The organism is Micromonospora sp. NPDC049275 (genome assembly GCF_043197115.1).
In the GTDB taxonomy this organism is placed as follows: domain Bacteria; phylum Actinomycetota; class Actinomycetes; order Mycobacteriales; family Micromonosporaceae; genus Micromonospora.
Genome location: NZ_JBICSN010000010.1, coordinates 1 through 115,343, shown reverse-complemented (window position 1 = coordinate 115,343; position 115,343 = coordinate 1). Strand labels below are relative to the sequence as shown.

80 protein-coding genes (1 of these 80 running past the window's edge) are annotated in these 115,343 nt (G+C 69.6%); 42 read left to right on the top strand and 38 right to left on the bottom strand.

Annotation, left to right across the window (positions count from 1 at the left end):
* The 9 genes from ACGFIE_RS25490 to ACGFIE_RS25450 all read right to left on the bottom strand — a co-directional run.
* A protein-coding gene (locus ACGFIE_RS25490; protein WP_393298930.1) for an SDR family NAD(P)-dependent oxidoreductase crosses the window boundary here: on the bottom strand, positions 1 to 4,092 show its 5' end (the start). 30,984 nt of this gene lie to the left of the window's left edge; 4,092 of the gene's 35,076 nt are visible here — the first part of the coding sequence; its start codon is at positions 4,090 to 4,092; the stop codon falls past the left edge of the window.
* Between the two features lie 43 nt (positions 4,093 to 4,135).
* Entirely contained in the window at positions 4,136 to 4,900 is a 765-nt protein-coding gene (locus tag ACGFIE_RS25485) for a thioesterase II family protein (protein WP_393298927.1), read from the bottom strand.
* 217 nt (positions 4,901 to 5,117) lie between these two features.
* Positions 5,118 to 6,308 carry a cytochrome P450 gene (locus tag ACGFIE_RS25480; protein ID WP_393298924.1) on the bottom strand — a complete coding sequence of 397 codons (1,191 nt, stop codon included), beginning with the start codon at positions 6,306 to 6,308 and terminating at the stop codon, positions 5,118 to 5,120.
* A 22-nt stretch (positions 6,309 to 6,330) separates the two neighbouring features.
* The gene (locus ACGFIE_RS25475; protein WP_393298921.1) at positions 6,331 to 9,288 is read right to left on the bottom strand and encodes a beta-ketoacyl synthase N-terminal-like domain-containing protein; all 2,958 of its coding nucleotides are present in this window, start codon (positions 9,286 to 9,288) and stop codon (positions 6,331 to 6,333) included.
* On the bottom strand, positions 9,285 to 9,539 hold the full coding sequence (locus ACGFIE_RS25470; protein WP_393298918.1) for a phosphopantetheine-binding protein: 255 nt from the start codon (positions 9,537 to 9,539) through the stop codon (positions 9,285 to 9,287). Before ACGFIE_RS25470 ends, ACGFIE_RS25475 begins: the two co-directional genes overlap by 4 nt.
* A 9-nt stretch (positions 9,540 to 9,548) precedes the next feature.
* On the bottom strand, positions 9,549 to 10,418 hold the full coding sequence (locus ACGFIE_RS25465) for a 3-hydroxyacyl-CoA dehydrogenase family protein (protein WP_393298915.1): 870 nt from the start codon (positions 10,416 to 10,418) through the stop codon (positions 9,549 to 9,551).
* Positions 10,419 to 10,441: 23 nt separating this feature from the next.
* A complete protein-coding gene (locus tag ACGFIE_RS25460) occupies positions 10,442 to 11,641 on the bottom strand; it encodes a hypothetical protein (protein ID WP_393298912.1) in 1,200 nt (399 codons plus the stop codon).
* A 3-nt stretch (positions 11,642 to 11,644) separates the two neighbouring features.
* A complete protein-coding gene (locus ACGFIE_RS25455; protein ID WP_393298909.1) occupies positions 11,645 to 12,808 on the bottom strand; it encodes an acyl-CoA dehydrogenase family protein in 1,164 nt (387 codons plus the stop codon).
* Positions 12,809 to 12,841: 33 nt separating this feature from the next.
* A complete protein-coding gene (locus ACGFIE_RS25450; protein ID WP_393298906.1) occupies positions 12,842 to 14,395 on the bottom strand; it encodes a class I adenylate-forming enzyme family protein in 1,554 nt (517 codons plus the stop codon).
* Between the two features lie 227 nt (positions 14,396 to 14,622).
* Between ACGFIE_RS25450 and ccrA the strand changes: the two genes are divergently transcribed.
* Genes ccrA through ACGFIE_RS25435 form a run of 3 tightly spaced genes read left to right on the top strand, consistent with a single transcriptional unit; the run spans position 14,623 to position 17,824 of the window.
* A complete protein-coding gene (gene ccrA / locus ACGFIE_RS25445) occupies positions 14,623 to 15,954 on the top strand; it encodes a crotonyl-CoA carboxylase/reductase (protein ID WP_393298903.1) in 1,332 nt (443 codons plus the stop codon).
* Positions 15,951 to 16,964, top strand: coding sequence for a 3-oxoacyl-ACP synthase III family protein (locus ACGFIE_RS25440; RefSeq protein WP_393298900.1), 1,014 nt, complete (start codon positions 15,951 to 15,953; stop codon positions 16,962 to 16,964). The genes ccrA and ACGFIE_RS25440 overlap by 4 nt, the downstream gene beginning before the upstream one ends.
* Positions 16,961 to 17,824: a 3-hydroxybutyryl-CoA dehydrogenase gene (locus ACGFIE_RS25435; protein ID WP_393298897.1), complete on the top strand. Its 864-nt coding sequence runs from the start codon at positions 16,961 to 16,963 to the stop codon at positions 17,822 to 17,824. Before ACGFIE_RS25440 ends, ACGFIE_RS25435 begins: the two co-directional genes overlap by 4 nt.
* A 61-nt stretch (positions 17,825 to 17,885) precedes the next feature.
* Here ACGFIE_RS25435 and ACGFIE_RS25430 read toward each other — a convergent pair whose 3' ends face one another.
* The 4 genes from ACGFIE_RS25430 to ACGFIE_RS25415 all read right to left on the bottom strand — a co-directional run bounded on the left by ACGFIE_RS25430 (position 17,886) and on the right by ACGFIE_RS25415 (position 22,856).
* Complete coding sequence (locus ACGFIE_RS25430; RefSeq protein ID WP_393298894.1) at positions 17,886 to 20,519, bottom strand: AAA family ATPase; 2,634 nt, start codon at positions 20,517 to 20,519, stop codon at positions 17,886 to 17,888.
* An 836-nt stretch (positions 20,520 to 21,355) separates the two neighbouring features.
* A complete protein-coding gene (locus ACGFIE_RS25425; RefSeq protein WP_393298891.1) occupies positions 21,356 to 21,550 on the bottom strand; it encodes a hypothetical protein in 195 nt (64 codons plus the stop codon).
* Positions 21,551 to 21,845: 295 nt separating this feature from the next.
* The gene (locus tag ACGFIE_RS25420) at positions 21,846 to 22,058 is read right to left on the bottom strand and encodes a hypothetical protein (RefSeq protein ID WP_393298888.1); all 213 of its coding nucleotides are present in this window, start codon (positions 22,056 to 22,058) and stop codon (positions 21,846 to 21,848) included.
* A 603-nt stretch (positions 22,059 to 22,661) separates the two neighbouring features.
* A complete protein-coding gene (locus tag ACGFIE_RS25415) occupies positions 22,662 to 22,856 on the bottom strand; it encodes a hypothetical protein (RefSeq protein ID WP_393298885.1) in 195 nt (64 codons plus the stop codon).
* Position 22,857: 1 nt separating this feature from the next.
* Here ACGFIE_RS25415 and ACGFIE_RS25410 point away from each other — a divergent pair, with 1 nt between their 5' ends.
* The gene (locus ACGFIE_RS25410) at positions 22,858 to 23,424 is read left to right on the top strand and encodes a recombinase family protein (protein WP_393298882.1); all 567 of its coding nucleotides are present in this window, start codon (positions 22,858 to 22,860) and stop codon (positions 23,422 to 23,424) included.
* A 74-nt stretch (positions 23,425 to 23,498) separates the two neighbouring features.
* Here ACGFIE_RS25410 and ACGFIE_RS25405 read toward each other — a convergent pair whose 3' ends face one another.
* Entirely contained in the window at positions 23,499 to 24,461 is a 963-nt protein-coding gene (locus ACGFIE_RS25405; protein ID WP_393298977.1) for a helix-turn-helix transcriptional regulator, read from the bottom strand.
* 239 nt (positions 24,462 to 24,700) lie between these two features.
* Between ACGFIE_RS25405 and ACGFIE_RS25400 the strand changes: the two genes are divergently transcribed.
* Both ACGFIE_RS25400 and ACGFIE_RS25395 read left to right on the top strand, forming a co-directional pair.
* Positions 24,701 to 25,531: an NAD(P)H-binding protein gene (locus ACGFIE_RS25400; protein ID WP_393298879.1), complete on the top strand. Its 831-nt coding sequence runs from the start codon at positions 24,701 to 24,703 to the stop codon at positions 25,529 to 25,531.
* A 426-nt stretch (positions 25,532 to 25,957) separates the two neighbouring features.
* A complete protein-coding gene (locus ACGFIE_RS25395) occupies positions 25,958 to 28,660 on the top strand; it encodes an AAA family ATPase (RefSeq protein WP_393298876.1) in 2,703 nt (900 codons plus the stop codon).
* On the opposite strand, the gene ACGFIE_RS25390 is transcribed toward ACGFIE_RS25395, so the two are convergent.
* From ACGFIE_RS25390 to ACGFIE_RS25370, 5 genes are all read right to left on the bottom strand, one after another.
* On the bottom strand, positions 28,623 to 32,477 hold the full coding sequence (locus ACGFIE_RS25390; protein ID WP_393298873.1) for a hypothetical protein: 3,855 nt from the start codon (positions 32,475 to 32,477) through the stop codon (positions 28,623 to 28,625). The two genes, ACGFIE_RS25395 and ACGFIE_RS25390, sit on opposite strands and share 38 nt — an antisense overlap.
* A gap of 5 nt (positions 32,478 to 32,482) precedes the next feature.
* Positions 32,483 to 36,337 carry a hypothetical protein gene (locus ACGFIE_RS25385; protein ID WP_393298870.1) on the bottom strand — a complete coding sequence of 1,285 codons (3,855 nt, stop codon included), beginning with the start codon at positions 36,335 to 36,337 and terminating at the stop codon, positions 32,483 to 32,485.
* Between the two features lie 3 nt (positions 36,338 to 36,340).
* Positions 36,341 to 39,529, bottom strand: a complete 3,189-nt coding sequence (locus tag ACGFIE_RS25380) for a hypothetical protein (protein ID WP_393298867.1) — start codon at positions 39,527 to 39,529, stop codon at positions 36,341 to 36,343.
* A gap of 439 nt (positions 39,530 to 39,968) precedes the next feature.
* Complete coding sequence (locus ACGFIE_RS25375) at positions 39,969 to 41,144, bottom strand: GDSL-type esterase/lipase family protein (RefSeq protein WP_393298865.1); 1,176 nt, start codon at positions 41,142 to 41,144, stop codon at positions 39,969 to 39,971.
* Between the two features lie 84 nt (positions 41,145 to 41,228).
* Positions 41,229 to 41,798, bottom strand: coding sequence for a TetR/AcrR family transcriptional regulator (locus ACGFIE_RS25370; RefSeq protein ID WP_393298862.1), 570 nt, complete (start codon positions 41,796 to 41,798; stop codon positions 41,229 to 41,231).
* Between the two features lie 251 nt (positions 41,799 to 42,049).
* Here ACGFIE_RS25370 and ACGFIE_RS25365 point away from each other — a divergent pair, with 251 nt between their 5' ends.
* Together ACGFIE_RS25365 and ACGFIE_RS25360 are read left to right on the top strand one after the other, a co-directional pair.
* Positions 42,050 to 42,385 (top strand): PadR family transcriptional regulator, encoded by a 336-nt coding sequence (locus ACGFIE_RS25365; protein ID WP_393298859.1) that lies wholly within the window; start codon positions 42,050 to 42,052, stop codon positions 42,383 to 42,385.
* A 74-nt stretch (positions 42,386 to 42,459) separates the two neighbouring features.
* Positions 42,460 to 43,296: a hypothetical protein gene (locus ACGFIE_RS25360; RefSeq protein WP_393298856.1), complete on the top strand. Its 837-nt coding sequence runs from the start codon at positions 42,460 to 42,462 to the stop codon at positions 43,294 to 43,296.
* Between the two features lie 296 nt (positions 43,297 to 43,592).
* Here the strand turns inward: ACGFIE_RS25360 and ACGFIE_RS25355 are convergent, their stop codons facing one another.
* Positions 43,593 to 44,126, bottom strand: a complete 534-nt coding sequence (locus ACGFIE_RS25355) for a DUF2087 domain-containing protein (protein WP_393298853.1) — start codon at positions 44,124 to 44,126, stop codon at positions 43,593 to 43,595.
* Positions 44,127 to 44,655: 529 nt separating this feature from the next.
* Here ACGFIE_RS25355 and ACGFIE_RS25350 point away from each other — a divergent pair.
* Entirely contained in the window at positions 44,656 to 45,990 is a 1,335-nt protein-coding gene (locus ACGFIE_RS25350; RefSeq protein WP_393298850.1) for a helix-turn-helix domain-containing protein, read from the top strand.
* On the top strand, positions 45,987 to 46,667 hold the full coding sequence (locus tag ACGFIE_RS25345; RefSeq protein WP_393298847.1) for a spermidine synthase: 681 nt from the start codon (positions 45,987 to 45,989) through the stop codon (positions 46,665 to 46,667). Before ACGFIE_RS25350 ends, ACGFIE_RS25345 begins: the two co-directional genes overlap by 4 nt.
* On the opposite strand, the gene ACGFIE_RS25340 is transcribed toward ACGFIE_RS25345, so the two are convergent.
* Entirely contained in the window at positions 46,634 to 50,626 is a 3,993-nt protein-coding gene (locus ACGFIE_RS25340) for an amino acid adenylation domain-containing protein (RefSeq protein WP_393298844.1), read from the bottom strand. The genes ACGFIE_RS25345 and ACGFIE_RS25340 overlap by 34 nt on opposite strands.
* A gap of 136 nt (positions 50,627 to 50,762) precedes the next feature.
* On the opposite strand from ACGFIE_RS25340, the gene ACGFIE_RS25335 reads away from it, so the two are divergent.
* The 18 genes from ACGFIE_RS25335 to ACGFIE_RS25250 all read left to right on the top strand — a co-directional run bounded on the left by ACGFIE_RS25335 (position 50,763) and on the right by ACGFIE_RS25250 (position 74,631).
* The gene (locus ACGFIE_RS25335; RefSeq protein ID WP_393298841.1) at positions 50,763 to 51,599 is read left to right on the top strand and encodes a thioesterase II family protein; all 837 of its coding nucleotides are present in this window, start codon (positions 50,763 to 50,765) and stop codon (positions 51,597 to 51,599) included.
* Between the two features lie 47 nt (positions 51,600 to 51,646).
* Positions 51,647 to 52,639: a 2,3-diaminopropionate biosynthesis protein SbnA gene (sbnA, locus tag ACGFIE_RS25330; protein WP_393298838.1), complete on the top strand. Its 993-nt coding sequence runs from the start codon at positions 51,647 to 51,649 to the stop codon at positions 52,637 to 52,639.
* Positions 52,640 to 52,646: 7 nt separating this feature from the next.
* The gene (sbnB, locus tag ACGFIE_RS25325; RefSeq protein ID WP_393298974.1) at positions 52,647 to 53,645 is read left to right on the top strand and encodes a 2,3-diaminopropionate biosynthesis protein SbnB; all 999 of its coding nucleotides are present in this window, start codon (positions 52,647 to 52,649) and stop codon (positions 53,643 to 53,645) included.
* 107 nt (positions 53,646 to 53,752) lie between these two features.
* Positions 53,753 to 56,044, top strand: a complete 2,292-nt coding sequence (locus ACGFIE_RS25320) for an amino acid adenylation domain-containing protein (protein WP_393298835.1) — start codon at positions 53,753 to 53,755, stop codon at positions 56,042 to 56,044.
* Positions 56,045 to 56,070: 26 nt separating this feature from the next.
* Complete coding sequence (locus tag ACGFIE_RS25315) at positions 56,071 to 59,256, top strand: amino acid adenylation domain-containing protein (RefSeq protein ID WP_393298831.1); 3,186 nt, start codon at positions 56,071 to 56,073, stop codon at positions 59,254 to 59,256.
* Between the two features lie 46 nt (positions 59,257 to 59,302).
* Entirely contained in the window at positions 59,303 to 60,061 is a 759-nt protein-coding gene (locus ACGFIE_RS25310) for an aspartyl/asparaginyl beta-hydroxylase domain-containing protein (protein WP_393298828.1), read from the top strand.
* Between the two features lie 105 nt (positions 60,062 to 60,166).
* On the top strand, positions 60,167 to 61,408 hold the full coding sequence (locus ACGFIE_RS25305) for a cytochrome P450 (RefSeq protein WP_393298825.1): 1,242 nt from the start codon (positions 60,167 to 60,169) through the stop codon (positions 61,406 to 61,408).
* Positions 61,338 to 62,627 (top strand): MFS transporter, encoded by a 1,290-nt coding sequence (locus ACGFIE_RS25300; RefSeq protein WP_393298822.1) that lies wholly within the window; start codon positions 61,338 to 61,340, stop codon positions 62,625 to 62,627. Before ACGFIE_RS25305 ends, ACGFIE_RS25300 begins: the two co-directional genes overlap by 71 nt.
* Positions 62,624 to 64,099 carry an AMP-binding protein gene (locus ACGFIE_RS25295; protein WP_393298819.1) on the top strand — a complete coding sequence of 492 codons (1,476 nt, stop codon included), beginning with the start codon at positions 62,624 to 62,626 and terminating at the stop codon, positions 64,097 to 64,099. Before ACGFIE_RS25300 ends, ACGFIE_RS25295 begins: the two co-directional genes overlap by 4 nt.
* A 138-nt stretch (positions 64,100 to 64,237) precedes the next feature.
* Positions 64,238 to 64,453, top strand: coding sequence for an MbtH family protein (locus ACGFIE_RS25290; protein ID WP_393298816.1), 216 nt, complete (start codon positions 64,238 to 64,240; stop codon positions 64,451 to 64,453).
* Positions 64,454 to 64,499: 46 nt separating this feature from the next.
* Entirely contained in the window at positions 64,500 to 65,459 is a 960-nt protein-coding gene (locus ACGFIE_RS25285; protein WP_393298813.1) for a fatty acid desaturase family protein, read from the top strand.
* On the top strand, positions 65,456 to 66,526 hold the full coding sequence (locus ACGFIE_RS25280; protein ID WP_393298810.1) for a class I SAM-dependent methyltransferase: 1,071 nt from the start codon (positions 65,456 to 65,458) through the stop codon (positions 66,524 to 66,526). Before ACGFIE_RS25285 ends, ACGFIE_RS25280 begins: the two co-directional genes overlap by 4 nt.
* A 1-nt stretch (position 66,527) precedes the next feature.
* Complete coding sequence (locus tag ACGFIE_RS25275; RefSeq protein ID WP_393298807.1) at positions 66,528 to 69,179, top strand: amino acid adenylation domain-containing protein; 2,652 nt, start codon at positions 66,528 to 66,530, stop codon at positions 69,177 to 69,179.
* Positions 69,180 to 69,188: 9 nt separating this feature from the next.
* Positions 69,189 to 70,430: a condensation domain-containing protein gene (locus ACGFIE_RS25270; RefSeq protein WP_393298804.1), complete on the top strand. Its 1,242-nt coding sequence runs from the start codon at positions 69,189 to 69,191 to the stop codon at positions 70,428 to 70,430.
* Between the two features lie 41 nt (positions 70,431 to 70,471).
* Positions 70,472 to 72,112 carry a condensation domain-containing protein gene (locus ACGFIE_RS25265; protein WP_393298801.1) on the top strand — a complete coding sequence of 547 codons (1,641 nt, stop codon included), beginning with the start codon at positions 70,472 to 70,474 and terminating at the stop codon, positions 72,110 to 72,112.
* Between the two features lie 26 nt (positions 72,113 to 72,138).
* Positions 72,139 to 73,245 (top strand): hypothetical protein, encoded by a 1,107-nt coding sequence (locus ACGFIE_RS25260; RefSeq protein WP_393298798.1) that lies wholly within the window; start codon positions 72,139 to 72,141, stop codon positions 73,243 to 73,245.
* A gap of 271 nt (positions 73,246 to 73,516) precedes the next feature.
* The gene (locus tag ACGFIE_RS25255) at positions 73,517 to 73,999 is read left to right on the top strand and encodes an SRPBCC family protein (RefSeq protein WP_393298795.1); all 483 of its coding nucleotides are present in this window, start codon (positions 73,517 to 73,519) and stop codon (positions 73,997 to 73,999) included.
* Positions 73,996 to 74,631 carry an SRPBCC family protein gene (locus ACGFIE_RS25250; protein WP_393298792.1) on the top strand — a complete coding sequence of 212 codons (636 nt, stop codon included), beginning with the start codon at positions 73,996 to 73,998 and terminating at the stop codon, positions 74,629 to 74,631. The genes ACGFIE_RS25255 and ACGFIE_RS25250 overlap by 4 nt, the downstream gene beginning before the upstream one ends.
* Before the next feature lie 69 nt (positions 74,632 to 74,700).
* Here the strand turns inward: ACGFIE_RS25250 and ACGFIE_RS25245 are convergent, their stop codons facing one another.
* Both ACGFIE_RS25245 and ACGFIE_RS25240 read right to left on the bottom strand, forming a co-directional pair.
* Positions 74,701 to 77,397, bottom strand: a complete 2,697-nt coding sequence (locus ACGFIE_RS25245) for an AAA family ATPase (RefSeq protein WP_393298789.1) — start codon at positions 77,395 to 77,397, stop codon at positions 74,701 to 74,703.
* A gap of 111 nt (positions 77,398 to 77,508) precedes the next feature.
* Positions 77,509 to 77,958 carry a VOC family protein gene (locus tag ACGFIE_RS25240; RefSeq protein WP_393298786.1) on the bottom strand — a complete coding sequence of 150 codons (450 nt, stop codon included), beginning with the start codon at positions 77,956 to 77,958 and terminating at the stop codon, positions 77,509 to 77,511.
* A 124-nt stretch (positions 77,959 to 78,082) separates the two neighbouring features.
* Here ACGFIE_RS25240 and ACGFIE_RS25235 point away from each other — a divergent pair, with 124 nt between their 5' ends.
* Positions 78,083 to 78,883, top strand: coding sequence for a helix-turn-helix transcriptional regulator (locus ACGFIE_RS25235; RefSeq protein WP_393298783.1), 801 nt, complete (start codon positions 78,083 to 78,085; stop codon positions 78,881 to 78,883).
* Between the two features lie 477 nt (positions 78,884 to 79,360).
* Here the strand turns inward: ACGFIE_RS25235 and ACGFIE_RS25230 are convergent, their stop codons facing one another.
* Entirely contained in the window at positions 79,361 to 79,618 is a 258-nt protein-coding gene (locus ACGFIE_RS25230; RefSeq protein ID WP_393298780.1) for a hypothetical protein, read from the bottom strand.
* Positions 79,619 to 79,642: 24 nt separating this feature from the next.
* On the opposite strand from ACGFIE_RS25230, the gene ACGFIE_RS25225 reads away from it, so the two are divergent.
* The 4 genes from ACGFIE_RS25225 to ACGFIE_RS25210 all read left to right on the top strand — a co-directional run bounded on the left by ACGFIE_RS25225 (position 79,643) and on the right by ACGFIE_RS25210 (position 82,056).
* Entirely contained in the window at positions 79,643 to 80,599 is a 957-nt protein-coding gene (locus ACGFIE_RS25225) for a hypothetical protein (RefSeq protein ID WP_393298777.1), read from the top strand.
* Between the two features lie 139 nt (positions 80,600 to 80,738).
* Positions 80,739 to 81,284, top strand: coding sequence for a hypothetical protein (locus tag ACGFIE_RS25220; RefSeq protein WP_393298774.1), 546 nt, complete (start codon positions 80,739 to 80,741; stop codon positions 81,282 to 81,284).
* Positions 81,275 to 81,535, top strand: coding sequence for a hypothetical protein (locus tag ACGFIE_RS25215; protein ID WP_393298771.1), 261 nt, complete (start codon positions 81,275 to 81,277; stop codon positions 81,533 to 81,535). Before ACGFIE_RS25220 ends, ACGFIE_RS25215 begins: the two co-directional genes overlap by 10 nt.
* Before the next feature lie 305 nt (positions 81,536 to 81,840).
* On the top strand, positions 81,841 to 82,056 hold the full coding sequence (locus tag ACGFIE_RS25210) for a hypothetical protein (RefSeq protein WP_393298768.1): 216 nt from the start codon (positions 81,841 to 81,843) through the stop codon (positions 82,054 to 82,056).
* 48 nt (positions 82,057 to 82,104) lie between these two features.
* Here the strand turns inward: ACGFIE_RS25210 and ACGFIE_RS25205 are convergent, their stop codons facing one another.
* Positions 82,105 to 82,905 (bottom strand): leucine-rich repeat domain-containing protein, encoded by an 801-nt coding sequence (locus ACGFIE_RS25205; protein WP_393298765.1) that lies wholly within the window; start codon positions 82,903 to 82,905, stop codon positions 82,105 to 82,107.
* A gap of 206 nt (positions 82,906 to 83,111) precedes the next feature.
* Positions 83,112 to 83,807, bottom strand: a complete 696-nt coding sequence (locus ACGFIE_RS25200) for a hypothetical protein (RefSeq protein WP_393298761.1) — start codon at positions 83,805 to 83,807, stop codon at positions 83,112 to 83,114.
* 281 nt (positions 83,808 to 84,088) lie between these two features.
* Between ACGFIE_RS25200 and ACGFIE_RS25195 the strand changes: the two genes are divergently transcribed.
* Together ACGFIE_RS25195 and ACGFIE_RS25190 are read left to right on the top strand one after the other, a co-directional pair.
* A complete protein-coding gene (locus ACGFIE_RS25195) occupies positions 84,089 to 84,583 on the top strand; it encodes an SMI1/KNR4 family protein (protein WP_393298758.1) in 495 nt (164 codons plus the stop codon).
* Positions 84,584 to 84,795: 212 nt separating this feature from the next.
* Positions 84,796 to 85,206: a hypothetical protein gene (locus tag ACGFIE_RS25190; protein ID WP_393298755.1), complete on the top strand. Its 411-nt coding sequence runs from the start codon at positions 84,796 to 84,798 to the stop codon at positions 85,204 to 85,206.
* A gap of 401 nt (positions 85,207 to 85,607) precedes the next feature.
* Here the strand turns inward: ACGFIE_RS25190 and ACGFIE_RS25185 are convergent, their stop codons facing one another.
* Entirely contained in the window at positions 85,608 to 86,765 is a 1,158-nt protein-coding gene (locus ACGFIE_RS25185; protein ID WP_393298753.1) for a cellulose binding domain-containing protein, read from the bottom strand.
* Positions 86,766 to 87,500: 735 nt separating this feature from the next.
* Positions 87,501 to 88,379: a helix-turn-helix transcriptional regulator gene (locus ACGFIE_RS25180; protein WP_393298750.1), complete on the bottom strand. Its 879-nt coding sequence runs from the start codon at positions 88,377 to 88,379 to the stop codon at positions 87,501 to 87,503.
* A gap of 101 nt (positions 88,380 to 88,480) precedes the next feature.
* Between ACGFIE_RS25180 and ACGFIE_RS25175 the strand changes: the two genes are divergently transcribed.
* Positions 88,481 to 89,746, top strand: coding sequence for a multidrug effflux MFS transporter (locus ACGFIE_RS25175; RefSeq protein WP_393298747.1), 1,266 nt, complete (start codon positions 88,481 to 88,483; stop codon positions 89,744 to 89,746).
* A 227-nt stretch (positions 89,747 to 89,973) separates the two neighbouring features.
* Entirely contained in the window at positions 89,974 to 91,017 is a 1,044-nt protein-coding gene (locus tag ACGFIE_RS25170) for an NAD(P)-dependent alcohol dehydrogenase (protein ID WP_393298971.1), read from the top strand.
* A gap of 776 nt (positions 91,018 to 91,793) precedes the next feature.
* Here the strand turns inward: ACGFIE_RS25170 and ACGFIE_RS25165 are convergent.
* The 7 genes from ACGFIE_RS25165 to ACGFIE_RS25135 all read right to left on the bottom strand — a co-directional run bounded on the left by ACGFIE_RS25165 (position 91,794) and on the right by ACGFIE_RS25135 (position 99,890).
* Positions 91,794 to 93,914 carry a hypothetical protein gene (locus ACGFIE_RS25165; protein ID WP_393298744.1) on the bottom strand — a complete coding sequence of 707 codons (2,121 nt, stop codon included), beginning with the start codon at positions 93,912 to 93,914 and terminating at the stop codon, positions 91,794 to 91,796.
* Positions 93,915 to 93,998: 84 nt separating this feature from the next.
* A complete protein-coding gene (locus tag ACGFIE_RS25160) occupies positions 93,999 to 96,164 on the bottom strand; it encodes a hypothetical protein (RefSeq protein WP_393298741.1) in 2,166 nt (721 codons plus the stop codon).
* Entirely contained in the window at positions 96,161 to 96,709 is a 549-nt protein-coding gene (locus ACGFIE_RS25155) for a hypothetical protein (RefSeq protein ID WP_393298738.1), read from the bottom strand. Before ACGFIE_RS25155 ends, ACGFIE_RS25160 begins: the two co-directional genes overlap by 4 nt.
* A 457-nt stretch (positions 96,710 to 97,166) precedes the next feature.
* The gene (locus ACGFIE_RS25150; RefSeq protein WP_393298735.1) at positions 97,167 to 97,667 is read right to left on the bottom strand and encodes a hypothetical protein; all 501 of its coding nucleotides are present in this window, start codon (positions 97,665 to 97,667) and stop codon (positions 97,167 to 97,169) included.
* A 66-nt stretch (positions 97,668 to 97,733) separates the two neighbouring features.
* Positions 97,734 to 98,195 (bottom strand): hypothetical protein, encoded by a 462-nt coding sequence (locus ACGFIE_RS25145; RefSeq protein WP_393298733.1) that lies wholly within the window; start codon positions 98,193 to 98,195, stop codon positions 97,734 to 97,736.
* Positions 98,196 to 98,527: 332 nt separating this feature from the next.
* Positions 98,528 to 99,496: a tyrosine-type recombinase/integrase gene (locus ACGFIE_RS25140; protein WP_393298730.1), complete on the bottom strand. Its 969-nt coding sequence runs from the start codon at positions 99,494 to 99,496 to the stop codon at positions 98,528 to 98,530.
* A gap of 91 nt (positions 99,497 to 99,587) precedes the next feature.
* Positions 99,588 to 99,890, bottom strand: a complete 303-nt coding sequence (locus ACGFIE_RS25135) for a hypothetical protein (RefSeq protein ID WP_393298727.1) — start codon at positions 99,888 to 99,890, stop codon at positions 99,588 to 99,590.
* Positions 99,891 to 100,852: 962 nt separating this feature from the next.
* Between ACGFIE_RS25135 and ACGFIE_RS25130 the strand changes: the two genes are divergently transcribed.
* From ACGFIE_RS25130 to ACGFIE_RS25110, 5 genes are all read left to right on the top strand, one after another.
* Positions 100,853 to 102,400, top strand: a complete 1,548-nt coding sequence (locus ACGFIE_RS25130; RefSeq protein WP_393298724.1) for a DUF2397 family protein — start codon at positions 100,853 to 100,855, stop codon at positions 102,398 to 102,400.
* Complete coding sequence (locus ACGFIE_RS25125; RefSeq protein WP_393298721.1) at positions 102,397 to 103,680, top strand: DUF2398 family protein; 1,284 nt, start codon at positions 102,397 to 102,399, stop codon at positions 103,678 to 103,680. Before ACGFIE_RS25130 ends, ACGFIE_RS25125 begins: the two co-directional genes overlap by 4 nt.
* A complete protein-coding gene (locus ACGFIE_RS25120; protein ID WP_393298718.1) occupies positions 103,677 to 108,665 on the top strand; it encodes an SbcC/MukB-like Walker B domain-containing protein in 4,989 nt (1,662 codons plus the stop codon). The genes ACGFIE_RS25125 and ACGFIE_RS25120 overlap by 4 nt, the downstream gene beginning before the upstream one ends.
* A gap of 3 nt (positions 108,666 to 108,668) precedes the next feature.
* Positions 108,669 to 109,874, top strand: a complete 1,206-nt coding sequence (locus tag ACGFIE_RS25115; RefSeq protein ID WP_393298715.1) for a TIGR02679 domain-containing protein — start codon at positions 108,669 to 108,671, stop codon at positions 109,872 to 109,874.
* A 273-nt stretch (positions 109,875 to 110,147) separates the two neighbouring features.
* Complete coding sequence (locus tag ACGFIE_RS25110) at positions 110,148 to 110,447, top strand: hypothetical protein (RefSeq protein WP_393298712.1); 300 nt, start codon at positions 110,148 to 110,150, stop codon at positions 110,445 to 110,447.
* A gap of 405 nt (positions 110,448 to 110,852) precedes the next feature.
* Here ACGFIE_RS25110 and ACGFIE_RS25105 read toward each other — a convergent pair whose 3' ends face one another.
* From ACGFIE_RS25105 to ACGFIE_RS25095, 3 genes are read right to left on the bottom strand one after another with little or no spacing between them, the layout of a single operon-like run.
* A complete protein-coding gene (locus ACGFIE_RS25105) occupies positions 110,853 to 112,199 on the bottom strand; it encodes a protein kinase (protein ID WP_393298709.1) in 1,347 nt (448 codons plus the stop codon).
* Positions 112,200 to 112,206: 7 nt separating this feature from the next.
* Positions 112,207 to 114,291 carry an AIPR family protein gene (locus tag ACGFIE_RS25100; RefSeq protein WP_393298706.1) on the bottom strand — a complete coding sequence of 695 codons (2,085 nt, stop codon included), beginning with the start codon at positions 114,289 to 114,291 and terminating at the stop codon, positions 112,207 to 112,209.
* 16 nt (positions 114,292 to 114,307) lie between these two features.
* Positions 114,308 to 114,997 (bottom strand): SAVMC3_10250 family protein, encoded by a 690-nt coding sequence (locus ACGFIE_RS25095; RefSeq protein ID WP_393298703.1) that lies wholly within the window; start codon positions 114,995 to 114,997, stop codon positions 114,308 to 114,310.
* Positions 114,998 to 115,343 lie beyond the last annotated feature (346 nt).

Below are 115,343 nucleotides of genomic sequence, written 5' to 3'. Positions count from 1 at the left end.
AACCAGCGCCCCGAGGCCGCCGGTGCCGCCGGTGACGAGCACGGTGCCGTGCGGGTCGATCGCCGGGGGTGCGGTCTCGGCCGGGCCGGTCAGTCGTGCCAGTCGCGGGACGAGCGTGCCGTCACCGCGTACGGCGATCTGCGCTTCGCCGGCGCCGAGCGCCGCTGCGATCCCGGCCGCGGAGGCGGTGTCGTCGGTGTCGAGCAGCACCAGCTGGCCGGGGTTCTCGGTCTGCGCGACCCGCACGAGACCCCACACGGCGGCCTGCGCGGGTGTCACGTCCTCGGCCCGGGTGACGGCGACCGCGTTGCGGGTCACCACCACCAGTTTCGCCGGTTCGGTCCGGTCGGCGGCCAGCCACCGCTGGAGCAGTTCGAGGACTTCCCTGGTGGTTTCGTGCACGTCGTCATGCGCGCCGACCGGTGCGACGATCCACCCCGGGCCGGCCTCGGATAGCTCGGCACAGCGGGGGCCGGTCAGCTGCGGAAGACCATCGCCCAGGACGGTCAGGCCGGTCTCGACGGCGCCGCCGGTAACGGTCGTCCAGTCCAGACGGAAGAGGTCGCCGGGACTGTTCGTGCCGATCTCGTCGACCTGGACCGGACGCAGCACGAGGCTGTCGATGTCGAGCACGGGCGCGCCGGTCCGGTCCGCCGCGGTGAGCCGCACGGTGCCGCGTGCGCCGCCCGGGGCGATCCGCACCCGCAGGCGGGTGGCCCCGACGGCGTGCAGCGCCACGCGGGTCCACGCGAACGGCAGGTTCACCCGCCCCGGGCCGGCGTCGTCGAGGTGGTCGCCGAACGCGATCGCCTGCAGTGCCGCGTCCAGGAGGGCAGGGTGGAGCCCGAACCGCTGGGCGTCGTCGTGGGCCGGCTCGGGCAGTACGACGTCGACGTACACGTCGTCGCCGCACCGCCAGGCTGCGGTGAGGCCATGGAAGATCGGTCCGTAGTCGACGCCCGTACCGTCCGTCTCGGCCGCGAGCTCGGCGGCCTCGACCGCGACGGCGCCCGCCGGCGGCCACTCCACCAGTTCCGGTGCTGGCACCGGGCCGGCCCCGGCGGCGAGCACGCCCTCCGAGTGCTGGACCCAGGCCGTTTCCGGGCCGGAGTCGGGGCGGGAGTAGATTCCCACGCCGCACCGTCCGTCGGCGTCTGGAGCTGCGACCCGGACCTGAACCCGGACACCCCCGGTCTCGGGGATCACCAGGGGCGTCCGCAGAGTCAGCTCGGCCAGTTCCGGGCAGCCGGCCGTCTCGCCCGCGCGCAGCGCCATCTCCACTTGGGCCGCGCCGGGCAGCACCACGACCCCGCCGACCCGGTGATCGCCGAGCCACGCGTGCGTGGCCCGCGACAGTCGCGCCGTGCACACCACGCCACCGTCCTCGGGACCGGCCACCACCGCCGAGAGCAGCGGATGCTCGATCGCGCCGAGACCGAACGTCGACAGGTCACCGCCGGCCGGGCCGGCCTCCAGCCAGTAGCGCTCGCGCTGGAACGCGTAGGTGGGCAGGTCGACGTGCCCGGCCGGAGCGCCGAGGTAGGAGGTCCAGTCCACGGCGACGCCCGCGACGTGCAGCCGCCCGAGCGCCTCGACGAACACGCGAGCCTCGTCGCGGTCCCTGCGGGCGGTGGGGATCGCCTCGGTCAGGCCGCTGAGGACACCGTCGGGGCCGATCTCCACCGCGATGTCGACGTTCGCGGCGGCCACGTTGTCGGCAAACCGAACAGCCTGACGTACGTGCTCCACCCAGTAACCCGGATCGGTCGGGTCACCGCTCATGGCCAGCGCGATACTCGGCTGCCGATAGGTCAAACCCTCAGCCACCTGCCGGAACTCCTCCAGCATCGGCTCCATCAACGGCGAGTGGAACGCGTGACTGACCCGCAACCGGCGCGTCCGCACCCCGACCAACGCCGCCTCGACCCGGGCCACACTCTCCTCAGCCCCGGAGACCACGACCGCCGACGGGCCGTTGACCGCCGCGATCCCGCAGAACTCGTCCAGCAGCGGCACCACGTCGGCCTCCGCCGCAGCGACCGCGAGCATCGCCCCACCCGCCGGCAACGCCTGCATCAACCGCGCACGGGCGTCGACCAACGCGCACGCGTCATCCAGGGAGAAGACCCCCGCCACGTGGGCAGCGGCGATCTCCCCAATCGAGTGACCCACCAACACATCCGGCTCGACACCAAACGACGTCAGCAGCCGGAACAGGGCCACCTCGAACGCGAACAACGCCGGCTGCGCGTTACCGGTCTCGCGCAACTCCTCCTCGTCGGAACCCCACATCACGCCCCGCACATCGAGACGTTCCAGCACCTCGTCCAGGGCCTCGGCGAACAACGGGAACTCGGCAGCCAACTCACGGCCCATACCGAGCCTCTGACTACCCTGACCCGAGAACAGGAAGCCCAGCCGGCCGCCTTCACCGGCACCGGTGACGACGCCGGTCCTCTGCTCCCCCGCCGCCACGGCCTCCAGCCCGGCCAGCAACTCCTCCCGCCGTGTTCCAACGACCACGGCGCGGTGGTCCAGCAGCGCCCGCGAACCGTGCAGGGCGGCCGCCACCGCGACCGGGTCGGCCTCCGCGGACGCGAGGTGCGCGGCCAGCCTCGCCGCCTGGTCCCGCAGGGCGGCGGGGGTACGGGCGGACACCAGCCACGGCACCACCGGGACGCCGACGGGCTCGGCTTCGGTCGGCTCCGGGGTGACCTGCTCGACGATGACATGCGCGTTGGTGCCGGAGATGCCGAACGACGACACCGCGGCCCGGCGGGGGTGGTCGCCCCCGGCCCAGTCGCGCGCCTCGGTCAGCAGTGCCATCGTGCCCGCCGACCAGTCCACGTGCGGCGACGGCTCGTCGACGTGCAGCGTCTTCGGCAGAACGCCGTGCCGCATCGCCATGACCATCTTGATCACGCCGGCCACGCCCGCTGCGGCCTGGGTGTGCCCGATGTTGGATTTCACCGAGCCGAGCCACAACGGCTCGCCGCCGGCACGGTCCGCGCCGTACGTGGCGATCAACGCCTGCGCCTCGATCGGGTCACCCAGGGTGGTGCCGGTGCCGTGCGCCTCGACGACGTCCACGTCCGGGGCCGACAGGCCCGCGTTGGCCAGCGCCTGGCGGATCACGCGCTGCTGGGACGGGCCGTTCGGGGCGGTCAGCCCGTTGGACGCGCCGTCCTGGTTGATCGCGCTGCCCCGGACCACGGCGAGGACGGGATGTCCGTTGCGGCGGGCGTCCGACAGCCGTTCGACGAGAAGCACGCCGGCGCCCTCACCCCAGCCGGTCCCGTCGGCGGCGGCCGCGAACGACTTGCAGCGCCCGTCCGGCGAGAGGCCGCGTTGGCGGGAGAACTCGACGAAGGTGTTCGGCGTGGCCATCACCGTTGCACCGCCGGCCAGTGCCAAATCGCACTCACCGGTCCGCAGCGCCTGCACCGCCATGTGCAGGGCGACCAGCGACGACGAGCACGCGGTGTCGACCGTGACGGCGGGACCCTCGAAGCCGAACGAGTAGGACACCCGGCCCGAGGCGATGCTGCCCGAGCTGCCGGTGCCGACCATGCCCTCCAGGTCGCCGGGCACCCGGCCGCGCGACCCGTAGTCGTGGTACATCACCCCGGCGAACACCGCCGTGCGGCTGCCCCGCAGGCCCGTCGGGTCGATGCCCGCCCGCTCCATGGCCTGCCAGGACGTCTCCAGCAGCAACCGCTGCTGCGGGTCGATCGCGAGCGCCTCACGCGGGGAGATCCCGAAGAAGCCGGGGTCGAACTCGCCGGCGTCGTGCAGGAACCCACCCTCCCTGGCGTACGAGGTGCCGCGGGTGGCGGGGTCCGGGTCGTACAGCCGCTCCAGGTCCCACCCGCGATCCGCCGGGAACCCGGTGATCGCGTCGACCTCGTCCGCGACCAGTCGCCACAGGTCCTCGGGCGACTCGACCCCGCCGGGGTAACGGCAGGCCATCCCCACGATCGCGATCGGTTCCCGGGCCGCGCTGGTAAGCAGCCGGTTCTGGTTCCGGAGGCGCTCGGCCTCCTTCAGCGCGGCCCGGAGGGCCTCGACCAGTTTCGGATCGCTCGCTGCCATGTCCGTCTCGCTCCTCGCGATCTCGGGGTTGATCGGCGCTGGGTCAGACGGCCGCGCGCAGCGCGGAGATGCGCCGGGCGATCCGGTCCGTCACGGCCACGGCGTGGTCGTTGAGGTAGAAGTGGCCGCCCGCGTAGACCCTGATGTCGCAGCGACCGGTTGTGTGCTCGCGCCAGGACGCCGCCTCGGTCTGGGTCACGTGCGGGTCGGCATTCCCGATGAGCACGTCGATCGGGCAGCGCACGCTCGCCCCGGGGGCGCAGCGGTAGGTCTCGATGGCCCGATAGTCGCTGCGCAGCGATGGCAGGATCATCCGCAGCACCTCGTCGTCGCCGAGCATCCGGGTGTCGGTGCCGCTGAGCCGCTTGATCTCGGCGACGAAGTCGGCGTCGCCGGCCGTGTGCATCGACTCCTCGCGAACCGCGGACGGCGCACGCCGACCGGACGCGAACAGCACCAGGGGGCTCACACCGCCGCCCTCCAGCCGCCGCGCGACCTCGAAGGCGACCACCGCGCCCATGCTGTGGCCGAAGAACGCCACCGGCTTGTCGGGGAGCGGGCGCAGCTGCTCGGTGATCCGATCGGCGAGCTCGCCGATGTTCTCGGCGGCGGGCTCGTGCCGCCGGTCCTGGCGGCCCGGGTACTGCACGGCGAGCACCTCCAGCTCCGGCGACAGCGTCTTGGAGACCGGGAAGAAAAAGGATGCTGAACCGCCCGCGTGCGGAAAGCAGACCAGGCGGGCCGGCGCCTGCGGGGCCGGATGAAAACCCCGCAGCCAAAGGCCGGCGTGAGATTTGGTGAGTGCCATGATTCGGTTCCCAGGTCCTTCTCGGATCGGCGTGGCATCAGCGAATGAGGCCCGAACACGCCCCACCAGTTAAGGTCAGATCGCGGTGCGTGACCACGGGGGAACCGCCCCTAACTACGGCCGGGCACACCCCCTACCACCCCTGGAAGCGGTCCTTTCCGGACATGCGAAAGCGGCGGTCAGGAAGGGTTTCCTGACCGCCGCGCGACGACCGATGTCAGTCCCAGGCGACCGGCAGCGCCCGTACGCCGAAGACGCTCATGTTGGCCCGCAGGGGCACCTCGTCCGCCGGAACGGCGAGCCGGAGCTTCGGGAATCGCTCGAGCAGCGCGGTGAGCGCGACCCGCAGCTCGACCCGGGCGAGTTGCTGGCCGAGGCACTGGTGGATGCCGTGGCCGAAGGCGACGTGACCGCCCGCCTGCCGGAGCACGTTGAGCGTGTCCGGGTCGGCGAAACGCTCGGGGTCGCGGTTGGCGGCTTCCAGGGACACCGTGACCGACTCGCCGGTCCTGATCAGCTGGCCTTCCAGCTCGATGTCCTCCAGTGCCGCGCGAACCGCCCGCGGCGCGACCGTCAGGTAGCGCAGCAGCTCCTCCACCACGTCGTCCATCCGGTCCGGGTCGGCACGCACCGCGGCCAGCTGGTCGGGGTTGCTCAGCAGGGCGAACGTGCCGAGTGCCAGCATGCTCGCGGTGGTGTCGAGCCCGGCGACCAGCAGCAGCACGCTGATGCCGGCGAGCTCGGTGTCGGTGAGGTCCGACTCGGTCAGGTCGGACAGCACGTCGTCGGTCGGGTTCGCCCGCTTGGCCAGCACAAGCTCGCGCATGTACCGGTGCAGGGCCATGAACGCCTGGCCCACCTCCTCCGGCCGGCCGTCCTGGGTGAGCAGCACCTCGGTGTAGCGCTGGAAGAGGTCGTAGTCCTCGATCGGTACGCCGAGCAGCTCGCACAGCACGAGCGCCGGGACCGGCTGCGCGAACAGCGGCCAGAGGTCGGCGCCGGCGTCGTGCCCGGCCAGAACCTCGAGCTGGTCCTTGGTGATCTCCTCGACCCGGTCGCTCAGCTTCTGCATCCGCCGTGCGGTGAACTTGCCGACCAGCAGCCGCCGGAACCGGGTGTGCTCCGGCGGGTCGATCCCGGTCATGTCGCCGACCGGTGCCGGTTTGCCGTGGTGGCCCTCGCTGCCGGGGACGGGGTCGCGCACCAGCTCGTGCTTGGAGCTGAACCGGGGGTCGGACAGCACCGCGCGGGCCGCCGAGTGACCACTGGCCAGCCAGCCGACGTGGCCGTCGGGGTAGACCATGCGGCGCAGCGGCGCCTCGCGCAGCTCGGACGGCGGGTCGAAGGGACAGCCGGCCGGCCGCTCGGTAGGAAGCTTGGGCAGCCGCTCCATGTTCTGCACTGTCATGACACCGTTCCTGCTTTCCTCGTCACTTCGGCGCCTGGAAGAGAATCTCCGCGTGGGAGTCCAGGAGATGCTGGGCCAGGGTTTCGACGGTCGGGTACTCCAGAACTGCGGTGACCGCGAGCGTCAGGTCGAACTCCCGGTTGAGCCGGGTCACCAGGCGGGCCAGCCACACCGAGTCGAATCCGTGCTCGCTGAACGGGACGTCGTCAATCACCTGGTCGGGCCGGGCCTTCAGCATCTCCGCGATGATTGCCCGCAACCGGTCGCGCAGCCATTTCGACTCATCCGGCGTCTCCGTCGTGGAGGACGGCACGAACGCCGCGACTGTCGGCTGGGGCAGCCAGTACCGCTCCGACTCGAACGGGTAGGACGGCAGCGGGATCCGCCGGCCGGGGGCGTCGGCGAACAACTTCTCCCACGGCACGTCGGCGCCCCGGCACCACTTGCGGCCGAGCTCGAGCAGGCCGGCCACGTTCGTCGGCCGCTGCCCGGGCACGCCCCCGACCCCACCGGCGGCGCCGTTGCGGGCGTTGCCGACCACCAGCTCCGGCCGGGGCTCGGCGCGGGGCGAGGCCAGCTCGGCCAGCACCTCGTCGAGTTCCTCGATGGTCTGGACGGCGACCGCGGCCCGCACTCCGAACGCCTCGCGGCCGGCGCGCAGGGTGTGTGCCACGTCGCGAAGTCGGAGACCGCCCCCGGCCAGCGCGGCGCGCAGGCGGGCGGCGCTGTTCGCCAGGGCCTGGCGGCTGCGGGCGGACAGGATGATCAGCTCCGGATCGTCGACCGGCTCGTCCCGGGGCGCCTCGGCCGGATACTCCTCCAGCACGACGTGGGCGTTCACGCCGCCGGCGCCGAACGCGTTGACGCCCGCCCGTCGGGGCAGCTCGCGACCGTCCTCGTCAGTCTTGGGCAGCCACGGTGTCGGCGAGGTGGGCACCCGGAACGGCGTACTGTCGAAATCGATCTTGGGGTTTGCCCGATCGGCGTGCAGCGACGGGACGATGGTGCGGTGCCGCAGCTGCAGCAGCACCTTGATGAGCCCGGCCATGCCGGCCGCCGGCTCCAGGTGACCGAGGTTGCTCTTGACGCTGCCGACCATCACCGAGCCGGGTTCGACGCCGTGCGCGCCGTAGGCCTTGGTGAGACCCCGGATCTCGACCGGGTCGCCGACCGGCGTGCCCGCCCCGTGCGCCTCGACGTAACCGATGCTCCGCGCGGAGACCCCGGCGATGTCGAGGGTCCGCAGGAACAGCTCGGAGTGGCGGTCCGACTCCGGCACCGCGAACCCGACACTGCGGCCGTCCGAGTTGGTCCAGCTACCCCGGATCACCGCGTGCACGTGATCGCCGTCGGCCCTGGCCTGACTGAGTCGCTTGAGGACGACGGCAGCCACGCCCTCACCGAGCGCGATACCGTCCGCCCCGTCGCCGAACGGGCGGCACGCGCCGGTCGCGGACAGCGTTCCCATGCTGGTGTACTGCACCAGACGCCACGGGTGCAGGATCAGGTTGGCCGCGCCCGCGATGGCCGCGTCGACAGTGCCGTGCCGCAGCGCCTCGCAGGCCAGGTGCAGGGCGACGAGTGAGCCCGCGCAGGCCGCGTCTACCGTCATGTTCGGCCCGTGCAGGTCGAAGAAGTGCGACACCCGCAGCGCGAGCTGGGAGATGTTGTTGTTCGCGTACGCGTCCACGCCGGCCATCGAGGCCTGCGCGCTCAGCACGGCGTAGTCGCAGGCGGTCGCGGCGACGTAGACGCCGACGTTGTGGCCCAGCGACTCCCGGGTGTGCCCGGCGTCCTGCAGCGCCTCGTACGTCACCTCGAGGAAGTGCCGCTGCTGCGGGTCCATCGTCTCCGCCTCGCGTGGCGCGATGCCGAAGAACAGCGCGTCGAAGCGATCGACCCCGTCCATCAGGCCGGCCCACCGTGAGTGGGTCTTGCCGGGCTCGAAGTCGCCCGCGTGATACAGGGGCTCGTGGTCCCACCGGTCCGGCGGAATCTCCCGGATCGCGCTGCGACCCTGCACCAGCAGGTCCCACAGGTCGTTCAGCGAGGGTGCGCCGCCGAACCGGCCCGAGACACCGACGATCGCGATCGGCTCGTCCGACCGGTCCGCCACCGTTTTCGGACCCGGCGCCGGTGCGGCTGCGGGGTTGGCCTTGAGCAGCCCGGTGAGCACGCCACCCGGCCCGACCTCGTGGAACTCCGGCGCCGGCAGGCTGCGCAGGTAGCGCACGGTGTCGGTCCAGCGCACCGGCGAGGCCAACTGCCGGGCCAGCATGGCGGGGATCTCGCCGGGCCGGTGCGGTGCCGCTGTCACGTTCGACAGCACCGGGATGACCGGCTCGGCGAACTCGTAGCCGGAGAGGAGCTCGGCGAACTCGGCTGCCGCGGCTGCCATGTGCGTCGAGTGCGGCGCGGTGGTGAGCGACACCCAGAAGACCGCGGGCGCCTCCTCGCCGAGCAGCCGGGCGACCGCCCGCAGCTCCTCCTTCGGTCCGGCCAGTCCCACCTGCTCGGGCGAGTTGAACGCGGAGAACTCGACGCCGTCGTGCCCGCTGCGGCGCAGCAGCTCGGCGATCCGCTGCACCGGCAGACCAGCCACGGTGATCAGAGCCCCGGAGTTGCTGTCGGCCATCAGCCGCGCGCGCTCCTTGACGATCTGAAGGCCGGTACGGAAGTCGAACACTCCCGCCGCGAACAGCGCGACGCACTCCCCCAGGCTGTGGCCGGCGACGACGTCCGGGCCACCCTGCCGGTCGACCTCCTCGAGGTGGGTGAGCGCGTCGACCACGTACATCGCCGGCTGGGTGAACCGGTTGTCGCTCAGGCGTTCGCTGGGGCCTTCGAGGCACAGCTGCTCGATCGAGTAGCCCAGCACCTCGTCGGCTTGGCGGACCAGGTCGGGGTGGCGGGCGAACAGGTCCCCGCCCATCCCCACGCGGTGCGAGCCGTGCCCCGGGAAGAGGAAGATCTTCGTCATGCGCCGGCATCCGCGGTGACCGAGCGCTTGCTCTCCACGAAGGTGACGATCGCGGAGATCGACCGGAAGTTCTCCAGGCGCAGGTCCTCGCTGACGATATCGAGGTCGAAGGTCTTCTCCACCCATGTCAGGACCTGCACCGCGAACAGGGAACTCACATACCCCGATTCGAAGATGTCCTCGTCATGGCCGACCTTTAGGCCGTTGAGGTGCGAATAGATAAATTCCTCGATCAAATCGATGTCGCTCATTGGTTCCCCTCACACGTAGCTGTGGAATCCCTGACCGGACTTCCGGCCGAGCCGGCCGGCGTGCACCAACTTCTTGAGCAGCGGGCACGGGCGGTACTTCGGGTCGTTGAAGCTGTCGTAGAGCACCTCGAGCGACAGCAGGACGGTGTCCAGTCCGATGAGGTCGCACGTCTCCAACGGCCCCATCTTGTGCCCGAAGCAGTCGACGAAGAGCCGGTCGATGTCCTTGGCCGACGCCACGTCCTCGTACAGGAGGAAGGCGGCCTCGTTGACGGTCAGCATCATCACCCGGTTGGTCACGAAGCCCGGGGAGTCCTCGACCACGATGCTGTCCTTGCCGATCGCGGTGAACAGCTCGCGGGTCCGCTCGATCGTCTCCGTCGACGTGTGGTAGCCGCGGATGACCTCGACCACCGGTTTGAGCGGAACCGGGTTCATGAAATGCGTCCCGATGACCTGCGCGGGGCGCGAGGTGACGCCTCCGAGCCGGGTCACTGAGATCGCCGAGGTGTTGACGCCGAACACGGTGTGCGGTGGACAGATCCGGTCGAGCTGCCGGTAGATCGGCTCCTTGACCGCCCAGTCCTCCGTCGCGTTCTCGACGACGTAGTCGACGTTGGCGAATCGCTCGAGGTCCACGGTGAGATCGATGCGCGACATCAGCTCGTCCGGATCGGCCTGCGGCTGACCCTTCGCCTGGCCGAACATCCGGTAGGTGAAGTGGTTCCGCTTGATCTCCCGCTGCGCCCGGTCGAGGATCTCCTCGGAGATGTCCATCAGCAGCACCGGGATGCCACGCTCGGCGAACGCGTGCGAGACGCCGATGCCCATCGTGCCGGCGCCGACCACGCCGACCTGCTTGACCTGCTTGGTCTCCATGCTTCTCCTTCCCGACGGCCGGCTTAACCGATGCCGACCGCAGAAATCGATTCGGCCCGACGTACGGCGTCGGGCCACTGAGCGGAATCCAGGCCGTACTGGCACAGGAACGCGTAGGTCAGGCGCTCCAGGCCGATCCCGGTGCAACCGGTGTACGCCTGGGCCCCGTCGGCGTGGGAGATGCCGAAGGCCTTGCTGAAGATCTGACCGTGCAGGTTGAACGAACCGACCGCGATGGTCCGGTCCGCGGCGACGGGAAGGCGCAGCTCGTACTTCAGCTCGAGCAAGCGTTGGGAGGTGATCCGGGCGCCGGTGTCCTGCCGGCCGAAGAACGGGTCGTTGGCGACCTCGCAGTGCCCGGCCAGGTCGAGGCCCTCCAGCAGCTCGAAGATCCGGCCGATGAACCGTGATCTCGCGTCCACCACGAAGTCCTGGGTGCCCAGGAAGACGGTCTCGCGGATGGTGAAGTCCCACAGGCGTTCCAGGGACTGCCGGTAGCGCGACTCGAAACGGAAAGACTTGCCCCGCGAGGTGATCACCCGGTTAGCCGTCGGCTTCTCGGCGAACTGGCTGAACGTGTGGTAGCACATGGTGGGTGGCAGTGCGTAGTCGAGGTTGCCGCACCGCTCGTACAGCGCCCGGCGGTCCAACCGGCCGGCCGACACGTCCTCGAGGAACTCCTGGTAGGTGTCCATGTCGCTGTGCAGCCGGGTGACGAACATCAGGTGCTGCGGGAACGACGCGAGGTAGCCGCAGCGCCGCAGCGTGTCCAGCGGGATCAGCGTGGGATAGCGGTACTCCCGCGCGCCGAACTCCTCCGCGACCATGGCCCGGACGGACCTGTCGAAGAAGCCCATGACCTGGCAGAACTCCTCGCCCACCGCGATCTGGCCCTCGCCCAGCTCGTAGGCGATGCCGCGCTCGACCATGTTTTCGTAGACACCGGTCAGCACGGAGCGCTCGCTGGGCGACCGCCAGGTCTCGCGGGCCGGGTTCGGATAGAGCGCGAGCACGTCGTTCTTGATCATCTGGTGCAGCTTGCGCTCGAGGTCCGCCGGATCGGCGGGCTCGCGGGTCCGGACGTCGATGCCGTCCACCACGTCGCCGTCGCCCAACAGCGTGAACTCCTCGATGAGCTCGGAGACGAAGAAGACGCGCGACCTCAGTTCGGCCTCGTGGATATGCGGAACCGGGTCCGCCAGGGTGATCCGGTACTGCGGCATGGGTCAGACCCTCCCGCTTCCGGGCATCCCGGCCAGCGAAGCGATGACTTCGCGTTGGATCTCCGAGGTGCCGCCGTAGATGGTTCCGCCGAGCGCGTCACGCAGCTCGCGTTCGACGCCGAACTCGGCGAGGTAGCCGCGGGCGCCGTGGATCTGCATCGCGTCCAGCGCGGCCTGCACGTGGCTCTCGCTGATGAACAGCTTCGCGATCGCGGCCTCGGCGAGGGCGATCTTGCCCTGCTGCTTGAGCCAGCCGACCTTGTAGATCATGAGTTTCGCCAGTTCCAGCCGAACCTTCATGTCCGCGATCCGGTGCGACACCGCCTGGTTGGCGCCGACCGGCCGGCCGAACTGCTCGCGCCTGCGGGCGTGCCGGACGCAGTCCTCCAGAATGCGTTCCATGACGCCAACCTGGTTGGCGAACATGAAGCAGCGTTCCCACTCGATCGTCGACGTGAAGATCGAATAGCCGTCGCCCTCGCGTCCCAGCAGGTTGTCCGCGGGCACCCGGCAGCCGGTCAGGGTGACCTCGCCCATCGGGGTCGAGCGCAGCCCGGACTTCGTCCACTGCCGGGTGACCTCGAGGCCGGGGCTGTCGGCCGGCACCACGAACGCGGAGAGCGCGTCCTGTCGCCGGCCCGGTTCACCGGTCCGCGCCAGCAGCACGAAGACGTCCGCGATGCCGGCGTTGCTGATGAAGGTCTTGGTGCCGGTGAGCATGTACTCGTCGCCGTCACGCACCGCGGTGGTACGCATCGACAGGATGTCCGACCCGGCGTGCTCCTCGGTCAGGGCATGCGCCCCGATCAGCTCGCCCGCGCACATCTTGGGCAGGAACCGTTTGCGCTGCTCGTCGTTGCCGTGCTGCTGCAGGTAGACCGCGCACGCCCACAGGTGGTTGTTGATCACGAAGACCAGGCCGTTGTCGCGGCAGGCGTAACCGAGCGCCTCCATCGCGATCACCGTGGACAGCGGGTCGAGCCCGACCCCGCCGAACTCCTGGGGGATCGGCCAACCGAGAACGCCGAACCGCGCGCACCGCTCCCATCCGTCCAGAGAGAACCGCATCTCACGGTCGTCGTCGGCGCCGTCGCCGAGTTCCGCTCGCGCGAAGTTGATGATCGAGCGGCGCAGCGCCCGCTGCTCGGGTGAGAGTGCGAAGTCCAACTCAAGCCCCCATTCTTGGTTGTCGTTTCCGGGTCAGGTCCGGGTGCCGGCGCGGCTGCGCAGCAGCACCTTGTCGGGCTTGCCGGCGTTGGTCAGCGGCAGTTCGTCGAGGACATCGACGACCTGGGGAACGTGGGCGGGCGACAGCGCCTCGCGCAGGTGCGCCCGGACGTCGTCGACGGTCAGGGTGGCACCGGGCTGGAAGGCGATCGCGCACTGCAGGGATTCGACGCTGTCCTCGTCACGCCGGCCGAACACCGCCGCCTGACGGATCCCGTCGAGGGTGAGGATCTCGGCCTCGACCACCGCCGGGTGGACCTTGACGGCGTCGACCTTCACCACGTCGGCGAGCCGGCCCAGCAGGTGCAGGTAGCCCTTGTCGTCGCGGTAGCCGGTGTCGCCGGTCGCGTACCAGCCGTCCCGCAGGACCCGCGCGGACAACTCCGGGTCGTTCCAGTAGCCGTCCATCATGGCCGGCGAACACATCCACACCTGGCCGGTGTCGCCGTCGGGGACCTCGGCCGCAGACTCGGCGTCGCGCACCGAGATCTCCACCCCGGGGAACGGCCGCCCGACCGTCGTGGACAGCCACGGGTCGAAGTGCCCGCCGGGGTCCAGAAACGTGACCCGGCCGCCCTCCGACGTGCCGTACACCTGCGCGAGCCGCGGCCCGATCAGGCGCGCTGCCCGGGCCACCCGGCTCGGCGCGGCGGCGGTGCCGCTGTAGATCAGCAGGCGAAGCGAGGAGAGCTGCGCGGATATGAAGTCCGGATTGCCGAGCTCCTCGAGGTGGTCGATCAGTTGGTAGAGGTGAGCGGTCGCAATGAACGAGCGAGTGACCTGCAGCTCCGCCACGTCCCGCAGGAACTGGCCGGCCTGGAACTCCTCCCGCAACACGACCGTCGCGCCCGTGAGGAGCAGGCCGTCCACCATCGGCCCCACCGTGTGGCTCAGCGGCGTGTTGACCAGCATCACGGTGCGGCCCTGGCCCGGCGGCTGAGCGGTTCGCACGGTGCTCTCCCACGCCCGCCCGGACAACCGGATGCCCTTGGGCCGCCCGGTGCTCCCGCTGGTGTAGCCGATCACCGCCAGACGCCGCGGATCCCACGGTTCGGCGCCATCCGGGACGACGAGATCGTCCCTCCCGGTGACGGGTCCGAGCACGGCGATGCCGGCCTCCTTCGCCAGCCCGCTCGCGAGACCGAGGTTCTCCTTGTCGGTGTAGACGACCGCGGCGCCGGTCTCGCGCAACACCCGCAACTGGTCGTCGGCGGAGAGGATCGCCGCGTTCGACCCGGGGTTGGAAGTCCGCAGGTAGCAGACAGCCGCGCCGCGCAGATGCGCCGCGTACCGCGCGGCGAGCATGTCGGGGCTGTTCGGCTCGACCAGGATGCCGACCACGCTGCCCGGCCCCGCGTCGAGCTCCCCCATGGCCCGGTACGCGGCGGCGACAACCCCGATGAAGCGGGCCCCGCTCACCTCCTGATCGCGCCAGTACAGGACGACCCGTTCCGGATCCTCGGCGAGAGCCGATAGGATGTCCGCCGCGTAGCCGCCGATCGGGTCCCACCAAGTCTTGCTGCTCATCGTTGTGGCCTCGTATTTCGTGAGCGCTTTTTCCCCGGCCAATCGTTTAGGGGTGGCCTCGGACGAACAACCCCAGACCGACCCCAGACGTCGTGAGCGCGCTCGCCGGGTCGCAATGGCCGCGGCCGGCCGGGGGACGGAAGTAGGGGGAATCCAGGGGTATTCGGTGAGGATTGATCGGCTATAGCGTCGGCGCGTCGGCTAGGTTCGAAGAGAGACGGTTCACGATGCGATCTCTGTCCGAGGCAGTCATCGGCGACGCCACGCCCGAGGAGCTCATGTCGGCGCCCGTGCCGGAGAGCTACCTCGCCGCCCATCTGCGAGCCGAGGACACCGGCATGTTCACCGGCATGTTCACCGGCGTGAACGACAAGGACGTACGCAAGTCGCTGCGCCTCGGCCGGGTGCCGATGCCCGAGCTCGCCCCCGATGAGGTCCTGGTCGCTGTGATGGCGGGCGCGGTCAACTACAACACGGTGTGGTCGGCCACGTTCGAGCCGATCCCGACCTTCCGGTTTCTGCGGCAGTTCGCCAAGCAGGGCGGCTGGGCGGCCCGGCACGACCTGCCCTATCACGTTCTCGGATCGGACGCCGCTGGCGTGGTGGTCCGCGTCGGCAGCGGTGTGCGCCGCTGGACGGCCGGGGACCACGTCATGATCAGTCCCTCTTACATCGACGATCAGGAGGCGGCGACCCACGGCGACGGCATGCTCGGCGACGAGCAGCGCATTTGGGGGTTCGAGACCAACTTCGGCGGACTCGCCGAGTACACGGTGTGCCGGGCCAGTCAGCTGATCCCGAAGCCCGGGCACCTGAGCTGGGAAGAAGCGGCGTCGATCCCGCTCTGCGCGGGCACGGCGTACCGGATGCTGGTCAGCGACCGCGGCGCCCGGATGAAGCAGGGCGACGTCGTCCTGATCTGGGGTGCGACCGGCGGCCTGGGCGGATACGCCGTGCAGTTCGTGAAGAACGGCGGCGGCATCGCCATCGGCGTCGTCAGCTCGCCGGAGAAGGCCGAGCTGCTGCGAACGCTGGGCTGCGACCTGGTGATCGACCGGGCCGAGCTGGGCCTCGACCGGCCGCCGCGGGACGCCGCCGAGTCGGTCGCCGCCGGCAGGCGGCTCGGCTCGCTGATCCGGGCCGGCGTCGGGCGCGACCCGGACATCGTCTTCGAGCACGTCGGCCAGTCCACGTTCGGCATCTCGGTGTTCGTGGCCCGGCGCGGCGGCACGGTGGTGACCTGCGGTTCGAGCACCGGCTACGAGCACCAGTACGACAACCGCTACCTCTGGATGAAATTGAAGCGCATCGTCGGCAGCCACTCGGCCAACCTGCAGGAGCAGTGGGAGTGCGCCCGGCTGTTCGAGACTGGCCGGATCAAGCCGATGCTGACCACCGTCAGCCCGCTCACCGACGTCGCCGAGGCGGTCCGCCAGGTGCAGACCAACCAGCACATCGGCAAGGTCGGCGTGCTGTGCCTCGCTCCCCGGGCGGGCCTCGGCATCACCGACCCGGTCCGGCGGGCCGAGCTCGATCAGGCTGTAGGCGCGTCGCGATGACCGCCGCGATTGGCATTCTCGGCACCGGCGCCTACCTGCCGAAGCAGGAGGTCGACAACGACGAGGTCGCCGCGATGGTGCCGGACGTGACGCCGGAACGGATCGAGCACAAGACCCAGATCCGTAGCCGCCGCTACGCCGCTCCGGACGAGGCGACCTCCGATCTGGCGGCCGCCGCGGCGAGACTGGCCCTGGCCGACGCCGGCCTGGCCGCCGAGGACGTCGACTACATCCTGCTCGCCACGTCGACCGGCGACTCCCCGCAGCCGCCGACCTCCTGCCGGCTGCAGAGCCTGGTCGGCGCCCGCCGGGCCGCGTGCGTGGACGTCAACGCGGTGTGCGCCGGTTTCGTGTACGCGCTGGGCATGGCCCGGGCACTGTTGGCTCTACAACCGGGAAGCACCGCGCTGGTGGTCGGCGCGGACATCTACTCCCGCATCCTCGACTACCGCGACCGCAGCACCGCGATCCTGTTCGGCGACGGCGCCGGCGCGGTGGTGCTGGGCGCGGTGCCGGCGGGGCGGGGCATCATCGACATCGGTCTCGCGTCCCGCGGCGAGGCGATGGACCTGATCCGAGTCGAGGCGGGCGGCAGCCGCATCCCGCCTTCCGTGGAGAGCGTCGAGAGCGGCGGCCACTACTTCCGGATGCAGGGTCGCGGGGTGAGCGAGTTCGTGATGGCCAACGTGCCGCCGATGATCGCCGCGCTGCTGGAGCGCAACGGCGCCACGCTCGCCGACATCCGCCACTTCGTGCCCCACCAGGCCAACGGCGTGCTGCTCACCGAACTGGTGAGCCGGTGCGGGCTGGACGGGGCACGCACCCATCGGACGCTGGCGGAGTACGGCAACATCGGCGGCGCTTCGGTGCCTGTCGCTCTCGACGCCGCCGCCCGGTCCGGCACGCTTAACGACGGCGATCTGGTGCTGTTGGCCGGCTTCGGCGGCGGAATGTCGATGGGCGCGGGACTGCTGCGCTGGTCGGCTCCGGTGCTTGAGGCAAGCCGATGAGCGCGCCGGTCGAACGGGTGGGTGTGGTCGGCTGCGGCGCCATGGGCACGGGTTTCGCCGTCCTCTGCGCGCGCAACGGCCGTACCGTAACGGTCGTGTCCTCGTCTCCGGCGACCGTCTCGCGGGGGCGGCAGCGTCTGCGCGAGTCCCTCGAACGGGCCGCGGCCAAGGGGAAACTTCCTGCCGGCGACCTCGACGCGGTGCTCGACCGACTGTCGGTCACGGCCGACCTCGCCGACCTCGCCGGCTGCCAGCTCGTGCTCGAGGCGGTGCCGGAGGACCTGGATCTCAAGATCGAGATCTTTTCCCAGCTCGACAAGGTCGTCCAGGATCCGGACGCAATCCTGGCCAGCAACACCTCGTCGATCCCGATCATCCGGCTCGCGCGGGCCACCGCGCGCGGCAGCCACGTCGTGGGCATGCACTTCTTCAACCCGGTGTCCGTCATGCCGCTGGTGGAGATCGTCGCCTCGCTGCTGACCGAGGACCGGATCCGGGACCGTGCGCAGGAGTTCGCCACCACAGTCCTCGGCAAGGAAGCGATCGTCAGCGGAGACCGGGCCGGGTTCGTGGTCAACGCGCTGCTCATCCCCTACCTGCTGAGCGCCGTCCGGATGCTGGAGTCTGGTTTCGCCACCGCCGAGGACATCGACCACGGCATGCTCCGGGGCTGCGGGCATCCGATGGGACCCCTTGCGCTGGTCGACATGATCGGCCTCGACACCGTGGGTGCGGTGGCCGATGCCCTGTTCGACGAGTTCAAGCAGCCGCTCTACGCGCCGCCGCCATTGCTCTCCCGGATGATCGACGGCGGAATGCTGGGCCGCAAGAGCGGCCGCGGCTTCTTCGACTACTCCTGACCGCGGCGACTACTCCTGATCGTGGCGTCCGGGAGGCGGAATCCCCCCGGACGCCAAGCGATCAGGCGAAGTCCACCGTGTAGAGCTCGAGGTTCGCCGGGAGACTCCGCCGGCCCTCGATGTGCAGCTTCCGGTACACGTTGGTCAGGTGCTGCTCGACGGTGCTGACCGTGACGTGCAGGAGCCGGGAGATCTCCCGGTTGGTGTACTTCAGCGCCGCCAGGGCGGCGACCCGCCGTTCGGACTCGCTCAACCGGGCGTTGGCGGCGTCCACCGTGTCGAGTGACGGCGCCAGGTTCGGCTCGACGCGGCGCAGTGCCGGCGATCGGTGCCGGATGTCCTCCAGCAGGGAGTTCGCGCCGCACTCGGTGGCGATGCCGACCGCCTGCTGGCTCATCACCACGGCCACCGGGTCCTCAACTTCCTGCAGCGCCACGCCGAGGTCGGCCAGCGTACGGGCGAGTTCGACCCGGTCGCCGGACCTGCGCAGCTCGCTGACCGCCTGCTGGAGCAGCAGCGCGCGCTTACGTGGATGGCTGATCGCCGCGCGCGTCCGCAGCGAGATGCCGCGGATCCACGGATGCCGGGCGTCCGGGGTGGACAACTGTTGCAGCACCAGCTGCTCGACCGCATCCGTCTCGCCCATCCGCCGCAGGACCTCGGCGGCCTCGGTGCGCCACGGGCAGATGACCGGCCGGTCCAGATTCCACTGCTTCATCATGCTGCCGGCCTGCAGGAAGTCGCCCAGCGCGGCGTGCAGCTGGTTGGTGGCCGCGAGGTAGCGGCCCCGAGCCCGCAGGTAGTTCAGCCCGTGGATACTACGGAACAGCTGGGCCGGCATCGGCTGGTAGACCTCGACCGCCGCCGCCGCGAAGTCTCGCATCTCGGTACGGGCGCGGATCAGGGTGGCGACCGCGCTGTAGGTGAAGACGCAGTTGCGCCCGCCCGGCACCAGGTCGAGCGCCTGCAGGGAGTAATGCTCGGCCCCCCGCAGGTCGCCCAGTCGCAGCAGCGCGAAGGCGAGCATCGAGGTGAACACGAACCGCCAGCCCCGGGCGTTGCGCAGCGCCGACTCCTCGAGCAAGGTGTGGCTCCAGCGAACCGCCCGCTGCGGGTCGTGCGAGCGGGCGAGAGCCGCGACCGCCTGGACGATCCCCGGCAGCGTCGGACCGGCCAGCGAGGTCGACTCCAGGAACCGCTCGACGTCGGCGACGTTCGCGTCCAGCAGGGCGAACTGATGCGGCTCGGCGATCGTCGCCAGGTGCGGGACGTCGGCGCCGGCGAACGACCCGACGATGTCGTCGGCCGGCGAGGCGCCCTCGGTGGCGCTGAGCGCCCGGTTGCGGATCTCGATGGCGTTGGCGATTCGGCCATGGGCGACGAGCAGCTGGGCAAGTGGCCACACGCTTTGCTCGGTGGCGTCTGCGGCCTTGAGCGTGTCGAAGGCGTCGTTGATGTGTCGTTCGGAAAGGGCCGGGTCGAGGCGCCAAGTGATCGCGGCCAGCCTCGTCTTGATCTGGCCGCGAAGTAGCAGGTCGGGACTGGCGGCGTGCGCGCGCTCGAGCAGGCGGGCGGCGTACCTCGGGTTGTCGTCGGCCAGCGCCTGCTCGGCGCCGGAGCGCAGGACGTCCACCACCCACGAGGGCTCGGCCTCGTTGGCCACGGACGCGACCAGGTGCTGGGCAACCAGCTGCGGCAACGCCCCGGTCTGGTGGAGCAGGCCGGCGGCCCGGCGGTGCAGCGCGCTCAGCTCGGATCGGGGCAAGTTGTCGACGACGGCGGTCCGGCCGACCGGGTGCCGGAAAACGGTGCCGTCGAGGATGCCGGACGCGTTCAGGGCCGCGAGTGCCTGCGCGACCGCGGACCGGGTGCTGCCGATCAGCTCGGCCAGCCGTTCCGGGCAGGCGCGTTCGCCGAGGACCGCCACGGCGGCGGCCAGGCGCAGGCCGTCCCAGTTGCTCCGGCGGGCGCAGGTGACGACGGCCTGGGCGAACGGGCCACCGGCGGCGGGAACCTCGCCGACCGAGTTGCGGCGCTCTGCGATCAGCGCCCGCAGCAGCAGCGGATTGCCGCCGCTGACCCGGCCGAACTCGGTCGCGTGGTCGGCCGCCCGCGCGGCGAGCTCGGGATAACCGCTGACGATCTCGGCCACCTCCCGGTGGCCGAGCCGCGACAACACGATGGGCCGGACGTTCCGCATCCGCAGAAGCTCGGTGCTGAACCCGGAGTCCAGCAGTGCGAAGTGGGCCGTCTGGCTGAGCACGACCAGGACGGGCGCCGTCCGGGTGAGCCGGATCAGGTACAGCAGGCCCTCGAGCGACGCGGCATCGACGTAATGCAGGTCGTCCACGAGGCACACCAGCGGCGCGTCGCCGCGGCCATCGAGCAGGTCCTTACAGATCCGGCGGATCAGCTCGGCCCTCGCACCGCCCTCGTCGATGGCCGGCACCTCGATCGGGACCGCCGCGCTCGACAACCGTCGCAAGGTGTTAAAAGGATTGTCACGGTCGTACTCCTCACCCGCCGTGCTGACCACGACGGCTCCGCTCGACGACGCCCGCTCGGCGAAGGTGGCGAGCAGCTCACTCTTTCCGCAACCAATCGGCCCTTCGACCAGGACGACCTGCCCATTACCTCGGGCGCACGCGGCAAGTGCGGAGTCAAGATCCTCGAGCTCCGCTATTTGTTTCGACAACAATTTTTCCCCCGTGGGTACCAGTGGTCACGACGGGTGACGACGAATGTTCGGCGATGAACACCAGTGATCCCGCGTCTGTGACCTAACAAACCACAGCAGCCGCTGTCAACCGCGGCCGGCCTGTATGAACGCGCCTGACCACCCGGGCGCTGAGATATTTCCCCCGTTGGAAGCAGCACAGCGTCCGCATGACGTGAGTCAATGTGCAGCCGGACCTTGGCGTGACCTCATTGATGCAAACCTAGGCGCATGGCGAGGCGTATCGCAAGAGTGATCTCAACTGGGTGAAGGTGTTGCCTGGAGCGGGGCCGGTGGTCGGCCGGCGAGAATGATGTTGTGGAGGTCGGCGATGTCGCAAGCGGCGTCGGCCATTGTGCGGACGGCGTGCCGGTGTCGGGATCGTTGGTGTTGGTAATCACGTGCGTTTTCCGGTCGCGCCCAGGGTCATCTGCAACCGTTCGCCGAGGTTGGTGTAGCTGGTCTGGTTGACGTAGATCTGCGCCGCAGAGAGGTCCGCGCAGGTGGGAAGCCCAGTCCGCGCTGTACGCCGACGCGAATCCCGAGTAGTCGACCTCGACCGTCACCTCACCGTCTGCGCGGTGACCGTCAGCCCGGCTGACCCGGCCGACCATGCCGGCGACCCCCGCGCGCCGCGACCCCCGGTCGGCGACCTCTATTGCGACCTTCCGAACAGGGTCCGTCACCACGCGCTTCGTTGGCCCCGCACGTGCCGGATTGGACACGGTGACCCAGATCGGGCATGGCGCAGGCCGGCTGTGGCCTGTCCCGCCGCAGCCAACCGAACCGTCCCGCGAACGCGTCGCACACCCTGGTCAGCAACCTGCCGCCACCGGGCACAGCTCTCCCTGCGACGCCGTCACCGCCTCCTGCGCGGCGCCCGTCCGGGCGGTGGCGGCTCGCAGAGTGGAGTCCGGTGACCATGGCTTGGCCACCGTCGTCATCTGCGCCGCCGCTTGCGGGGTTTCGACGACGAAGGAGTAGCTGACGCCCGTGGCTCGGGCCTGCACGATCAGGTCGACATCCGATTTGACGTTAGGTCGCGGTCGCGCCGTCGAGCTTCGGCTCGGGCAGGGCACCGAGCCACCCAGGGTGGTCCGCTCGGCGGCGTCGCCGACACGGACGAGGGAATCAGACTCGGCCGAGCGCGGACCCTACAGCCACAGGTCGAATGGGCCAGCGTTGGACCCGATCGATCCGTCGTCCTTGCGCTCCCATGTGAGGTCCACCGGCACCCACGGCACCGACGGCGTCCGGACCCGCTCGGGCGCAGAGTGAATTTCCGAGCGGAACGTTGCCGTCCGGCTACGCCCACTCCATCGACGTTTGCGTGGTCATGCCGGTGACCAACACCGGCTTGCGCGACTTGTGCGCCAACACCAACACCATTGCCGACGCCTCATCGGCCGCCTCCAACGGGCCGGACGCCGGCGCTTCAACCGCCGCGTCACCGCCTCGGCGGCGTCGGCAAACGACGGAAAAGACCAACCCCGCCGCGACGACGACCAGCAGCGCCAACGCGGCGGTTCGACCCCCACGTGACGCATCTCGTGTTCGCCACAGAGCGCGCAGGGACCAATGCACCCATCAAAGCGGTCATCCGAACAGCAGATGATGAGCAAATCACCGTCAGCTGCCGACTGTCGGGCCATTCGCCCAGCTCAAGGAACACCGCTTTCATCGATTACCGATTAGTATCAGAAATGCAAACTGGAGTTTGCCCAGAAATCCGATCACGTTAACCGAGGCCAGTTCAACGGTGGCCCTGGATCTGTTGCCCGAAACTTCGACGACACCTGCTTCACGAGCCACTCACGGTACAGCCGAGACGAAAACGATGGTGGACGCCGAATAATCCTCTGGCGCGTACGGGGCAGGGAGGCCCACTACGCTTCAACCCCGTTCACCTGACGTCGCCCAAATCGTCGGCGGACCAGTCGCGCACCTCGATGGGCCTGACCTGTCTGACAAACTCGGCCGGGCTGCTGTTCTATGAGCTGCCTCAGGTCCGCCGGCCTCCATTCCTACCGGCCGCCATGGTTCACCCGCTCAAAGCGCTCCGGTGCAGCCTCACCAAGGGCGCCTGGTCCGCAGCCACCTACCAGCCTGGCGCGCCCGCCTCTACACCAGCGCCAGCGGACTACCTGTCCGCCTCGGCCACGAGGATCCTTCGTAGGAATGCGTCCGCAGGCCGCTGCGCTGCTGGCCGCGCTCGACGACCCAGATCGCGGGTTCGACGCGATCGTGGTCGGCGAGTACGAGCGGGCGTTCTCCGCCAATCAGCTGCAGCACCTGGCACCCGTGCTCGAACAGCACGATGTGCAGCTATGGCTGCCCGAGACGGACGGGCCTGTCGGTCACGGCGATGCGGGGTGCGAGCGCGAGAGCAGGGACGGTATCTCGGAGGCCGCCCGCCCTACGGCTACCCACTCGTGGACGCCGGCCCCATCCGAACGCCGCCCAAGCGGGCTGGGGTCGCCGGCTTCAACGCCTCGAGCCGGATCCGACCACGGCCGGACACGTGCGGTGGATGTTCGCCCAACGTCTGGACGGCCAGAGTCTCGCCAGCCTGGCGCGCGCCCTCAACGACGCCGGCATACCGTGCCCGTCGGGCGTCGATCCCGACCGCAATCCCCACCACGGTGGCGACCGGTGGACCCTACGAACGGTCGCTGCGATACACGCCAACCCTCGCTACACGGGGACGGAAGGTCTGGAACCGGCAACCCGCGCACAACGGCTGCACCGAGCGAGAACCCATTCGGCGGAACCCGACCGTGGACCGGGTGGTCTCCACGCAACAGCCCCACATCGCGCTGATTGTGATCGATATGTGGTAACGATGTGTCGGAGGCGCTTCACGACCCATTGCCCCCGCCGTTGACGCTCAGCGCAACTCTGAAGCTCGCGCAAGCCTGCCAGTCCACACACCTGCCAGACGCCATCCGCGTTGTTGCCTCATGTGCCGCCGGCGGCTCGTCGGTACCGGTCGGCGAGCAGGTCCAGGTGGGCGATGAGCTCCGGAGGCTCGATGACCTCGAAGTCGGCGCCGAGCAGTCCGAACCAGACGGCAAGCTGCTCGAGGTTGTCCGACCCCGTCCGCACCTGGCAGCGGTTGTCGTCTATCACCTCCACCGGTCCTACGGCGGGTGGAAGTCGCTCCAGGACGACATCGGCGGGCAGGTGAACAATGATCGTCGCCCGGTGTCGCCACACCGCACTGCCGATGCCCCGCATCACGTACGTTCCGATGTCCACATCCGGCAGTGCGCGAGCGAGGAATCGAGGCCCGTGCGGTAGGCGCAGCGCCATACGGTCGACCCGGTACGTGCGCCAGTCCTTACGCTGGATGTCCCAGCCGACGAGGTACCAGCGTCTACCCCAGTTGACCAGGCGGTAGGGCTCGGCCTCGCGTCGGGACTCGACGGAATCGTGGGAGCGGTAGTCAAAGCGCAGCCCTTGCTGGTCGCGACAGGCTGCGGCGATCTCACTGAGCGTGGAGGCCGCGACCTGGTTGCCATCGGCGCCGGCAGAGACAGCGACGCTGTAATTCTGTAGAGCGTTGAGCCGGTTACGCAGTCGTGTGGGCAGCACCTGTTCGAGTTTGGCCAGGGCGCGGGAGGAGGATTCCTCGATCCCGGCCACGGAAGGTGTGGCGGTGCGCAGTCTGATGGCGATCGCGACAGCTTCGTCATCCTCAAGAAGCAGCGGCGGCAGAATGGCCCCGGCGGCGAGGCGGTAGCCACCGTCAGTGCCGAAGGTGGCGTGCACCGGGTAGCCGAGAGCACGGAGGCGCTCCACGTCGTTACGAACGGTTCTCGTTGTCACACTCAGCCGCTCGGCCAGTTCCGTGCCGCTCCACCTGCGCGGGGTCTGCAGCAAGGACAGCAGGCGGAGCAACCGCGCTGACGTTTCCAACATGCCGGAAGTTTTCCACGTCAGTAGGAATCTGATGTTCCTACTTTGCTGCCAGAGTCGGCGGCATGGACAACACGAAGGCACCACCCGGGCGCTGGATCGGCCCAGCAAGATCTTCTTCGCCGTCGTCGGGCCTCGACCACAGGTGACGAATTACGTCGAGGCATCTCAGAGCAGCTAGTAACCATTTGACAGCCAACTTTCCACCTCCTGTCACGCCTCACCGTCTCTGGAGCAATCAAATGATTTTAGTGACTGCGGCAACTGCGCCCGTGGGCCGTTCCATCGTCGAGCAGTTGGTACCGATCGGCGTACCGGTGCGGGCGCTGACTCGTGATCCCCAGCAGGCCAACCTCCCTGCCGGCGCTGAGGTCGTGGCGGGAGACATGAGCGACCCCGCGAGTCTGGCGGCTGCGGTACGGGACGTGGACGGCGTCTTCGTCCTTGCTATGGGGCCTGGGGTGCCAGAACTTATCGAGGCGGCGAAGAACGCGGGCGTCAGGCGCGTTGTATTCCAGTCGACGGCGGAGATCGACGACAACGCCAAGCAGCAGCCCAACGACATCGCGGTGTTACACCACGGGATCGAGCAGGCGATCATCCGCTCCGGCATGCAATGGACCTTCCTGCGGCTGGACCTCAACTCCGCCGACGCGCTGCATTGGGCCTTCGACGTCCCCGGCCAGCTCGCCGCCGGAGATGTCGTTCGCGGTCCCTACGCGGACGCTGCCGGTTCACCCATTCACCCCGCAGACCTCGCCGCCATCGCTGTTGTGGCACTGACGCAGGACGGGCACAGCGGGCAGCGGTACCACGTCACCGGACCACAGTCGTTTACGCACCGAGAACAGATTGAGCTGATCGGCAAGACCCATGGCCGGGAGTTGCGCTACGAGGAGATCGATCCCGCCGCCGCCCGCGCGAAGATCGCCCCACATGCGCCAGCGGATTTGCTACTCGCCACCTGGGAAGCCCACGTCAACAAGGCCGCACCGGTCACGGACGCGATCGAGCGAATCACGGGCCGCGCGCCCCGGAGCGTGCGCGAGTGGGCCGAGGCGCACCCGGCCTGAGGTGACCCCGATCGGGCGGCGGATATCGCCGCCGCCCGGTCACGGGCCTAACGGGTCGATATCGATCTGCGTGGAGGCCTCGGCCGCCGAATGGACCAGCCCCGGCAGCAATCTCGAACTGCGGTTGCCAGGAGCCGCTGCACGCACCGAGCACATCTTCGTCACGTTCAATCGGAGATCCTGTCTTAACCGACGGGAATCCCATTGGCGGCGAACCACCCGCCGATCCCCTGTACCGTGCCCGGCCCGAGCCGATCGAGCGCGCCAAGGTCCAAGACTTTCTCGGCCGGCACTGGAGATGCGACCCCAGGCGTCCGGCTTTGGTAGGACCGACAATGGGGGCACCGGATTCGGGTACCTCGGGCAGCTTGGTCAGCAAGCCGTCTCAACCAGAATCGCCCTCGTCGCGGGTGGCACCATCGAAGAATGCCTACGCAGCTCCTCGAGCGCCGGTCTGCGCTGACCACGCTGCGGGCCGCCGTCGACGCCGCGCTGGGCGGCGCCGGGTCGGTGGCGCTGCTCACCGGTGAGGCGGGGATCGGCAAGACGAGCGTGGTGCGTCAACTGCTCGCCGAGGTCGATCCGGCGGTGCGGACACTCTCCGGCGGCTGCGACGATCTGATCGCCCCTGCTCCTCTGGCGCCGTTGCGCGAGGCGGTGGCGAATCACGGGGGCCCTCTGGCGGCCGCCCTGGCCGAGCCGCACCCACCGACCGCGCCGAGCGCCGCGGCCAGGGCGTACCCGTTGGTGGCTGTGCTGCCCGCGATGCTGGCTGAGCTGCGCGGCGCCCCCGCGACGCTCCTCGTGGTGGAGGACATCCACTGGGCGGATGAGGCGACCATCGACGTGTTGGTCTACACCGCCCGGCGCATAGGGCCGCTGCCGGCCGTCCTGCTGTTGTCCATGCGGGACGACGTGGACGATGCGCACCCCGTGCACCGCCTGTTGGGATCGTTGACCGCGGCCCCGGTGGTCCGAGTCCCGCTGGCCCCGCTGTCCGCGGCCGCGGTGGCCCGGATGGCGGCCGGCACCGGCCACGACGGCGCGGCGCTGCACGCCCTGACCGGCGGCAACCCGTTCTTCGTCAGTGAGTCGTTGGCGTCCGACGGCTCGGCCGCCTCGGGGGCGGTGCGCGACGCGGTCCGCGCCCGGTGCCGCCGCCTCGCACCAGCCTGTCAGGAGGCGTTGGCGCAGCTCTGCGTGGTCCCGCGGGCGGTCGGGGTGGACCTCGCCGCCATCCTGCTCGGGCCGCAGGCGCTGGCCGCGCTGGCCGAGGCGGAGCAGAACGGGGTGATCGAGGTACGGTCGGACGGCCTGGCCTTCCGACACGAGCTGGCCCGACGGGCGATCGAGGCCGACCTGCCTGAGCTGCGTCGACGGCTGCTGCACCGCCGGGTGCTGGCGGCGTTGCGAGCCGAGTCGTCGCCGGACCGGGGGCGTCTGGTGCACCACGCGGTAGCCGGGGACGATCCGGCGACAGTGGTCGCGGTCGGCCCGAGCGCGGCCCGAGCCGCGGCGGCAGCGGGCTCGCACCGGGAGGCTCTGGTGCTCCTCGAGTCGGTGCTGCCCCACCGCGACCGGCTGGGTGGCGCGGAGAGCGCCGCGCTGTTGGACGAGTACGGCTGGGAGCTCTACAACGCGCACCGGTTCCACGAGGCGGTGCGGGCCGGCGAGCAGGCCGCCCGGGAGTACGCCGCGCTCGGCGACGAGCCGGCCCGGGGGCGCTGCCTGATCCGCGTCTCCCGGCACCAGTTCATGGCCGGCGAGACCGACGCCGCTGAGCGGACCGCGGGCGAGGCCGTGCGGATCCTCGACAAGGGGGCCGACGACGCGGCGGCGGCGCACGCGCTCCTCTATCAGGGCGCGATCCTGGCGTTGACCGCCGACTTCGCGCGGGCGGTCACCGCCCTGGAGTCGGCGCGCAAGCGGGCCGGGCGGGCCGGGCGCACCGACCTGGACACGCTGTGCCTCAACTATCTCGGCATCGCCCGGATCGAGGTGGGTGACGCCGGTGGGCTGGCCATGCTGCGGCAGAGCGTGGACACGGCCCGCGAGGACGGCTTGCTGGAGTATGTCGCGCGCGGCTACACCAACCTCGGCGAGATGCTCTTCCGGATGGGTGCCCTGGTCGAGGCGGCCGGGTGCGTGCGCGCCGGGCTGGCCTTCGCTGAGGAGCACGGCTTCTGGTCGCACGCCTACAACCTGCGGGTGCACCAGCTGCTGGTCGAACTGCGTCGCGGCGGCTGGGACCGCGCCGAGCCCGGGCTGCGTGCGCTGGCGCAGCGCCAGACTGACCCGGACATGCTGTACGTCTACAGCGTCCCCTGGTACGCCCGACTACGCGCCCGTCGGGGTGACCCGGCCGCCGCGCCGCTGCTGGCGCAGGCGTGGGATAGGGCTCGTCGCGGCCGGCTGTTGCTGGGCACGGCGTACGCCGGCCTCGCCTACCTGGAGTGGGCCTGGCTCACCAACGACAGTCAGCGCGCCGAGGAGGTCGCCGCCGAGCTGCTGCCCCGCCTCGCGCACCCGGGTGCCGCGCCGTTCCGGGCCGAGGCGGTGCGGTACCTGGCCCGCCTGAGCGTCGTCGTCGACCCGGTCAGCAGCCCAGTGACCGATGCCGCGGGCGCGCAGGCGTCCGATCTGGTGGTGACCCGGGCGTACGCGGCAGGTGTCAGTGGTGACTGGGCCACCGCGGCGGCGCTGTGGTCGAGCCATGGCGACCCGTACGAGCAGGCTCTGGAGCTGGCCGAATCCCCGGACGCAGACACGGTGGCCGGGGGTCTGCGGATGCTCGACGGGCTCGGCGCGGTGGCGGCGGCCGATCTGGTCCGGGGCCGGCTGCGTCATCGAGGTGCCCGGGTCCCGCGTGGGGCGCGCCGCGGCACCCGGGCCAACCCGGCCCACCTCACCGAGCGGCAACTGCTGGTGCTCAGCCAGCTCAGCGCCGGCCGGACCAACGCGGAGATCGCCGCCGACCTGGTGCTGTCGGTACGTACCGTGGACCACCACGTCGCGGCGATCTTCGACAAGCTGGGGGTGCGTACCCGGCAGGAGGCCGCGGCGGCCGCCCGCGCTCGGGGCATCGGCCCGGCTAGCGCCACGCCCGAGGCGCCACATCGGCCGGCGTGAGCACTCGACTCAGGGTGCCGGCGACGAAGTCACCGACGTAGGCCACGCCGGTGACCGGGTCGACCGCCACCGAGCACGGCGCGTCGCCCAGCTTGACCGCCACCCGCAGGGCCCGGGAGCGGCCGTCCACCATCAGCAGGCCGGCCGAGGTCGCGACGTAGCCGATGCCGGTCCCCGGTCGGGTGGCCACCGCCCGCCCCCCGCCGGGCACCGGCAGCACCGCGCCGGCCGGCACCGGCCGGGTGCCGCCGTCGGTGGGGAAGTCGCCCTGGTCGAGCACCACGACCGAGGGGTGCGTGGTGTTGCCGCCGAGACAGGACACGAAGATCAATCCGGCCGGTACGTCGACAGCCACGTCGACCGGCTGCAGCAGCACGTCCGGCAGGTCGATCGTGCCGGTGACCGCGTGCCGGCCGTCCGCGCGCCTGGTGATCACCGAGATGGCTGCCGTCTGCGGTACGCCGGCGCGGTAGGTCCGGGCAACGTAGACGCGTGCCGCGGCGCTGTCCACCGCGGCGGCGATGATCCCGGCGAAGCCGTCCGCGTCACCCACCACGTCAAGGTCGCTGAGGTCGGTCGGGGCGAGCACCCGCACATGCATGTCGACTCCCACCGGCGGCGCGCCGCCCTGGTGCACCACGTAGAGCCGCTGGGCGGCCGCGTCGAGCGCCACGTCGACCACGCCCAGCCCGATCGCCCTGCTGATCCCCGGTTGCGGCAGACCTGCGGCCACCTCGAAGCGCTGCACGGAGAAGTCGTGGTGGCCACCGTTGACCACGAATCCGTGGTTGCCCTGCGGCTGCACGGTGAGCGCGCGCGGCCCGTGCCCCACGGTGGCCGTCCGCGCCTGGGTCAGGGCCAGGTCCCAACTGCTCAGGGTGCCGTCCTCGTCGGGCCGGTCGGAAGGTGAGTGTGTGGCGAAGACCCGCCCGCCGGCTCCGTCGCGGGACACCGCCACCGCCGCGACCGCGCCCGGACCACCCAGCGACACCGTCGTCACCAGCGGCGCTTCCGGCACCGGTGGCGGTACGTGCACGATCGCCTCCCGCCGGACGCCGGCCAGGCTGGCCGAGATGTCGATCGGCTGCGGACCGGTGGGCGCCAGCACGTCGATCGCGAACTCAGCCGTGGAGGCTCCCGCGACGACGTCGACTCCCCCCGGGACCTTGATCAGATCGGGCCGGCTGCTGTGCAGGGTGACCCGCTTGCCGCCGGCCGGCGCCGGGCCGGTGAGCAGCACCCGGCCGGTGGCCCGGGCCCCGACGAAGAGCCCGGTGCGGGCATGTTCCACCCGTTTGAGCGACACCGAGTCGAGGGGCTCCAACGCCTCGTACTGGATGTTGACGTCGACCTGCTGCAGGCCGCTGAACGGAACGGTCACCGAGTCGTAGGCCAGCGTCCAGCCGCCGGTGAGGCCACGCCCGTACAGGCTGAACAGGTGCTCCTGACCGGTGACGGCGGCGGTGTCGCCGGTCCACACCTGGGTGGCCGGTTCGAAGCGCAGCACCAGCTCCTGGGTGGCCGGTGGACCGGTCAGGTCGTGTACGCCGAGATCGAGGTCGCGCTGTTGGGAGAAGCCGGCATGCGTGATCGTCATCGGCAGGCTGTTGTCGTTGCCGGCCATCCCCCGCAGGTTGACGGTCACCCCGACCACCTTCAACTCGGCCAGCCCGGGCGGCAGCTTGGCCAACGGCAGGTCGAACCACAGCGACTTCGCGTTGACGAACCGGTTGATCGCCGCGGTGTGCGTGTTGACGGAGAACGCGTTGTGGATCACCTGGGTGCCGTCCTGGACCACGAGTGACCGCCCCTTGGCCCGGTGCCTGTCGCGCTCGGCCACCGGGTCCCGGGTGAAGATGGCGTTCATCATCAGGTCGTAGCCGCCCACCGGGAAGTCGGGCGTGAGCTTCTCGTCCAGGTCCAGATCCAGGGCCGGGTAGGCCAGCGCCGCGGTCTGTCCCGAGATGCTGCCGGGGTTGCCACGGTCCAGGATGGAGAGCTTCAACGCCCGCTGGGCCCGCTGGCTCCAGTGGTCCAGGGCGTCGAAGAGGCAGAGCAGGCCGCGCAGCAGTCGGGACACCGGCGACTTGGCCGGCCGGTCGTCGGTGTCCACCGAGTCCAGGTCCCGGATCGCCTCGCGGGCGCGCCGTTTGAGGTCGGCGACGGCAGCCGTCGTGCCGGCGATCTGCCGCAGCCGCAGTGTCGCCAGCCGCCAGCTGTGGCAGGCCTCGGTCATCTCGATCAGCAGGTTCCGCAGGGGTTCGTCACCCTGGGCGGCGCGCAGGTCGGCGGCGACCCGGCGCAGGTGCACGACCCGCCCGGAGCCGGGGGTGCCGAGCTGGGCCCACTGACCGTGCGCGGCCAGGCCCACACCTTCGGCGGCCAGCTGGATGGTGGGGGGCCGCCCGGCGAGGTAGGGGCCGCCGGCCGCGGTGGCGGCGTCGACAAGCAGGGTGGTGTCCGCCGGCAACAGCAGCCCCACGGCGCCCTGCGGCTGGGTGGGGTCGGGTGCGCCGAGCACCTGGGCGATCGTGGTGACCAGGTCGGCCCCGGAGACAGCGCCGGATCCGTACGAGATCAGCGCCTCGGCGACGGTCAGGTCGCCGAGCCGTTCCTGGATGCGCAGCACACTTTGACCGATCAGCTGCCCGGAGTCCTGTTGGGCCTGCTCGGCGGCTGCGCGTCGGCGCCGGGCGCTGTCCCCGATGGTCTCCTCCAGCGGCCCCTGGTCGCCCAGCAGCGCGGTCAACTGGGTGCGGACCGCCTCCCGGGCCCGCTGGAGCCGTTGCTGGTCGCCGGCGAGCAGCAACGCGCCGTCGCCGGGCGCGAACAGCGCCGCCCGCAAAGTGTCCGCCGCCGCGCGCCACTGCCCGGCGTAGAAGTCGACAGCCGGCACCAGGTCCAGCTCCAGGTCGCGCTCCACGCCGATCTCGGTGCGGTGATCGGCCATGAGGGCACGCAGCTGTGGTGCCATGCTGCCCGGGCGAAGGTGCTCGGCGGCCGCGTACTCCCGTTCGGCCTCGATCAGGTTGCCGGAGCGGAACTCGTACCACGCCTGTCTGCCGCGCTGTTCGGCCCAGCGGTCGCCACCGCGCCCGGAGAGCTGTGGGCGTAGCTCCTCGTCGTACTGCTCGGGGGTGCGGGCCAGCACCTCGGCGGCGCGGGCGCCGCCCTCGCAGCCCGGCTTTCCCGGCGGCCCCTGCGGTCCCTGGTTCTCCGGTTCGTTCGGAATGCCGGGCCCACCTGGTCCGCCGTCGCCGCCCGCGCCGCCCGGGCCGCCGACTCCGGTGAAGGTGTTGGTGCCGGAGGCCTCGACGAAGTGGACGTGCACCGGACCTCCGGCTCCGCCGGGGCCGCCCGGACCACCTCGCAGACCAGGATTTCCGCTGGTCGGCGGCGGGGGCGGTGGCGGTAGCGGCAGCGCGGTGGTCCGCGCGACGCCCGGGTCGTTTACCGGTGGGCCCGGGTCGCCTGTCGCACCCGTGCCGCCCTGCTGCCCGGTGCTGGTGGCGGAGACGCCCGTCAGCCTGCGGGCATGGATCACCAACTGGCGGCCGGCGAGACCCTCCTCGCCCTGCGCCGCGGTGCCGGGCACCTCCATCGCCAGCGAGGGCTTACCGGCCGGGCCTTCGCCGACCACCTCGTCACCGACGACGAAGACGTCGCGGAAGCCGCGGATCACCGCGCCGAGCAGCACCACCCGGCGGCCGATGAGGACCAGCGCTCGGCCACCGCTGGCGGGCGAGGGCGGCAGAGCGTCGACGAACGCCTGATCGATGCGGATCTCGTCGCGGATGTGCAGTCCGAAGACGTCCACTGTGTTCAGCTCTCCTCGGTCGCGGCGGTGGTGGCCGGCAGGTTGGGATCGATCACCGCGCGGTCGAAGACCTCGGTGTAGACCGTCCGGAGGGCCTCGCCCGGACCGGTGACCGCCCAGCCGCGCTGGCGCTCCTGCACCACGACCCGGCCGGCGCGCAGCTCGCGCATGAGCTGATCCGGTGGCCCCTCGGCGGCCACCCACTCCAGGCGCATCGCGGCGATGCCACCGGCCGGAGCGGGCAGGGTCGTGACCCGCCAGCCGTCACCGGGCGTGCCGGTGGCGCCCTCCTGCGCCCGGACACCGACGTCCGAGCCGATGTCGGAACTGGCCAGGAAGGGGTCCGGCATCCGGCGCTCGTGACGCATGGTGAACTCGCTGGCGGCGGGCTTGCCGAAGACGTTGACCCGCACCCCGGTGGTTCCGAACTTCTTCACCCTGATCTGCCGGTGCGGGGGCAGCTGGACCAGGTCGGTGGTGACCACTCGGGAAACCGCGCGGCCGGGCAGTGAGTGCGGCTGGAAGCGCACCAGTCCCAGCCGCAGGAACGGCCACACCGCGAGATCGACGTCCACGTCGATGTCGGCGAACCACAGGTCCCGCTCGGCGTCGAAGTGCACCGGGTGCCCGACGACGGTGACCTGCCGGCCGCCCGCGGCCGGGTCCAGCAGCGTGACGGTGCTCGTGACCTGACCCGGTGTGTCGAAGTCGTCGGCGACGAGGTGCTGCTGGTCGCCGAGGCCGATCTCCTCGATCGGGTCGCTGCCCCAGCGGGTGACCAGGCCGGACAGCGGCCGGCCCTCCTCGGCGTCACCGTCGGTCGGGTTGGCGAAGAGCACCACGCCGAGCATTTCGCCCTCGCCGGTGCGGTTCCAGCGGCGGTTGAGCCACACCCGCACACCCATCGTCTCCCGGGTGCTGGTCCACTCGCCGAACTCCGTGCCCCTGGTGATGCGGAACGACGGCACCACCGAGTGCACGTCCGGTGGTGGCGGCACGGCCCGGTTGGGCACGTGCACCAGCATCGGGGTGCCCTCGCGCAGTTGACTCTGATCACCGTCCGGCACGGGAGGGAAGTACTCCCGGAACCGGGTGGACCCGACCGGTCGGTAGGTGACCGCCCGGTGCCGGGTGTCGCCGAAGAACTGCGACGCGGTCAGCGCCGCCGGTCCACCGGTGCGTTCCAGGTCGGTGGGGGCGAGCGTGGCGGTGCGCGACTGCGGCTCGACGCTGCCGGTGCCGGCGTCCACCGCTTCGAGCCAGGACGCCGCCAGGTGCACCCGGCCGGTGGTCGGCCGGTGCGCCTGCACCTGCGCGGTGACGGTGACCTGCCCGGTCAGGCCGGTCGCGGTGACCGTGGGCGACCCGAGCAGGGCCGGCGCCACCAGCGGCTTCTGCACCGCGTGCACCACGGTGACCGGCTGCCGCGAGGACAGGCCCAGCACCTGACCGTCCAGGACGTCCTGCGGGTCGGCGGCGCCGACGGCGAGGTGGTCCAGACGGTCGGGGTGCAGCGTGCTGGACAGCTCGAAGGTCTGCTCCACGCCGGGAGGAACCTCGACGATGAGCACCGATCGGCCACCGGACTTCTTCACCGAGACCTGCACCAGGCTGGGACCGGCCGCCGTCGGGCGGACCACCAGCTTCGCCGGCGGCAGATCCGGCCAGCTGCCGCCGTACCCCGTGCTCACCACTGGCGACGCACCCGGCACGCCGCCGAGGGCCACGCCCGCGACGGCCGGGTCCGGCAGGTAGGGCAGCAGGGCGGCCGGCGCGTCGATCACCACGTAGGCGCCGTTGGGCAGTGCCCGACCGCGCGGCACCGGCAGGGTGCCCTTGACCTGCCTGGTCGGGTCGCTGGTGACCAGCTGTAGGCCCGGTTGGGGCACCATCGCACCGCTCGGGCCGGGCACCATCGGGTCGAGGAACGAGCCCTCCTCCCGACGGGCGACGGCGAACATCCGCTCGCGGTCCGCCGGGGTGGCCTGCGGCCCGAAGGCCGCGTCGAACATGGCGTGCCGTTCGGCCAGCATCTGCGGGCTGTCCGGTGCGGCGACGTGCCGCTCGCAGGTGCCCAGTGGGGTGCCCTGGCCGTCGCTGCGCACCACCAGCCGCAGCAGCGACTCGCCCTCGGTGAAGCGCCTGGTCGGCACCAGGGTGGGCGAGCCGGCCGCCTCGTGGCGGAGGTAGCGCACCGCGGGCAGCACCTGGGTGGGATCGCAGACGTCCGGGTCGATCGCGGTGCCGGCGATGTCCACCGCCCGGGCACGGAGCTGGTAACTGCGTCCGTAGCGCAGCCGCGGTAGCGTGCCCGGCGCGGTGGTGACGTCCGCGCGCAGCGGATAGCCGGGCGCGAGGACGCTGCCGATCTCCTCCACCTCAGGGCTGCCGCGGCCGTCGCCGCCGACCTTCGGCCCCGGTTTGCCGACCGACAGGCCCCAGCCGTCCCACCCGGCGATCTCCTCGCCGACGACGAGCCGGGCGACGCCGAACTCGTCATCCTGCTGTGCGGCGACCACCGCCTCGGTGCGGCCCTCGTCGTCGGCGTCGATGGTCACCGCACCCACCGTGTAGCGCACCCGGCGGCGCATCAGCGACCGGAACGGCCCGCCGTCGGTGGCCACGTCCACCCGGTAGCCGGTGGTCACGTCGTCGGCGAACAGCACCGCCGGGGCCTGCGCGCCGGCCGAGGCGATCGCGTCGGTGCGGCTGGTGGCGTGGCTGACCACCGCCTCGGCACGGGCCTGCTGGCCGAGGGTCAGACCGACGTCGCGGCGCACCGGCAGCCGGGCCGGCAGCGGCTCACCGGAACGCGCCGACGCGGTCGACGCCGCCGCCAGTTGACCGCTCAGGCTGGCCACATCCACACTTGTCAGCACGTAGGTGGCAGCCGGGTTACGCAGGTTGAGCACCCCGCCGACGATCTCGGCGCGGGCGTCCGGCTCGGTGGCCATGGTGAACCGGCGCGCGGACGGGTCGCTGACCACCGCGCTGAACGGCTGGGAGCGGGGCACCGGGCCGTTCAGCGGCTGACCGGCCGCGTCCACCACCCGGACGGTGCGCGCGCCGTCGAACGGCGCCATCTCGAGATCGACGCGGAGACCCAGCGGTACGGAGAGCGCGGGGTGCGCCATCAGCAGGGTGCAGACCTGGTGGAAGTCGGCCTGGGTGACCGAGTTGACCCCGGTCAGCGGCCCACCGGCGGCCCGCCCGCCCGGCCCGGGTGCCCGGCGGGGGCCGCCCGCGCGGCGTAGCCACCGGGCGTAGGCGGCGATCGGCAGCGCCATCGCCAGGTCCTCGTGGCCCTCCTCGCGCAGCCGCTGGATCGCGGTGGCCAGCGTCGCGTTCGACGTCGCCGCCGGGGCGAGCAGGGCGGCGCCGGCCTCCCGGCCCATCGCCCGCGCCACCCGGGGATCACTGTCCACGGTGGCCAGTGCGGCGATCGCCCGTCGGACGACGTGGTCGGCGCCCAGCGAGCCGGTGGCGCTGGTGCCGTTGACGCTGGCGTACATCTGCTCCAGAGCCGTCGCGGTGGCCGCGAAGGCCGGCCCCGGTCGGGCGGCTCCCAACGCACGACGCCCGCCGGCCTTGGTGAGCACCCTGGTGGCCGGGCCGAAGAGCGCCGTCCACAGCGGCGACGACGCCGGTTCGCTGCGCCGGGTCAGCGGCTGCGGCTCGCCGCCACCGGTGTCGGCCAGGAAGATTGGCCCGAGGGCGTTGACCACCGCCGGCCAGTTCGCCAGCGGCGTACCGCCGATCGTGGTGATGCCCTGGCCGCGCGGGGCGGCGACCAGGCTGAGCTGCGCCCTGCCGTCGGCGAAGCCGGCCGGCAGAACGGTCCAGAGCACGCTGTACGTCATCGTCTACTCCTGTGCGAACGCGGCGCAGTAGGTGTCCCACGGGCGCGGACCGGGCCGCCCGGTCGGCGCCATCAGCTGGGCGAAGGTCGGATCGGCGTTGGGGCCGGCGAAGCGGCGCTCCATCGGCACCACCACCGATTCGCTGAAGAACAGCACCTTGATCTCCACGGCGATCTCGGCATAGCCGTACAGCTCGTTGGAGTCGAGGTCGTAGTCGAGGGTGAGCGTCAGGGTGATCGAGACGCTGATGATGCTCAGGACCTCGACCTCTCCGCGGATGCGGAAGTAACCGCCGATCCGGGCGATGTCCAAGCTGGCGTCGATGTCGAAGTGCACACCGCCCATCGCCTCCACCGACCCGCGCGCCACGAACAGGTCGACCGAGAGCGAGGCGCCGAACTCCAGGGCACCGACCAGCTTGACCAGACCGGTGGTGGCCACGCCGATGGCGAGGTGCCCACCCCCGCCGAGCGCGGCGATGGTCAGCCGGAACGGGTTGTCCGGGGTGGAGAAGGCAAGATCGAAGGAGAGCGGGTACGGGTCGCCGGTGAAGTTCAGTTCGGCGCCGGCAGAGATGGCGATGTTCTCCAGCGCGAAGACGCCTATCGCCAGCGACGGCACCGGGAAGCTGAAGCCGGAGCGCACCCCGGTCGGGGTCACGGTCAGCGCCGGCGGGTCGGAGAAGCCCTCCTGGTCGATCACCTCGGCCAGGGTGGCGATGAAGGCGAGCACCTGGCCGTAGCGCAGCGCGCCCAGCTTGATGTCGACGTCGGGCTTGCCGGCGTCCCTGCTGGTGAACCGGATGCTCCTGATCGGCACACTGAGCAGCGGCACGGTGTCGAAGGCCGGCGTGGTGGTGGAGTGGATCTGCAACTCCACCTGCTCGACCAGGCACTCGCTTGTGGACCGGGTCTCCAGCCGGGCGGTGTCCACCTCGGTGGTCTGGGTGATCCTCAGGTTGGCCCTGTTGGCGTCACCGGGTTTCTCCCGCAGCGGCCGCAACACCACGAAGCCCTTGTGGAAACGGGCCTGCGGCTTGTCGCCGAAGAGCTTGGTGTCCCAGGTCATCACCTGCGAGGCGACGCCGTCGACCAGGTCGCTGACCATCTTGTAGGCCTTGCCCAGTTCCCGGACGATGCCCTCGTCGGTGGGCAGCAACTCCTTGATCGTGGCCAGACCCAAGAGCTTGTCGGCGTCCTTGAGGAACGACAGGTCCATCGCTCCGGCGGCCAGGGTGGTCAGGTTCGCACCCGCCAGCGCCCCGAACTGCCGGGAGATCGCCGAGGTGTTCAGGGTGAGGGCGGCCAGCCCTCCGGTGGCTTCCTGCGCCAGGCCGACCGCCGGCGATTCGCCGATCAGCTTCAGGAAGACCTGCCCCTGGGCGTTCGCCCCGTCGAAGAGCGCCTGGGTGTACGGCGCGGCGTACTGCAGCACCGCCTCCTTCGCCCCCGGCGCGTACCGGTCCAGCGCGGCGACGCGCCCGACGATCCGTTGGGCGACCGGCAGCCCGGTGGCGGCATCCAGCGCGAGGTCGACCGTGCGGGTGAGCACCGTCGTGGCCTGCTCCGGGGCGGGCACCTCCGGGTCGGCCGCCGACCGGGTCGCCGTCGACGCGGGCTCCGGCACCGGGGCGACCGCCATCGGCTGCCCACCGGCCTGGATGGTCCGGAAGACGTTCTCGACCGCCTGCGCTCCGCCGCCGAGGGTGTCCCACAACGCCCGGGCCTGCGCGTCGGAGGCGGTGTCGGGCACGAAGAGCAGCGGCAGCGCGAACGGCACCGGGCTGCCCTCGTGGTCGTAGCCGATCAACTGATGGGCGAACGGGGTGACGGCGTCCAGCTGCAGCACCCGTGAGCCGGTCATCCCACCGGGCGGCTGGACAGCCTCCATCGGCGGGGTCACCGTGGTGACGACATCGACGCGGGTGAACGGCCAGCGTCGATGGGCATCGCCGCCCATTTCGACAACCGACGTGGCGGGCGACTCGAACGGCATCTGCGGATCGGTGACCAGGACGGTCGCCGCGGTGCGCAGCGCGGCCACCCGGGTACTGCCGCTCTCGAAGCGCCGAACCGTCTCCTCGGTGAAGATCGCCCGATGGCCGAACGGGTAGAGCTGGCCCACCACGACGATCCGTTGGGCCTGGTCGCGGCCCATCGACGTGTCGTGACGCCACTGCGCGACAGTGGCGGCGATCTGCTCCGGCGTGGAGCCCGGCGGCGGGTCGGGCCAGTCACCACGCACGCGCAGCCAGCCGCCGAGGCTGCTCAACGCGAGCCGCTGCACGGTGGCCGGCGCGACGGTGCGCGACTGCTCGGAGATCTCGACGCACAGGTCGGCCCGGAGGGTGTTCTTGAGCCGCGCGTCGTTCACGTCGTCGGCCCACCCCGGCTGTGGCGCACCGCTCTGCGGGGTGTGGGTGAAACGCGCCGGCAGCGGCACCTCGGCGCTGGCCGAGGAGTCCACCGAGGTGACCTCCAGCCGGGTGCTCCACAGGGCGGTGCGGCCGGCGTTCACGCGGGCCGCGGCGGCGTGCCGCAGACGGACGTGGCCACCGGGCGACTGGAGGTTGAGCAGGTAGGGCAGGCGGAACTGCGAGGCCTGCGGGAAGCCCGGCGGCGGGGCGGCCACCAACGAGGCGTCGGCGGCGCGGGCGCTGGACGTACCGCTGGATCGTGGTGGGCTGACGGCGGCCCGGCGGGCCGCGCGGTCCTGGCGCCGGTCCTCCGCCGCGGCCGGGTCCGCAGGCCGGCCGGCCTGCGCGGCCATCGTGGCCGCGACCAGGTGGTACGCCGAGGTGGCCGGCCGGGGTGGCCGGGCGTCGAGCGGGTCGACCGCGCCGCCCTGTTCACCGGGGACGATCTCCAGTCGGGAGATCGCGGCCAGGATGCCGGCGACGGACAGGTCGATCGGGCCGTCCGACGGGCGCACCACGAGCACCACGTCGCTGGGTGGCGTGAAGATCGGCTTGGTCTGCACCAGCCGCGGGCTGGCGCCCCGGGCGGCGTTCTCCAGGAGTTGCTGCGGGGGGAACCGCACCCACAGGTGCCCCTGGGCAGCGCCGGCAACCAGCTTGAGGTCGTAACCGGTGGGTGGGCCGGGGCGCAGTTGCGGCTGCAGGTTGCTTACCGACACCTGCAACACGAGCTGGTCCTCGGCCCGGGTGAGGGCGAACGACGGCGAAAAGGCCATGCGCCCACCCTTGCCTCCGCCGCCCGCGACGACATCGGTAGCCGCTGCCCATATCTCGTCGGACCGCTACCTACGTTGCGAGTCTCGCTATCCCCGTACAGGCGCTCCCGCGCCGCGATGGTGGGACAGACAATGCTTACGCGTTTCACACGGGCGCGCTGTGATCAGGCGCAGTCCGCTTGACCGATGGCCATCCGACCGGCGGCCGGATGGCTCCTGCCGCGCTACCCCGGGCACGATGACACCCGAGACGTCCGCCGGCCGCACGGGCCGGCGGATCGGTGATGACCGAGGCTGCGGATGGCGCCCCCAACGTCAAGGCTCTGATGTACGTCGCCAGCCTGAGCCCGGACGTCGGCGAGAGCGCGGGACGACGCGGCACGGACTGCGCGGAGCAGCACCGGCGTGTGGTCGTCGCTGCTCGGCGCACCCCATCTGGTCAGCCGGTCTTGGTGGCGAAGGGGCCACCGTCGCCGAGCGCGAGCCGCGCGAAGTTCTCCGCGATGCGGCGGTGTCCAGCCGGGTCGGGGTGGAGCTCGTCGGGTAGCGGGAGTTCGGCGTAGTCCGCCTCGCCGTACAGCTGCCGTCCGTCGAGGTAGTGCAGGTTCGGGTCGTCGGCCGTGCGCTGTTCGACGATCCGGGCGAGTTCGTCACGGATGACGGTGAGCGTCAGCCGCCCGGCGCTGCGCTCGGCCGGATCGCCCGTGGCCCTGAACCGCAGGGTCCCGCCCTCGAAGTCTGGCGCGAGGGGACCTGGCGTGTCCTCCTGGACCGGGCACAGGACGGCGGACACGACCAGCAGAGGCGTGGTCGGATGCCCCTCGCGGACAGTGTCGAGGAAACCGTGGACCGCGGGAGCGAAGGCGCGCAGACGCATCACATCGCTGTTGACGATGTTGATGCCGATCTTGACGCTGATCAGGTCCGCCGGGATGTCGCGCATCGCGCGGGCGGTGAACGGGTCGAGCAGCGCGCTCCCGCCGAACCCCATGTTGACCAACTCCACACCGCCCTGCGCTGCGGCCAGGGCCGGCCAGGTGGCGCTGGGATGAGCGGCGTTCGAGCCGTGACTGATGGAACTGCCGTGGTGCAGCCACGTCCTGCGCCCGCTGGGCGGGGCCTGTTCAACGGGCGCGTCGGTGCGCAGCGCGATCAGCTCGGTGATCTCCGTATGCGGAAGCCAGATCTCGATGTCCTTCTCCCCCGCGGGCAGATCCGCGAAGCGGGCGGTGCCGGCCGGCCCCTCGGTCAGCACCGAGGTTTGGGTGAACATGTCGGTGACGGTCCGGACGTTGCCCCCGGGCACCGAGGCCTGCGCGGCCAGGCGGCCGTCGACCAGCAGGTCGTAGACACCGTCGGCCGGGGGCGGGAAGCCTTGGTAGACCCGCTTGGTGGGCAGCGTGTCCAGTTCGATCGTGGTGGCCCGGGTACGGAACGTCAGCCGCACACCGGAGGGCTGGGCCTCGGCAACGGCCAGTTGGTCGTCGGGGATCTGCCGGCGTGCCCGGGTGGTCAGCCGGTGCGGCAGCAGACCGCGCCCGGTCGCCTCCAGGTCGACAAAGCCGCGCAGGAGGTCCGCGGTGACCGGGGTGATCCATTGGCGTTCGGTGGTCATTGCCTCAAGCCTTTCGACCGAATCTCGGTGTTCATCGGCGCGGCGCGCAGCGAACCGCCTGCGGCGGTGCGGCCGTTGTCCGGGTCAGGTAGTGCTGCGGTTGCGTAACAGCGCGTCGAGCGAATCCACGATCCAGTCCCAGGATTCCTGCGCGGCGGGGGCGCTGTGTTCGAAACCACCGGCCAGCTCCAAACTGACGTAGCCGTGGAAGACGCTGCCCAGCATCCGGACCGCATGCGTCGCGTCCGGCTCGTCCACGTCGTAGCCCCGCAGGATCGCCCGGGCCATCTGGGCGTGCCGGCGGCCAGCGCTGGCGGCCGCCGTTTCCGGAGCGAGCCGGAGCCGGGCGGCGGCATACCGGCCCGGGTGCTCCGTGGCGTACTCGCGGTAGGCGTCAGCGAACGCGGCCAGGGCGTCCCTGCCGGCACGGCCAGCGACGGCGTCGGCGACGCGATCGGCGAGTTCCTCCAGCGCGAACAGCGCGATGCGGGTCCTGAGGTCCTGCGAGTTCTTCAGATGCGAGTACAAGCTCGGGACCTTGACGTCGAACCGTCGGGCGAGCGCCGAGACGGTGACGTCGTCGAAGCCGACCTCGTCGGCCAGCTCCGCCCCCGCTCGGGTCAGACGCTCCGGCGTCAGCGGAAGTCTCTCCATCACCGTCCTCCTAACTGCCTACGCCTATTATGCTCCTGCCTAATAGCTATAGGCAAACTCGCCCGCAACTCGGGAGCAACGGACCGAACGAGAGATCCGGAAGGCGCGCTCCTGGCGCCGTGTCTCTGGCGAACCGAACGCCCTGCGCCACCTCACCAGGCAGCGGCGCAGTCACAGGCTGACCCGCCGCGATCTTGACTATAGGTCGATCATCTGCTTATGTCGACGGCATGACTCGATCCTTCGCGTCGATGCGCGAACCTACCTACTTCATCCTGGCCGCGTTGCAGGACGAGCCCCTGCACGGCTACGCGATCGTCAAGCGGGCGCAGGAGCTGTCCGACGGGCGGGTACGCCTCACGACGGGCACCCTCTACGCCGCTCTGGACCGGCTGACCGGTGAAGAAATGGTGCGGGTGGCCGAGGAATCGGTGGTCAACGGCCGTGCCCGCCGCACCTATGCGCTGACCCAGCGAGGTATGTCCGCGCTGCGTGCGGAAGCGGAACGGATGGCTGCGGCGGCGAGCGTCGTTCGTAATCGTTCCATCGGCTCGACGCCTGCGGCGGCTTGGGGGATGCCGGCATGACTGAGATGGAGCGCCGTTACCGATGGCTACTGCGGGCCTACCCCCGTGCCTACCGGCAGTATCGAGCCGATGAGATGCTGGAAACCCTGCTCGCCACGGCTGAGGACGAGCGGCAGCGGCTGGACCTTCGAGAAGCGGCGGCGCTCGTGGTCGGAGGGCTGCGAGCCCGTACCGGCATCGACCAGATCGGCTCGCGAACGGCGCTGGGATACTCCGCGCTGCGGCTGTCCGCGCTGTCCCTGCTTGTGTACGCCTTGACGTTCTGGGGCGGCGGTCCGGTGTCATTCCTGGTGACGACGCTGTCGGAAGGCCCGTACAACCCGCAGTCATGGTGGTTCATGGTCATTCCGGCGCTGTTGACGATCGCGCTCTTCGCCGCGGCTCGGGGTGGTTACCGGCTGGCGAGCGTTGCGGCGATCGTGACCGTGGCCGTGCAACATGGGGTGGCGAATGGCTGGGACCCGTGGTTCTGGTTCTCGTCGGTCTACGCCCTTCAAGACCTGATGGTTCCCCAGTTCTGGCCGGCGCTGCTGGCTTCGCTGGCGTTGCTGCTACTGATCCGCGCACCCCGAACGCCCGTGACCCGACCGTGGATGTGGCCCGCCCTCGGGGTAGCAGCCCTGGTGCTGGCGCCGAGCCCGATCAACGGCTGGTGGGACGCACCTCTGTTGTCCATGTGCGCGCTCGCCGCAGTGGCCGTCGTCGCCGCACCGGTCGATGCCCGGATACCCATCGTCGCCTCGGCGCTTCTCCTGGCACCAGCCCTGGCCCAAGCCACCTACCTACTCTGCTCCACACGAGCGGGGTGGCCTCTGGAGGTCTCCCTCAGCGCGATCCTCATCCTCGCCGCGATCACGGTGATCACGCTTGCGACCGCCACGATCGCAGGCCGCCGCCAAGCCCGCATGTAGATACGCAAGCTTCTCGGCCACCTCTCGTGGCTGGCCGGCCGCGCACGATTGCTCGTCCCAGATCGCCGGGGCTCGTTGGGCGACGGAGGAATCTGTCCAGCAGGCAAAGAACGAAGCTGGTCTCGACGAGTACCAGGTCCGCGTCTGGCGGGCCTGGTACTCCCACAGCGGCAGGTCCCGCTCCACGGTAGGTCGAGATTGAGCCGGAATGTCGATGCGGCCGACGTTTCCGGTCAACGAATGACGACGATGGCAGGGCCTCTCCGACCATCGTGTCCGCGCCCGCTCGGCGGGTTCTACCGGGGCAGGGATTCGGCGTCGCGCGCGTAGCTACCGTTCGCGCGGACGAGCAATTTGGCCTCGATCAGGTAGCGCCGGACGCTGACGTGGTCGACCGCGGACCCGTTGCACCATGCCTTGAGCTTGTCGTCGACCTCGCGCTCGTCAAATGCCGCGCCGGCCGGGAAGCTTGTTTCGGCCACGTGTTCGAGCAATGCACGGCGCCGCGACTGTTGAGCCGGCATCGAGACCAGTCGGCCGTCCTGGATGAAGGGGCGTAGGGTCGCCCGGACACCCGGATCCGACTGCTCGGAATTGCGGGGCACCGTAGCAAGCTGACGCAGCCTCTCGTACGCCGGGCGCAACCCGTCGGCGTCGCCGTCGAGGAGACCACCCTCCTGCAGACGTCGCACGGCTGCGACCACGTCCCGGTGGGGCATCTCCGCGGCACGCGCCACGTCAGCGAGCGATCGAGCGCCGAGGGCCACCGCCGCGAGGACGCGCATTCGGCGCGGGTCGGCGATCAGCCGGACGGTCGAGTCTGGAGTCATGGGCAGACTTTAGCCTGGATCCGACGAGGTCTCCTCGCGGCTCGACGATGAGCGGCGGATGACCGAGGAAACGGTGAACAACGACGGCCCACGATGCGGCCGTAGAAATGTATTGCCGTCCTCATTACCGACAAGACCAAGAGCAATCGCCATTCTACGTTCCGCCACAGCCCAAAAGTGCCCGGCGATTTTCGCGGGCACGCGGTGTCACAGAGGATATTGACGTCCCTCGGGCGGCCGCCCATGTCGGGGCGGCGGGGTTCCGGCCGGCCCGGTCGCCGCAGCGGGTTACGCAGGGCTACCCCATCCCGGACCCACCGACGGACGTGTGCCGCCGCGCCGCGCCGAACTTCACGCGGCACCACCTTGCACAGCCACCGAACCCGCTCTCCCAGGGCCCGAGGTTCATAACCGGCATCTAGGTCCTTGCGGTCGAACCGGGCACTACTGTGCGGGTCTGGTCCGGCCCAATGATCTGTGCCTATAGTGGTGATGCGTTGGCTAAGGAGTCGTTTGGGCCCGGCCGCGCGTGGTGAATTTAGTTCAACGGGGGAACTTTTTCGTGCGCAATTTTACTACCGTGCGACATCTTGACGAACGTCCATCGCGTTTTGGGCAATTGCTGCGCCATCACCGGGAACGGCTTCGACTGACCCAGGGCGAGCTCGCCGGTCTGTCGGCGGTGAGTATCCGCGCCATTCGAAACCTGGAGCTCGGACGCTCTCCGAATCCCCGCCGACAGACCGTCTGCCTGCTGGCAGACGCGATGCGGCTGAGCGGGCAGGACCGCGCCGCACTGTTCCTCGCCGCCGGGCACGACGCCGACGACAAGACCTTCGCCGACGGCATGATCAAGCACCTCCCCCCCACCGAGATGGTGATCGGCCGGGACCAGGAGATCGCCGGCCTGCTGGCCCATCTGACCGCCGCGCCGCAGACGATGGTTCGGATCACCGGCTTCGGCGGTGTCGGGAAGACCCGGCTAGCCCGCTGCGTGGCCGACACGTTCGCCACGGAACACCGGGTGCCGTCGCTATGGCTCTCCCTCAACGACTCCAGTGCCGGCAAGCCGGCACCGACGTCCTGGATCGACGGCGCGAGCAATGTGGACGACGGCGTGTGTGACAGTCTCTGCACACTGATCCGCGACCGTCCGGTGGTGTTGGTGATCGACGGTGACGACGCCAACCAGTTCACCGACGACGTGCTCCAGCGCATCCTGGCACGCTGCCCCAACGCCCGGGTGATCGTCACGTCGCGCCGACCGAGCCCTACGGACGCGAGTCTCGACTTCCCGCTCCGCCCGCTCACCGCCGACCGGGATCCGTCCGCCGACGGCGGCGTCGCGGTCGCCCTGCTGCGGACGAGGATCGCGCGCCTCGACCCGACCTACCGCCCGGCGGCGGAGGAGGTCGAGGCGTTGGCCGACATCTGCGAACGTCTGGACGGCCTGCCCCGCGCCATCGAGGCCGCCGCCTCCTGGTTCTTCCTGTCGTCGGCCGAGGACCTGGCGCGGGTCGCCGCAGACCAGCCGCTGCTGCTGAGCAGGCCGCCGACGGGTCCCTCCGCCTCGGACTGGGTATATGACGCGGTGCGCAGCGCGACCGCGGCGCTGTCCCCGCTTCAGCGGCAACTCCTCGACCTCGCCGCCGGCCTGCCCCGGCCGTGGACACTGGAGCAGTTCACAGTGCGCACGGGGATCGGCAAGCACGAGGTTGCCCGTACCGTGCATCTTCTCCTGCGCACCGGGCTGGTGCGGGCGGTCAGACGCGAAGGCGTACGTGACGTGCGGTTCGAGGTACTCAGCGTGGTGCGTCAGCACCTGGCCGGCCCGCTGGACGACTGCTCCGGGGCTGCGGCATGAGCGGCGTCCGGCACAAACCACCGGTCACCCTGGACCGGGTGACGACCAGCCGGGGTGAGCTGGTGCTGCGCGAGTCCGACGGTCGCTACGAGGTCATCAGCAACGGCGTCTTCCTCATGGACACGTCCGACGGCCGTTCGGAGCGTCTCCTCGTCGACGCCGCCGTGAGCAGGTGCAAGGCGACGGAACCCCGACTACTCATCGGCGGTCTGGGTGTCGGCTTCTCGCTGGTGCGGGCCGTGGAGCACGCCCACCTCACCGCCATCGAGGTCGTCGAGATCGAGCCCACCGTGATCGGCTGGCACGCCAACCATCTGCCGCACCTCACCGGTGCGGCACTCTCCGACCCCCGGGTACGGATCATCGAGGCAGACATCCTCGCCTGGCTGGCTGCTGCCGGCGACCAGTACGACGCCATCTGCCTGGACACCGACAACGGGCCAAACTGGCTGGTCTTCGAGGCCAACGCGGAGCTGTACGCCAACCGAGGGCTGGATCTGGTGGCCCGCCGGTTACGTCCGGGTGGCGTTTTAGCGGTCTGGAGTGCGAGCCGGGACCACGTCTTCGAAGAGCGACTCCGCGACCGCTTCGGCGACGTGGAGATCCTGGAGACGCCGACGGGCACCCGCACGCCGGACGTGGTCTACGTCGTCCGGGCCGCCGACACGGCGGCCTGAGCCCGCCGGAGCCGCTCGGCCAGCACCGGCCCGATGTGCGTCAGCGCTGCCGCGCGCATCATGTCGCCGTGACGGCACGCGACGACGTGCACCTCGACGGCGTCGGTGACAGCGGCGGACCATCGCGCCGGGTCAGGATCATCGGGGTCCGAACCGGCCACGAACAGCAGCAGGTCGCCACGGTGCATGCCGACGTCGACGCGCCGGCGCGCGAGGGCGTTCGCGGCGAACACCGACGGCAGCGCGGCGATGCCCCGCTCCCCCAGCGCCGCGAGGGGACTGTCCGCGCCGCGGGCGAGTCGCTCGTACTCCGCACGGGTGACGCCCCCGGCTGGCAGGCGCTCCGGGGCGAAACCGACCGAGACCAACAGCGCGGCCAGGCTGTCGGGGGCGTCCGCGTCCGTCGGCGGCGGGGCCTCCCCCGGCTGGAACGGGTAGCCGTCGAAGACGGCGAGAAACGACACCTCCGCGCCGTCGACGGCCAGCGCGGCGGCCATCGCGTGGGCGACCACGCCACCGAACGACCAGCCTGCCAGGTGATAGGGGCCGCCCGGCTGTACCGCGCGGATCTGGGCGAGGTACTCCGCCACCATGGCGGACAGGTCCATGGTGGGTTGTTCCGAGGTGGTGAGGCCGCGTGCCTGTAGGGCGTACAGCGGTTGGTTGGGGTCGAGATGCGGGAGCAGGCCGGCGTACATCCAGCCGGTCCCCGCGGCTGGGTGCACGCAGAACAAGGGTGGCCGGTCCCCAGTTGCTCGCAAGGGCAGCAGCATGCGGAGTCCCTCGTCCCGCGCCGACGTCCGCTCGTGACGGGTGGCTTCGACGTGCGCGGCCAGCTCCGCGACCGAGGGGTGGTCGAACAGCGCGCCCACGCGCAATTCCCTGTGCAGTCGTTCCTCGATGCGACGAACGACCCGCAGCGCCAGTAGGGAGTGTCCACCGAGGTCGAAGAAGCGGTCCTCAACGCCCACGTGCGCGACGCCGAGCACCTCGCGGAAGACGTCCCGGATCACGCGTTCGACCTGGTTGCGGGGCGGTCGCGTCGTCGGGCGCGCGGCGAACTGAGGCTCGGGCAGGGCCGTGCGGTCCAGCTTGCCGTTCGGCGTCAGCGGGAAGGCGGCCATCCGCACGAAGGCGCTGGGCACCATGGCCGGGGCCAGGCGGGCGACGAGCGCCTCGCGGAGCTTCTCGGGAGACGAGTCGCCGGTGAAGTATCCAACCAGGCGCAGGGTGCCGGTGGGCTCCGTAACGGCCGTGACGACCACGTCGCGGACACCGTCGAGGCCACGCATCGTGTGCTCGATCTCGCCGAGTTCGATCCGCTGGCCGCGGATCTTCACCTGGTGGTCGCGGCGGCCGAGGAACTCGAACTGCCCGTCCCGGCGGCGCCGGACGATGTCGCCGGTGCGGTACATGCGGGCGCCGGACTCGTGCGCGTAGGGGTCGGCGACGAAGGTCGCGGCGGTGCGGGCGGGGTCGCGGAGGTAGCCCCCGCCCACGACCAGGCCACCGACGTAGAGCTCACCGGCGATCGTGTCGGGTACCGGCAGGAGCCGCTCGTCGAGCACGTAGAGGCGGCTGCCCCGGACCGGGCGGCCGATCGGCGTGCGGGAGGTGACCGGCAGGGTGTCGGCGGTGATCACCGCGTGGGTGACGTCGTCGGAGCACTCCGTGGGCCCGTAGCAGTTGACCAGGGGGACGGATGGGTGCCGGGCGAGCCACCGGCGGCAGGACACCGCCGGTAGCGCCTCGCCGGTGACGGCCAGCACGCGCAGCCGCAGGCCGTCGACCCCGCTGCCGACGGCGTCCCAGTCGTCCAGCGCGGCCTGCAGCAGGCTCGGTACGACCTGTAGGACCGTGACGCCCTCGGCCGCCACCAGGTCGAACAGCGCCCGCGGGTCGCGGGTGACCGGGGTCGGCACCGCGCGGACGGCCCCACCGAAGATCAGGGCGACGAACATCTGCCAGACGGAGATGTCGAAGGTCAGCGGTGCGGTGAGCGCGATCAACTCCGGACCGGTGATGCTCATCGCCTCGACTTCGCACAGCAGATTGTTGACCATGCCGCGGCGCTTGACGACCGCGCCCTTGGGCCGTCCCGTCGAGCCCGAGGTAAAGATCACGTAGGCGGCGTCCTCGGGGCCGCACCGGTCGGTCAGTAGATCGTTGAGCTCGTCGGCTTCCTCGTCGAGCACCAGCACCTCGATCGCCTGCCCGCACTGCCCGACCAGGCGGCGCGCCTGCTCGGCGTGAGCGGGGTCGGTCACCAGGCATCGGGCGCCGAGGTCGTCCAGCAGCCCTGTGGTGCGCGCTGCCGGGGCCTCCGTGTCCAGGGGCAGATAGGCGCAGCCGGCGGTGTTGATGCCGAGGAAGGCGACCACCACTGCGGCGCCCCGCTCGAGCAGGACGGGGACGACCTCGCCACGGCGCAGCCGGAGGGCGGCCAGGCGACGGGCCGTCCGGCTCGCCCGACCGACGAGGACGCCGTAGGTGGTGCTCCCGGTCCCGTCGACGACGGCGATCGCGTCCGGATGCCGGTGCGCCCGCCGCTGCACCCGTTCGACGACGCCGACGGTCACGTCGGCGTGCGCCGGTCGCGCCTCGACGTCGAGCAGCCGGCGCCATTCCCGCTCGTCGACCAGGGGTACGGTGCTGACCGGCAGCCCGGGGGCAGCGACCAGGCCCTCAACGAACCGGGCGAACCAGGCCGCCAGGTCTGCGGCGGTCGCCCGGTCGAAGAGATCCTCGGCGTAGCTCAGTTCGACGGCGAGCGCCGTGCCGCCGTCCGCCTCGGTGAAGTCCCAGCTCAGATCGCTCTTCGCCGTCGAGACGGGGAAGTCGTACGGCTGGCAGGAGAGCCCGGGGAACGGCAGCTGATCGGCTTCGGCGCCGTGCAGCTCGACGGTGACCTGGTAGAGCGGGTTGCGCGACCGGCTGCGCGGGGGGTTGACATGCTCCACCACCCGGTCGAACGGCACGTCCTGGTGGTCGAAGGCGCGAAGGCTGGCAACCCGGACGCGCCGCAGCAACTCGTGGAAGGTGGGGTCGCCGGACAGGTCGTTGCGGATCACGACGGTGTTGACGAAGAATCCCACGATATCGTCGAGGCCGTCCTCCGTGCGTCCGGCGGTGGCCGTGCCGAGTGGGATGTCCGGACCCGCGCCCAGCCGGGACAGCAGGGCGGCGACGGCCGCGTCCAGCGCCATGAACAGCGTGGCGCCGGCTGCCCGCGCGGTCTCCCGCAGGCCGGCGACGACGCTCGCCGGAAGCCGGAAGTGGAGGCGGGAGCCCCGATTGCTGGCGACCGCCGGGCGCGGTCGGTCGGTTGGCAGCTCCAGCTCCTCGGGGGTGCCGGCCAGCGTGTCGGCCCAGAAGGCGAGCTGCCGATTGAGCAGGCTGGTGGGGTCGTCCTCGGCGCCGAGCAGGTCCCGCTGCCACAGCGCGAAGTCGGTGTACCGGATGGGCGGGTCGGGAAGGTTTGGTGCGGTGCCGGCCGCCCGCGCGCGGTACGCCTCGGCGAGGTCGCCGAGCAGCGGACGCAGGGACAGCCCGTCGCAGATGACGTGGTGCATCAGGAGTACCAGCACGTGGTCGGCCGGGGACACGACGAGCAGCCGGGCCAGGAACGGCACCCCGGCGGCTAGGTCGAACGCGTGGTCGGCCAGTTCTTCGACGAGCGCCGCGACGTCGCCTGCGGCGCACCGCTGAACGGTGAGGGCGACCCCCGCGTCGGTCACGTCCAGCACCTGCTGGTAGCCGGTGCCATCCTGCTCCCGGAAGACGGTACGCAGGCTTTCGTGGCACGCCACGAGGTCGGTCACGGCCGATGCCAGCGCAGGGACGTCCAGGGCACCGGTCAGGCGCAGCGCTACCGGCATGGTGTAGGTAGGACTCGGTCCGTCCAGGGTGTCGAGCAGCCACAGCCGTTGCTGAGCGGGCGACAGTGCAACCAGCTTCACGCCGTCACGGTAGGAACCCGGACCGGCCCGGTGCGGCACTGCGTCAGGTAGTCGCACCGGCACCTTCGCGGTGGACTGCCGGTCCGATGCCGAGCCGTCTGCCCCTCCCCCGGGTGTCGCTGTCCTAGCATCCCTGGTGCGGCGACGGGAGCTGATCATGGGCGAGCGGGTGTGGACGGCGGTGCTGCGGCCGGCGTCGACGTCGGCGTACGGGCGGCTGGTGGCGATAGCGCACTCGGCGTCCGGGCCGACGTCACTGATGCGCCTGTTGCGGCGCCTGCCGGCAGGCATCGACGTGGTCGGCGTGACGCTGCCCGGCCGGGAGCGGCGGATCGCGGAGGGCACCGCGCAGCTACGCGTGGATCCCGGCGGGGCGGTCGACGCCGTGCTGCACGAGCTACGCGGTTACCCGCCCTTGCCGACCGTCCTGTTCGGTCACAGTATGGGCGCGGCCTTCGCGACCGCGATGGTGCTGGCCGACCGTGACGTCTGCGCGGGTCTGGTGGTCAGCGGGCATCCGGGGTGTCTGTCGGCGGGCGACCTCGCACCGCCCACCTGGACCGAGGGCGAGCTGCTGGACCTCCTGCGCGTCGGTGGCGGCACGCCGGCTGAGCTGTTGGCCGACCCTGTGATCCGCGCCTACCTACTGGACCTGCTGCGGTGCGACCTGACCGTCGCGCGCCGTCTGGCGATCCAGAACGACGGCAAACGGATCCCCGTGCCGCTGACGGTGCTCGGCGGCCGGCAGGACTCGCTGGTGACCATGGCTCAACTGCGGGCTTGGGCGACCCGCGCACCGTACGGGGTGCGTCAGCGACTGTTTCCCGGCGGGCATTTCTACCTGCTGGACGAGGCGAACGTGGAGCCTGTCGCGGCCGAGATCTCAGCGGCGTTTCCCCCGCCGGAGCCGGTCGCGGCAACTGCCGCAACACTGCCGGCGCGAGTGCCGAACGGGGCAGATCCGGATGGCTAGCGTACCGGCGTGGGCGGACGAACCGGCCCCGTGCGCTGGAGGGGCAGTTGATCGCTAGCCGGGTGTACGACCTGGGGTCGGGTGACCATTTCCTCGAACTGCCAGGATTCCTGCCGCCATTCGGCACGTTCCTGAAGCTGGAGGGCCTCAACCCGGCCGGCTCGATCAAGATCAAGACGGCTCGGAAGATGATCGCCAGCGCCGAGGCGCAGGGGCTCGTGTCGCCCGACGTGGAACTGATCGAGTCGACCTCGGGCAACCTGGGGCTCGCGCTCGCCGTCATCTGCGCCGCCAAGGGGTACCGCATCACCCTGGTGACCGACCCGAATGCCAACGCACGCACCCTGCGCCACATCCGGGCGCTGGGCGCGACGGTCGTCGTGGTGGACCGTCGCGACCGCGCTGGGGGCTACCTGCAGACCCGGATCGACTACATCCGGGCACGGGTCGCCACCGAGCCACACCTGCTCTGGCTCAACCAGTACGCCAACCCGGCGAACCCGGCAGCTCACCGCGTCCACACCATGACGGAGATCGTGACCGGGTTCGGCACGCCCGACTGGCTCTTCGTCGGGACCGGCACCTGCGGCACGCTGATGGGCTGCGTGCAGGGCGTACGCGAACAGGGCCTGCCGACGACCGTGGTGGCGGTCGACGCGGTCGGCTCGGTGACATTCGGGGGCGCACCCGCCCGACGGTGGATCCCCGGCATCGGGGCGAGCCGTGCCCCGGAACTGTTCGCCGACGACGGCTCGTTCCGGAAGACCGCTGTCCAGGAGGTGGACACCGTACGGATGTGCCGCCGCGTGGCCCGGCGCTACGGTCTGCTGCTGGGCGGCTCGTCGGGCAGCGCGCTGGCCGCCGTCGCGGCCATGCGTAACGAGATCCCGGCGGGTTCCCGGGTCCTGGTGATCTCTCCGGACATGGGCGACGGCTACCTGGACACGATCTACGACGACGCCTGGGTGGCGGAGCGGTTGGGCCCGGCGGCGCTGACCCAGGACCGGCCAACCCGCGTCCACGATTCGGTACGGGTGTGAGGTGACCATGCGGGACTTCGCCGTCCTCGGTGGCGGGCAGATCGTCGAACTGCTCGCCGGCCGGGAGACCGAGATCATCGACTGCGTACGGCGCGCGTACCTGACGCATGACGCGGGCGACAGCCTCAATCCGGACAGCTACTTCCTCCGCTTCCCGGAAAAGCCGGATTCCCGGATCATCGCGTTGCCGGCCTACCTGGGTGGTGACGTAAACGTCGCGGGCATCAAGTGGATCTCCAGCTTTCCGGCCAACGTTGCCACCGGCATCCCCAGGGCGTCCGCCGTGATCGTCCTCAACGACTACGGGACGGGGTACCCGTTCGCCGTCCTGGAGGCGGCCGGCGTCAGCGCGGCACGTACCGCGGCCTCCGCCGCGCTCGCCGCCGCCACCCTGGCCGTGCGACCGCCGGAGAGCGTCGGCATCGTCGGTGGTGGCGTCATCGCCCGCACCATCTGCCGCTATCTCCCGCACGCCGGCATCGCGCCGAAGGACGTCCGCTGCCACGACATCGACGCGGCGTCGGCGGAAGCGCTGGCGGCGCACCTCGCGGCCGGGTGGGCGCCGGCGGCCCGCACCACCGACGCCGGCGAGGCCCTCGAGTGCGACCTGGTGGTGTTCGCCACCACCGCGCTGCGTCCGCACGTCGCCGCCGACCACGTCTTCCATCCGGACCAGTTGGTCCTCAACGTCTCGCTGCGGGACCTTGCTCCGGAGCTGCTACTCACCGCGAACAACGTGTTCGACGACGTCGAGCACTGCATGAAGGCGGACACCTCGCCGCACCTGGCCGAGCAGCTCACCGGCGGGCGTACGTTCGTCACCGGCACCCTGGCGCAGGTCCTGCGGGGCGAGGTCCACACCGACCCGACGATGCCGACGGTCTTCTCGCCCTTCGGGCTCGGCGTTCTGGACCTCGCGGTCGGACACCTGCTGTACACCCGGGCCGAGACCGCAGAACGACTCCTGAAGGTTGCCGACTTCTTCGGGGAGACGACACGATGGTGACCGGTGCGGCAGTGCCCCTTGCGCCCGACGACATTCCCTCGGCGCTGCCGTCGGGCCGGCCGTGTTCGCTGACCGGCCCCTGCCCGACGTTGCGACGCTCGACGCGCGTGCCGGCGGTGCGTCCGGCGAACCTCGACGAGCTGCTGCTGTCGGCGGTGCTCCTCGCGGCCCGCAGGTACGCCGACAGCGTCGCCTTCCGGGTCGGTGTGCGACAGGCCGACTGGCCGTCGGAGGCCGTGGTGGCGTTCCGCTGCGCGATGCCGTCCGACGCCACGGTGCGGCGGCACCGCGGTGAGGTGGCCGGGTTCCTCGCGGCGCTCGCAACGCCGGCCGAGCCGCTCGCCGAGGCGCCGGCGGTGACCTGCGTGGTGGGCGGCCCGGCCGACGGGCGGGGCGGCGCGGACCTGGTGGTGTCGGCCGAGGCGACGCCGGATGGCGTCGTGGTGCACGTTGACCTGCACGAGCACGTGCACGACGCCGCTGCCGGCGACCAGCTGCTCGGTCACCTGGCCACCCTGCTCGGGCAGCTCGACGACGACACCGCCGCCGTACTCGGCGACCTGCGCATGCTCACCGACGCCGAGTACGTCGAGTGGCGTCACTTCAACGCCACCGGGCGGCCGTACCCGCGTGAGGCATCGGTGTACCAGCTGTTCGCCGCGCAGGTCGCGGCCAGCCCGGACCAGCCAGCGGTCGTCGTGGACGACGGCGTTCTGACCTACCGGCAGCTCGCCGACCGTGCGGAGGCGCTGGCGGGCACGCTGGCCGCCCGTGGTCTCGGCACCGGCGACCGGATCGCGTTCCTGCTGGACCGCCGACCCGAGCTCCTCGTCGCGGTCCTGGCGATCCTCCGCCTCGGTGCCGCCTACGTGCCGGTGGACGCCGGGCTGCCTCCGGCTCGACGGGACTTCGTCCTGGCCGACAGCGGCGCCGTCGCGCTGCTCGTCGACGACGGGTCGACGACCGCGCCCGTTCCCGTCCTCGACGTCACGCGTCCCGGTCAGCCGGTCGACCACGACGTCCTGCCGGCGCTCGCCACCGCGCCGGAGGACGACGCGTACGTGATGTACACGTCCGGTACGACCGGGCAGCCGAAGGGTGTGCTCGTCAACCACCGCGCCGTCGTACGGCTGGTGCGCGGGACCGACTTCGTGGACCTCTCCCCCGCCACCCGGATCCTGCAGACCGGCGCGATCGCCTTCGACGCGACGACGTTCGAGTTCTGGGGCGCGTTGCTGAATGGTGGGGCACTCGTGCTCGTACCGGACGGTGCGTTGTTCGAGGCAGCGCGTCTGCGCGCGGCGATGACCCGGCACGGGGTCAACACGATGTGGCTCACGTCGTCGCTGTTCAACCAGCTGGTCGAGCAGGATCCGTCGGTGTTCTCCGGCTGCCAGGTGATCGTCGGCGGCGAGGCGCTCTCACCGGGGCACGTCACCCGGGCCGAGCGAGCGTGCCCGGACGCGACGTTCGTCAACGGGTACGGCCCGACCGAGAACACCACCTTCTCCCTGACCCACCGGATCACCGGCGCGCAGGCCGGACGCGTGCCCATCGGCCGGCCGATCGCGAACTCGACGGCCTGGGTGCTCGACCACGACGGCCACCCCCAGCCCCTCGGCGTTCCCGGCGAGCTGTACGTCGGCGGCGACGGCCTCAGCAGCGGCTACCTCAACCGGCCGGAGCTCACCGCCGAGGCGTTCGGCCGTCGCGGGATCGACGGGGAGCGGCTGTACCGGACCGGGGATATCGCATGTCGGCGGACGGACGGGCTCCTGGACTATCTTGGCAGGACCGACGACCAGGTCAAGATCCGCGGGTTCCGTGTGGAACTCGCCGAGGTCGAGGGTCAGCTCCGCACGGTCGCCGGTGTGCAAGAGGCCGTCGTGGTGCTGCGTCAGCGCGCCGGCACCGGTCCGGTGCTCGCCGCCTACGTCACCGGACACGAGAAGCTCGACGGTGCGAGCCTGCGCGCGGTGTTGCTCACCAAGTTGCCCGAGTACATGGTGCCCACCGGGTACCGGCAGGTGGAGGCGATGCCGCTCACACGCAACCAGAAGGTCGACCGGGCCGCACTCGCGCAGCTCGAACCGGTCGACTGCGCGGCGGCCATTGCCGGTGGACGGCCGCCGCGCACCGAACTGGAGCGGTCCGTCGCGGGGGTGTTCGCTGCGGTCCTCGGCCTGACCACGGTGTCGATCGACGACGACTTCTTCGCCCTCGGCGGTCACTCGCTGCTCGCCATGCGCCTGTGGAGCGAGTTGCGGTCGACTCTGGGCATCGAGGTCGAGCTGACGCAGGTGATGGACAACCCGACCGTGGCCGGGCTGGCGGCCTCGCTGGCCCGCCAGCCGACCGCCGCAGCCACCCGCCCGAGACTGACCCGCCGAGCGTCATGAGCGGTCTTCGTACTGGAGGTGCACAGGTGTTCCCGTTGTCGTTTGCGCAGCAGCGGTTGTGGTTCTTCAACATGCTGGAGGGGCCGAGCGCGGCCTACAACGTGCCGCTCGTGGTGACGATGCGCGGCACTCTGGACGTCGCCGCGCTCCACCGGGCACTGCACGACTTGACCGGCCGGCACGAGAGCCTGCGCACGACGTTCGGTGAGACCGACGGGGAGCCGTTCCAGCGCGTGCTCCCCCCGGAGCAGGTCGAGGTCGCGCTGCCGGTGTCGCCCTGCGACGCCGACGACGTCGAGTCGACGGTACGGGACCTGTCACGGCGCCCGTTCGACCTCGGATCCGACACGCCGTTGCGGATGTCGCTGCTGCGGGTGTCCGCCGACGAGCACATCCTCGTGCTGGTGCTGCACCACGCGATCTGCGACGGGTGGTCGATGACCCCGCTGCTGCGCGACCTGGCCACCGCGTACAACGCCCGGGCGACCGGTGGCGATCCCGGCTGGGATCCGCTGCCGGTGCAGTACTCGGACTACACCGTCTGGCAGCGGGAGCTGCTGGGCAGCGAGGACGACGCGGACAGCGTGGTCAGCCGCCAGCTGCGCTTCTGGCGCGACGAGCTCGCGGGGTTGCCTGAGGAGCTCGCCCTGCCGTTCGACCGCAGCCGGCCGCAAGTGGCCAGCAACCGGGGCCAGGAGATCGACTTCGAGATCCCGCCGGCGCTGCACGCCGGTCTGCTGGACATCGCCCGCCAGACCCGGTCCACGCTCTTCATGGTCCTCCAGGCCACGGTCGCGGCGATGCTGTCGCGGCTGGGCGCCGGCACGGACATCCCGATCGGCACCGCCATCGCCGGTCGTACCGACACGGCGATGGCCGACATGGTCGGGCTGTTCATCAACACGCTCGTGCTCCGCACGGACGTCTCGGACGACCCCACCTTTCGGGAGCTGATGCAGCGGGTCCGGCGGACGAGCCTGGCGGCCTACGAGCACCAGGACCTGCCGTTCGAGCGCCTGGTCGAGCACGTGAACCCCGCCCGGTCCCGGGCCCGGCACCCGCTGTTCCAGGTTGGTCTGGAATTGCACGCCGGGGACCTGGAGCTGCCCCTCCATGGCCTCGACACCCGGGTCGACCTGCTCAACAACGACGTGGCGCGGTTCGACCTGTCGGTCGTGGTGCGGGAAATCGCCGCGCCCGACGGTACGCCGGGCGGCCTGCGCGGGACGCTCGAGTACGCGGTGGACCTGTTCGACGTGGAAACCGCCGCCGGTCTCGCCGAACGGCTGGTGACAATCGGGGGCGCGCTCGTGGCGGAGCCGGACGTCGCGCTGTCGGCGGTGGACATCCTCACCCCGGCCGAGCGTGAGCTGCTGCGGACGTGGCAGGACACCGCGCGGGAACTGCCCGACAGGACCGTGACGACGATCTTCGAGGACCGCGCCGCCCGCACGCCGGACGTGACCGCGCTGGTCGCCGGGGACACTGTGCTCTCCTTCGCCGACCTCAACGCCTGGGTGAACCGGCTCGCCCACCGTCTGATCGCCGTCGGGGTCGGCGCCGACGTCCCCGTCGCCGTGGCGCTACCGCGCACCGCCGAGGCCGTGGTGGCGTGGTTCGCGGTCGGAAAGGCGGGCGGCGTGTACACCCCCATCGACCCCCAGTACCCGACCGAGCGGATTCGCGCGATCCTGGCCGACGCGACGCCCGCGGCGCTCGTGACGACCGAGGAGATCGTGGCCGGCCTCGGCACGGACACGCCGCTGCCGACGCTCGTCACCGAACACCTGTGCGCGGACGAGCCGGAGCGCAACCCGACCGACGCGGACCGCACCCGGCCGCTGGGCATGGACAACGCCGCCTACGTCATCTACACCTCGGGGTCGACTGGGCAGCCAAAGGGTGTGACCGTCCTGCACCGGGCGCTGACGAACCTGTTGTCGTTCCACTCGGACGTCACCTTCCCCCCGCCGGCGACCCCGGCGCATCGGCTGCGGGTGGCGCTGTCGGCGTCGCTGTCGTTCGACACATCGTGGGAAGGCGTGTTGGCCATGATCGCCGGCCACGAACTGCACCTGCTCGACGAGCTCACCCGACGCGATCCGGCACGCATGGTCGACTACGTGCTCACCCATCGGATCGGGCAGCTCGACGTGACGCCGAGCTTCGGGCAGCAACTGCTCACCGAGGGGGTGCTCGCGGGCGACTCCGCGCCGAAGACGCTGATGCTGGGCGGTGAGGCGGTCGGTGAGGCGCTCTGGCACGAGCTGCGGGCGATGCCGCGGACGACCGTCTACAACTACTACGGGCCGAGCGAGTTCTGCGTGGAGGCCTCCGGGTGCGCGCTGTCGGAGCACGACACGACGAGTATCGGCCGACCGGTGTACAACACCCAGGTGTACGTACTCGACGAGCACCTCAATCAGGTACCGCCGGGTGTACTCGGCGAGATATACCTCGCCGGCGCGAACCTCGGCCGCGGCTACCTGGGTCGAGCGGCGATGACCGCCGAGCGGTTCGTGGCGAACCCGTTCGGTGCTCCCGGCGAGCGCATGTACCGCAGCGGTGACCTCGGGCGCTGGAGGAGGAACGGCTTCCTTCAGTTCGCCGGACGCGCCGACGAGCAGGTCAAGCTGCGCGGCTTCCGGATCGAGCTGGGCGAGATCCAGGCGTTGTTGGGGGCCCACCCGGCGGTGTCGGAGGCCGCCGTGATCGTGCGAGAGGACGCGCCCGGCGACAAGCGGCTGGTGGCGTACGTCGTGCCGGTGAAGGGTCGCAGCGTCGACGACGCCGACCTGCGGGCCGGTCTGGCCGCCACGCTGCCGGACTTCATGATCCCGGCGGCGTTCGTGACGCTCGACGCGTTGCCGCTGAACCGCAATGCCAAACTGGAGCGTCGCGCACTACCGGCGCCCAACTACGGCGCGCATGCCAGCGGCCGGGCCCCGGTGACCCAGCGGGAGAAGGACGTGGCCGCCCTGTTCGCCGAGATCCTCAAGGTGGACGCCGTGTCCCTCGACGCCAACTTCTTCGAGCTGGGTGGGCACTCGCTGCTGGCCACGAGGCTGGTCAACCGGATCAGGTCGGTGCTCGGCGCGGAGGTCAACCTGCTCAAGCTCTTCGAGAATCCGACCGTCGCGGGTGTTGTCGCCAGCCTCGAGGGTGAGGCGTCGGCCGTCGCCGCGCGTCCTCAACTGGTGCGTCGGGCGTGACGGTCGGGCGGGGACAGGTGAGCGGACCAACGGAGAGGGGAACGCTGTGACGCCGGAGATCGACGACTACTTCGCGGCCGTCAAGGCCGAGCACGGTGCCGATTCGCTGGCCCGAGTCGAGGAGATGTTGGAGCCGAAACGCCGCAGCGACCAGCGGCATCCGCTGCAGCAGGCAGCCAAGTGGATCCTGCCCGGGATCCCGCAGCAGCCATGGCACGACCCGTACGCCTACGCGGAACTGCTCCCGCTCGTCACGGCGCTGGAGGACAACCACGCCCAGATCAAGTCCGAGCAGGACGAGGCCTGGGACCGGAGTCGGAACAGCTTCTCGGCCTACGAGCACTACCTGGTGCGGCAGCAGAACTGGCAGGCGTTGTACCTGTACCGGGAGGGCGCGCTGGTGTCCACGTCGGAGGCAGTGGCACCGACCGCCTACCGGGTGCTGAAGGAGAACGCGGTCGACAACGGTGTCATCTGCCCGTTGCTGGAGTCGCACTTCTCCACGCTGCTACCCGGCGCTCGCATCAAGCCGCACTGCGACCTGTGGAACTTCAGCATCAATCTGCACCTGGCGGTTGACATCCCGGCCGGCGCCGGCATCCGCGTGGCCGACGAGACGCGCGGTTGGACGGAGGGCAGGTGCCTGCTCTTCGACTACTCCTTCGAGCACGAGGCGTGGAACGGTGACGGCGCTCCGCGTACCTGTCTGCTGGCCGACCTCTGGCACCCGGACACCACGCTGCCGGAGCGGGCGGCGCTCACCGTGCTGATGACCGAGATCCAGAAGCTGATGGCAATCAGCTGAGGCTGTCCACTACCAAGGTTCCGAGGGGTCACCGTGCCGTTCTCCGCGTCCGTCAGGGCCGCGCTCGACCGGGTCGATCTAGCCGATCCACAGTCGTTCGTCACCATGGGATTTCACCGTCTGTTCAAACAGTTGCGTGACCATGACCCGGTGCACTGGAACGCGGACGGCGTGGAACCGGGCTTCTGGTCGGTCACCCGTTACGAGGATTACCTGCGCGTGCAGAAGGATCCAACGTCGTTCAGCTCGGCGGCCACCAACGTTCTCGGACCGCACCGCTGGCACGGTGACGAGGGGTCGGGGCGGATGCTCACCCACACCGACCCACCCCGGCACACGGAGCTGCGGCAGCTGGTGAGCCGCTCGTTCACGCCGCGCGCGGTGGCGTCCCTCGAGCCGTACCTGCGCTCGGTGATCAGTGACGCGTTGGACGGGGCGATCGCCGACGGCGAGTGCAACTTCGTCGACGTCGTGGCGATGCTGCCGGTCGCCTCGATCGCGGCGTTGATGGGTGTGCCGCAGGAGGACTGGGGTCTGCTGCTGCGATTGACCGGTGCCGCGTTCGGCTCGGCGGACCAGGACTTCCAGACCTCGCCCAGCGCGCGGGCGACCGCCGCGCAGGCACACGCCCAACTGCTGCTGTACTGCCAGGACCTGATGCGGCAGCGTCGCGAGGCGCCGCGCGAGGATATTGTCAGCCGGCTGGTGGAGGCCGAACGCGCCGGGCACCTCAGCGAAGAGGACGCCATGCTCTTCTTCGACGTGGTCATGCTCGGCGGCAACGAGACCACCCGGCACGGCGCGGTGGGTGCGCTGCTGGCGTTCGTCGAGTTTCCCGACCAGTGGCAGCAGTTGCGCGAGGACCGGAGGCTGCTCGGCTCGGCCGTCGCGGAGGTGCTGCGCTTCGTCTCGCCCAGCCGGCACGTGCTGCGCCGCGCCGTACGCGACGTGCAGCTCCGCGACCGGACGATCCTGGCCGGCCAGGACGTGGTGGTGTGGCACGCCTCGGCGAACCGCGACGAACGGACGTTCGCCGACCCGGACCGGTTCGACATCACCCGGACCGCCAACCCGCACCTCGGTCTCGGCGCGGGACCCCATTATTGTCTCGGTGCTGCGCTGGCCACGCTCGAGCTCAGCGTGTTCCTCGATGAGTTGTGCCGCCGGGTTTCGGCGGCGACCCTGCTCGACAGGCCCACGCAGCTGTCGTCGACGGTGATCAACGGATACAAGCACGTACGCGTGCAGCTCCATTCCTCGGAACAGGTGGGATCAGGTGACACAGCAGGTAGCCAGCGCAGTCGAGACGCCGAAGGCCGAGCCCGCGCCGCTGTGGCGCAGCCGTAACTTCCTCTACCTCTGGCTCGGCCAGACTGCCGGCGAGCTGGGTTCGCGGGTGTCGAGCGTCGCGCTGCCGGTGCTCGCCGCCGGCACCCTGCAGGCCACTGTCTTCCAGGTATCGCTGCTCACCACTCTCGCCTGGTTGCCGTACCTGGTCTTCTCGCTGCCCGCGGGCGTCATCGCCGACCGCCTCGACCAGCGGCGGCTCATGATCGCCTGCGATTTTGGACGGCTGCTGCTGATCGTCTCGTTGCCGCTGGTGGCGTTCGCCTGGCACCTCACCCTCTGGTACCTGTACCTCGTCGTCGGAGTGTCCGGTCTGCTCACCGTGCTGTTCAACGTGGCGTACAAGAGCGCCCTGCCCCGCCTGGTGGCCAAGCACCAGCTGATCGAGGGCAACGCGAAGCTGACGATGAGCCAGGACTTCGCCGAGCTGATCGGTCCGAGCATCGGTGGCGCGTTGATCGGGCTGCTGGGGTCGGTACGCACCTTCTTCGGCAATGCCCTCGCGTACCTCATCAGCATGATCACGTTGATGATGATCCGCTACCCGTCGGCCGCCGCTGGGGCAACCGGATCCGACGAGGAGGACAAGGCTCCGTTGCGCGTCCAGCTCACCGAGGGCCTGGCCTTCATCCGCAGCCAGCCGATCCTGCGGAAGATCTTGGCCTGCACCACCACCTCGAACTTCTTCGTGATGGCTTCGGGGTCAATTGAGGTTACGTTCATGCTGCGTGAGCTGCACGCGTCGCCGTATCTGGTCGGTCTGGTCTTCTCGATCAGCGCGATGGGCGGACTATTGATGGGCGCGCTGGCCACCCGGCTGTCCAAATCGATCGGCAGCGCTCGCATCATCTGGGTCGCGATGGCCGCCCCCGGTCCGCTCTACCTGCTCATGCCGCTGGCCCAGCCGGGCTGGGGGGTGCTGCTCTACGGTCTCGGCCTCGCCGCGTTCTCCGCCAACGTGGTGCTGTACAACGTCGCCGCGACCTCCTATCAGCAGCACATCACGCCGGACCGGATCCTCGGCCGCGTCAACGCCTCGTTCATGTGGGTGTGCCTCGGGGTGATCCCGCTGGGTGCGTTGTTCGGTGGTGTCCTCGGTACCCAGATCGGGCTGCGCGGCGCGCTCTGGGTGTGCGTGCTGGGCACCTGGAGCGCGGCCCTGTTCGTGGTCTTCTCGCCGCTCCGGCGGATGCGGGACATGCCTGCGGAGTCGGCGTGACGGCCGACGCCGTCCCCACCCTGTACCAGTGGTTCGCCGAGACCGCGGTCCGCGTACCGGACGCGACCGCCCTGGCCGTCGGCCCGAACAGCTTCAGCTACCGGGAGCTCTCCGCCACCGCGGCGGGTGTGGCCCGACGGTTGCGGGAGCTGACGCCGCGGCCACGGGTCGGTCTGCTGGCCTCGCGGACGCCGCTGGCCTACGCCGGATATCTGGGCGTGCTACGGGCCGGCGGCACGGTGGTCCCGCTGAACCCGGAGTATCCGGCCGGGCGGAACCGGATGCTGGCCGAGCGCGGCGGGTTGGACGTCGTCCTCGCCGACATGGAGGCGGACGTCGCGTTCGCATCGGCGGCTGGCATCCCTGTCCTGGGTCCGGAAGACGTTGACGCCGCCGACCCTGCCGAGCCCCCGACCGACGCCTGCCCGGACGACGTCGCCTACATCCTGTTCACCTCGGGTTCCACCGGAGTCCCGAAAGGGGTGCCGATCCGCCACCGCAACGCCGCCGAGTTCGTACGCCTGCACGTCGACCGGTACGACGTGCGGCCGGGCTGCCGGCTGTCGCAGACCTTCGGGCTCACCTTCGACCCGTCGGTGTTCGACATGTTCGTGGCCTGGGCCGGCGGCGCCACCCTCGTGGTGCCGACCCGCGAGGAGCTGCTGGACCCGGTGACGTACGTGGCGGATCGCGCCCTGACCCACTGGTACTCGGTGCCCTCCATCATCTCGATGGCCCGGTCCGCGGGTACCCTCATCCCGGGCAGCATGCCCAGCCTGCGGTGGAGCCTGTTCGCCGGCGAGCAGCTCACCCTCGACCACGCGGCCGCCTGGGCGGACGCCGCCGTTAACAGCACTGTGGAGAACCTGTACGGGCCGACCGAACTGACGGTCACAGTGACCACCTACCGGCTGCCGCCCGACCGCGGCAGCTGGCCGGTGACGTCCAACGGCACGGTGCCCATCGGCCGGATCCACCCCCACCTCGAACACCGTCTCGAATCGGAGACCGGGGAACTGCAGGTGCGCGGTCCGCAGCGATTCGCGGGTTACCTCGACCCCGCCGACGACGCCGGGCACTTCCTCGACCCGCGCACCGGTCTGCCGACCGCCACCCCCGGCCCGGACGCCTGGTACCGCACCGGTGACCGGGTCGGCGACGAACAGGGACAACTCGTCCATCTCGGCCGGCTGGACCAACAGGTGAAGGTGCTGGGGCAGCGGATCGAGCCCGGTGAGATCGAGGCCGCCCTGCGTACCCGCTGCGGGGTCGACGACGCGGTCGTCCTCGTCGGCGACGCGGACCGCCTCGTGGCCGTCTACACCGGCGCCGAGCGCACCCCGGCGGAGCTGCGGGCGCAGCTCCGGGCCCACCTGCCCGCCCACATGGTCCCCCGACGCTTCGTACACCGCACCGACCTCCCGCTGAACGCCAACGGCAAGGTCGACCGGCTGGCCTGCGGCAGGTTGTGACGGGGCAACTGCCGCCAGGCTACCGGCAGAGCTGCCGCCGGAGGGCGACCCCGGTACCTACGCTCGTGGCACGCCGGCATCGGCCGGCCCGTCCGCGCGACACGCCACTACCACCCCCCGTGCATGGAGGCCACCGACATGGCGAATCCGTTCGACGACGAGGGCGGCACCTTTCTCGTACTCGTCAACGGCGAGGGCCAGCACTCGCTGTGGCCGGACGCCAAACCGGTCCCGGCCGGCTGGCGGACCGTGTCCGGGCCGACGTCACGCGGCGCCTGCCTCGCGTACGTCGAGCAGCACTGGACCGACCTGCGTCCGGCAAGCGTCGTGGCTCGCAGCGCCACCACCGTCTGAGTGAGCAAGCCACGCGGCGATGACGACCGATACGGGGGATGACCGGATGTCCGCCTCGAAATGGACCGTGGCGCCACACCAGATATTTCAGCGGTGCCGGGTTGACCGACGTGACCAGGCGGCGTTCGTCGGCAAGCTGGCCATCGCCGCCATGCTCGGCGTGATCGGCGTCGCGCTGGTGGTCACCGCCACGACGATCGGGCTCGTCACGGGCATCGTGCTGCTCGGCGCGCTCTACACCCACCTGGTGGAGTTGCAGCACCAGTGCCTGCACCACTCGGCCTTCGTGGCGCCCGGCCGGCACCGACCGGTCGGCGTGCTCCTGGGTCTGCCGCTACTGGTCTCCTACAGCCACTACCGGGTGCGCCACCTGCAGCACCACCGTTTCCTGGGCACCGACCGGGATTCGGAGTTCTTCGGCTTCGACACCCGGCAGCCGCTAACGGTACGGACGCTGCTGGGCGGCCTGTTCGACTTCAGGCGGCTGCTGTCCGTGGCGGTGCAGTGCTATCGCAGCTGGCGCGGCACCTGGCGGTACGACGACGGTCAGTCGTCGGAGCGGATCCGGCGCGACAGCATGGTCGAGTATCGACTTATCTCGCTGCTGGTGCTCGCCGCGGGCGTCGCCGCGCTCGCCGGTTACGGGATGCTCGTCGTCCAGTTGTGGCTTGCGCCGCTGTTGCTCGTGGCGATCCCCCTGCATTTTCTGGTGGAGCTGCCCGAGCACGTACGGTGCGACAACGACACCACCGACGTGCTGCGCAACACCCGCTCGATCAGCGGAAGCCGGTTCACCACCTGGTACACCAACGGCAACAACCTGCACGTCGAGCACCACGCGGCGATGACCGTACCGATCAACCGCCTGCCCGAGCGGCACGGTGAGGTTCGGCTGCTCGGCAAGTACGTGGACCACAGTTACTGGTCCTTCTACCGCCAGGTCCTGCGTGAGGTCGTCGCGAACTCGCGCCGGCCATCGCGCAGGCGGCTGGACGAAATCTCGTGAAAGGCACGCCGACGATGCTCAACGCCCCGCTTGTCGCGACGTCCGTCGTCGACGGTCGCTGGTGCAGCCCCTATCTGCCCGAGCAGACGCTGGGCGGGTACCTCGCCCACGTCGAAGCATCCCAGCCGCCGCTGCGCGCGGCGCTGGACTTCGAGCGGGAGGGTACCGACAGCGCGCTCGCCGCGCTGGTGGCCACCACCACGGAGTTCGACACCGACGCCACCGGGCGGGGCGACTCTTACCGGCGGGCGCAGCGCGACGCGTCGGTACGGTGGAGCGGCGCCCGGCAGCTGCTGCACCTGTGCGGGGCCACCGACGCCGAGCCCGGCACCGTGATACTGGACGTGCTGGGTGGGGACGGCACCCTCGCCCGCGCGCTCCGCCAGCAGGACCCCGCGTCGGCAGCCCGGCTGAGCCTGCTGACCGGTGACATCAGCGGTGAGATGGTGGCGCAGGCGCTCGCGCACGGGCTGCCGGCCGTCCGCCAGGCGGCCGACTTCCTCTTTCTGCGCGACGGGTCGGTGGACGCGACGCTGCTTGCGTACGGCACCCACCACATCTCCCCCGCCGAGCGTCCGACGGCTGTGCGCGAGGCGTTGCGGGTGACCCGTCCGCAGGGACGGGTGGTGCTGCACGACTTCGACGAGGCGAGCCCGATGGCGCGGTTCTTCGGTCGGGTGGTGCACCACCACTCGACGGCCGGGCACGACTACCCGCACTTCTCGCGCGAGGAGCTCCACGAGCTGTTCGCCGCGGCGGGCAGCCCGGTGGAGGTCCTCGACGTGTACGACCCGCTCGTCGTGCGGGCCGACACCGAGGCAGAAGCCCGCCAACGCATGTGCGACTACGTGGCCGACATGTACGGCATCTCGACGCTGTTCGACCGGCTCGGCCCCGCCGACTCCTGGCGGCTGTTGGAGGAGTGCTTCGATCACGAGGACTACCTGGCACGGCTGCCGCACCGGCCGGAGGGGATGAGTTCGCCAGTGGTCCACCGGGCCGACGGCCGCTTCGTGGCGGAGGTTCCCCGGGTGGCCATCGTCGCGGTCGCGGACAAGGCGGTGTGAGGTGCGAGCATCGTTCCTGCCAGGGCTGGTCCACGGTCGCGGGTCGGATGATCCCTCGGTCACGGCAATCGTCAGCGCGGACGGCGAGCTGAGCTACGGCGAGCTGTGGCGGGAGGTCGACCGGACCGCGGGGCGGCTGATCCAGCTCGGGGTGCGGCCCGGCGACCACGTCGGCTTGTACTTCCCCCGCTCGGCCGACTACGTCACCTCGCTGCTCGCGAGCCTGCTGGTCGGCGCGGTCGCGGTGCCGATGGATCCCGAGTATCCAGCCGAGCGGACGGAGCAGATCCTCGCCGCCGCGGACCCGCGGGTCGTGCTGCGCGGGCCGACCTGCCGGCACGCCGACGAGTTGCGCCGGCCACAGCCGTGGATCGATGTCACCGCGCCGGCGACCGAGCTGGCCGGGCCGGTCCACGGATCGCCGTGGCCCGAGGAGGCCAGCGCGCGGCAGCCAGCCCTGATCCTCTTCACGTCCGGCTCGACCGGCCGGCCAAAGGGTGTCGTGTTGCAGCACGGCGGGCTGTGCAACCGTCTGCGGTGGGGGCAGGAGCAGTACCGGCTGGACGAGTCGGACCGGGTGCTGCACAAGGCGTCGATCGCGTTCGACGCCTCCCTGCACGAGATCTTCGGCCCGCTGATCGCCGGCGGCACGCTGGTCATCGCGCCGCCCGGACTGCAGTTCGACAGCCGGGGTCTGGTCGACCTCATCGAGCGCACGGACATCACCACCGCGCACTTCGTGCCGTCGATGCTGCGGTACGTGGTCGAGGAGCCCGATCTCGAGTACTGCACGCGGTTGCGTCGCGTGTTCTGCGGCGGCGAGGCGCTGGACATGGTGCTGATCCGGCGGCTGCGTAAGCGCCTGCCCGACTGTGCGCTCTTCAACCAGTACGGTCCGACGGAGACGTCGGTAAGCGTCACCTTCTGGGATGCCAGCGAGCCGTACGAGGGCGACATCGCCCCGATCGGCCGGCCGGTCGCGGGCGCTGAGCTACACGTCCTAGCAGAGGACATGACGCCGGTCCCCGACGGTCAGACCGGTGAGCTGTGGATCGGCGGTGTCCCGGTTGGCGCCGGGTACCTCGACGACGTGCAGCAGACCCGGCAGCGGTTCGTCGCCGACCCGTTCGGGCCGCCGGGCGGGCGGCTCTACCGCACCGGTGACCTGGTACGCCGCGCCGCCGAGGGGTATCTGGAGTTCTGCGGCCGCAGCGACGACCAGGTCAAGGTCCGCGGTGTCCGGGTCGAGCCCGGCGAGGTGAGCGCGACACTACGCCGGCATTCGATGGTGCACGACGCCGCCGTGGTCGCGGTGCCGGACGACGAGGGCGGCAAGCGGCTGATCGCCTACGTCGCCGCGAAGCGGGCGCACGCACCAGTCGTCGACGGCATGAGCCGCATGACGCTACCCGACGGGCTGAGCCTCGTGGCGCCGTCGGCCGACGAGGCGCTCTTCCTGCACCGGCAGATCTTCGAAGAGGACGAGTACGGGCGCTTCGACGTACGGTTCGGCGACGCGGCGGTCGTCGTCGACGTCGGCGCCAACATCGGCCTCTTCTCGCTCTGGGCGCACCGACAGGCCGAGGGGGTCCGGCTCGTGTCGATCGAGCCCAACCCGGACGTGCTGCCCTACCTGAGGCTCAATCTGGAGCTGAACGGGGTGGACGCGGAGGTGGTGGCGACGGCGGTGACAGACCGGGTCGGCACCGAGGAACTGACGTCCTTCCCGGAACTCACCTACCTGTCCGGGCTGGGGGCCCGTGCCGCGGAGGCCACCGCCCTGGTGCAGTCGCACTACCGCAACACGGCGGTAGCGGGTGCGGAGCTGAGCGACGACGAACGGTCGGCGCTGCTGCGCGCGGCGGAGGATCGTCTAGCCAGCACATCGCACCAGGTGACTACTACCGACCTTTCCACGCTGCTGGACCGGCTCGGCATCACCCGGGTCGACCTGCTGAAGATCAACACTGAGGGTGCGGAGCTCAGCGTCCTGCGTGGCCTCCGGCCGGACCACTGGCCCATGGTCCGGCAGGTGTGTCTGGAGGTCGAGAGCAGCAGCACGGTCGGTCCGGCGATCCGGACGATCCTGCGCGACGCGGGGTTCACCGTGAACGAGGTGAGCGACTGGAGCGTGGGTGCCGACGCGGACGTCACGTACGTCTACGCGACTCGGCCGGCGGGGGCCGCGCCGAGCGGGAGGGCTCCCGCTGCGCTAACCGGCGAACCCGGCGCCCCGCCCCGGCCCGCGGCGCAGCCGGTGCTGACCGCGCGGGCCGTCCACGAGTACCTCGCAGGCCTGCTCCCGCCGGCGATGCGACCGGAACAGGTGCTTTTCCTGGAGGAGCTGCCGCGGCTGCCCAACGGCAAGGTGTCGCGCCATGACCTACCGGCGCCGACGCCCGCGCCGGCCGCCCGGAGGGTGGGGCTCGGGTGGCAGGAGCAGCTACGCGAGATCTGGCGGGCGGCGCTGGGCGTCGACGCCGTGGGCGACGACGACGACTTCATCGCTCTCGGCGGGCACTCGCTGACCGCGCTGCGGATCACCGCCCGGCTCCGCGACACCACTGGTGCCAGGGTGTCGCCGCAGAGCTGCTTGCAGGCCGGCACGTTCGGCGCGTGGGCGGCCGCCATCCCCTCCGCCGCGGCCGACTAGGCGGGGCCCGTGCTCACCCCCACCGCCCGCCCCCTCTCGGACATGCAGCTGTCGATGTTGAGCCACGAGGCCATCGTCGGCCGACCGATCTACAACATGCCGTGGGCCGTCAGGATCGTCGGCGAAGTCGACGTGCAGTTGCTGGATCGGGCGCTGCTGCAGGTGGTGCGCCGCCATCGGGTGCTGTGCGCACGGTACGACAGTGGCTCCGCGTTTCCGGTGCCGGATCCCGCGCCGCTGCTGCAGACGATCACGTACAACAGCCGGGCGGAGGCCCTCACCGCCCTCGCGCGGCTGTGGGCCACACCGATCGACGTGGCGGTGGGCGTGCCCCTGCGCGCACTGCTCGCCCAGGTGGCGGAGGCCGAGAGCTATTTCGCCCTGTCGGTGCACCACGTGGCCGGCGACAGCTGGTCGTTCGGGCTGCTCGTCGACGAGGTGGGCCGTACGTACGCCGCGCTGCGCGGCGCTGCGCCGGCCGCCGAGCCGCCGCCCGCACCGGACTTCTTCGACCATGCCGAGGAGGAGCGCTCCCGCACCTGGGACGCCGGGTTCTGGCGCCAGTTCCTTGGCGACGCACGCCCGACGCCGTACCCCAGAACTGAGCCAGTGCCTGACGAGGAGCACTGCACGTTGCTTGCCCTCGACCTGGGCTTCGGCGCCGACGACACCCGCCGCATCCGGAGCACGGCGCGCGAGGCACGTGTGTCTCCGGCGGCGGTACTCTTCGCTGCGGTCAGCATCGCCGTCGGCGACGAGGGCGCGCGGGCGTCCACGCTCGGCGTCCCCGCCGTGCTGCGCGACACCCGTGCGCAGCAGGAGACGATGGGACCGCTGCTGAACACCCTGCCGGTGCACACCGCCTGGGACGGTGCGTCGACCGGCGTGGAACTGGCCCAGGCGCACGCCCGGTCGATGGACGCGGCTCTCGCTCACAAGGACGTGCCCTACTCCCGGATTCTCAAGGCCGCGGGTTTCCGGCGGCGGCCCGGTTCGGCACCGCCGTTCCTGCACGCGGTCAACATCGACACCGAGGCGCCGCGGCTGCGTCTCCCGGGGTTGCGGACGGAGACGATCCCAACGCCCCCACAGTGGGCGGTCTTCCCGGCGATGTGGGAGTTCGGCTGGGGCGCCGTCGGCAACGTGCGCGGCATCCTCCGCGCCTCACGTGATGCCTTTACCCAGGATCAGGCAGCGATCTGCGTGGACAGCTTCCGCGCTGGTCTCGACCGTGTGCTGGGTGGACGGTGAGTCCTCCGATGTCCGTCGTCCCGACAAGCAAGGAAGTGCCGATGGGTGCCAAGACACCGCACGTCGTGTCAGACCGGACCGCCGAGGAACTGGAAGGGATCCTCTGCCGCCTGGTGGCCGCAGTCCTGGGCATGCCCGAGGTCGGTCCCGACGACGACATGTTCGACCTGGACGGCGATTCCCTGGACGCCATGCGGCTGACCGGTCTGGTGCGCGCGGAGCTGGGCGTCGAGCTGAACATCCGGGCCATCTTCCGGTCGCCGACCCCCCGCAGCATGGCAGCGGCACTCGCCGCCGCACCGGCCGGCAGGTCCGAACGGCCGGCCATCGAGCCCGTCGCGCGGCCCGACCACGTTCCCCTGGCGTACGGGCAGCAGGGCCTGTGGTTTCTCGCCCACCTCTGGGGCCCCAGCCCGACCTACCACCTACCGGTGTCGGTGCAGCTGCACGGTGTGGTGGACCGGGCGGCCCTCCAGCTGGCCTGGTGGGACGTGCTCACCCGGCACGAGGCACTGCGAACGGTCTTCCCGGAGGTGTCCGGCGAGGCGTTTCAGGACGTGCGCGACCCGGCTGCGGCGCGACCGCCGCTGGGCGGTGGCACCTGCCTGCGGTCGGAGCTGGACGCGGTCGCGCACGAGGCAGCGCAGGAGACCTTCTCGATCACCACGGAACTGCCTGCCCGGGCCTACCTGTTCACCGCCGTGGACGCCCCCGACGAGCACGTCCTGCTGATCGTCGTGCACCACATCGCTGCGGACGGCTGGTCCATCCGCCCCTTGCTGCGGGACCTGGAGCGCGCCTACGCGGCCCGTGCGGCCGGTGCGGCGCCGGACTGGGAGCCGCTGCCCGTGCAGTACGCCGACTTCACGGTGTGGCAGCGCCGGTGGCTCGGGGACGCCCGCAACCCAGCCGACCCTCTCGCGACTCAGCTGGCGTACTGGCGCCGCCGGCTGGAGGGGGTCCCCGCCCAGCTGGAGCTACCGACCGACCGGCCGCGTCCGTCGTCGCCAAGCTACCGCGGCGCCGGCGTCGAGGTCGACATCAACGGGGAGCTGCACCAGCGAGTCGTCGCTCTGGCGCGGCTGACGGAGACCACCGTGTTCATGGTGGTGCGGGCCGCCCTCGCCGCGCTGTTGTCCGGGTGCGGCGCGGGCTCCGACATCGTGCTGGGCACACCTGTGGCGGGTCGCGACGACGCGGCCGTGCACGATCTGGTCGGCCTGTTCGTGAACATGCTGGTGCTACGCACCGACACGGGCGGGGACCCGTCGTTCCGGGAGCTGCTGGCCCGGGTACAGGCCACGGACCTGGAGGCCTACGCACACCAGGACAGCCCGTTCGACAAGGTCGTCGAGGCACTCAACCCGAAGCGCGCCTCCGGCCAGCACCCGCTGTTCCAGGTGGTGATCGCGTACGGGGGCCAACGCCTCGACCCGTTCGAGGTGCCCGGGCTGACCGGCCGCGCGACCATGGTGCCGACCACGGTGGCGAAGTTCGACCTGGCGCTCTACCTCGACGACGTGCCGGACGAGGGCACCGGACCGCGAGGAGTCCGAGGAACCCTGGAGTACGCGACGGACCTGTTCGACCGGGACACCGCCGAGCGATTGGCGACCGGGCTGGTGCGGCTGCTCGACCGGGCGACCCGGGAGCCGGAGCGCCCCCTGAGTGAGTTGGCCTAGACGTGCCGGGACAAGTGGAGAACGCGATGCGGGACCACCCGGCCGTCCCAGGGGTCCGCCACTATCCGGAGCTGGACTCGTGGATGGTGGCCGACCCTGACGCGGCGCTGGCCGCCCTGGGCTACCCGGCACTGTCGTCGCGTACGGCGGAGAACGGCTTCTACCTGCCGGCGGAGGCGCGCACCGAGTATGCGGAACTGCTCGACACGCTCGGCCGCTGGTTCGTGCTGCGGGACGGTGACGAGCACCTGTCGGCCCGGCGGGAGGTCCAGCGGCTCTTCTCGCCCGGGCGGATCCGCCGGCTCGCCGATGAGATCGGCACGCTCGTGGTCCGCGCCGTCGAGGAGTTCGCCGAGGATCCGACCGGCGACGCGGTGACCGGGTTGGCCAACGTGGTCTCGGCACGGACGCTGGCGCGGATGCTCGGCCTGCGGGATGCCGACCCGGTCAGGCTGCACGGCTGGTCCCGGTCACTGGCCAGCTTCCTGGCCGCCTCGTACCGCCAGGGAAACGCCCGACGAGCCCAGGAAGCGCTGCGCGAGATGCGCCAGGCCCTGGAGTACAGCAACGACGACGACGGCATCTGGGGGCTGGTCGCCGGCGGCTGGCGGGAGAAGCTCGCCACCTGCTCGATGCTGTTGTTCGGCGGTCTCGAGACGACCGCGTCGCTGATGTCGGTCTCACTCTGGTACGTCATCGGCAACGGTCTCACCGAGTTGGTCGCCGATCCGGACAACGCCGGCGAGACGGAAGCCGTGGTCGAACGGGTGCTGGCCCTGTACCCCCCGTTGGGGCACGTCGCCCGGACGGCGGTCGCCGACGTCGAGGTGGGTGGCTGCCCGATGCCTGCGGGAAGTCTGGTGCTGGTGTCGTTGACGGGGAAGGACGCCTTCACACCGCCGGAGTGCCCGGCGCGCCCGCCCGGGCACGTGACGGGTGAACGCCGCGTCGACCATCTCGCCTTCGGCCACGCGATGCACTACTGCATGGGCGCGGCGCTCGCGCGGATCCAGGCGGCCACCCTATTGCGGGTGTTCGGCCAGCGTTTCCCGGCGGCTCGGGTCGTCTCGCACCGCTGGGGCACCAACCGCACCTACCGCGGGCTGGACCAGCTGCACCTCGCGCTCGAGTGACAGCACCGGGCGGCGTGGACGGAACAGCGTCGCGAGCTGATTCCCAGCAGCACCGCTGCGACTCGACGAAAAAACCTGTCGGGCTGAGGCCGGCAGCAGGCACGGAGGTAAGGACCTTCACCGTGGCCGGCCCACGTACCGCGAACTAGGTAATTCTTGCCGATGTGTAGCGGTTGCCGTCTTGGCACGATCGCATCTGCCGGGTGGGGATCTAGCGGCTCGCTCTCATGCCCGGCGATCCGATGGTCAGTGACCGCAGAGAGGCTTCACGATGGAGAACATTACGGACACCGACGAAGCCGGCATTGACGTGTCGGCCCCGGTGGTCAGCCGCCACAGCGTCACGGTGACCGCGTCGGCGGAAGCCGTGTGGCGGATTCTCACCGACATCGACGCATGGACGACCTGGCTGCCAGAAATCCCGTACGCACGCGTGGAAACACCCGGTCCGCTCGCCCCGGGCTCCGTGTTCCGCTGGTCGGCCGCGGGTATGGAGATCGAGTCGACGATCGTTCAGGTACGGCCGCGGGAACGCCTCGTGTGGCGGGGATACGGTGACGGACCGGACGGGGTCCTCGGTGTCCACGTCTGGACGCTCACTCCGGCCGGCGACGGTGTGCAGGTGTCGACCGAGGAGTCCTTCGCGGGCCCGCCTGTGGATGCCGACCCTGGGCCGTTCCAGGAGGGCCTCGACACGACCCTCGCCATGTGGCTGGACCGACTCAAGGGCACCGCCGAGGCGGTGACCTCGTGAAGAATCGTGTGTTTGCCGTCGCGACGGCAGTGGTCGTGGCCGGCCTCGTGGGCACCGCAGGTGCGCCGGCTCGGGCCGGGGTCAGGCGCGATGTCGGTGCCGACCACACGACGGTGCGATGTGCGGGACGGACTGTCGACACCGCGGCGAAGATTCGCTATCGGACGGAGACGACGATCGACGCTCCGCTGCGGACCGTCTGGAAGTTGCAGACCGACGTGGAACGCTGGCCGTCGTGGCAGAAGCCCGTCTTGTCCAGCAAGCGGCTCGATCGTGGCCCACTGCGTCCCGGTTCGTCGTTCCGGTGGACGACACCGGTCCTCGAGACCGCGCTGAATCCCGCCACGACCCTCGTCGTCACGTCCACCGTCCGGCAGCTACAGCACCAGAGGTGTCTTCGGTGGGACGGCCCGGCGATCGGAGCGGGACTGCGCATCGACGAGGGGGTGCACGTGTGGACGTTCACCGAGATCGACGGCCGGGTTCTCGTGCGTACCGAGGAGACGTGGCGCGGTGACCAGGTGGAGCAGGACGTCGATTTCTCCACCGTGGCTCTCGGGGCGGGCCTGGAGACGTGGCTGACGGAGCTGAAGACGCGTGCCGAACGGGAGTGTGATCGGGCCCGGCGCTGACGTTACCCAGCGGGCCCCGCGGGTCTCGTACCGGCGGGGCCCTTTCGTCGCTCGGTCGGCCCGGCTCCGTCAGCGGAGTAGGTCTCGTAGCTGCCGGCGTGAGGTGATGCCCAGTTTGCGGTAGAGGTTGCGCAGGTGGGCGTCGATCGTTCGCGGGCTGACGAACAGCAGCGCGGCGACTTCCTTGGTGCCTGCGCCGGAGGCGACCTTGCGGGCGACGAGTAGTTCGCGGGCGGTCAGCCCCGCGAGCGGATCGGCGTCGCCGGCCAGGGTCGGCTCGCCGATGGCATCCAGCTCGCGGGCGGCGCGGCCGGCGAACCCGCGCGCGCCGATGGTGGAGAGCAGTTCGTGCGCGGCGCGCAGCTCCATCCGCGCCTCGGCGCGACGGCCGACCCGTCGCAGCCACTGCCCGTAGAGCAGTCGGGCACGCGCGTAGTGGACTCGCATCCTGCTCCCGGCGAACCGGCTGATCGCGGCACGGTAGTGGTCCTCCGCGCCGAGCCCCGGGTCGAGCAGCGCACTCGCCAGTCGATGCGCACCGGTCGTCCACGCGTTCGGGTTGCCCCGTGCGACATCCCCGATCCAGTCAGCCGATTCCTCGGCTTCTTCGGGACGTCCGACGTACGCGGCGGCTTCGACCAGCTCGTGGTGGAAGACGGAGGCGGCGTACGCCCCGCGTCGGTGCTGGTCCCGTACGAGCAGCAACGCGTCGATCGCGGCCTCATGGTCGCCGCTGCCGTTGCACAGAACGCCGATCGCGTAGTGCAGCGCGGTGGGTTTCACCCCCACCCAGTCGCACAGCTTCTCCCGGATCTCGCGGAACCGTTCGACGTCCCCGCTCCAGGCGGCAAGCATCAGGTCGGACCCGACGAGGTTCGACGTCCCGGCGGCCTCGTCGACCGCACGCGCCTCGATGATGCAGACCTGCGCGTCGGCGAAGCGACCCACGATCGTCCGGGCGACCGCCTGGAAGCGCAACGCGTGGGGAAGGATCGCATAGGCCCCCTGCGCCCGGGCGAGTTCCACCTGACGGTCGGCGATCTGCTCCATGGCATCGCTGTCACCGATGTCGACGCTCAACACACAGGCACGTTCCATCCACCACGGATCCGCTCCGGGCGTGCGGGCGTGGTCCCGGAAGGCGTCGACCGTACGGCGCATCATGGGCATCGCCTCGTCCACCGGGCGAAGGTGCTGCTCGACCAACGCCTGCAGCAGCAGGTCGACCGGACGTGGCGGCTGACGCTGGGGTACCCGTTCCTGGATGTGCAGGGCGAGCCGCCGTAACCTCCCCGGCTCGTCGACGCTGAACATGAGCGACGCGAACGCCTCCAGGTAGGTCTCGCGGACCTCGTCGGGCCCCACGCCGTCGGCCGCGTCGATGAGCGCGATCGTCGCCGGGATGCTGCGCGTCACGTGATAGTCGATCGTGGCGCGCAGCAGCCGCGCGGCGTGGCGGTCGGCGGGGTCCGGGTGGAGACGCTCGGCCTCGTCCACCAACTCCCGGGCGGCAGATGGTGCCCCCGAGCCCAACCGCGCCCGGGCCGCGGACAACAACCGGCGGACCCGCCGCGACCGGCCGGGTGTCAGTCGGGCCGCGCGCTCGAGGAACGCGGCCCCGGCAGCGAGTCCGCCGCGGCGCTGTGCTCGTCCGGCCGAACGCTCCAGCTCAGCCGCGGTCTCCTCATCCGGGCCGGTGATCGCGTTCGCCTGGTGCCAGGCGCGACGGTCGGGATCGACGTCGGCGTCCGTACCGGCGGCGAGCGACGCGTGCGCCTGCCGTCGCGCCCCGGCGCCAGTCGACAGGTACACCGCGGAACGCGCCAACGGATGCCGGAAGTGCACCCGGGGGCCGGCCACCAACAGGCCGCTGTCCTCGGCCGCGGCCAGGTCCACGGCGTCCAGCCCCTGGATCGCCATCGCGCGGCGCAACAGAACGAGGTCGCCTGTCGGCTCCGCCGCGGCCAGCGCCAGAACCGAGCGCGTGGGTGCCGGCAGCCGCAGGAACCGACTCACGAACCGGTGTTCCACGGCGCGGTGCCCGGCGTCCCCGGGTAGCCCGAACGGTCCGGCGTCGCGGGCGAACTCCACCAGGGCGAGCGGGTTGCCGGCCGCTTCGGCGAGGATCCGTTGCACGATCGCCGCCTCGTGGCCGAATGGTGCCCGATACCGCAGCAGGGTGAGGGATTCCGAATCGGTGAGCCCGGTGAGAGTGAGGGCGGGCAGGCGACCGAGCCCCGACACCGAGGCGGCGTCACGGCCAGCGAACACCATGGCGACCCGCTCCGCCGCAACGCGTGCCGCGACGAAGGCCAGTACCTGCCGCGAGCCGGCGTCGACCCACTGCACGTCGTCGACCACGCAGAACACCGGCCTGCGCCGGCCTACGGCACTCAGCAGGCCGAGAACGGCCAGGCCGACGAGCATCGGGGTCGGCGTGGCCCCGGCCTGCAGCCCGAACACCGCGTCGAGCGCGCTCCGCTGCGGCACGGGGAGCCCGGCGCGGTGGTCGAGCACGGGCGCGCACAACTGGTGCAGGGCCGAGTAGGGCAGCTCGCTCTCGAACTCGACACCACCGGCCCGCAGCACCCGCCATCCGTCGAGCCGCGAAGCGGCCGCACCGATGAGCGTCGACTTGCCGATCCCCGCATCACCGAGAACGAGCATCGCCCCGCCCCGGCCCCGCGCCGCGGCTGCCGTCACTGAGGCGATCTCGCCCAGCTCCGCCTCTCGAGCGACGAAAAATCCCGACCTGATGTCTGTCATCAGCTTCTGCGTGTCGCCGGACGAATGGTGCCCTCCGGATGTTCGGCCCCCACCATGGTATCCAGAGCAGCGCACCGGCCCGGACGGCCGCCGGGTCCGGAGTCGGCGTTCCTAAGAGGGCAACTCGAACAGTTCCAGCTGGATGCCGTCGGGGTCACGGAGATAGAGAATCTTCGTCCCGGCCAGCGCCCCCGCTTCGACGCCATCGCCGTCCTGGAGCACGACCGGATCGGCGTTGACGTGCACGCCCCGCTGCACCAGGTCGCGGTGCGCCACGTCGAGGTCGTCGACCTCAAAACAGAGGTGCATCACCCCAACATCACAGTTGCGCCCGGTGAAGGGCTTCGGCTGCGGGCTGTCGTACTGGATGAGTTCCAGCAGGACGTTGTCACCGGCCAGCGCGAACGATGCCCGCATCGACGCCTTCTCGACCTCGACAACCGCACCGATCGCCGGGTTCGTCGCCGCGATCGTCACGCCGTTGGGCGCGATGCCGAGGACGTCCTCGTACCAGCTCACCGACCGCGCCAAATCGCTGACTGGCACTCCGATGTGATGCATTCTGGTCACTCTGCTCATGATCCCCATCCTGAAGGGCCGAGCCAGCACTGTGGAAGGCACAGGTCTTCCGCGTACCGCTGGTACCACCCAGCTCCCCGGAGGACCGATGGCGGATCATGGGTTCATGAATGACCTCGGAGCCGCGCTGCGGGCCTGGCGGGATCGCACGGACCCGGCCGCGGTCGGTCTCCGGAACGCATCACCTCGCCGCGTCGTCGGGCTACGACGCGGCGAGCTGGCGGCACTGGCCGGCATCTCCCCCGAATACGTGGCACGCCTCGAACAGGGCCGGGCCGCCACACCATCGGCGCAGGTGTGCACCTCCCTGGCCCGCGCGCTACGACTCTCCGACGACGAGGAGGCGCACCTGATGCGCCTTGCCGGCTTCGCCGCGGCCCCGGACCGCATACCCCACCTGATCCCCGGCAGCCTGCACCGCGTCATCGACCACCTCGACGACACCCCGGTGGCCATCTACGACGCCGCCTGGCGGCTGCTGCACTGGAACCGGCTGTTCGCGGCCGTCTTCGGCGACCCCACGGGCACCATCGCCGACGATCGCAACGCCTTGATCGTCCAGTTCGAGTCCCGAAACCCCCGAGTCCGCCAGACCGACACCGAGCGCGCCTACTTCGAGCAGTCGTTGGTGGCCGACCTGCGCGCGACAAGCGCCCGCTATCCGAACGATCCCGACGTGGCGGCACTGATCTCGCGGATGGCCGGGAACGACAGGTTCTGCCGCCTCTGGGCCCTCGGCGCGGTGGCCCCTCACGAGAGCGCGCACAAGACCGCCGTACACCCGGACGTGGGGGCCATCCCGCTGGACGCCAACGTCCTGACCACCCAGAACACCGACCTACGCCTTGTGGTCCTCACACCTCGGCCCGACACCGCCGCTCGCGAGAAGCTGGATCGACTGGGTTGACGACACCCGATCCGATCGGACTAGGGAAGTCGTGGCCACTCAGGCAAAAGACGGCGTCCGAACTCGCCCGTCACCGCAGGTGAATCCCGAGAGGTAACAGCGGATCGTACGCCCGCCAGCCCACCCCACCCGAACAGGCAATTTCTACCGATGCGGTGCGGAGCTCCGCTGCCGCATCGTCGCCGTGGTCTCGGTGGCGGGCGACGAGGTCGGTCCTGAGGATTTCACGTGGGCGTGGTGCGCAGGGGCCCAGCGGGTACTCGAGCCCCTCGAAGACGGCGTCGGCGTCGCCAGCGCCCTCAACGACACCGGCGGCCCGTGCCGTCCGGCGGCGATCCAGCGCGTACCCCACCGCGGCGGCCGCCAATGGGTGCTCATCACTGTCGCGGCGATCCTGGCCAACCCCCGTTACACCGGCGGCGTGTGCGGCCGAATCATGGACTCCCACTGGGTCCCGTGCCGGCTACCGATGCCGGCTCACCGCCCCGACGAGCGTCCTGACCCGCACAGCAAAAATCCCCGCCGCCGCTTGCTGAGGGTGTGCGAAGGTGGGATCATCGCGGCCATGATCGCGAGAATCGAGTCGTCCGTCCGCCGGTGAGCGTGATGACCGAGCCTGGACTGCTCGGACCCCAGATCGCCCTGTTCGAGCACGCTCTGCGTCTCCATCAGCAACATCCCGACGGTGCTCTGCCTCGCGACGGTGAACCGTATCCGGACCATGACCGTCACCACTCGCGGCCGTCATACCAGCGTGCGATGGATCGACGACTCTACGGGGCCGATGTCGCTGTCATCCTCGACAGGCACTTCAACGAGCCTGACGCGCAGGCGAGTGAACTCGTCGACGCCTTCCGCGATGTCTACGTCCCGATCCATCGCAACGACCACATCGTTGCCGCGGCGCTGCGCGCGGATCGGCAGCGCATGCGGCAGACCGGCCGGTGGTTGGTGCGGCACAGCAACGATCGCAATGCCGCCACGGTCGGGCTCGCGCTGCTGGCCGCCGATTCGGCCGAGGACGACATCCCGCTTATCCAAACCATCGGTCTGCTGTCCGACCATTTCGGGCCGTTGGCCGCCGAGGCGTTGCAGCGCCGCCATGGAGGTGCCGAAGCGCTGCAGTGGCTCGCCGAGCGCGTCGCGGGCTGGGGCCGGGTCTACGTCGTCGAGGCGCTATGCCGACAAGCCGCCCCCAACTCCCGGGCATGGTTACTGCGCCACGCCTGCGACGGCGACTACCTCAACGGCTACTTCGCCGGCAAGGTTGCCACCACAGCGCACCTGCACGAAGCGATCACCAGCACCGATGCCGACGACGAGCTGATCGATCACGCCGGCCGGCTCCTGAGGATCATGGCCGACTGCGATGGCATGGGCATGACTCTCGAGCACTACCCGCCGGCACCCGCCGTGCTGGCCGCGCATGCTGCTCACCTCGCCCAGCAGCCGCCGACAGCGAACCGATACATCGACGCCGCGATCATCGCCAACTATCTGACGGCCAAGCCTCCGAAGCGGTGCGGCTGCACTGCCGAGCAGCGGGACCGCATCGTGCAGCATTACCTCGCAGTACTCGACCAGCCGGATTGGCGCAACGCGGTCCGCGCACGCCCCGGCCCGACCAGCAACTTCTTCGCCTGGTTCGTCGACCACGTAGCAGCGCGGCTTCGTCTCAGCGCGTTTTCCGACGTGGCTGAAAGTGGCGAGCGATGAACCGCAGCGGCCGGATGGAAATCGCCGGATTGCTGGTCAACGCCGGGACAAGTGTCGAACCGGTTAGTCACTTCAACATGACGCCGCCCCGCGTCGTCATGCTCCTGCAAGGCTTGCCAGGCACAGTCACACTGCGGATATGCGGTCGCGACGGTGGGTACGCGTCGTGGCTCTGGCCGTCTGCGTCCTGTTCGCGGCGGCCGTCGGCGCGTGGCAGGGCTGGCGGAACGTGACGGTGGACCCGCCTGCGCCTCCGGCGGTCTGCCCGCTCGTCCGGACGGAGGTGTTCGACCGCCTCGTGCCCGCGCACGGTCCCCCACAGGTCGGAGAGCAGAACGCCCCCGGCATGCGCTCGAACTACTGTCTGGTCAAGAGCACGCACATCAGAGCCACCTACCTGTGGGTGTCACTCGGGCGTTTCGGGCGGCACGAGGGCCGCGGCCCTCGTTGCGTGGACCGGGACGGATTGCAGACGGTCGTCAACGGACGGAATCATCCTCTGGCGCTCGGAGACAGCGCCGTCTACTTCTTGGCTGGTGATCCCCCGACGGGGCGGCGCATCAACTTCTCGACATGTCTCGGCACCTACGGGGTGGTCGTCGCCTACGGGGCGTACGACACCGCCGACGCCGCAGCGGTCGAGTCAGCCGCAGCCGTTGCACAGGAGGTGCTGTCGTGGCTTTGAACGGGCCCCCGTTACGGGCGTTGCGTCCGGACGACCTGCGCCGCCCTGAGCGCTCGGGCCACCGGTTGTCACCGCGGCAGTGGCTGCTGGCCGCCGCGGCGGTGTCGCTCGTCATCGCCGTCGGCATCGCCGCCTGGAACGTCAGCCGGCTGGCGGCGCCGGCGCTCGTAGGGTGGCAGATCAGCCTGACTGACGAGTTCGCTGACGCCCCGCCGCTACCCGACCTGCCGGTGCCCGCGACGACGCGCTGACGTCTCCCGCCCAGCCCGTCGGCGCGGTGAGCACGGCGGTCAATCGCTGATGAGCCTCTCGTACGGCGTGCCTTCCGGGGTGAAGACGAGGACGAAGTCCCTCCCGGCCTCGGTGGCGACCCTGTGCAGGGTCATGAGCGCTTCGGCCTCGGTGGGAAGCTCGAGGCCGAGGGCCGTGCCCGTTCGGTCGCGCCGGGCCACCATGGCACGACCGGCTTCCCAGCCCGAGCTTCACCCGACAGTTCGCCCTTGACGTGTGGGGAACTTGGACCGAGACCGACTGGTACCAACCAGGGATCTGGCAGGTGAGCCTGGACTTGGTCTTCCCAGACGCACCCGCGCTGGCCGACCTAGACCGGCTCAACGTCCAGGACACCGGGCTCGAATTCAGTCCACCCGGTCCGGAGCGGAACCATGCGACTGGCGAAGCGGAGTCGCAGGTGCAGCACCACCGGACCTTGCAAGCACTGTGGGTGAGCACCCCTGTGCACAGTGCCGTCGCGCTGGACCGCGTTGACTGATCACCCGAACGCCCCAGCCGGACCCGGCTCCAGTGGCCCGCGCTTTGCTCATCGTCTGGCGGCCGGCTGAGCAATGTCCGGGCCGCCGGTGTGCGGCGACGGGAGGTAGCCAGGGTAGGGCTGCGGCAGTGCCGCCACGCAGGCCGCGGAGCATGCGTTTACCAACAACGGCAACACGTCGGTGGCGACCAGGCCGGAGATCCAGACTTGGCGAAGCTCACCGTCAACCGGCCCATCGCAAACGCTGCACGTTCGCACCACATCGCAGCCCCACACGCCCGGGTCGAGCGCGGCGAAGTCCGCCTCTACCGCAAGGGTCGCTGCCCGCAGCCGCGGAAAAGGTGGACGGAACTTGAAGTTGCCATAGAGGACGCGCGTGCTCACCGTGCTGTCGGCTAATTTCGTGCATCTGGTCAGCTCATACGGATACCAATGCAGCCGGTGGGATGTGTACGGCTCGAAGACCTCAAGGCTGGTCATTGACCCAATCTCAGGCGGGATGCGAACCAGATTCGTGCCATAGAGCACCAGACGTTTGACGGCCGTCAACTTCGCGATCGTCGCCGGCAGCGTGACGATCTGCCGCCGCTCAGGCGCAGTCAGCTCCACGAACGGCGTGAACACCGTCCGCCCATCCGCTGCGGCCTCGTCGATCAGCGCCAGCAGATGCCGCCAACCCGCCGCCTCGGTGTCCTGACGGTCCGCATGGAAGACGACGCTGTTCGGCCGGGTCGCGACCGAGTGGCCGACGCAGCGGCAGTGGTCGCGGGCCGGACCGCCTGCATTGGGTCCGACCGCATCCGCAAAGCGATTGGGAACCAGATGCGGCGTGATCTCGTTCGCGTCCATGCCGAGGACCCTATCGGCGCCCATCGGCCGCTTGCACGCTGTCATCGGTTAGTCCAGAAGGCGCGACGTGCTCGTGGCTGGAAAGCTCAGGCTGTCGGGTGCGAACCACCAGGCCGACGGCCCCCGGCAAGTACCGAGCCCGCGCGCCCCGGCGGCACGGTCGTGATCTGCGCAGCCTGATCCGCTGTGAGGTGAAGAAGTAGCCGCTACCGGCAGCCACCATGCACGAAAGGCTGCAAGGTCCAGTAGTGAGCCGTGGCCGCCGGCACCGAGTCGACGGCGAGAACCCACTCGTCGCCGAGCGTGCCGATGACGAGGTCGCCGCTCTCGAATCGCAGCACGAGACCAGCAGAGACCTCGTCAACGTCCTGGCCGGCGATCACGGCGCCGTCCGTGAGCCGGGCGCCAATGAACCCGGACAGCACATCCGGACGCCGCGCCGGGCCGACCCTGGTCTCTCCGCACTCGTCCATCGCGTAGGAACGGTAGGGACTCTCCTTCGCGAGCAGGAGTTGGTCGCCGCGGCCGTGCAGACCGACCGGTATCGCGTTTCGGAAGAGTAGCCACGCGTGCAGCAGACTCTCGGCGTCCGGTTCACGCCGTCCCTCACACCAGTACCGGGCCTCCATCACGGCATCGAGCCGTCGACCCACCATGCTTTCAAGCCACGTCGCGACCATCGCGGGATCGCTGAAGCCCACGTACGGCACCGGGTCTTCGACGCGCAAGGCCTGCCATACGGCTCGGGCAGTGGCCTCGTAGACGTCGCCCACATTGGTGTCGACCTCGGTGACGACAAGATTGGTGACGGTCACCCTCGCCGCCGCGGCGAGTCCACGCAGCGCCCACCGAGCGCCCAGCTCAGCTTCCCGCCGGTGCTCGTCGACCGCGACGGCGCTCACCTCCACCTCGGACCGGCTCGACGCCGTAACCTCGACGCTGACCTGGGCGAACCGCGACGAGCGATTCGTCTGCCGCAGCAGGCGGAAGGTCGTCACGGCTCTGATGGTTCCAGGTAGGTTCCGGCCTCGGCAGGTCGGGGGCCGAGCACACCGACTGGGCTGGCGATCGGTGGACACCAGCCAACCCGAGGCAGACAGTCAGGCGCGCCTCGAAGCACATCGTTCAGACAGCGGAGCCGAGGTTGTTCCTGCAACTCACATCAAGCGACTACCGTCGGCGAGTGCTCGATCCCACGATCATCTTCGACACCTCGGGTCCTCTGGAAAGCCCGCTCACCGACGAGGTTCTACGGGAGGTGGAAGCGCAACTCGGGCGCAAACTACCCGCCGCGTACGTCGACCTAGCCCGGCGACACAACGGCGGACTGTTGGCCCGCGACGCCCACCCCTCGCCCAGCCGAACCTCCTGGTCCTCGGACCATGTGGCGGTGTACACCCTGGCTGCGATCGGCCGGACTGCTCCCCTCAGCCTGTGCGGCGGGCTCGGGAACGCGTTCTGGATAGCGGAGTGGGGCTACCCCGACATTGGCATCTACATCGCCGACTGCCCCTCGGCGGGCCACGACATGATCGCCCTCGACTACCGATCCCCAGGCGCACCCACAGTCGTGCACGTTGACCAGGAATGGAACTACCAGATCACTGTCCTCGCCCCCGACTTCGAGACGTTCCTGGGCGGTCTCGTCGACGAAACCGACTTTGATGGGGACGATTGATCACCCGCTCGGCATCTACCCAGCGATTTTCAGTGCGGAGTCTGAGCCCGTCACCGTCGCCCTCGGGTCCGCCGGAGGCGCCAACACAGAGGACCCGCCGGTCACCGCGTTGCGAGTGGGATCGGAGCCCTTCCAACCTGATCCCACGGCCCGGCCATCACGACCGTCTTTTCGGATGCCCCGCCTTATCAAGGCATGACAGGCTATTCGGCATGGGCCCTGCCGACGACCGCCTGCATCTGAGACTAAGGATCAACAACGGCCTGCTCCTCGTGCGAGATGGTGTCGGCACTTGGCTAGTCCATGGCGCCGCCGACGGGTTGGTCTACCCGGCAGCCGACCGGCTCGTGTGGCTGTTGCCACTGCTGGAGCGCACCCCAAGCGACGTCAGTGCGGCACTGTCTGACGTGCCTGTCGCCGACACACCGCTTCCCGACCTCGTGCGGTTCGCGCTCACCGCATGGGGAAGCTACTGGCCGACACTGGCACTCGATTGGTTGGACGCCGGCTGGCCTACCCGGGATCTGTGCGACGTCCTGGCCGACATGAAGGACTCGCGCGAACTCTCCCAGCCGCTTCGCTACCGAGCACTTCGCCTCTGGCACGCCACGGCACATGCCTGACGGCCTGACAAGCCCGAAGCCCGGAGCCGCCTCGACCAACGCCGGACCCACACCGCACCGCACGCCGGGTACTCACGGTGGAGCCGGCAGCCACGGAGGCAACAGCGACGGCGAGCACTCCGCGCGGGAAGGCCAATGCTGACGCCTTCGGTGCCGCCGAAGAGGTCACCAGACTGAAGGGCCTGGTCAGGGCACTGCCTGTGGGATCGGCGTCTCGAATGACGGAACTACGGCGGACTCCAGCAAGCTGTTTGAGGCGACCGCCGCAGGTTCACCCACCACGACGGTCACCGCCAACCCCGATGGCCTGGTCGAATTGACCCAGAGCACCGTGCCGACTCGCAAACGTATCGACGGCCAGTGGAAGGACCTTGGTCAGCCCTTAACGGAGGGCCGAGGCGCTAACGGATGGTGAAGGTCAGCGGGTTCGAGATGCCGAGGCCGCCGTGGGAATCGTGGACCCGCACGGTGAAGGTGGACGACGTGCCGGCCGACAGGGCCGTCTGGAACTGGTAGCGCTGTCCGCTGTTGGTCGGCGTCACGGCCAGCCGGGTTGCGCCGAGGTACAACTCCACCCGGCTGACGAGGTCCCCGGGATCGGTGTCGGCGACGTCGGCGACCAGCGTGACGGTCGTCGGCTCGAGGAAGTAGGTCTGCCCGCCGGGGGTGCTCAACGCCACCGCCGGCGGGTGGTTGGTGCCGGTGGACGCCGGCGTCACCACCGTGACCAGCAACGGCGGCGCAGCGCCAGGCAGCGACTGGTCGGTACCGGCCGAGACGTACAGCACGAAGGTGGTGCTGGTGCCGGGCTCCCCGATCGGTGGTGTCCACAGCGCCTCGTACCGGTCACCGGTCGTCCTCACCCCCCGGGCAACCGTGACGCCGTCCACCCAGAACGACACCGAGGTGATGCTGTGTCCGCCTCCCACGGTCGCGGTCGCCGCCAGCGGGACGGTTCCCGGCGTGGTGTACACCGCGCCGGCGGTCGGGCTGAGCCAGGTGACGATCGCCGGGTAGTCAGCGACCGGCGGGGTGGTCGTCCGGGTCGGCGTCACGCTGGGCAGGACGCCGCCGGTGCACGTGACGCCGTTGAGCGTGAACGACGCCGGTATGGGGTTGCTGCCCGACCAGGCGCCAACGAAACCGATGTTCGCGGAGCCATTGGTGCCCAGGGTCGCGTTCCAGCCCAGATTGGTCGCGCTGACCTGCTGGCCCGCCTGGGCCCAGGTGGCGCTCCAGGTTTGCGTGAGCCGCTGGTCGACTGCAGGGAACGCGAACCGCAGCGTCCAGCCGTCGACTGGCTCACCCAAGTTGGTGACCGTGATGTCGGCGTGGAAGCCACCGGTCCACTGGCTGGTGACGACGTAGTTCACCCGACACCCGGCCGCCGCGTTCGCCGCACTCGCCTGTGAGATCGCGGCCATCATCGCGACCATGGCAACAGCGATGGCGGCCACAGCAGTCAGCGACTTCCGCATGGCACACCTCGCCGTAGATAGTTGGACGTCTATGAGAATGTCGACTGTCCTGCTGCTCCGCCTTCCTGTCAAGGCACGCACGGCAGTCCTGCCGCCGGCAGGACAACGGACAGCCCGCCCATGGCTGATCGGCAGCGGCCACAGCGCCGAGCAGGCAGAAAAGTGGATAGCGCAGCTTCCCGCCTGGACCGCGACTGACCGCCAGGTCCTGGACGACTTCGCGTCAAAGAACGCAACGAAGTGGGCGGCCAAGTCCCGGCAGAAAACCGAGCGCCGGGTACGCGGCCTCGCAATGTGGACCGGCGAGTAGGCAGATCACCAGACCGACGGCCAGTCGAAACCGCACCTGCACACCGGAGCCGCGGACTGGGCAACGTGGTCATGCGCTCGCTCGCGCCGCACGCCCTCCGACTCGGCGCGGACCAACTGTTCGGCGAAGACCTGTGCCTGGAGAGTGCGCGGCTGCTCGGCGAGAATCCGAACGCCGACCCCTGGAACTGATCGCCCGTCCGTCTCCGCGGCTTCTTCGCGGCGCGGCCTGAGGGCAGCATGCGCCCTTGCGCCTGGCAGCGGCGGCGGACCCGGCCGCCGCTGCAGGCCGACGTTCGGGACTGTGGTCGGCCGGCATGTTGCGTCCACAGCACGACAGCTTCGATGCCGGACCACGGCACCACCGCAAGTGACCACAAGCGCGTCCAGCAATGGCCGCTCCGCGCCTGGTAACCCGTCAGCTAAAGGGTCACCGCGACAGCCGAAGACGATGTCGACCTCGAGGCCTACATGCCCCGCAGAAGGTCACCCGCGATGTGATGGCCGTTACAGGGGATGCACCGACTCGTCGCTGTCGACGGCGGTGGCGGCCCAGGAGGCGAGAAGAGCCAGAGCCTGGGCGGTCGGTGAGGCCGGCTCGGCGGCGTAGATGGTCAGGGTGAGGTCCGGCTCGGCGCGCAGGTCCATGCTCTCGTACGCCAGGGTGAGCTCGCCGACGACGTGGTGGTGGAACTTCTTGGTGCCGGTGCCGTGGGTGCGCACGTTGTGGGCGCCCCAGCGGCGGCGGAAGTCGTCGCTGCGGGTGGACAACTCGCCGACCAGGTCGTGTAGGCCCTTGTCGTGTGGGTCCTTGCCGGCTGCGGTGCGCAGGTTCGCGACGGTCATGTCGGCGGCAAGGTTCCAGTCGGGGTAGAAGCGGCGGGCGGCGCTGTCGAGGAAGGTGAACCGGCCGAAGTTGGGCACGTTCGCCGGGTCGATGTAGAGGCCGCTGTACATGGCTCGGCCGAGGTGGTTGGCGGCGAGCAGATCCTGCCGGTTGTTGACCAGAATCGCCGGGGTGGTGATGGCGTCGAGCGACCATTGCAGGCTGGGCCGGGCGGTCCACTGCTTCGGTCGGCGGCTCGGCCGCAGCAGCGCGTTGCTGCCGTTCGCCTCCTGTGCGAGGCGGAGCAGGTGGGTCCGTTCGGCGTCGTCGAGTCGCAACGCACGGGCGATCGCGTCCAGCACGCTGGCGGAGACACCGGCCAGCTGACCGCGTTCGAGTTTGGCGTAGTACTCGACGCTCATCCCGGCCAGCGCGGCAACCTCACTGCGCCGTAGCCCTGGTACCCGTCGCTGCCCGGAGGTCGGGATCCCGGCCTGCTCCGGGGTGATCTTGGCGCGGCGGGTGGTGAGGAACTCGCGTACTTCGACTCGGTTGTCCACGCCTTCGACGATACGACCCGCGGCGGGGAGGTGCGATGTACTGCTGGTACACCCATTGTCAGGGCCTTTTTCGGGCGCAGCCTGCGAGATCTGCTTGATGCATGACCGCGGTATCAACCACCCGGATGGACGAGATGTCCCCGCTCACGTCCGCCACCGAAGCCAGCGTCGTTCCCGACCCGGTACGCCGCCAGGCTCGGATCACCTCCGCCCTGGTCGCGACCGTGATCCTCCTGACCGCGATCGCCCCGCTGGCGACCGACATGTACGTGCCAGCGTTCCCCCGCGTCGCTGGGGACCTGTCGGCGTCCGCGACGCAGGTGCAGCTCACCCTGACCACATTCTTCGTCGGGATGGCGTTGGGCCAGTTGATCGGCGGGCCGGTCTCCGACCATCTGGGCCGGCGCCGGCCGTTGATCGCCGCGATCGTGCTGATGAGCGTTGCCTCGGTCGTCTGTGCTCTCGCCCCGTCCATCGGCGTGATGATGGTCGCCCGGCTGGTGCAGGGCTTCAGTGGCGGCTGGGCGATGGTGATCGGCCGGGCGGTGATCGTCGACCTGGCGGCCGGCGCGCGGCTGGTTCGCCTGCTGAACGTGATCGCCGGTGTCGGCGGCGTCGCCCCGATCGCCGGTCCGCTGCTGGGCGCGGTCATCCTGCAGATGTCGCACTGGCGGGTGTCGTTCTGGGTCGTCGCGGCCCTGGGTGTGGTGATGACGCTGGCGGTGCTGCTCGCCGTGCCGGAGTCGCTGCCGTTCGAACGCCGCCACGGCGGTGGCCTGCGGGCGTTCGCCGTTGCCGGGCGGCGGGTCCTCGCTCAGCGCCGTTACGTCGGGTACCTGCTGGTCAGCGGTTCAGCGATGGGTGCGCTGTTTGCGTATGTCGCCACCTCCGCGTTCGTGTTGCAGTCGATGAATGGAATGTCGCCCATCGCGTACTCGGTCGACTTCGCCGTCAATGCCGGCGGCATGACGGTGGCGGCGCTGATCGCCGCACGGCTGGCCAGGCGGGTCGCCACCCGCAAGGTCATTCTCGTCGGGCAGGTCGCGGCCCTCGCCGCGGGTGTGGCGATGCTAGCGGGCGCACTGTGGCTCGGCACACCGATGCTGCTCGCGGTGGTCTGCTTCTTCGTGCTGATGAGCGCCCAAGGCCTCATCGGCCCCAACGGCGGCGCGCTCGCCTCCGCGGAGGTGCCCGAGCATCCCGGGACCGGTTCGGCGATTCTCGGGTTCGTCCAATGGGTCGCTGCCGGGATCATCGCCCCGATCGCCGGGCTCGGCGGCGAGCACACCGCTGTACCGATGGCACTGCTCATGGTCGCCGGCGCGGCGCTCTCGATGATCGGCCTGCTCGTGCTGGCCCGCCCGTAAAAGACGGCGGCGGCGGGCGCCGCAACAACAGGTAACGGTGTCCTGCACCACAGCGCGCCCTGAGCTCCAGGGCCGTACCGGACTCTTCCTTGCCGGCCTGATCGGCTGGAGCAGCGCCCCCGCTTGTGTAAGGGGTACTGGCAGTACACCCATTGGCAGAGACTCGCAGCGCCGCCGCACCTGTGGTGAGGTGCAGGTAGGTCAGCATCACGTCACCGGAGGACATCATCTTCACCGTCAACGCCATCGCCGCGCCTTCTGCCACCGAACCGCTCGTGCGTACCACTATCGAGCGGCGGGACCTGGGCCCGCGCGATGTTCTCATCGAAATCCGCTACGCCGGCATCTGCCACTCCGACATCCACACCGTGCGCGGCGACTGGGGCAGCGTTTCCTACCCGCTCACCGTCGGCCACGAAATCGTCGGCCGAATCACCGAGGTCGGCGCCGACGTCACCCGCCACGCCGTCGGCGACCGCGCTGGTGTGGGCTGCATGGTCAACTCGTGTCGCGAGTGCGAGAACTGCCGCACCGGAAACGAGCAGTACTGCCTCAAGGGCAACACCCAGACGTACGCCGGCGTCGACCGGGACGGCACCGTGACCCAGGGCGGGTACTCGACCCACGTCGTCGTGGACGAGGACTTCGTGCTGCGGGTGCCGGAAAGCATCCCGTACGAGGCGGCCGCGCCGATGCTGTGCGCGGGCATCACCACCTATTCTCCGTTGGCGCACTGGAACGCTGGCCCTGGCAAGAAGGTAGCCGTGGTGGGCCTCGGTGGTCTGGGCCACATGGCTGTCAAGATCGCCGCGGCGATGGGCGCTGAGGTGACCGTGCTGTCGCAGACGCTAGGCAAGAAGGACGACGGCCTGCGCTTCGGCGCCGAGCACTACTACGCCACCAAGGACCCGGCGACCTTCGAGGCGCTCAAGAACAGCTTCGACCTGATCATCAACACGGTCAGCGCACCCATCGACATGGCCAACTACCTCGGTCTGCTGCGTCTGGACGGCACGCTTGTCAGCGTGGGCGCCCCGCCGGAGCCGCTGCCGGTGCCGGTGTTCGCGTTGTTCGGAAATCGACGCTCGTTCGCCGGCTCCAGCATCGGCAGCATCGCCGAGACGCAGGAGATGCTGGACTTCTGCGCCGAGCGCGGCATCGCTCCCGAGGTCGAAGTCATCGGCGCCGAGGCCGTCAACGACGCGTACGAGCGGGTCCTCGCCTCGGACGTGCGCTACCGGTTCGTCATCGACATCGACACCCTGCGCTGATCTGTCGTGCGCCAGGGTCCGCCGAAACGGCGGGCCCTGGCGCAGCCAGGCCGGGGCGACCGGTAAACAGCATCGATCGCGTAAATATGACCTTCTTGAATTGGCAGTGAGGGTCAGGGTCTCCGGCCATGACCTTCGAGGTTGTGGTCGGAGTCGCTCGGGAAACCCTGCCGTGAGATCCACCGATCCGAGTCCGCGCGCCACCGGCACCATCCCGGGCGGCGGGCGCGGGCAATATCGGCAGCGGTGCCGGCTCCGGCGATACGACCGTCAGTGGGGTGGGTATGAGCGCCTCGACGAGCTGCTCGTCGGGCCGGCGAGGGCGCGGCCGACCACGGTTCACCTAGGCCCCCGCCAGCACGAGGGCGAGGGTGTCAGCGCAGGTGGCGCCGGCTCCCTGGGGTCGGTGCACACATATGAGTCGGCGCGGTTCGCGTCCCCACGCGAGAGGAATTTGATCTCGCGTGGATATCCACAAACTCTGGTGTCCGAGGGGGGATTCGAACTCTTGTACGTATCACCTGTGCTCCATTACGGGTGCACATGCTCATAGGTTACGGCACGGCCGGGGTTGGCTCAAGCCCGCATCCTCATAACCGTGCGTGACTATGAATAGCGGTTTGACGCAGGGGTTGAAGCTCGTCAGCCCCGCTCGCTCCGTTATCGAATATCCGAGATGAACGTGCGGCCGCTACCAGGTGAGTGCCCAGCCTAGCAACCCTCTAGGTGCGGCCAAGCCTATGCCTGCTGGACCGCCTATCGACCCCTCCTTGCCGTCACCTCATGCGCGATGGCTTGGTACGGCTGCCGGGGACCTGCACCGTAATGAGGTGACGCGGAGTGCGGTCTCCTTGAATATCGAAAGTGGTGTGACCGATGAGTTCGCTCAGATGAGGTGGGGGGCCCGAAGGGTCGAATGCCTTGTGGCGCAGCGCGATAAGAAATCCGATTCGGACGTCACTGATCTGGTAAGTCGCCGCCTGCTTCAGATATGCAGTTTTGTCGCTTAGTGGAGTCTTTGTGTCGTCGACCTTCATCTCGAGGTATATGGCGAAGCGGTCGAATATGAGGCGCAGGTCGATTCGCCCACCGCCTACGTGCGGTACTTCATATCCGACCGTGGACCCTAGGTCACTTCCGCTGAGATAATTGTAAAGATCATTATGGATTTCGCGCTCCTTGGCTTCCGGGTCGTAGAGGTAGGCGTGTAGATCTGATTGCGCATTGTTTCGTGTCGTGACGAACCTAATGACGAGTCGCAGAACCTCATCGACTGCCGCTGCGACGTCATCGTGATAGTCCGGACTGGCAACAAGAGCGGTTCGGATTCTGGTGAACAGCTCATGCTCGACAAGGTTGAGGCTTCGCCTTCCGATGGTTCGATTGTCGACTTCGCGCGCCAACTTCGCGAGAGCCGCAGGGCTAAGCGAAGCTAGTTCGGCGGCTTCGTCGCATCCGAACGGGATGAGCTGGTCAAGGGGCGGCGGCAGCGGCGTGACTGCCGTACCGCCGCCGCCTTTTCCCTCGCCAGCACCTCCGAGGGCGTGTGCCTGTGCAGCGCCGAGGGTTTTCCGTGCGGCTTCGAGTTGCTCGGCGAGAACGAACCGCTGGTATTCGGTTGTGGCTTCGGCGGTTTGTTGTTCGAGGGCTGCTGTGTGGTCTTCGAGATTGCTCAGAAGGCCGGCCGTCCTGGCGAAGCCGGTCTCGATGATCGGCTGGACGAGTTTGAGCAGGCCCTCGATGTCGTCGTCGTGGCGTACGACTTCTACCGAGCGAGACCCCATGTAGATCTCCAGAAGGCGGTGGACGACTACTTCTGCTTTGTAGAAGCTGCTCCGGGAGAACTCGGTCCGGAGCCTGCCGAGATCGTCGGCGAGTCGGGCCCACGCAGCAAGGGCAGTTCGTTTCGGATCGCCGTACCAGTGATTTAGCCCCACGGAGGAGACGTTGATCTTGCGGACGCGCTCGGCGAGGGCGTCGAGAGCTTCGGGGCGTAAGAGTGTCGTTGACAGGGACTCGACGGTGGGTGGTACGCCAGATTCTTGAAGAAGAACACGCAGGAGTTCGACGACGGTCAGCAGTACGGTGGCATCGTCGCGGTCGTAGTCGTCGCGGGCGGTCTGAAGGTATGCCGCAGATGTCTCGAGGTTCCTGGCCATAGCCGCAAGGTCAGAGGCTCGCAATGCGGTGACCAGCTCGATTCCGGCCAGGACCCACGCAGCGTCCGATGCGATGCCTTCTGGGTCGGCATCGAGCCGGACCGGGCCTCGCGGCTTCTCCATGCCGGCTACGAGCCGGACTACCTGAGCAAGGGACACTGCGTGTGGCCAATAATCCACGGCCGTGCCGACAGCCCGAATGACTGCCGTGCCGAGCGGTTTCGGCACAGGAGCGTTGAAGCGTTCAAGGATGGCGAAAAGCCCGAACGGTGACCCGAGACCTCGAAGGTTCAACCGGGTGAGCGCCTCCAGGGCGTCTGCCGCGCGTCGGGTGGCCCGCGCGTCCGGCTGTAGTTGCCTGCAAAAACCGTTGATGATGTCTTCGAGCGACCCCGCCAAGTCTGGTCCGGCAATGGCAAGTGCTCCCGGGCAGCCAAGGAGCGAGTTGAGGCTGTCGGCGAAGATTGCAGGGCTTTCGGTTGCTGTGATCGCGGCGGCCACTGCTCGTACGGCATCCGAGTAGGATCCGGTTCGGTTCTCAGGGTCAGCAAGGTCTCGCGCCACCAGTGCGATCAGCACGCTGAGGACCGGGGTGTCGGCCGTGTCGGCACCTTGCCTGGCGATACGGTCCCAGCCCCCGAGAACTGAGAGTGCGTCGGCGCGTGGCGGGCCACCTGTGGTCGTAGCGAGCAGGGTCGTGAGATCCTCGGCGAGGCTGGTGGACGAATGGTCGTTCATGCGTCCCCTTCCCCATGGCCGGCGTCGAGTACGGAGCCTAGTGTGGTCGGACGTTGAGCTGTCGCCAATGGGGTCCCAGTTCAGTCACCATACGTAGTCGTCGCCTTCGGCCACGACCCTGTTCTGGGCGGGAAGAAGCTCGACGAGGGGGCCAGCGTTGCGAGTGGCGACGAAGATTTGCATCTCAGCCCCATCGGCGACGGTTTGAAGGGCTTCCACGATGGTGGCAAGATCGGCCTCGGGCATCTCTTCTGCTGCGGGTGAGTCCAAGACGAGCAGCCCAGGGTGGCGGCCGATATTTGCGGCGAAGCCGTGGTTGATAAGGGCGATCGCAGCGGCGATCTTGAGTCGCAGCTTCTCCCCATCGGTGAGGCCGGTGTAGGTGGCTCTGCTGGCGCTCTTGTACATGGACATGCTGGCTGCGCCGTTGAGCTTGATGTCACGAAGGTTGCCGGCGCCGAAGCCGTCGGCGAGAGCTTCGATCTCGGCGGAGATCGTTGCCAGTAGGGGGTCTTGTTCCTTTTTCACCCACGTTTGCAATACCTGTTCTGCCGCGTCGGCTACGGCTGCCCGTACGGGGTTGACCGTGTTGGCGACGGCTGGGTCGCTTGGTTCGGTCAGGGCGGCGAGGCCGCCTTCAGCGCGCGCGAGCTTAAGTTCGAGGTTTCTGCGACCTTCGGCTGCGCTCAGCACGTTGCGGGCAGCTTCGGCCTGGGCGGCGGCGGTGTCTCGTTGATGGGTGACCTGACGGGATTGTTCTTGCAGTCTCTCGAGGCGTTGTTCGGCCGCAGCTACTGCAGCTTGTGCAGCTTCGACTTCGTCGGACGGACCCTCGCCTACCGGCGCCGAGTCGGGATGCGAGGTGGTTGCTTTGGTAACTAGTGCTAAAGCCGTAGATGAGGGCACGGACGCCGCGACGATGACGTCTGCCTCGAAGGCCTCAAGGTTGAGATGGCTGGTGCAGACCGAACACCGATGGTGGGTGGGCTCGGCTGCTTGACGCTCGGCGGTCACCTCGGCTGTGCACCGCGGGCAAACGCTGGGCTTCATGCGGTGAAAAAATTTTGCCGCAAGCGCCGTCTCGTGTCTGGTGTGTACACGCGCTCGTGCAGTGCGGAGTTGCTGGCGCGCGGTGGCAGCAAGTTCGGTCTGCGCAAGCAGCGTGGTCTCGAGTTCATGCAGCTGGCGGGAGAGTTCGGAGGCCTGGCGGGAGAGATCCAGCACCGTCTTGAGGTCAGAGTCCTCGGCAGGCAGCTTAGCGAGTTCTGCATTCACCTCGTCGACGGCTCGCTGGGCATGTTCGCGGCTTGTTCGCGTCGCTTCGTCGGCGGCCTTGGCTCTCTCAGTCGCGGCTTTGTGCGCGGTTTCCATGCTGCGCTTGGCGGTCGTTGCTGCGGCGTGGGCGGGCACCCAGTCCGTCCCAACGAACATCTGCATCATCCGGATACCGAGGGTCTGCTCGTTACCGACGATGGGGTCTAGTTGGTTGGAGCGGATTACGAAGGCGCTGGAGTAGACCGGCCAGGTATGCACGCGCTCTTCAGTATCGGTCCAGACAGGAATTCGCTCAAGATGAAGACGGGGCATCATGAGTGAACCCATAACGGGTTCGAAGTCGTCGCCGTCGAACTCTCCGAGGATGGTGGTCCTGTCGGATCCGCCGACATCGCCTAACTTGAGGACCCGCCCTGTAGCGCGGCCGTCGCGCGCCTCGAACGCAACTCGCAGCCGTTCGGGCCCGACCGTCCAGTCGACCTCGACGTGCTCGATCCACCGCTTGATGTCGGGTTGGAAGCGTGCGCACCTGCCGGTCAGCGACCACATCAAAACGTTCAAGAGCGTGGTCTTGCCACGGAGGTTGCGGCCGGATCCGATGCCGTTGACACCCGGCTGGGGGCGCCATTGAAAGCTGAACGGGACAGGTGCGAGCCGGACGATGTCCTGCTGCTCGTCGTTGGATGGCTCTAGGCCATCGTCATCCTCGTCGAACAAGGTTGTTTGCTCGCGAGTAGGACCGGCGATGTCGATGGGTAGATGGCCTACCGCGTCCGGGTGCGACGGCTTCAGGAGTTTCGTTCCGCGAAAGTGAATCCGGGTAGCGCGCAGCGGCACCGGTACGGCTTTGGTCGCCATCGTGGGGACATTGAGGTCGTGCAGGATGGCGTCAACCTCGTCGGCCGCCAGGTGGTGACGTCGGACGCCTTGCCGTTTGGCGAGGTTCTTGACGATCTCGTCGGCGAGAGTGCTCACGAGCGGCCTCCGGCGATGTCGGCGCTCGTAGCGCCTGCAGGCTCTGGCGAACTGAACGCCGAGATGTGTATGGCGGCGAGCCGTTGCCGTACGTGTGGGGCGATTGGGTCGATGTCGAGGCCGAGTTCGGTGCCGGCATACGTAGCTTGTCGATACTGACGGTCTTTCAGGCTTTGACCGTTGTCATCACCGGCAACGATTTTCACGAGTTGCACCTGTTTGACGTACCAGTCCAGGACGGGCTCGTTTGCCAGTTCGACCGCAGCGGTGGCGCCGGCTTGGGTCAGGAAGAACTGGTTGCGCTGGCTCTTGCGAGTGGGCCGCCCGATGCGTATCAGGGTGGCGAGCCCGTAGGTTTCCAGCAGAGCGAAGGCGTCGTCGAGCTGCTCGTAGGCTCCGTAGAACCACCGAGGCATCGGGTACCAGTGCAGGTCAGGCTCCGGGTCATTCAGCAACGACCACGCGGTGCCCAGGAATCCGTCCTGGAGCTCGCCGGCTTCGACCATGGTGACCAGCTCGTCGGCGAGGTAGTCAGGGTTGCGCATCCAAAAGTCCATAGCCTGCAGCCTCAGCTCACTGCGGATGGCTCGCACCGCGCCGGTGGGGTCACCGGGCACAGCTGGTTCTCCGCATGCGGCGAGCAGGACGAGTAGTCGAATGGCGTGCTGTGTACGCGTAGCCGCCGGCCGCCCGTCGGCAGCTGCCCCCTCCAAAGTGTCGACCACAACCCCCACCCCGCATCGCCCGCTTCTCAACGTGATGCCAGCGCTACCGAGAAGGACCATACCGGTCAACGGTCGCAGCTTCTCTACTGCGTGTGGACCGAACGGACACAGTGGAGCGGTACGATCGCGTGGATCAGATCGATCAACCGACGCTCCTTCGATCGGCGAAGACATTGCGGTCCGTCGTGTGGGAGATGCCCGGTCAGAGTTCACACCAGAGTCAGCTGAGGTGGGGCCTCCAACGGGACGGCGCACGGCCCTCCCGATTCGGCACCATTCAGGCTGAACCCACCCAAGCCCGGTGAACGTCAGCAACGTGTAGGCCGTCAGCCAATCTGCCCTGAAGAATCCCCACGCGCATACGGCCTTCAATCACCTGAAGGCCAAGGCTCCGGGGATACAGTAGGGCTCGGGTGATGAGAATGGGTGGTACGAGCCAACTCCCGTGGTCCTCCCATGCATCACGGTATCTCTGCGGACGCAGGCTCAGCCAACGGCGATGTTCTGCAGCGACCTCGTCCAGCCAGTCCTGGTCGCTCCTTCCGGTCGGGATGGCCTTCAAGTCGTCAACCGCCACGTCCTTAAGCGTCCACCGAATCCGGCTAAGGTCAAGGCTGCCGTAGTCATCGAGAAATTCGAGGTGACGGCCGTGGTCGTAGAGCCACTGCTCGACAACCTCTCCGGGCCAATCAAGCCGTGCAATCGCCGGCAGCGTCGCGAAGACGGAGATGCCCTGGTCACGGTCGGCGGCCGGGAGATCCTCCAAGCGGACCAGCATCGAGCCTACCCCCTTCCACATCTAGCCTAGATTCCTACAGCCCGTCGCCAACGAGGTCGCGACGTATCAAGGCAGTCCTGCTCGATCACTGACACGGCGATACAGCTCGCGGTAAGTCCACTCAGCATCCGCCGCGAAGTCTTGGAAGAGAAGGTGATCGAGATTCGCCGCGCGTCGACACTCATGGAGGGAGAACTGGTTATGCCAGGCGCGGTCGCGAGTAAGTAGCACCGGTTGGTCTATGTCGGGGAACTGGTCCGCCGTGATGTCGAGGATCAGTCCGTCCCGCTCCAGCCAGGCGTGCGTGAAGAAGGAGTCATCCCGTTGCCCAGAGCAGTACCGCCATTCACCAAACCCGGAGTCGATCAAGAACTGACCCAGCAGCTCGCATACATCGCCGCATGAGCCGTGAGGAAATGCGGCAAGGCTTACAAGCGGGAGGTCGCCTAGCTCCAGAGCTAAACGGAAGCGGGTTACCACAGCCTTAAGCGCCTCTTGGTCCTGACTGTTCGCTGCCGCATGTTTCACCATTGCACTATACTTCTCGGCCGACAACAACGACCGGCAGCACTCCTTCCGCTTCACCCCGACCGATGTTCAGGCGGAGGACCCGGGAACGGTTTTTTGCCGCCAGCGTCGGCAAGGGCATCACGTGCGACGGCGGTGCTCGCGGCTTCACCACTGCTTCCGCCCTGAGTCGGGGGGCAGTCGACGATGCGGTCGACAACGGCAGCATGTTCGGTGGTGCCGTCGTAGAACCTCTCAGCTGGGACCGAGGGCTGCAAGGCCGGTCCGCTCGCCTCGCCGCGTGCGGTGCATTCGGAGCTGGTTCCCCCGACACCGCACGCGGCGGCTGTCTCCTACTCGGACGTGGGCGAGGCGACGTGGTTCACCTGCGACCACGTGCCGGCGTGATCTGCCACCCGGGCCAGTGGATGGGGCTGGCCGGTCATGGCCGACAGCGCGTTGGCCACGTCGTGCAGATCCGCCTTGATGTAGGTGGTAGTGGAGGAACCGGGGCTGTCGGTGTGTCCGGCGTAGGCGCGGGCAATGCCGTAGCCGAAGTGCCGTTCCACCCAGGTCAGGGTGGTATGGCGCAGCCAGTGGGTCGAGATGCCGTGCACGGCTACCCAGGGCAGCCGCTCACCCAAGCGTTGCCACAGGTGGTCGTAGCGGCGGCTGGTGATCGGTTGGCCGTTGCGCGCGCGCAGGAGCGGATCGGTCGGCAGGACCGCGCCGCGAGCGGCGGCGTGCTCCCGCAGGTGTCCGGCGAGATCGAGGGTGATGGGCTGCCAGCGGATGGTCGATCCTTTCTCGGTGAGGCGGACGAGCCCGTTGGTCGCATCGAGGTCGACCAGCCGTAGGGCCAGGGCGCCGCCGCGGCGGCCCGCGGTCTCGGTGTGCAGGCGCAGGAGCAGCGCGTCGAGGATGACATCGTTTCCGCTGGTGCGCGCTATCGCGTTGATCTCCTCCAACTCGTGTGCGGTCAAGGCGCGGCGGGTGCCGGGTAAGCGTCGGGGTTTCGCTACTCGGTGCGCGGGGCTGGCGGCGGCGTCGATCAGCCCGTCGGCGATGGCACATCGGAAGAAGGCGCGGGCGGCGGCGACGAGGTGCTCACCAGCGTGCCGGCCGTTGCGGCTGTTGCGCCGCGACACAGCGCTGGCGATCATCGCCTGTTTCAGGGCCTCGACGTCGCTGGCGGTGACGGTGTCTACGGGCCGCTCGGGCCACGCGGCGGCCATCCGTTCCCAGTAGGTGCCGTAGGTGCGGCGTGCTCCGGGCCCGGCAGCGGCAATAACACGGGGCAGGTACTCGGCGACCGTCGGCACAACGGACGGCGTCGCGGGGTGCGATTGCAGGTCGGTCACCGTGACACCCAGGTGAGCCAGAACCTGTCGTGCGGCAGCGATGGCGGCGGGGTCAGTGTTCATTGCCGACTCCCGCCAGGTGGGTGTGCAGGTCGGCGAGCAGGCGTACGACGGTGCTGACGGAATGCACGACGAGCAGGTCGTGCGGGACGATGGCGGCGAGCAGCACGGGTTGGCCGGGCTCGATGCGGCACATGTGTCGGGCATTCGCCGGCAAGGGTAGGTCCCCTCGGCTGCCCACCTGGTGAAGGCCGTCGCTGGCCGAGCAGATGACGAGCATGCCGTGGCGCGGCTGAACGTCGAGGCGGTGGTGCGGCGGCCACCCCAGCGCGCGCAGGAGGTGCTGCGCGCTCACCCGGCCGCAGCGTGCCGGGAGAGCCATCCACAGCAACAGGGGCGCGTCCGTGATCGCCGATGGACAGGCTCGGGCAGGTAGAGCTGGCATCGGCATCGGGCTTGGACCCGGACGCGCGGGCAGGACAGCAGGTACGAGTGGACCGACGAGGTGTTCCTTCGGTCGGATAAGTTGTGTCATGACCGAACAATCACATTCAGGCAGTACATGACGAGGCACGATCCGATCGGCCGCCCCCCACCGGCCCTTCACCAGCCTCCGCCGACATCAAGATCACGCGCGATAGCAGACGAATGCTGTCCGCGTACGGCTGAACGGCCCATGTAGGTATAGATGAACAGGACTCGTTTTCTGCCCAGGACTCAAGCGCAGCCGATGTGCTTTGTTGCCGCGAGACGGTCTTGGCAACCCCGGCTACCGCCCGCCGCCCCGCCCTCGCCGATGTGCGGCTGCGGTGCGGGTCGGCTTGTATCGAACACTGCCGCAGCGCTCACAAGAGGCCAGCCTCCAACCCCGGCGGGGTCGGGTCAGCGCAAGCTGGTCCTCCCATGCCTTCGGCGGCATGTCCCCGTCGCTGATTGCGTCGAGGTCTCGGTGATCATGGAAAGCGTGAGCGCGCAGGGCGGGCTGGGGACGTTCAGTACATGCCCGGGTCAGGTGAGGTGGGCTTAGCCGTCGATGACCGTGAGGCGGTGCGTGAGTCGGTAGCTGCGTCCTTGATAGCAAGGTTCCTGCGGACAGGTGGACCCAACCTGTCGATAGTTAGTTCGGGTGACGTTCGATGAGGACGGCCCAGTAGTGGTGGTCCGGCTGTCGATTCCTGTGCCCAGGGCTGCGTTTCGGGCCGTGAAGACCGTAATCTTGCGGCGTCGGTCACTGGTGCGTCTCGGAGAGTAGCGAGGAAGTGTTGGTGAGTGCCGCGACGATGGCGCGGTAGGTAACGGTCGTCCGGGAGGAACTGCGTGCCGAATCCGCCACGGCTGTGGTGGCAGGACATCGATCCGGTCGTGTGGCGATGCTTCGGCCAACCCGAGGACCTGGCGCGCGAGCGCAACACCGCAGTGTTGGCAGCCTTGGAGGAGTTGGCGACACGCGCCCCGATGTCGACGCCGGCCGACATCGCCGCGCAGATGCGCGACGTCGGCTTCCGCGACCAAGTGACCGAATTCGAGCTGCGTGCGGTGCTCGACTATCTGACGAGCGCGCATCTCGTCGAGCCATTCCGGGACTATGCGGCGCTCAACGCGGGTTTGGATGCGTTGGTCCGCCGGCAGGAGGCCTGGGCGTTGACCAAGATCGGCCGGGCCGTGGTGGCCGCGGTGCGCACGGCTGTCGTCGACTCGCGGCGGGCGTTGCAACTGCCGAGCCGTCTTCTCGACAGCGTCGAACGCACGGTTCGTGATCTGATCGATCATCTCTCGTCCGACGCTGGGCTGCTGCCAACCGACCTGGATGACGTCCGGACGAGGCTGGACGAGATGCAGCGGGTCACCGCCGACTTCTACGCTGCGCTGGCGCAGATGGTGCAGTCCGATGTCACCGATGATCTGCTGTTCGGGGAGAACCGTGATCGTGTCATCGAGGCCCTGCGGCAGTTCCCGCGCGAGTATGGGCGAGCGCTCCGCCGGGTCGAGGCGGCCCTGGCCGACTTGGAGTCGGCCGGGCACCGGCCGCTGGTCGAGACCGCCGCCATGCACGCCGGCCTGCTTGACGCCCGGGATCAGCAGGACTGGATCGACGAGCGAGTGCGTCGGCTGTCTGACCTGGCCGCCTGGTTCACCCCTTTGGGTTCGGTGCAGCGACTGATCTCCTCGGCGGCCGGCGCCGTGCATACCCTCCTGGTGGCCATCGATCGACGCTACACAGCCCTGCGGCGCGGGTCGGATCTGGCCGCCGACTTCCGAGAACTCGCGTACAGCTTGTTCGCCCAGCCGGACGACGAGGCTGCCCGCCGGGTGTACGCGGCCGCGTTCGGCCAATGGCCTGCCGTGCATGCGGTCGTCGGGACGGCCGAAGAAGACGTCGCTCACGCCACCCTGGCAGCCGGTGGGATCAGCCGGCACCAGGTGGATGTGATCCTGCGCGAGCACGAACGCGTCGGTCGCTCCAGCGGCCGTCCCCGCAAGGTCCCGGACGCCGGTGCTGCCCGGGCTGCCGCTCTGGAGAAGGCTGCCGCCACTGCGGCGAATCGGCGGCGCTTCAGCGCGTTGCTGGCCACCGATGGCGAAGTGCCGCTGAGTTATTTCACCGGTCTGGAGACAGCGGCGTTGGTGATCCTGCTCGGCGCGATCGAAGTAGCGCGCAACACGATTGATGTCGCTACCGGATACGGCGAAGTCCATGCCGAGGGTGCCAGCGTGGTCGTCCGGGTCCGGTTGGGTCGCCCCGAGACCCACCTGCCGATCCGGTTTGCCGAAGGGACCCTGGTGGCGCCGGAACTCTTGATCACCGTGACCCCGACCGAAGCCGCCCAGGATCCGCAGGTCGTGATGACGGAGGGCGCTGCATGACCCAGCGGCTTCTCGACCCGGATCTCGCTGACGCGGCACGCCACCTGATCCTCACCTGCCGGATCTCTTCGGCCGATGATCCGGTTCGTTACCGGGCGGTGCTGCGCGGCCGGCGGGAGATCACCGACTTCTTCCGTACGGAATTAGGGTGGACCCTGCACATTCACGACGTCGGTGGGATGGTGCGCCTGCATAAGCGCCGCGACGATGTTCCCGGGGATCGCGGACCGCGGCTGCAGCGGCGCAGCGGACGAGGCGAGTTGGCGCCCGCTCAGGTGCTGGTGCTGGCCGCGCTGGTCTGTGAACAGCTGTGGCGGCGTCCGCGGATCAGCCTGCGCGAGCTGTTGCAGTCGGTTGCTCAGGTGTGCGCCGCCGAGGCGGCCACGGGTCGGCTACCGGCTTTCCGGATCGTGGCGGCGGACGGGGTCAGCAAGCGTGAAGCACAGGCCGCACGGGCGAACATTGTGGATGCGATAAAGCTGCTGCAGGTGGACGGGGAGATCGGCGTCGACGCGGACCTCGACCGGGCGGTGACGGACGAGAACGCGGAGGTGTTCATCACCGCTGACCGCGACAGCCTCGCCAACAAGTTCGCCTCGTTATCGCCGACGCTGTTGTCGTTGAGCGGCCGGGCCCCCAGTCAGCACGTCGCCACGCTGACAGCGGTCTCGCTTCCGGACGCCGAGCCGGACGCCGTCGCGCAACGGCAGGCCAGCGTGGAGGGGCGCCGGCTGACCGCGCTGCGGCGAGTGGCGGACGACCCTGCCGCTGACCCGGAGGACGACCCGAACCCGGTCGGCTACCTCGCCACCTCGACCGGCCGGGAACGCGCGTTGAACATCGCCGCCGCGCTGGGGCTGGTCGCCAGCGTGCGCCGCGACTGGTGGGAGATCACCGACCCGACGGGAACCGCCTCTGACTCCGACTTCCCGCAGGGCCGCAAGACAGAGCGGCAGGGTGCGCTAGCCCTGCTGTCGCACCTGCCGCACCACAACGCGTCCGAGGTAACCGCCGACGAGATCACGACATTGTTCCAAGAGATCCGTCGAGACATGCCACGGTGGGCGGCCGGCTACGCCGAACAACTGCCCGTCCTAGCTCGAGCCGCTGCCGCGGAACTGGTCACCGCCGGCCTGCTCCGGGTCACCGGCGACGAAGACCGGTGGCAGATCACACCGGGCGTGCACCTGTGGCACGTGCGGGCACGGCAAGGCCAGCCCGCTCGTCCGGGCCGACACCGCTCGGAAGATGACTCGGACCCGAGGGAGGGGACGGCGTGACTCTCATCGCGCACCCGGGCCAACAGCGAACCGGAAGCCACGACACCGCCGGCCCAATGTCGGATTGGAACGACGGACCGATCGCCGCCGACAGATGGCAGCCAACCCGAGCCGGTGCGGTGAACTCGTGGGCGTGGACCGACGAGACGCTCATGTTCGCCGACGGCTGGCTGGCGCTGGCCGGGCCGAACGGATCCGGTAAGTCCTTGACCGCCTCGATGCTGGTCACCGTACTGCTCGACGGCGAGGTGTCGCAGAAGGCGCTGTCGGTGTCTGGTGAGGCCGTCGGCACGCTGATCGACCGGCACACCGACCGCAACCCGAAGGAGGATCGCACCGGAGCGTGGTGGCTGGAGTACGGCTACCGCGATAGCAGCACCGGTGACGTTCGCTACCTGACGACCGGCCTGTGGCTGCGCTCGCAGAGCAGCGGCTTGCAGAAGGCGTTTTTCATCATGCCGGGTCGTGTCGGCACCGACCTCTTCCTTGCCCGACAGCGGGATCCGGTACCGATTGAAGGGCTCGCCGAGCAGGTTGGCGCCGCGAGCGGCCGGCTGTTCACCTCAACTGACCGTCTCACCTCGAAGGTCCGGGGCTATGTGAACCTTGCCGAGGAGAACCAGTACCGCGACGCGATCCGCACGACGCTGTTCGCGCCGTTGGACTCGGTGCAGTTCGACGCTCTCGTTGGAGTGTTGCGCAGCCTGCGCAGCGTCCGCACCGCAGAGGCGATCTCCCCGAATCAGATGCGCGCGGTGCTGACCGAGGCGCTTCCGGCGCTGGATCCACGAGCGTTGCAGTTCATCGCCGACACCATGGAACGCATCGCCGACCTTGAGGCACAACTGAAGCAAGCCCGTGCCGAGATTCGGCAGCTGGAACAATCGGAGCAGCAGTACCAGCGCTACATCGACGCGATCATCGCCGAGGAGGCCGCCCGACTGGCGAATGCCCAGACGGTCTTCGACGACCACGCCCGTGAAGCGCGTACCGCCGAGCATCAGTTGGCGGAGGCGCAGGCACAGGCGGCGCGGGTGCAGGCCCGGCGCGGGGAACTGCGAGGCGAGATCGCTGGTGTCCGCGGCCGGCTGCAGGCCGCCGAGGATGCGCTGCGTGACCATGCCGGCGCCGAGCTTCCGCATCTCGAAGAACGCCTGATTGATCTACGCAAGCAGCAATCCGAGCTGGAAGCAGCTAGCCTGGACTTGCAGGAAGAGTCGCAATACGCCGCCCAGCAGGCGGTGGAGTCCGTGGATCAGTTCCGCAACAGTCAGCGCCATCTGACGGGGATCGGCTCGCGGCTACGCGCGACAGCCGCCGATGTCGGGGCGCACGCATTCGTCGATCGGCTCGCCGAGGTCACCGAACAGGTCACGGCAGCCAACAGCCTCGACCAGGATCCGCCCAAGGTTGACCTCGCCCAGATCGCCGAAACACCCCGCGGCTGGATCGAGACGCGCACGACAACCCTCAACGGCATCGACACGGTCCTGCACGAGCACGACATGGCACAGATCGAGCAACGAACCGAGGCCGGGCATCTCCGCGCCGCCGAAGAGGCCCAGGATCGTGCCGCCGATCGTGCCGGTGATGCCCGCGCCGAACGTCGCGCCGCCGAACAGGACCTACTCGACGAATTGGACCGGTGGGAGGGCCGCCGGGCCCAGCTTCCGTCCGTACCGGCGGACCTGACGACTGATGTCGAGGACCGGATCGACCCCGACCAGTTGGTTGCTTGGCTGCATGAGGCCGGGACCGCAACACGGGAACGGATCGCCCTGGCAGCCCGGGAGCAGGACGTCGTGCACGGCACCCGCCTCGTGCAGGTTGCCGAGGGCGCGGCACACCGGGCCGCAGGGGCTCGGGATAGGGCCGAACAAGTTGCCGATCAGGCCCAACGTGACCTGGAGGACGCGCAGGCCCAAGCCGACATCGACCGTACCGCCGTCGACGAACAGGCCCGCCAAGCCCGAGCCGACCATGACGCCGACGTCGACGTTGCCCGCGCCATCACCGCTACAGCTGAGCGAGCTCTGGCGAACGGCCGAGTGGACGCCACCCTGGCAGCAACGGAGTGGAGCCGTCAGGTGACCGGGTGGCGCGCCAGGCTCGTCCACCTCGACGGCCGTACGGTGAACCTGCCCGACGATCCGGATGCCATCGATCTGCGGCAGCCGTTCCTCGATCTGGAACGGGCCCACTCGGCGGCCGTCAGCGGTCTGCAACGCGCGATATCCGAGGCAGGGCGTGCCGTCGATGATGCGGGGCAACGAGTCACTGGGATCGAGGACGAGCTCGAAAAGGCCCGGCGACAGCTGCCGGTGCCGCAAGCGCCGCCGTGGCGGGCACCACGCGATCCGGGCCGTGGCGTGCCGTTGTGGGCCGCCGTTGCTTTCGCCGAGCACATCAGCGCGGAGCAGGCCGACCGTATCGAAGGTGCCCTGCTGACCGCAGGCCTGCTCGACGCGCTTATTACCGGCGAGGGCCTGGTCGGCAACGGTGACCTAGTGCTCGCCGGCGACCGTCCCGCCGCCGGGCAGAGCCTCGCCGACATCCTCGTTGCGGAGAACGGCGCGGGCGCCGATCCGCGGCACGTCGAATGGCTGCTGCAGGCCGTCGCCATCGACCTGACCGGCAGCGACCTCAGCATCGGGCGCCTGCGCACCGGCAACGTGATCGCGTCGGCTCCGCCAAACTACCGAGCCACGTTCATCGGCCGAACCGCCCGCGAACGCGCCCGGCTCGCGCTCGTCGCCGACCTCGAACAGCGACTGGCCACCGCACGCCACGACCTTGAGGCTGAGAAGCAACGCGTTGAACACCTTGAAGCCGCTGTCCGCGCGTCCGGCCGGGAGCGGGATGACTTCCCTCCCGCCGACGTGGTTGCCGTGGCACGCGAGCAGGTCAGCCAACTGCAGCTCGGCGTCGCGAAAGCTCAGCAGCAAACCACGCAGGCACTGGCCACCGCCGCAGCGCAGCTCACCGGCCTGCTCGCCGAGTTCGACGCTGCCCTCAACGCCATAGGCAGGACGGTGGAGACTGCACGCCGGCGACTTGAAGAGGCGGCCGGCGCACTAGGACGATCCCGGCAATCCGAGTCCGACGCCGGCGACGCCCTGGCCACCGCGCGGGAGGAGCTGGCGGAAGCCACCGAGCGGCGGGACGAGGCCCGAACGGCTCAGCAAGTGTGCGCTGCCGAGGAACAGCGATTCCCCGACTTGGAGCAGCTGCGCCGCACCACCCGTGATGAGGACGCTGCCGAACGGGACGAGGCCGCTGCCCGCGCCTCGGTCGACGAGCACCGCCACCGGCACCAGCAAGCCAGCGACCGCGTCCGCACGGCGCTGCGCGCACTGCATACCGCCGCGACGCTGCCCGACGGCGCCATCCTGCCAACCGACCGAGAAGTGCTACGACGGCACCGGGACCTGGTCGCTACCCTGCTGCAGCAGATCGGGGCCTGGCAGAGCGCCGGGCAGCGAACCCTCGACTTGCTCGCAACAGCCCAGCGCGAGCAGCGGACGGCGGACCGGGTCGCCGGCAGGTTCCAGAAGGCGGTCGTCGCCGCGGACCAGATCCGGCTCACCGCCGAGGAACTGGACGCCCGGATGGAGCAGACCCGAGCGCTGTACGGGGCGGAATACGCCGAGCTACGTCAGACGAAGGACCGGCTCGCTGACGAACTGACCGACAAACTGGCCGAGGTCGAGCGATGCGAGGCCGAGTTCCGCACGCACGACAATGCTGCGGTCGCCGCCACCACCACGCTCGACAAGATCGCGCCACGTCGCCGAGAGGCCGACCAGCACCGCACCGACTGCTTCGATCGAATGTGCCTTCTGATCACTCACGGCTTCGCCGAAGTGCCGGAAACCCTGCCGCGTGATAGCGACAACCGGCCGGCCAACCTGACTGCCGCACTCACCTGGTCGCGTCAACTGCTCGCCGGCAAACCCACCACCAGCGCTCGGCTGGACACCTTGAGGATGGCTCGGGAACGGGTGCAGAAGCAGCTCGAGAGCACTATGCGGTCCGTCAACCAGGCCCTCGCAGAGTTCGATCAACAGCTCGACAGCACCACCCTTGAGGGCACCGAGTGGCGGCGCATCACGCTCGCGGCACCCAACGCCGCCGTCGGCGAGGATCTGCGGCAAGCCGCCGAGACACTCCGCGCTACAGCCGAGGGCCTCGAACGAGATCTGCGCCAGGACGTCAAGGCGACTCTCAAGACGTCGATGTTCACCCAGCTGCGGCGTGACATCCAGACCCGCCGCGAGGCGGCAAGGGAACTTGTCCGACAGATCCGGGCCACCCTTGAGAACGTCCGGACCGGCGTTGCCCGCGTCGGCGTCCAGGTCGACTGGAAGGTCCGCGACGACGGCAACTCCCAGCAAATGGTCGCCCTGCTCAAAGCGCCGCCCTCCGACGAGGTCTTCGATCAGATGTACGAAATCCTGCGGGAACGGATGGAGGACGCCGGCGAGGAGACCTGGGCCGACCGGGTCGCCCACACCTTCGACTACCGCTCCTGGCACCACTGGGAGATCAGCGTCACGCACAGCAGTTTCGGCGCCGACCAGTTCAAGCCGGTAAACGCCCGATCCAACCCGCTCAAAGGCCTGTCCACCGGCGAATCCCGACTCGCGACGATGCTCCCGCTGCTGGCTGCCGCCTGGTCGATGTACTCCGGCGACACCTACCAGGGGCCTCGCCTGCTGTCCATCGACGAGATCGACGCTGCCTTCGACGACCGCAACCTGCGCCAGATCCTCACCCTGCTGCGAACCTGGGATTTCGACGTCCTCGCGACCACCCCCACGATCGCCCCGCTGATCAAACGCGAAGCTCAGCACGTCGTCGTCCACGAAGTCATCACCGACGGGCGGCACCGCGTGACCGTCCCGTGGTTGTGGAAGGGCAGCGGGGAACCGACGCCCCTACCCCTCGCCTCATCTACCGCAGACACGACCCCGGCCGGACACTGAACGATGCCGGCTGACCTCACCTATCTGGCGGCAGACGTCGACCTGCGTCCTCTGTGGCGCGCCGTCCACGGACGTCTCTGCGCCGGCACCCGCCCCGAGGCGATCAACACGGTTCGGGTCCTGGCACTGAGCACAGCCGGTATCGCGCAACTGCGGACCTGGCTCGACACCTCCACACGCCGACGCCGCGGCACATCCGCCGTCACCGTGTCCGGCGACACCGCCACGGTCCCGCTGCGAGAACTCCTCGCCGCGCTCGACATCGATCGAGAAACGCTCGTCGCACTGGTCGAGAAAGCAGTGGGGGAACCGGTCATCGACCGTAGCGCCGCTGCGCTCGCCGCGGCGGACCGTCGTGCGCAGCTGTGGCAGTACGCGACCGAGAAGCTTCCCGACCTGCCGCAGCTCGTCGCCCGGATGCGGGTCACCGGCGTCGGCGAGGACGATACCGAGATCCGGCACAGCATCGCCGCGCTCGCCGCAGCCCTGCGACGCATTCCAGCCCGGCCGCCGGTACCTCTGGCGAAGCTCGCCCACGACATCACCGGCGACCCACACTATTTCGACCTGACCACCCTCAACGGCATCCGCCTCGCGGCTGCAATCGCCGAACTCGCCGGCCAAACCGAGCCGAACCGGCCGGATCTTGTACGCGCGCTGCTGGCCACCGTCGGTGTCATCGCCGACCGGCTCTCCGCGACGGTCCTGCTCTTCAACGTCGAGGCTGTCGGCGACGGACCGATCGACCGGCGACTGCGCGATTCACCGGCACCTGTGGCGCTCACATTGCTCGACCTCGTACAACATCCGCCCGTTCTCGCATCGCAAACCCTGACGGTCGTGGAGAACCCGTCGGTCCTGGAGATCGCTTTCATCGCCGGAGTGCGACAACCGATCGCCTGTACCAGCGGCCAGCTACGTGCGATCGATCATGTGCTATTTCAACTCGCTGTTTCGCACGGCGTGCGCCTGCGCTATGCCGGCGATATCGACACCGCGGGCAGACAGATCGCGGCGGTCGTCGCATCGACCTATGGCGCCGAATTGATTGCGATGGACGACGACACCGCCTCCGAAGCTCGACATCGCCCGCCGGCTACGCCTTGGCCCAGGCTGCGCGAAGGTGAGTCGCCCCATGCGCTCACTGCCGCGGTCTACCAGGAACACGACGTTCTTCTCGCGCGAATCCTCGACGCTCACCCGCTCTGAACCGCATGGCCCGGCGTCCGGGTCGGCAATGATCGTGCCGCCCTCGCTGTCTCTTGCGGGGCAGCTCAGATGGGGCCATGCCTGCCCGCCAGATTCCGCTGCCACAAGGTCAGCGCCGGGTCCGCCGCAGCAGCCGATATGAGCGACCCACGCGAAGATCGTCGGCGTCTGCTCCCGGCAAGCGGCGTTGTAGCGGTGACGACCTTCGAGTAGGTGGTGAGCGCCTCCATATGGAGGATCACCGTACTGCTCGAATCGAGGCCCGTCGGGTATATGAACCAGAACGGTCGCCGGCAGCTGAACCTCAGCTTGGATCGCATGGCGGAGTTTTTCGATCTTGGCGATCCCCTCAGCGTCATCGGGGTCATAGTGGAGCTGCCATTTCTCGATCTCGGCAACAGGGATGTGCTCCTTGCGGAAGCAGCGCAACTCGTCGATGGCGCCAAAGATCCCGTCGAGGTTTCCCCGTCGTGTCGTGACGGTGGTCAGGCAGCACCTCTGCGTTCAGCGCCTCCAAGCTCCACCACGTGGCGTCCTTTTCCCATGCTGGCACAGAGTACGGGCAGCATGTGATGGGCTGCCAGCGTTGCGTGCCGCCCTTCTCGCGTATCTCGATGAGGGCTCTCGGGGCCCAGGTCGATCAGGCGCAGAAAGGGCCTCCACGCGTTGGCAAGCCGTTTCGGTCTGGAGGCGCAGCAGGAGCAACGCATTGGGGATGGCGTCGTCGCCGCCGATTCGGGCGGCAGCGTTGATGGCGCGCAGTTCGTCGGGTGTGAGGGCGCGGCGGGCGTTAAGAAGCCGGCGGAACGTGTCGCACTTGTAACGACCGCGATGAACCATTGGTGCTCACGCTTGGAGGCAGCGCGGTACCTCTACTGCTTCGCTCCCAACTTGAGGTTCCGGGAGGCATCGGGACTTCGACGCGAACGTCCTGGCCATCATGCGGACGGGCTTGCGTTCTGAGCCGGCCACGGCGCGTCAGCTCAGGGTGGCGCGGTTGAACGCCCGGCGGACCTCCGCAGTCATCGCCGCATCCTGCGGGCGGTCAGCTTTACGCAGCAGCCGGTAAACCTCGGCGAGCTCGCTGACGCCGTGCTGATCACCTAGGTCAATCAGCAGCTGTCCTGCGCGGAACCGCACCTCCAGCAGCAGCGTGTCGTCAGCGGGCCGGGCAGGAACCAGTTGGTCGGCAAGAGCCTGCAAGTCCTTGAGCGCCTCTTGCGGATGCCCCAGACACGTCCGGCAGCGGGCGAGCAGGATGCGGCACCGTGCAAGATCGCCGGTGTGCTGCGGGCCGAGCCTGGCCAAATCACGCGCGAGGCGCGCGAACCTGGGCAAGGCCTCACCGATCAGTCCCTCGTCGAAGAGCGCCTGCGCCTGGATGATGCGCACTTCAACGGAGAAAGGCTCGGCCGCCTGGCCGTCCCCGACCTGGTCGGCGGCACCCGTTCCACCTGCCTGACCGGGCAAGCCAACCAGCCGCTGCCGGAACTCGCGAGCCGTTGCCGGGCGCTCGCCGGGCTTTTTCGCCAGCCCGGCCATGATGACCGCCTCCAGAGCCGGAGCAACGCCGGGGCGTAGCAAACCGACCGACTCCGGTGTCCGGTACTGGTGGTGGTACATGACCGTGGCCGGGTCGGAACCGGTGAACGGTGGTATCCCGGTGAGGAGTTCGTAGAGCAGACAGGCCAGCGAGTAGAGATCGCTGCGCGGGCTAACGTCGCGCCCGGCGCACTGCTCGGGCGGCATGTATCCGACGGTGCCCAGCACCCGGTTGCCCTGCGTCAGCCGCGCCTGGTCGGTGCGGAACATCCGGGCCACGCCGAAGTCCAGCACCACGACCCGTCGGCTGGCCAGCATGATGTTTGCCGGCTTGAGGTCGCGGTGGACGACCGGAATCGCGTGGGTGTACTCAAGCACGTCGCAGATCTGCTCGGCGATCGACACGACCTGTTCCTCGGGCAGACGACGTTGCTCCTGAACGATCTCCGCGAGAGTCTGACCGAGAATGTAATCCATCACTAGGTAGGGCTGGCCTGCACCGGCGTCCTCTGTCGCGCCAGTGTGCTCACCGGTGCCCTGGTACTCGCTAGTTAGCCCGACGTCGAGCAACGCCGGGATGCCCGGATGATGCAGCCGCGCCAGCAGGCCGGCCTCCCGCCGGAAACGTTCGGCCAGCTCCGACCCATGCCGGGGATCCAGCCACTCGCGGTGGATTAGTTTGACCGCAACAGCTCGCCGTGACCGACGATCATACCCAAGCCAGACATCGCCCATCGCGCCGCCACCGAGGCGCTGGCGCAGCTCGTAGCGCCTGTCGAGCACATGGGGGTCACCGCGCACCAGGACCGTCGCCTGCCGCGTCCGCGTCCACTCGCAGCCCACTGGCCAGCTCGGCGAGGGTGCCCTCGCCCGGCAGATACCAGTTGCGGGTGCCCTGTACCGCGACCGGCCGGTCCGCCCACCCGGCCTGCTCCCAGATCCGTATCACGAGCCCAGTCGGCGAGTAGCGTTGCTCGTCCACCGCCCAGACGAGGGGCCTCCGGTCGTCGTTAACCCAGGTGGCCAGGCACCGTTCCGGGGCCTCGCCGAGCCACCCGCGCAAAGCGTCTCGCTCAGTGGCGCTACCCGGTTGGTAGACCAACTGGGTTCCGTCCTTGATGAAACCGTCAGCAACCAGCAGGGACACGGCGTTAGGCCGCCGCCCGCGGGCCGGCGGCGGGTCGACCTGCTCCATTGACCGCACCACACCTGCCGCTAGCTTTCGGCAGCTCTGCTCGTCGCGGAGGGCCCGGGCGAGCAAGGCGTGCCGGCCGTACTGGGCGGTTAGCTGATCCGTAACCGCAGTCGAAACGACACCGGTCAGCTTCGCGACGGCCGTCATCCGGACCTCCCAGTCGTCGCCAGGTTCGTCGATCCCGTCGCTACCGACTAGCTGGAAGGCGATGTGGGCGACCAAGAGATCGGCGTGGGAGGTGAACCCGCGGTCACGGCCGGCCGAGCCGTTCGTCGGGGCGGCAAGCGCGTCGCGCACTTTACGCAGCAGCCGTACAGAGCGCCAGATCTGCAGTGCGCCAGGGCGGCTGCCGAAAAGTTGGTGGTACACCCCGCGCGGGCCCCGGTGCCAGAGCACATCGCGGTCCTGCCTGAGGCGGGCGACTATGGCAGCGTCGGGGTGCGCGCAGGCTAGAGCGAGGGCGGCCTCTGCCACGCTGCACCCCGCAGCCGGCGCAGGCACCTGCTCGCCGCGCCGCAAGACGTACGCCTTGCCTAGCGACAACGCGAAGTCGTCGCGGATCAACTGTTGCTCCGGATCGAGCGCGACGAAATCGCGGGGCTCTACCCGGTTCTGCGTGTTGGTGGCCTGAGTGATCCGCTGCGCCAGGTCAACCGGAGCGCCGTCCATGCACAGAATTCGCACTAGGACGAGCGCTTCGGCGACTTTTTCAGGCTTCTCTTCGTGTGCCTGATAAACGGCGGCAACTGTTTGCGCTCCATTTACCACACGGGCAGAGTCCAGCCTCAACCGGACCGGATGGCCCGGCGCACGCCGGGCGAAGAAGTCGGCACGGACATTGTCGCATAACACGGTAATGCCGTTATTCAAGTACCAGAAGCTGTTCGGTTCATTCAGCAGGCTGTCGATTATGGCTGCATTGACATCGGTCCAACCCAGCGGATATCGGACGTTCTGCTCAAAAAGCCGTTCGCCGTGCTGCTCATACCATCCGGCCACCTCGTCAGCGGCCACCGCGCCGAGATACTCCTGGTACGGAGTGGAGTTCATGTGCCAACTGCCGGAAAGCGTGGCGGTGACCGAGACCGGCGCCGGCAACGCGTCTCGCCGGGCGGCAGCATGGAAGTCGGCGACCCCAAGAACCCGGAAGTCCAGCAGCTCACCGAACTGATTGAAGCCCGCCGCAGCCTCGGTCAACAGTTCATGTCCCTCGGGCGAGAGGCCATCGTTGCTCAAAACTGCCATGACGAGGTGAATCCGTACGGCCGGCGCGTCGAGCACAGCATCGATCCGATCATGCCCAAGCGTGACAAGCTGCTGAAAGCGGTGCAGCAGTTGGCGGATGGCCGGGTCGGCAAGCCGGGCGGTTGCGTGGTCGCTCCATTTCGCTTCGATTAGCCAGATCTCAGCGGTCGCGGGCGAGACCAGAACCGCATCGAACCCATGGTCTTCGGCCTCGGCGGTGACTGCCCGCGCCGCCTGCGCCGCGGTGCAGTCCGCGGAAAGCTGGACTGCCTTGGCGGCCAGCGCACGTGTGAGGAAGACCCGCTCACGCTGCGCCGGGGGCAGCTCCTGGAGATCATTCAGGTCCAGCAGGCCGGCGAAACCCTGGGTCAGGGCGGCACGCACCTGCCGGACCTCCAGCGGCAGGCCTTCGAGCGCGTCGGTCTGGTCCTCCATGGTGGCCTCCAGCCAACTAGTTGACGTATTCCACGATCAGCGGGCTGGCCACCAAACAACCACCGTCATCAGCGGCGGCTGGCAGCAGGGCACTGACCCGGGCCAGACCGGTCACCACGGCGGCCGTGCCAACCTCGGGGCGCTGGGCGTCCAAGGCGGCGAGCAGATCCCGGATACCGGCCTGGGGCAGCAGTCCACTCGACGTCTCGAGCGGATCCGGTGCTAGTGCGCTAACGACGTGCCCGGCCTGGGTGACAAAGATCGTGCCCGCGCTGTGGCCGGTGCCGTCCAGGCCAGTCAGGGCGGGGCCGTCCACCTGGACCGGTGGGCGGCCCCGCAAGTGCCGGGCCGAGCCGTGCAGCAGCAACCGCCGTGAGCCGGATGTGAGGGGGTGCTCTGGGTCCACAAACAGCACCAGATCCTGGTACCTGCCGCGGAGCGTCACCCAGTCCAATGCCGCCTCAAACCTGACCCAGCGGCCTGGAGTGAGACCAGGCTCGGTGTGCCAAGGTGCGTCGCGTGCCATTAGCTTCTCTACCCGCTTGAGGTGACGCCGCATCTCCCGCACGCTGTCCGGCGCTGGATTGGCCACATCAATCCCGGCGAGGGATCCGCCCGCGTGCACCTTGACGTCGGGCAGCGCGCGGCGCGGCTCCGGCACGAACTCGTTCAGCTTGCCCGTAGACAGATAGACGACCTCACGCACTGGCACCCCCGGTTGCCCGCTCCTCGGCCCCGCTTCCTCTAGGCCGCATCATGCCATTGCCCACCAAACCGCTTACGCCTCCGCTCAGGAAGCGCACGTCTTCACTCGCCAGAAGGTCTGCGGATCTAAGGAGGTATCCGGCCCCGATCAAGCGTCGGACGTGGTGAGGAGGGGTACCGCGTCCGAGTTGGCGAACCAGGTTCAGGCCCGGCCGGCGCTGACGGTGGCCACCACGGATGGCCCTGGCGCCACTAGGCCGTGTTTCGTAGGGCACGAAGCCATTGGTTGATGGCGGCGATGGTGAGGGTGGCTTCGTAGCGCACGGCGAGTTTGTCGTATCTGGTGG

Bases quoted from the DNA above. Each gene is read 5' to 3' on its own strand.
- ACGFIE_RS25410 (WP_393298882.1), top strand. From the start codon at position 22,858: ATGTGCAGCTATGGCTGCCCGAGACGGACGGGCCTGTCGGTCACGGCG.
- ACGFIE_RS25375 (WP_393298865.1), bottom strand. From the start codon at position 41,144: ATGACCACCGAACGCCAATGGATCACCCCGGTCACCGCGGACCTCCTG.
- ACGFIE_RS25475 (WP_393298921.1), bottom strand. From the start codon at position 9,288: ATGACGAAGATCTTCCTCTTCCCGGGGCACGGCTCGCACCGCGTGGGG.
- ACGFIE_RS25110 (WP_393298712.1), top strand. From the start codon at position 110,148: ATGAACCAGAACGGTCGCCGGCAGCTGAACCTCAGCTTGGATCGCATG.
- ACGFIE_RS25175 (WP_393298747.1), top strand. From the start codon at position 88,481: ATGACCGCGGTATCAACCACCCGGATGGACGAGATGTCCCCGCTCACG.
- ACGFIE_RS25435 (WP_393298897.1), top strand. From the start codon at position 16,961: ATGAGCGCGCCGGTCGAACGGGTGGGTGTGGTCGGCTGCGGCGCCATG.
- ACGFIE_RS25150 (WP_393298735.1), bottom strand. From the start codon at position 97,667: ATGCTGGTCCGCTTGGAGGATCTCCCGGCCGCCGACCGTGACCAGGGC.
- ACGFIE_RS25290 (WP_393298816.1), top strand. From the start codon at position 64,238: ATGGCGAATCCGTTCGACGACGAGGGCGGCACCTTTCTCGTACTCGTC.
- ACGFIE_RS25100 (WP_393298706.1), bottom strand. From the start codon at position 114,291: ATGGAGGACCAGACCGACGCGCTCGAAGGCCTGCCGCTGGAGGTCCGG.
- ACGFIE_RS25460 (WP_393298912.1), bottom strand. From the start codon at position 11,641: ATGCCGCAGTACCGGATCACCCTGGCGGACCCGGTTCCGCATATCCAC.
- ACGFIE_RS25470 (WP_393298918.1), bottom strand. From the start codon at position 9,539: ATGAGCGACATCGATTTGATCGAGGAATTTATCTATTCGCACCTCAAC.
- ACGFIE_RS25205 (WP_393298765.1), bottom strand. From the start codon at position 82,905: ATGGACGCGAACGAGATCACGCCGCATCTGGTTCCCAATCGCTTTGCG.
- ACGFIE_RS25115 (WP_393298715.1), top strand. From the start codon at position 108,669: ATGCCGGCTGACCTCACCTATCTGGCGGCAGACGTCGACCTGCGTCCT.
- ACGFIE_RS25485 (WP_393298927.1), bottom strand. From the start codon at position 4,900: ATGGCACTCACCAAATCTCACGCCGGCCTTTGGCTGCGGGGTTTTCAT.
- ACGFIE_RS25155 (WP_393298738.1), bottom strand. From the start codon at position 96,709: ATGCGCAACCCTGACTACCTCGCCGACGAGCTGGTCACCATGGTCGAA.
- ACGFIE_RS25395 (WP_393298876.1), top strand. From the start codon at position 25,958: ATGCCTACGCAGCTCCTCGAGCGCCGGTCTGCGCTGACCACGCTGCGG.
- ACGFIE_RS25400 (WP_393298879.1), top strand. From the start codon at position 24,701: ATGATTTTAGTGACTGCGGCAACTGCGCCCGTGGGCCGTTCCATCGTC.
- ACGFIE_RS25225 (WP_393298777.1), top strand. From the start codon at position 79,643: ATGGATCGACGACTCTACGGGGCCGATGTCGCTGTCATCCTCGACAGG.
- ACGFIE_RS25165 (WP_393298744.1), bottom strand. From the start codon at position 93,914: ATGAACGACCATTCGTCCACCAGCCTCGCCGAGGATCTCACGACCCTG.
- ACGFIE_RS25285 (WP_393298813.1), top strand. From the start codon at position 64,500: ATGTCCGCCTCGAAATGGACCGTGGCGCCACACCAGATATTTCAGCGG.
- ACGFIE_RS25380 (WP_393298867.1), bottom strand. From the start codon at position 39,529: ATGGCCTTTTCGCCGTCGTTCGCCCTCACCCGGGCCGAGGACCAGCTC.
- ACGFIE_RS25385 (WP_393298870.1), bottom strand. From the start codon at position 36,337: ATGACGTACAGCGTGCTCTGGACCGTTCTGCCGGCCGGCTTCGCCGAC.
- ACGFIE_RS25255 (WP_393298795.1), top strand. From the start codon at position 73,517: ATGGAGAACATTACGGACACCGACGAAGCCGGCATTGACGTGTCGGCC.
- ACGFIE_RS25240 (WP_393298786.1), bottom strand. From the start codon at position 77,958: ATGCATCACATCGGAGTGCCAGTCAGCGATTTGGCGCGGTCGGTGAGC.
- ACGFIE_RS25440 (WP_393298900.1), top strand. From the start codon at position 15,951: ATGACCGCCGCGATTGGCATTCTCGGCACCGGCGCCTACCTGCCGAAG.
- ACGFIE_RS25465 (WP_393298915.1), bottom strand. From the start codon at position 10,418: ATGGAGACCAAGCAGGTCAAGCAGGTCGGCGTGGTCGGCGCCGGCACG.
- ACGFIE_RS25345 (WP_393298847.1), top strand. From the start codon at position 45,987: ATGAGCGGCGTCCGGCACAAACCACCGGTCACCCTGGACCGGGTGACG.
- ACGFIE_RS25220 (WP_393298774.1), top strand. From the start codon at position 80,739: ATGCGGTCGCGACGGTGGGTACGCGTCGTGGCTCTGGCCGTCTGCGTC.
- ACGFIE_RS25235 (WP_393298783.1), top strand. From the start codon at position 78,083: ATGAATGACCTCGGAGCCGCGCTGCGGGCCTGGCGGGATCGCACGGAC.
- ACGFIE_RS25265 (WP_393298801.1), top strand. From the start codon at position 70,472: ATGGGTGCCAAGACACCGCACGTCGTGTCAGACCGGACCGCCGAGGAA.
- ACGFIE_RS25405 (WP_393298977.1), bottom strand. From the start codon at position 24,461: ATGTTGGAAACGTCAGCGCGGTTGCTCCGCCTGCTGTCCTTGCTGCAG.
- ACGFIE_RS25260 (WP_393298798.1), top strand. From the start codon at position 72,139: ATGCGGGACCACCCGGCCGTCCCAGGGGTCCGCCACTATCCGGAGCTG.
- ACGFIE_RS25190 (WP_393298755.1), top strand. From the start codon at position 84,796: ATGGGCCCTGCCGACGACCGCCTGCATCTGAGACTAAGGATCAACAAC.
- sbnB (WP_393298974.1), top strand. From the start codon at position 52,647: ATGCGGGACTTCGCCGTCCTCGGTGGCGGGCAGATCGTCGAACTGCTC.
- ACGFIE_RS25355 (WP_393298853.1), bottom strand. From the start codon at position 44,126: ATGACTCCAGACTCGACCGTCCGGCTGATCGCCGACCCGCGCCGAATG.
- ACGFIE_RS25365 (WP_393298859.1), top strand. From the start codon at position 42,050: ATGCGCGAACCTACCTACTTCATCCTGGCCGCGTTGCAGGACGAGCCC.
- ACGFIE_RS25125 (WP_393298721.1), top strand. From the start codon at position 102,397: ATGACCCAGCGGCTTCTCGACCCGGATCTCGCTGACGCGGCACGCCAC.
- ACGFIE_RS25370 (WP_393298862.1), bottom strand. From the start codon at position 41,798: ATGGAGAGACTTCCGCTGACGCCGGAGCGTCTGACCCGAGCGGGGGCG.
- ccrA (WP_393298903.1), top strand. From the start codon at position 14,623: ATGCGATCTCTGTCCGAGGCAGTCATCGGCGACGCCACGCCCGAGGAG.
- ACGFIE_RS25360 (WP_393298856.1), top strand. From the start codon at position 42,460: ATGCTGGAAACCCTGCTCGCCACGGCTGAGGACGAGCGGCAGCGGCTG.
- ACGFIE_RS25450 (WP_393298906.1), bottom strand. From the start codon at position 14,395: ATGAGCAGCAAGACTTGGTGGGACCCGATCGGCGGCTACGCGGCGGAC.
- ACGFIE_RS25480 (WP_393298924.1), bottom strand. From the start codon at position 6,308: ATGACAGTGCAGAACATGGAGCGGCTGCCCAAGCTTCCTACCGAGCGG.
- ACGFIE_RS25245 (WP_393298789.1), bottom strand. From the start codon at position 77,397: ATGACAGACATCAGGTCGGGATTTTTCGTCGCTCGAGAGGCGGAGCTG.
- ACGFIE_RS25305 (WP_393298825.1), top strand. From the start codon at position 60,167: ATGGGATTTCACCGTCTGTTCAAACAGTTGCGTGACCATGACCCGGTG.